This window comes from Lysinibacillus sp. NPDC093692 (assembly GCF_050280125.1).
In the GTDB taxonomy this organism is placed as follows: Bacteria; Bacillota; Bacilli; order Bacillales_A; family Planococcaceae; genus Lysinibacillus.
In genome coordinates, this window is record NZ_JBNNUW010000017.1 from 1 (window position 1) to 106,675 (window position 106,675).

122 protein-coding genes, 3 pseudogenes, 1 riboswitch and 1 other annotated feature are annotated in these 106,675 nt (G+C 35.8%); of the genes and pseudogenes, 28 read left to right on the forward strand and 97 right to left on the reverse strand.

The annotated features are described in order from the left end of the window. Nucleotides 1-134: 134 nt before the first annotated feature. On the reverse strand, nt 135-848 hold the full coding sequence (locus tag ACQKN4_RS16965; RefSeq protein WP_079560980.1) for a YukJ family protein: 714 nt from the start codon (nt 846-848) through the stop codon (nt 135-137). An 880-nt stretch (nt 849-1,728) separates the two neighbouring features. On the opposite strand from ACQKN4_RS16965, the gene ACQKN4_RS16970 reads away from it, so the two are divergent. After that, nucleotides 1,729-2,346, forward strand: coding sequence for a hypothetical protein (locus ACQKN4_RS16970; RefSeq protein ID WP_427484260.1), 618 nt, complete (start codon nt 1,729-1,731; stop codon nt 2,344-2,346). Between the two features lie 584 nt (nt 2,347-2,930). On the opposite strand, the gene ACQKN4_RS16975 is transcribed toward ACQKN4_RS16970, so the two are convergent. After that, the gene (locus tag ACQKN4_RS16975) at nt 2,931-3,173 is read right to left on the reverse strand and encodes a hypothetical protein (RefSeq protein WP_427484261.1); all 243 of its coding nucleotides are present in this window, start codon (nt 3,171-3,173) and stop codon (nt 2,931-2,933) included. A 186-nt stretch (nt 3,174-3,359) separates the two neighbouring features. On the opposite strand from ACQKN4_RS16975, the gene ACQKN4_RS16980 reads away from it, so the two are divergent. Beyond that, nucleotides 3,360-3,560: a hypothetical protein gene (locus ACQKN4_RS16980; RefSeq protein WP_079560976.1), complete on the forward strand. Its 201-nt coding sequence runs from the start codon at nt 3,360-3,362 to the stop codon at nt 3,558-3,560. A gap of 316 nt (nt 3,561-3,876) precedes the next feature. On the opposite strand, the gene ACQKN4_RS16985 is transcribed toward ACQKN4_RS16980, so the two are convergent. Then, nucleotides 3,877-4,524 (reverse strand): pentapeptide repeat-containing protein, encoded by a 648-nt coding sequence (locus tag ACQKN4_RS16985; RefSeq protein ID WP_427484262.1) that lies wholly within the window; start codon nt 4,522-4,524, stop codon nt 3,877-3,879. Nucleotides 4,525-4,649: 125 nt separating this feature from the next. After that, a complete protein-coding gene (locus ACQKN4_RS16990; protein WP_079560974.1) occupies nt 4,650-4,832 on the reverse strand; it encodes a hypothetical protein in 183 nt (60 codons plus the stop codon). Nucleotides 4,833-4,982: 150 nt separating this feature from the next. Between ACQKN4_RS16990 and ACQKN4_RS16995 the strand changes: the two genes are divergently transcribed. Both ACQKN4_RS16995 and ACQKN4_RS17000 read left to right on the forward strand, forming a co-directional pair. Beyond that, on the forward strand, nt 4,983-5,387 hold the full coding sequence (locus ACQKN4_RS16995) for a VOC family protein (protein WP_427484263.1): 405 nt from the start codon (nt 4,983-4,985) through the stop codon (nt 5,385-5,387). Nucleotides 5,388-5,608: 221 nt separating this feature from the next. After that, on the forward strand, nt 5,609-6,766 hold the full coding sequence (locus tag ACQKN4_RS17000; RefSeq protein ID WP_079560972.1) for a Ger(x)C family spore germination protein: 1,158 nt from the start codon (nt 5,609-5,611) through the stop codon (nt 6,764-6,766). Nucleotides 6,767-7,022: 256 nt separating this feature from the next. On the opposite strand, the gene ACQKN4_RS17005 is transcribed toward ACQKN4_RS17000, so the two are convergent. The 7 genes from ACQKN4_RS17005 to ACQKN4_RS17035 form a co-directional block, all read right to left on the reverse strand. Further along, nucleotides 7,023-7,505: a GNAT family N-acetyltransferase gene (locus ACQKN4_RS17005; RefSeq protein ID WP_427484264.1), complete on the reverse strand. Its 483-nt coding sequence runs from the start codon at nt 7,503-7,505 to the stop codon at nt 7,023-7,025. Between the two features lie 20 nt (nt 7,506-7,525). Further along, on the reverse strand, nt 7,526-8,245 hold the full coding sequence (locus ACQKN4_RS17010; protein ID WP_427484265.1) for an MBL fold metallo-hydrolase: 720 nt from the start codon (nt 8,243-8,245) through the stop codon (nt 7,526-7,528). A gap of 108 nt (nt 8,246-8,353) precedes the next feature. Beyond that, nucleotides 8,354-8,914, reverse strand: a complete 561-nt coding sequence (locus ACQKN4_RS17015; RefSeq protein WP_427484266.1) for a GNAT family N-acetyltransferase — start codon at nt 8,912-8,914, stop codon at nt 8,354-8,356. A 153-nt stretch (nt 8,915-9,067) separates the two neighbouring features. Then, nucleotides 9,068-9,400: a YxeA family protein gene (locus ACQKN4_RS17020; RefSeq protein WP_427484267.1), complete on the reverse strand. Its 333-nt coding sequence runs from the start codon at nt 9,398-9,400 to the stop codon at nt 9,068-9,070. Nucleotides 9,401-9,539: 139 nt separating this feature from the next. After that, entirely contained in the window at nt 9,540-10,430 is an 891-nt protein-coding gene (locus ACQKN4_RS17025) for a DnaD domain protein (protein WP_427484268.1), read from the reverse strand. A 177-nt stretch (nt 10,431-10,607) separates the two neighbouring features. Beyond that, a complete protein-coding gene (locus ACQKN4_RS17030) occupies nt 10,608-11,027 on the reverse strand; it encodes a hypothetical protein (RefSeq protein WP_079560966.1) in 420 nt (139 codons plus the stop codon). Nucleotides 11,028-11,220: 193 nt separating this feature from the next. After that, nucleotides 11,221-11,529 (reverse strand): hypothetical protein, encoded by a 309-nt coding sequence (locus ACQKN4_RS17035; RefSeq protein WP_079560965.1) that lies wholly within the window; start codon nt 11,527-11,529, stop codon nt 11,221-11,223. A 318-nt stretch (nt 11,530-11,847) separates the two neighbouring features. Between ACQKN4_RS17035 and ACQKN4_RS17040 the strand changes: the two genes are divergently transcribed. The 4 genes from ACQKN4_RS17040 to ACQKN4_RS17055 all read left to right on the forward strand — a co-directional run bounded on the left by ACQKN4_RS17040 (nt 11,848) and on the right by ACQKN4_RS17055 (nt 13,348). Further along, nucleotides 11,848-12,039: a hypothetical protein gene (locus ACQKN4_RS17040; protein ID WP_427484269.1), complete on the forward strand. Its 192-nt coding sequence runs from the start codon at nt 11,848-11,850 to the stop codon at nt 12,037-12,039. A 157-nt stretch (nt 12,040-12,196) separates the two neighbouring features. Next, nucleotides 12,197-12,346, forward strand: coding sequence for a hypothetical protein (locus tag ACQKN4_RS17045; RefSeq protein ID WP_427484270.1), 150 nt, complete (start codon nt 12,197-12,199; stop codon nt 12,344-12,346). A 416-nt stretch (nt 12,347-12,762) separates the two neighbouring features. Next, entirely contained in the window at nt 12,763-13,068 is a 306-nt protein-coding gene (locus ACQKN4_RS17050; protein ID WP_079560963.1) for a DUF3784 domain-containing protein, read from the forward strand. Between the two features lie 73 nt (nt 13,069-13,141). Next, the gene (locus tag ACQKN4_RS17055) at nt 13,142-13,348 is read left to right on the forward strand and encodes a hypothetical protein (RefSeq protein WP_079560962.1); all 207 of its coding nucleotides are present in this window, start codon (nt 13,142-13,144) and stop codon (nt 13,346-13,348) included. 104 nt (nt 13,349-13,452) lie between these two features. On the opposite strand, the gene ACQKN4_RS17060 is transcribed toward ACQKN4_RS17055, so the two are convergent. Continuing rightward, the gene (locus ACQKN4_RS17060; protein ID WP_079560961.1) at nt 13,453-13,734 is read right to left on the reverse strand and encodes a hypothetical protein; all 282 of its coding nucleotides are present in this window, start codon (nt 13,732-13,734) and stop codon (nt 13,453-13,455) included. A 284-nt stretch (nt 13,735-14,018) separates the two neighbouring features. Between ACQKN4_RS17060 and ACQKN4_RS17065 the strand changes: the two genes are divergently transcribed. Beyond that, on the forward strand, nt 14,019-14,198 hold the full coding sequence (locus ACQKN4_RS17065) for a YjcZ family sporulation protein (protein ID WP_079560960.1): 180 nt from the start codon (nt 14,019-14,021) through the stop codon (nt 14,196-14,198). Nucleotides 14,199-14,445: 247 nt separating this feature from the next. Here the strand turns inward: ACQKN4_RS17065 and ACQKN4_RS17070 are convergent, their stop codons facing one another. Beyond that, entirely contained in the window at nt 14,446-14,664 is a 219-nt protein-coding gene (locus tag ACQKN4_RS17070) for a DUF5316 domain-containing protein (protein ID WP_427484271.1), read from the reverse strand. 204 nt (nt 14,665-14,868) lie between these two features. Then, nucleotides 14,869-15,573 carry a Type 1 glutamine amidotransferase-like domain-containing protein gene (locus tag ACQKN4_RS17075; protein ID WP_427484272.1) on the reverse strand — a complete coding sequence of 235 codons (705 nt, stop codon included), beginning with the start codon at nt 15,571-15,573 and terminating at the stop codon, nt 14,869-14,871. Nucleotides 15,574-15,794: 221 nt separating this feature from the next. On the opposite strand from ACQKN4_RS17075, the gene ACQKN4_RS17080 reads away from it, so the two are divergent. From ACQKN4_RS17080 to ACQKN4_RS17095, 4 genes are all read left to right on the forward strand, one after another. Beyond that, nucleotides 15,795-16,325: a hypothetical protein gene (locus tag ACQKN4_RS17080; protein WP_427484273.1), complete on the forward strand. Its 531-nt coding sequence runs from the start codon at nt 15,795-15,797 to the stop codon at nt 16,323-16,325. 17 nt (nt 16,326-16,342) lie between these two features. Next, nucleotides 16,343-16,675 (forward strand): chaperone CsaA, encoded by a 333-nt coding sequence (gene csaA, locus ACQKN4_RS17085; RefSeq protein WP_427484274.1) that lies wholly within the window; start codon nt 16,343-16,345, stop codon nt 16,673-16,675. Between the two features lie 489 nt (nt 16,676-17,164). Beyond that, entirely contained in the window at nt 17,165-17,593 is a 429-nt protein-coding gene (locus tag ACQKN4_RS17090) for a GNAT family N-acetyltransferase (protein WP_427484275.1), read from the forward strand. A 225-nt stretch (nt 17,594-17,818) separates the two neighbouring features. Continuing rightward, complete coding sequence (locus tag ACQKN4_RS17095) at nt 17,819-18,040, forward strand: hypothetical protein (RefSeq protein ID WP_079560955.1); 222 nt, start codon at nt 17,819-17,821, stop codon at nt 18,038-18,040. A 70-nt stretch (nt 18,041-18,110) separates the two neighbouring features. Here ACQKN4_RS17095 and ACQKN4_RS17100 read toward each other — a convergent pair whose 3' ends face one another. Beyond that, on the reverse strand, nt 18,111-18,749 hold the full coding sequence (locus ACQKN4_RS17100) for an O-methyltransferase (RefSeq protein ID WP_427484276.1): 639 nt from the start codon (nt 18,747-18,749) through the stop codon (nt 18,111-18,113). After that, nucleotides 18,736-19,083, reverse strand: a complete 348-nt coding sequence (locus ACQKN4_RS17105; RefSeq protein ID WP_427484340.1) for a hypothetical protein — start codon at nt 19,081-19,083, stop codon at nt 18,736-18,738. Before ACQKN4_RS17105 ends, ACQKN4_RS17100 begins: the two co-directional genes overlap by 14 nt. Nucleotides 19,084-19,405: 322 nt before the next feature. Here ACQKN4_RS17105 and ACQKN4_RS17110 point away from each other — a divergent pair, with 322 nt between their 5' ends. Together ACQKN4_RS17110 and ACQKN4_RS17115 are read left to right on the forward strand one after the other, a co-directional pair. Further along, a complete protein-coding gene (locus ACQKN4_RS17110) occupies nt 19,406-19,597 on the forward strand; it encodes a hypothetical protein (RefSeq protein WP_079560952.1) in 192 nt (63 codons plus the stop codon). A gap of 18 nt (nt 19,598-19,615) precedes the next feature. After that, nucleotides 19,616-19,987, forward strand: coding sequence for a hypothetical protein (locus ACQKN4_RS17115; RefSeq protein ID WP_079560951.1), 372 nt, complete (start codon nt 19,616-19,618; stop codon nt 19,985-19,987). 328 nt (nt 19,988-20,315) lie between these two features. Here the strand turns inward: ACQKN4_RS17115 and ACQKN4_RS17120 are convergent, their stop codons facing one another. From ACQKN4_RS17120 to ACQKN4_RS17185, 14 genes and pseudogenes are all read right to left on the reverse strand, one after another. Further along, on the reverse strand, nt 20,316-20,852 hold the full coding sequence (locus tag ACQKN4_RS17120) for a S16 family serine protease (RefSeq protein ID WP_427484277.1): 537 nt from the start codon (nt 20,850-20,852) through the stop codon (nt 20,316-20,318). Between the two features lie 140 nt (nt 20,853-20,992). Beyond that, a complete protein-coding gene (locus ACQKN4_RS17125) occupies nt 20,993-21,214 on the reverse strand; it encodes a hypothetical protein (RefSeq protein WP_427484278.1) in 222 nt (73 codons plus the stop codon). 225 nt (nt 21,215-21,439) lie between these two features. Next, nucleotides 21,440-22,060 (reverse strand): NAD(P)-dependent oxidoreductase, encoded by a 621-nt coding sequence (locus tag ACQKN4_RS17130; RefSeq protein WP_427484341.1) that lies wholly within the window; start codon nt 22,058-22,060, stop codon nt 21,440-21,442. A gap of 59 nt (nt 22,061-22,119) precedes the next feature. Continuing rightward, on the reverse strand, nt 22,120-22,530 hold the full coding sequence (locus tag ACQKN4_RS17135; RefSeq protein ID WP_427484279.1) for a hypothetical protein: 411 nt from the start codon (nt 22,528-22,530) through the stop codon (nt 22,120-22,122). A gap of 173 nt (nt 22,531-22,703) precedes the next feature. Beyond that, nucleotides 22,704-23,006, reverse strand: a complete 303-nt coding sequence (locus ACQKN4_RS17140; protein ID WP_079560949.1) for a hypothetical protein — start codon at nt 23,004-23,006, stop codon at nt 22,704-22,706. A 212-nt stretch (nt 23,007-23,218) separates the two neighbouring features. Beyond that, nucleotides 23,219-23,419 carry a hypothetical protein gene (locus ACQKN4_RS17145; RefSeq protein ID WP_079560948.1) on the reverse strand — a complete coding sequence of 67 codons (201 nt, stop codon included), beginning with the start codon at nt 23,417-23,419 and terminating at the stop codon, nt 23,219-23,221. Between the two features lie 65 nt (nt 23,420-23,484). Beyond that, on the reverse strand, nt 23,485-24,168 hold the full coding sequence (locus tag ACQKN4_RS17150; RefSeq protein ID WP_079560947.1) for a DUF1963 domain-containing protein: 684 nt from the start codon (nt 24,166-24,168) through the stop codon (nt 23,485-23,487). After that, a complete protein-coding gene (locus ACQKN4_RS17155; protein WP_079560946.1) occupies nt 24,168-24,734 on the reverse strand; it encodes a DNA-3-methyladenine glycosylase I in 567 nt (188 codons plus the stop codon). Before ACQKN4_RS17155 ends, ACQKN4_RS17150 begins: the two co-directional genes overlap by 1 nt. A gap of 25 nt (nt 24,735-24,759) precedes the next feature. Continuing rightward, a pseudogene (locus tag ACQKN4_RS17160) lies at nt 24,760-25,293 on the reverse strand (class I SAM-dependent methyltransferase). 280 nt (nt 25,294-25,573) lie between these two features. Continuing rightward, complete coding sequence (locus ACQKN4_RS17165; RefSeq protein ID WP_427484280.1) at nt 25,574-25,900, reverse strand: cysteine hydrolase family protein; 327 nt, start codon at nt 25,898-25,900, stop codon at nt 25,574-25,576. A 262-nt stretch (nt 25,901-26,162) separates the two neighbouring features. Then, a complete protein-coding gene (locus ACQKN4_RS17170; RefSeq protein ID WP_079560942.1) occupies nt 26,163-26,354 on the reverse strand; it encodes a hypothetical protein in 192 nt (63 codons plus the stop codon). A 471-nt stretch (nt 26,355-26,825) separates the two neighbouring features. After that, the gene (locus ACQKN4_RS17175; RefSeq protein WP_427484281.1) at nt 26,826-28,466 is read right to left on the reverse strand and encodes a right-handed parallel beta-helix repeat-containing protein; all 1,641 of its coding nucleotides are present in this window, start codon (nt 28,464-28,466) and stop codon (nt 26,826-26,828) included. Nucleotides 28,467-28,756: 290 nt separating this feature from the next. After that, the gene (locus tag ACQKN4_RS17180) at nt 28,757-30,439 is read right to left on the reverse strand and encodes a methyl-accepting chemotaxis protein (protein WP_079560940.1); all 1,683 of its coding nucleotides are present in this window, start codon (nt 30,437-30,439) and stop codon (nt 28,757-28,759) included. A gap of 266 nt (nt 30,440-30,705) precedes the next feature. Beyond that, complete coding sequence (locus ACQKN4_RS17185; RefSeq protein ID WP_427484282.1) at nt 30,706-31,143, reverse strand: hypothetical protein; 438 nt, start codon at nt 31,141-31,143, stop codon at nt 30,706-30,708. Between the two features lie 440 nt (nt 31,144-31,583). Between ACQKN4_RS17185 and ACQKN4_RS17190 the strand changes: the two genes are divergently transcribed. From ACQKN4_RS17190 to ACQKN4_RS17200, 3 genes are read left to right on the forward strand one after another with little or no spacing between them, the layout of a single operon-like run. Continuing rightward, the gene (locus ACQKN4_RS17190; protein WP_079560938.1) at nt 31,584-32,144 is read left to right on the forward strand and encodes a sigma-70 family RNA polymerase sigma factor; all 561 of its coding nucleotides are present in this window, start codon (nt 31,584-31,586) and stop codon (nt 32,142-32,144) included. 52 nt (nt 32,145-32,196) lie between these two features. Further along, nucleotides 32,197-32,925, forward strand: coding sequence for an ABC transporter ATP-binding protein (locus ACQKN4_RS17195; protein ID WP_427484342.1), 729 nt, complete (start codon nt 32,197-32,199; stop codon nt 32,923-32,925). Next, on the forward strand, nt 32,925-35,435 hold the full coding sequence (locus ACQKN4_RS17200; RefSeq protein WP_427484283.1) for an ABC transporter permease: 2,511 nt from the start codon (nt 32,925-32,927) through the stop codon (nt 35,433-35,435). Before ACQKN4_RS17195 ends, ACQKN4_RS17200 begins: the two co-directional genes overlap by 1 nt. Nucleotides 35,436-35,581: 146 nt before the next feature. Here ACQKN4_RS17200 and ACQKN4_RS17205 read toward each other — a convergent pair whose 3' ends face one another. From ACQKN4_RS17205 to ACQKN4_RS17255, 11 genes are all read right to left on the reverse strand, one after another. Next, a complete protein-coding gene (locus ACQKN4_RS17205; RefSeq protein WP_427484284.1) occupies nt 35,582-36,106 on the reverse strand; it encodes a tubby C-terminal domain-like protein in 525 nt (174 codons plus the stop codon). A gap of 87 nt (nt 36,107-36,193) precedes the next feature. Next, nucleotides 36,194-37,300: a DUF4179 domain-containing protein gene (locus ACQKN4_RS17210; protein ID WP_427484285.1), complete on the reverse strand. Its 1,107-nt coding sequence runs from the start codon at nt 37,298-37,300 to the stop codon at nt 36,194-36,196. Beyond that, a complete protein-coding gene (locus ACQKN4_RS17215) occupies nt 37,284-37,826 on the reverse strand; it encodes a sigma-70 family RNA polymerase sigma factor (protein ID WP_427484286.1) in 543 nt (180 codons plus the stop codon). Before ACQKN4_RS17215 ends, ACQKN4_RS17210 begins: the two co-directional genes overlap by 17 nt. Nucleotides 37,827-38,219: 393 nt before the next feature. Next, the gene (locus ACQKN4_RS17220) at nt 38,220-38,936 is read right to left on the reverse strand and encodes a toast rack family protein (RefSeq protein ID WP_427484287.1); all 717 of its coding nucleotides are present in this window, start codon (nt 38,934-38,936) and stop codon (nt 38,220-38,222) included. A gap of 150 nt (nt 38,937-39,086) precedes the next feature. Continuing rightward, nucleotides 39,087-39,986 carry a hypothetical protein gene (locus tag ACQKN4_RS17225; RefSeq protein ID WP_427484288.1) on the reverse strand — a complete coding sequence of 300 codons (900 nt, stop codon included), beginning with the start codon at nt 39,984-39,986 and terminating at the stop codon, nt 39,087-39,089. Further along, nucleotides 39,970-40,419, reverse strand: coding sequence for a sigma-70 family RNA polymerase sigma factor (locus tag ACQKN4_RS17230; protein ID WP_427484289.1), 450 nt, complete (start codon nt 40,417-40,419; stop codon nt 39,970-39,972). The genes ACQKN4_RS17225 and ACQKN4_RS17230 overlap by 17 nt, the downstream gene beginning before the upstream one ends. A gap of 40 nt (nt 40,420-40,459) precedes the next feature. Next, nucleotides 40,460-40,636, reverse strand: coding sequence for a sigma factor (locus ACQKN4_RS17235; RefSeq protein WP_427484290.1), 177 nt, complete (start codon nt 40,634-40,636; stop codon nt 40,460-40,462). Between the two features lie 91 nt (nt 40,637-40,727). After that, nucleotides 40,728-41,111 carry an SRPBCC family protein gene (locus ACQKN4_RS17240; protein ID WP_427484291.1) on the reverse strand — a complete coding sequence of 128 codons (384 nt, stop codon included), beginning with the start codon at nt 41,109-41,111 and terminating at the stop codon, nt 40,728-40,730. A gap of 134 nt (nt 41,112-41,245) precedes the next feature. Next, complete coding sequence (locus ACQKN4_RS17245; protein WP_427484292.1) at nt 41,246-42,061, reverse strand: ABC transporter permease; 816 nt, start codon at nt 42,059-42,061, stop codon at nt 41,246-41,248. Further along, nucleotides 42,058-43,050 (reverse strand): ATP-binding cassette domain-containing protein, encoded by a 993-nt coding sequence (locus ACQKN4_RS17250; protein WP_079561156.1) that lies wholly within the window; start codon nt 43,048-43,050, stop codon nt 42,058-42,060. Before ACQKN4_RS17250 ends, ACQKN4_RS17245 begins: the two co-directional genes overlap by 4 nt. Nucleotides 43,051-43,186: 136 nt before the next feature. Next, on the reverse strand, nt 43,187-44,392 hold the full coding sequence (locus tag ACQKN4_RS17255) for an MFS transporter (RefSeq protein ID WP_079560926.1): 1,206 nt from the start codon (nt 44,390-44,392) through the stop codon (nt 43,187-43,189). A 124-nt stretch (nt 44,393-44,516) separates the two neighbouring features. On the opposite strand from ACQKN4_RS17255, the gene ACQKN4_RS17260 reads away from it, so the two are divergent. After that, nucleotides 44,517-45,392, forward strand: a complete 876-nt coding sequence (locus tag ACQKN4_RS17260) for a LysR substrate-binding domain-containing protein (protein WP_427484293.1) — start codon at nt 44,517-44,519, stop codon at nt 45,390-45,392. 121 nt (nt 45,393-45,513) lie between these two features. Here the strand turns inward: ACQKN4_RS17260 and ACQKN4_RS17265 are convergent. The 33 genes and pseudogenes from ACQKN4_RS17265 to ACQKN4_RS17425 form a co-directional block, all read right to left on the reverse strand. Then, nucleotides 45,514-45,673: pseudogene (locus ACQKN4_RS17265) on the reverse strand (helix-turn-helix domain-containing protein). A gap of 10 nt (nt 45,674-45,683) precedes the next feature. Then, a complete protein-coding gene (locus ACQKN4_RS17270; protein WP_427484294.1) occupies nt 45,684-46,169 on the reverse strand; it encodes a DUF2975 domain-containing protein in 486 nt (161 codons plus the stop codon). 298 nt (nt 46,170-46,467) lie between these two features. Continuing rightward, the gene (locus tag ACQKN4_RS17275; protein WP_427484295.1) at nt 46,468-47,463 is read right to left on the reverse strand and encodes a histidine kinase dimerization/phospho-acceptor domain-containing protein; all 996 of its coding nucleotides are present in this window, start codon (nt 47,461-47,463) and stop codon (nt 46,468-46,470) included. Beyond that, nucleotides 47,460-48,131 (reverse strand): response regulator transcription factor, encoded by a 672-nt coding sequence (locus ACQKN4_RS17280; RefSeq protein ID WP_427484296.1) that lies wholly within the window; start codon nt 48,129-48,131, stop codon nt 47,460-47,462. The genes ACQKN4_RS17275 and ACQKN4_RS17280 overlap by 4 nt, the downstream gene beginning before the upstream one ends. Then, on the reverse strand, nt 48,128-49,120 hold the full coding sequence (locus ACQKN4_RS17285) for an alpha/beta hydrolase (RefSeq protein WP_427484297.1): 993 nt from the start codon (nt 49,118-49,120) through the stop codon (nt 48,128-48,130). Before ACQKN4_RS17285 ends, ACQKN4_RS17280 begins: the two co-directional genes overlap by 4 nt. Before the next feature lie 400 nt (nt 49,121-49,520). Next, nucleotides 49,521-49,943, reverse strand: a complete 423-nt coding sequence (locus ACQKN4_RS17290; RefSeq protein WP_079560919.1) for a DUF1801 domain-containing protein — start codon at nt 49,941-49,943, stop codon at nt 49,521-49,523. A 123-nt stretch (nt 49,944-50,066) separates the two neighbouring features. Continuing rightward, nucleotides 50,067-51,878, reverse strand: coding sequence for an ABC transporter ATP-binding protein (locus ACQKN4_RS17295; RefSeq protein ID WP_427484298.1), 1,812 nt, complete (start codon nt 51,876-51,878; stop codon nt 50,067-50,069). Further along, nucleotides 51,875-53,608: an ABC transporter ATP-binding protein gene (locus ACQKN4_RS17300; protein ID WP_427484299.1), complete on the reverse strand. Its 1,734-nt coding sequence runs from the start codon at nt 53,606-53,608 to the stop codon at nt 51,875-51,877. The genes ACQKN4_RS17295 and ACQKN4_RS17300 overlap by 4 nt, the downstream gene beginning before the upstream one ends. 257 nt (nt 53,609-53,865) lie before the next feature. Further along, nucleotides 53,866-54,906 carry a ribonucleotide-diphosphate reductase subunit beta gene (locus ACQKN4_RS17305; protein WP_079560916.1) on the reverse strand — a complete coding sequence of 347 codons (1,041 nt, stop codon included), beginning with the start codon at nt 54,904-54,906 and terminating at the stop codon, nt 53,866-53,868. Nucleotides 54,907-54,918: 12 nt separating this feature from the next. Then, entirely contained in the window at nt 54,919-57,132 is a 2,214-nt protein-coding gene (locus tag ACQKN4_RS17310; protein ID WP_079560915.1) for a ribonucleoside-diphosphate reductase subunit alpha, read from the reverse strand. Nucleotides 57,133-57,294: 162 nt separating this feature from the next. Beyond that, a riboswitch (cobalamin riboswitch) is annotated at nt 57,295-57,482 on the reverse strand. 110 nt (nt 57,483-57,592) lie between these two features. Then, complete coding sequence (locus ACQKN4_RS17315; RefSeq protein WP_427484300.1) at nt 57,593-58,276, reverse strand: hypothetical protein; 684 nt, start codon at nt 58,274-58,276, stop codon at nt 57,593-57,595. Further along, nucleotides 58,273-58,767, reverse strand: coding sequence for an ECF transporter S component (locus ACQKN4_RS17320; RefSeq protein ID WP_079560914.1), 495 nt, complete (start codon nt 58,765-58,767; stop codon nt 58,273-58,275). Before ACQKN4_RS17320 ends, ACQKN4_RS17315 begins: the two co-directional genes overlap by 4 nt. A 338-nt stretch (nt 58,768-59,105) precedes the next feature. After that, complete coding sequence (locus ACQKN4_RS17325; protein WP_427484301.1) at nt 59,106-59,498, reverse strand: bifunctional adenosylcobinamide kinase/adenosylcobinamide-phosphate guanylyltransferase; 393 nt, start codon at nt 59,496-59,498, stop codon at nt 59,106-59,108. Then, nucleotides 59,447-60,046: a histidine phosphatase family protein gene (locus ACQKN4_RS17330; protein WP_427484302.1), complete on the reverse strand. Its 600-nt coding sequence runs from the start codon at nt 60,044-60,046 to the stop codon at nt 59,447-59,449. Before ACQKN4_RS17330 ends, ACQKN4_RS17325 begins: the two co-directional genes overlap by 52 nt. Then, nucleotides 60,019-60,795: an adenosylcobinamide-GDP ribazoletransferase gene (cobS, locus tag ACQKN4_RS17335; RefSeq protein ID WP_079560910.1), complete on the reverse strand. Its 777-nt coding sequence runs from the start codon at nt 60,793-60,795 to the stop codon at nt 60,019-60,021. Before cobS ends, ACQKN4_RS17330 begins: the two co-directional genes overlap by 28 nt. Before the next feature lie 40 nt (nt 60,796-60,835). After that, on the reverse strand, nt 60,836-61,411 hold the full coding sequence (locus tag ACQKN4_RS17340; protein WP_427484303.1) for a bifunctional adenosylcobinamide kinase/adenosylcobinamide-phosphate guanylyltransferase: 576 nt from the start codon (nt 61,409-61,411) through the stop codon (nt 60,836-60,838). Nucleotides 61,412-61,423: 12 nt separating this feature from the next. Next, complete coding sequence (locus tag ACQKN4_RS17345; RefSeq protein WP_427484304.1) at nt 61,424-62,038, reverse strand: histidine phosphatase family protein; 615 nt, start codon at nt 62,036-62,038, stop codon at nt 61,424-61,426. Between the two features lie 220 nt (nt 62,039-62,258). Beyond that, on the reverse strand, nt 62,259-63,407 hold the full coding sequence (locus ACQKN4_RS17350) for a pyridoxal phosphate-dependent aminotransferase (protein WP_427484305.1): 1,149 nt from the start codon (nt 63,405-63,407) through the stop codon (nt 62,259-62,261). After that, on the reverse strand, nt 63,394-64,350 hold the full coding sequence (cbiB, locus tag ACQKN4_RS17355; protein ID WP_427484306.1) for an adenosylcobinamide-phosphate synthase CbiB: 957 nt from the start codon (nt 64,348-64,350) through the stop codon (nt 63,394-63,396). The genes ACQKN4_RS17350 and cbiB overlap by 14 nt, the downstream gene beginning before the upstream one ends. Beyond that, nucleotides 64,347-65,030, reverse strand: a complete 684-nt coding sequence (locus tag ACQKN4_RS17360; protein ID WP_427484307.1) for an adenosylcobinamide amidohydrolase — start codon at nt 65,028-65,030, stop codon at nt 64,347-64,349. The genes cbiB and ACQKN4_RS17360 overlap by 4 nt, the downstream gene beginning before the upstream one ends. A 227-nt stretch (nt 65,031-65,257) precedes the next feature. Continuing rightward, the gene (locus tag ACQKN4_RS17365; protein ID WP_079560905.1) at nt 65,258-65,440 is read right to left on the reverse strand and encodes a hypothetical protein; all 183 of its coding nucleotides are present in this window, start codon (nt 65,438-65,440) and stop codon (nt 65,258-65,260) included. Nucleotides 65,441-65,663: 223 nt separating this feature from the next. Next, the gene (locus ACQKN4_RS17370) at nt 65,664-67,022 is read right to left on the reverse strand and encodes an aspartate kinase (protein WP_079561153.1); all 1,359 of its coding nucleotides are present in this window, start codon (nt 67,020-67,022) and stop codon (nt 65,664-65,666) included. A gap of 827 nt (nt 67,023-67,849) precedes the next feature. Then, complete coding sequence (locus tag ACQKN4_RS17375) at nt 67,850-69,187, reverse strand: sodium-dependent transporter (protein WP_427484308.1); 1,338 nt, start codon at nt 69,185-69,187, stop codon at nt 67,850-67,852. A gap of 432 nt (nt 69,188-69,619) precedes the next feature. Further along, nucleotides 69,620-69,841 (reverse strand) — a binding site (T-box leader). A gap of 311 nt (nt 69,842-70,152) precedes the next feature. Then, nucleotides 70,153-70,491, reverse strand: coding sequence for an immunity 22 family protein (locus tag ACQKN4_RS17380; protein ID WP_427484309.1), 339 nt, complete (start codon nt 70,489-70,491; stop codon nt 70,153-70,155). A 95-nt stretch (nt 70,492-70,586) separates the two neighbouring features. Continuing rightward, the gene (locus ACQKN4_RS17385; RefSeq protein WP_427484343.1) at nt 70,587-71,021 is read right to left on the reverse strand and encodes an SMI1/KNR4 family protein; all 435 of its coding nucleotides are present in this window, start codon (nt 71,019-71,021) and stop codon (nt 70,587-70,589) included. Then, nucleotides 71,015-71,170: a hypothetical protein gene (locus ACQKN4_RS17390; RefSeq protein ID WP_427484310.1), complete on the reverse strand. Its 156-nt coding sequence runs from the start codon at nt 71,168-71,170 to the stop codon at nt 71,015-71,017. The genes ACQKN4_RS17385 and ACQKN4_RS17390 overlap by 7 nt, the downstream gene beginning before the upstream one ends. A gap of 104 nt (nt 71,171-71,274) precedes the next feature. Next, a complete protein-coding gene (locus tag ACQKN4_RS17395) occupies nt 71,275-71,490 on the reverse strand; it encodes a hypothetical protein (protein ID WP_427484311.1) in 216 nt (71 codons plus the stop codon). Between the two features lie 163 nt (nt 71,491-71,653). Beyond that, complete coding sequence (locus tag ACQKN4_RS17400) at nt 71,654-72,136, reverse strand: ankyrin repeat domain-containing protein (RefSeq protein WP_427484344.1); 483 nt, start codon at nt 72,134-72,136, stop codon at nt 71,654-71,656. Between the two features lie 206 nt (nt 72,137-72,342). Further along, entirely contained in the window at nt 72,343-72,744 is a 402-nt protein-coding gene (locus tag ACQKN4_RS17405; RefSeq protein ID WP_427484312.1) for an immunity 22 family protein, read from the reverse strand. A 158-nt stretch (nt 72,745-72,902) separates the two neighbouring features. Next, nucleotides 72,903-73,202 (reverse strand): DUF7716 domain-containing protein, encoded by a 300-nt coding sequence (locus ACQKN4_RS17410; protein WP_427484313.1) that lies wholly within the window; start codon nt 73,200-73,202, stop codon nt 72,903-72,905. Nucleotides 73,203-73,733: 531 nt separating this feature from the next. Continuing rightward, complete coding sequence (locus ACQKN4_RS17415) at nt 73,734-74,126, reverse strand: immunity 22 family protein (protein WP_427484314.1); 393 nt, start codon at nt 74,124-74,126, stop codon at nt 73,734-73,736. 238 nt (nt 74,127-74,364) lie between these two features. Continuing rightward, entirely contained in the window at nt 74,365-74,670 is a 306-nt protein-coding gene (locus ACQKN4_RS17420) for a hypothetical protein (protein ID WP_427484315.1), read from the reverse strand. Between the two features lie 67 nt (nt 74,671-74,737). Continuing rightward, nucleotides 74,738-75,391: a hypothetical protein gene (locus ACQKN4_RS17425; protein WP_427484316.1), complete on the reverse strand. Its 654-nt coding sequence runs from the start codon at nt 75,389-75,391 to the stop codon at nt 74,738-74,740. A 502-nt stretch (nt 75,392-75,893) separates the two neighbouring features. On the opposite strand from ACQKN4_RS17425, the pseudogene ACQKN4_RS17430 reads away from it, so the two are divergent. Further along, nucleotides 75,894-76,259: pseudogene (locus tag ACQKN4_RS17430) on the forward strand (DUF2750 domain-containing protein); the annotation flags it as partial. A 12-nt stretch (nt 76,260-76,271) separates the two neighbouring features. Next, nucleotides 76,272-76,838 (forward strand): DUF4256 domain-containing protein, encoded by a 567-nt coding sequence (locus ACQKN4_RS17435; RefSeq protein WP_427484317.1) that lies wholly within the window; start codon nt 76,272-76,274, stop codon nt 76,836-76,838. A 255-nt stretch (nt 76,839-77,093) separates the two neighbouring features. On the opposite strand, the gene ACQKN4_RS17440 is transcribed toward ACQKN4_RS17435, so the two are convergent. From ACQKN4_RS17440 to ACQKN4_RS17450, 3 genes are all read right to left on the reverse strand, one after another. Continuing rightward, nucleotides 77,094-77,309, reverse strand: coding sequence for a helix-turn-helix domain-containing protein (locus ACQKN4_RS17440; protein WP_079560900.1), 216 nt, complete (start codon nt 77,307-77,309; stop codon nt 77,094-77,096). A 10-nt stretch (nt 77,310-77,319) separates the two neighbouring features. Further along, nucleotides 77,320-77,796: a DUF2975 domain-containing protein gene (locus ACQKN4_RS17445; protein ID WP_079560899.1), complete on the reverse strand. Its 477-nt coding sequence runs from the start codon at nt 77,794-77,796 to the stop codon at nt 77,320-77,322. A gap of 263 nt (nt 77,797-78,059) precedes the next feature. Then, nucleotides 78,060-78,884, reverse strand: a complete 825-nt coding sequence (locus ACQKN4_RS17450) for a DNA alkylation repair protein (protein WP_427484318.1) — start codon at nt 78,882-78,884, stop codon at nt 78,060-78,062. Nucleotides 78,885-79,140: 256 nt separating this feature from the next. On the opposite strand from ACQKN4_RS17450, the gene ACQKN4_RS17455 reads away from it, so the two are divergent. Then, nucleotides 79,141-80,094, forward strand: coding sequence for a TRM11 family SAM-dependent methyltransferase (locus ACQKN4_RS17455; protein ID WP_427484319.1), 954 nt, complete (start codon nt 79,141-79,143; stop codon nt 80,092-80,094). Nucleotides 80,095-80,704: 610 nt separating this feature from the next. On the opposite strand, the gene ACQKN4_RS17460 is transcribed toward ACQKN4_RS17455, so the two are convergent. From ACQKN4_RS17460 to ACQKN4_RS17515, 12 genes are all read right to left on the reverse strand, one after another. Beyond that, nucleotides 80,705-81,865 carry a cytochrome P450 gene (locus tag ACQKN4_RS17460; RefSeq protein ID WP_427484320.1) on the reverse strand — a complete coding sequence of 387 codons (1,161 nt, stop codon included), beginning with the start codon at nt 81,863-81,865 and terminating at the stop codon, nt 80,705-80,707. Between the two features lie 1,506 nt (nt 81,866-83,371). Further along, entirely contained in the window at nt 83,372-83,533 is a 162-nt protein-coding gene (locus ACQKN4_RS17465) for a hypothetical protein (protein ID WP_427484321.1), read from the reverse strand. Nucleotides 83,534-83,782: 249 nt separating this feature from the next. Further along, nucleotides 83,783-84,169 carry an SET domain-containing protein gene (locus tag ACQKN4_RS17470; RefSeq protein WP_079560895.1) on the reverse strand — a complete coding sequence of 129 codons (387 nt, stop codon included), beginning with the start codon at nt 84,167-84,169 and terminating at the stop codon, nt 83,783-83,785. 82 nt (nt 84,170-84,251) lie between these two features. Beyond that, nucleotides 84,252-84,461: a hypothetical protein gene (locus tag ACQKN4_RS17475; protein ID WP_197143105.1), complete on the reverse strand. Its 210-nt coding sequence runs from the start codon at nt 84,459-84,461 to the stop codon at nt 84,252-84,254. Between the two features lie 606 nt (nt 84,462-85,067). Next, nucleotides 85,068-85,385 (reverse strand): thioredoxin family protein, encoded by a 318-nt coding sequence (locus ACQKN4_RS17480; protein ID WP_079560893.1) that lies wholly within the window; start codon nt 85,383-85,385, stop codon nt 85,068-85,070. A gap of 289 nt (nt 85,386-85,674) precedes the next feature. Further along, the gene (locus ACQKN4_RS17485) at nt 85,675-86,691 is read right to left on the reverse strand and encodes an aminoglycoside phosphotransferase family protein (RefSeq protein ID WP_427484322.1); all 1,017 of its coding nucleotides are present in this window, start codon (nt 86,689-86,691) and stop codon (nt 85,675-85,677) included. Continuing rightward, entirely contained in the window at nt 86,688-87,797 is a 1,110-nt protein-coding gene (gene rsgA, locus ACQKN4_RS17490) for a ribosome small subunit-dependent GTPase A (protein ID WP_427484323.1), read from the reverse strand. The genes ACQKN4_RS17485 and rsgA overlap by 4 nt, the downstream gene beginning before the upstream one ends. 491 nt (nt 87,798-88,288) lie before the next feature. Then, entirely contained in the window at nt 88,289-89,128 is an 840-nt protein-coding gene (locus ACQKN4_RS17495) for a CPBP family intramembrane glutamic endopeptidase (RefSeq protein WP_427484324.1), read from the reverse strand. Nucleotides 89,129-89,264: 136 nt separating this feature from the next. Further along, a complete protein-coding gene (locus ACQKN4_RS17500) occupies nt 89,265-89,864 on the reverse strand; it encodes an NDxxF motif lipoprotein (RefSeq protein ID WP_427484325.1) in 600 nt (199 codons plus the stop codon). Nucleotides 89,865-90,143: 279 nt separating this feature from the next. Next, a complete protein-coding gene (locus ACQKN4_RS17505) occupies nt 90,144-90,938 on the reverse strand; it encodes a MerR family transcriptional regulator (RefSeq protein ID WP_427484345.1) in 795 nt (264 codons plus the stop codon). 150 nt (nt 90,939-91,088) lie between these two features. Next, nucleotides 91,089-91,832 (reverse strand): GNAT family N-acetyltransferase, encoded by a 744-nt coding sequence (locus ACQKN4_RS17510; protein WP_427484326.1) that lies wholly within the window; start codon nt 91,830-91,832, stop codon nt 91,089-91,091. A gap of 235 nt (nt 91,833-92,067) precedes the next feature. Further along, the gene (locus tag ACQKN4_RS17515; RefSeq protein WP_427484327.1) at nt 92,068-92,973 is read right to left on the reverse strand and encodes a LysR family transcriptional regulator; all 906 of its coding nucleotides are present in this window, start codon (nt 92,971-92,973) and stop codon (nt 92,068-92,070) included. 133 nt (nt 92,974-93,106) lie between these two features. Between ACQKN4_RS17515 and ACQKN4_RS17520 the strand changes: the two genes are divergently transcribed. Together ACQKN4_RS17520 and ACQKN4_RS17525 are read left to right on the forward strand one after the other, a co-directional pair. Further along, nucleotides 93,107-94,120: an alpha/beta fold hydrolase gene (locus tag ACQKN4_RS17520; RefSeq protein ID WP_427484328.1), complete on the forward strand. Its 1,014-nt coding sequence runs from the start codon at nt 93,107-93,109 to the stop codon at nt 94,118-94,120. 392 nt (nt 94,121-94,512) lie between these two features. Beyond that, the gene (locus ACQKN4_RS17525) at nt 94,513-95,715 is read left to right on the forward strand and encodes a macrolide family glycosyltransferase (RefSeq protein ID WP_427484329.1); all 1,203 of its coding nucleotides are present in this window, start codon (nt 94,513-94,515) and stop codon (nt 95,713-95,715) included. Between the two features lie 160 nt (nt 95,716-95,875). Here the strand turns inward: ACQKN4_RS17525 and ACQKN4_RS17530 are convergent, their stop codons facing one another. Beyond that, a complete protein-coding gene (locus tag ACQKN4_RS17530; RefSeq protein WP_427484330.1) occupies nt 95,876-96,325 on the reverse strand; it encodes a VOC family protein in 450 nt (149 codons plus the stop codon). 115 nt (nt 96,326-96,440) lie between these two features. On the opposite strand from ACQKN4_RS17530, the gene ACQKN4_RS17535 reads away from it, so the two are divergent. Further along, nucleotides 96,441-97,376, forward strand: coding sequence for a helix-turn-helix transcriptional regulator (locus ACQKN4_RS17535; RefSeq protein ID WP_079560884.1), 936 nt, complete (start codon nt 96,441-96,443; stop codon nt 97,374-97,376). Between the two features lie 156 nt (nt 97,377-97,532). Here the strand turns inward: ACQKN4_RS17535 and ACQKN4_RS17540 are convergent, their stop codons facing one another. Further along, complete coding sequence (locus tag ACQKN4_RS17540; protein WP_427484331.1) at nt 97,533-99,194, reverse strand: M28 family peptidase; 1,662 nt, start codon at nt 99,192-99,194, stop codon at nt 97,533-97,535. A 684-nt stretch (nt 99,195-99,878) separates the two neighbouring features. On the opposite strand from ACQKN4_RS17540, the gene ACQKN4_RS17545 reads away from it, so the two are divergent. After that, the gene (locus tag ACQKN4_RS17545) at nt 99,879-100,967 is read left to right on the forward strand and encodes a helix-turn-helix transcriptional regulator (RefSeq protein WP_427484332.1); all 1,089 of its coding nucleotides are present in this window, start codon (nt 99,879-99,881) and stop codon (nt 100,965-100,967) included. A 69-nt stretch (nt 100,968-101,036) separates the two neighbouring features. After that, the gene (locus ACQKN4_RS17550; protein WP_427484333.1) at nt 101,037-101,153 is read left to right on the forward strand and encodes a CatA-like O-acetyltransferase; all 117 of its coding nucleotides are present in this window, start codon (nt 101,037-101,039) and stop codon (nt 101,151-101,153) included. 87 nt (nt 101,154-101,240) lie between these two features. Here the strand turns inward: ACQKN4_RS17550 and ACQKN4_RS17555 are convergent, their stop codons facing one another. Then, on the reverse strand, nt 101,241-102,335 hold the full coding sequence (locus tag ACQKN4_RS17555; RefSeq protein ID WP_427484334.1) for a DUF418 domain-containing protein: 1,095 nt from the start codon (nt 102,333-102,335) through the stop codon (nt 101,241-101,243). A 239-nt stretch (nt 102,336-102,574) separates the two neighbouring features. On the opposite strand from ACQKN4_RS17555, the gene ACQKN4_RS17560 reads away from it, so the two are divergent. Beyond that, entirely contained in the window at nt 102,575-103,303 is a 729-nt protein-coding gene (locus tag ACQKN4_RS17560) for a MerR family transcriptional regulator (RefSeq protein ID WP_427484335.1), read from the forward strand. A gap of 195 nt (nt 103,304-103,498) precedes the next feature. Here the strand turns inward: ACQKN4_RS17560 and ACQKN4_RS17565 are convergent, their stop codons facing one another. The 5 genes from ACQKN4_RS17565 to ACQKN4_RS17585 form a co-directional block, all read right to left on the reverse strand. After that, nucleotides 103,499-104,221 (reverse strand): SDR family NAD(P)-dependent oxidoreductase, encoded by a 723-nt coding sequence (locus ACQKN4_RS17565; RefSeq protein WP_427484336.1) that lies wholly within the window; start codon nt 104,219-104,221, stop codon nt 103,499-103,501. Between the two features lie 70 nt (nt 104,222-104,291). Next, a complete protein-coding gene (locus ACQKN4_RS17570) occupies nt 104,292-104,414 on the reverse strand; it encodes a DUF2087 domain-containing protein (RefSeq protein ID WP_427484346.1) in 123 nt (40 codons plus the stop codon). A 75-nt stretch (nt 104,415-104,489) separates the two neighbouring features. Then, entirely contained in the window at nt 104,490-105,356 is an 867-nt protein-coding gene (locus tag ACQKN4_RS17575) for a phosphotransferase (protein ID WP_427484337.1), read from the reverse strand. A 147-nt stretch (nt 105,357-105,503) separates the two neighbouring features. Beyond that, complete coding sequence (locus ACQKN4_RS17580; protein ID WP_427484338.1) at nt 105,504-106,007, reverse strand: hypothetical protein; 504 nt, start codon at nt 106,005-106,007, stop codon at nt 105,504-105,506. A gap of 119 nt (nt 106,008-106,126) precedes the next feature. Then, on the reverse strand, nt 106,127-106,474 hold the full coding sequence (locus tag ACQKN4_RS17585) for a DUF3888 domain-containing protein (protein ID WP_427484339.1): 348 nt from the start codon (nt 106,472-106,474) through the stop codon (nt 106,127-106,129). Between the last annotated feature and the right edge of the window lie 201 nt (nt 106,475-106,675).

A 106,675-nucleotide genomic window follows, 5' to 3' on the forward strand; every position in this document is an offset into this window, starting at 1 on the left:
GTATATTTAGTATAACGAGATTTTTTTGTGAAATGAACAAAAAACCCCGAATAGGGTCACTTTTTAAAGTGTCCACTATTCGGGGTTCAGTTCATTTAATTGAGTTTCTGGGCTATCTAAAGTGTTCTTAGCAATCAAATTTCTATCGCTGATTTTCTATTGGTATGGTTACATACACTAACTGGTTTCGTAGCATGTCCATGGTCATCAGTACACCAAGACTGAGATTGGAAAGCAAGGAATATACCAACCCATCTGTTTTCCTCCTCAAAATGAATGAGGACACCACCATCTTGCCATATCCCATCGTCTTTCCTAAAATCACTACTATTCCCTTGATTCATATGAATATCATGAATGCCTCTGCCTGGAGAAAAGCCGAAATATTTATCTACTTTATCTTCATTTTTAAACTTTTCACCGTAAGCGTAAACGGTAGCTTTTTTAGTCATAGCCTCTTGCATATACTTATTCACTTTTTCATTTAAGTCATTGTCTGGTCCATTTTCTTTTGCAGGGAGAGGTATCATTTTTGACGGATCAAATAAGCTACCACGAATATAATCCAATGCAATTTCATGATTTTCACTAGTAACCTCTGTAAATCCTTCTTCAAAATCAGGAATAATTGTTATTTGACTCGAGTTAAAATCTTCACTCACAAAATACAGGACTTCTGATGGCTTTACCTTTGAGGCGACATTGATCGCAATCCTATAATTCTCCTCGTTTTTGTCCTTCTTTGTTGCCCGAACATGCACTTGGTAATGAGGGGTTTTGTCAAATGAATCCACAGGTCTCACGTCAACAACTTTACCTTTTAACACTCCGTACTTGAATAAGGGCATAGAACTAACCTCCAATTTAATAGATTTTTTCCATTCTTAGCTCACTTAGTATCTGGTTATTTTGTCAAAATAAAAGATAGTGACTGTCTGATGAACCTAGTCTCTTTAGACAATTTTATGGTTACGTTACTAAACTCATTTGTATTATTCTCTCTATAACACTTATTCTATCATTCCTAAAAATGGAACTTCAATCATTTATTCACGTCAAATTTCGACGTCCACGCCGCCACTTTGTTGAAGTTACATTGTTCTTGTGATTGTTGACTGCTATACATTGTTGACGCAATGACTGACATTTTTACTGGTAAGAATATTCATCTCCAGTCATGCTTTGCAAATCAATTAACAGAGGCAAAAAAAAGCTAAAAAATTTGTTGATTTTTCCTGTTTTTTGTTTTATATTTACAATATCCATGTGCTGTTTAACAGGTAACTGTTAGGCAGCCTTTTTATTGCTATAAAGATTAACTCATATCTCGGCTAACCTCTGGATCCATCACTTATACCACTCATTAACGATCACTCGTTCCATCACCTTTTACTGTTGCAGGCCATTAATGACCCTATCCACTTCCATGTCATCAATTTTCTAACTAACATGCTTCTAAACTACGAATCCTGTCATATAATCGTTCAATCGCTACTATAATCTTCTATGATCCATTATTTTAATGAAATACATCATATAAAATCTCCATTCCATACATCTTTGCAACCGCTACCGTGGTTAGCAATTTTGCATGTAGCTACGCCCCTTTCTTAGTCCAGAGAAAATAAAACAGATGCATATTTTAGGCTTTCATCATTTTGATAAATGGCTTTGAATTGTTGTGAATACAGTCGTTTGACGTTTAATTTGTAAAAGGAGCTGTTATGAATGTCTTCAAAAAAAGTATCTATCGGTCTTACACAATTTACAGACTTTACTTTCAAAGGCGTTACTGGTAAAACCTCAATGGTTAGACAAATAAAATATCAAGATGAATACAATCCAGCTTTTGATTACTGGAAGCCTTTACGGGATGGTATCCGAAAATTTCACGAGAAAAAATTTAGTAACGATTACTTGCTTGATCTTGCTGAAAAGGCTTCTCAAACAAAACAAAAAAATTACCTAGAAGCAGTGAAAGCACATTTAAAATTTATTAAAAATAAAGAAATTGAATGGTTTGAACCAGGCAAATCCAATTGGTATAGCGAATATTTAACTGTTCGCTCATCACCAGAACTCGGATTAAAGATTGATGGTGTTCCACACTTAATCAAGTTATATTTCAAAGGGAAGGACGAACGAATTGATAAAAATAAATGCCGTTCATCTTTGACATTATTAAATCAATCTGAATTCACCATTGAACATTCACCAGATATAAAACCGGCAATTTTAAACGTCCAAAAAGGACGATTAATTTCAGAAGAACCTTCTACTGAAGATCATCTAATTGCGCTCGAATCTGAAGCAGCACAATTTATGGTCATTTGGAAAAAAATTTAACACGAGTATTAGGGATATCACTAAGAGGGTCACTCATAAATGAGTGGCCATTTTTGTACCATCCTTTCGATTCTTTTATCTATGGAAAAACGCTGTATCTTCTTTTATGTTAATATTTACATATACAGAGGTGGCTTAAATGCCGTTTGCAAGAAAATACATATATATCTTTTGTTTTGTAACAATGTTTTTATTTAAAACGATTTGGAATTATTTCAGACATGGTAATTGGGCTTTACTTGAAAATTCCCTCTATGCCTTATTCTTTGTATTCTTTTATGCTTTCATAAATTGGGCGTGGGATAGTAAAAAGTATGAAAAGAAATAGTTAGGTGTTCCGATAATCAATTCAATATCTCCAACATCTTTGATGCTGCTCTCTATTTTACACTTTGCGTGGTATAATTCGTTGATACATATGCAATTAATACTGAAGAACTTAGTATTCGTTCATTTCGGCTGTTAGAAAAAACCCTTCACAGTTGTGTGAAAGGCTTACTCTTAAAAAGCTATTTGAACTATACCTAATATTATGGACTTGCAATATTTCACTAATAAAAGGGAGAAAGCCCCCCTCCCCTTTATTAGTGCACAGCCTTATTTTTGATTAGCTTAACACTACCAAAAGCAATGACCAACGCGATTAAAGATATAACAAGTGGCGCAATTGAGCTAGTATTTCCAAACATCACTTGCGATGGTAAAGCCGAGGCCTCTACCCATTGGTTGCTAGGCGTATAAAACATTGTTAATAGCATCCCTGATAATACTTGCAATACTAAAAATGCTACCGCGAAAAACAATGTGAATAATAGGTATTTTTTCAAGTTGCTCCCTCCTTTCTTTATTAGTACTACGGCTTGAGTTTAAATAAGTTTCACAAAATCCTATTTCCGCCAAAGATGCTTTATTAAGAAATTATTCTGTTCCCCATTTTTCCCTAGCTGGTTGTTTATAAAACACTATCCTTTTTTATGTTATAATTTACACATATTACATACTGAGGTGATATTATGGACAACAACAAATTGATTTGTAAAGCTTGTGGTAATGATTCATTTTCTGAAGGGAAACTTGATGGCTATGCTGCTTTAAGACCAGTTGACAAATTTTTTTCAAATGGTTCTTCACTTATTTTTACGCTGTGTCAAAAGTGCGGCGAAGTAGCCTCAATTAAAGCTGAAAAACCCTATAAGTTCACTAGTTCCATATAGTTTTGTTCAGGGTCACTTGAATAGTGACCCTTTCATGTGCTCGGCTTCAAATACTATTGCGCGCACATGAAAAAACGGCGTTTAATCGAGATGATTATAGCCGTTTTGTTTTTAATCTACTTCTTTTAAATTTTTTTCGATATCACTTAGTCGATTGTTCATTCCATCCATTTGTCTTGTCTCTACAATAGGATGGAATTTTGTTTTCCGATTTCTAGCAATTCATCTTTTCGTTTCTCATTCCTTATAACGGAGAGGCTAATCATTTTCAATCCGCCTACTCCAAAAGACCAGGCTTGATTTAATTAAGTACTCATCATCGCTTAACCTTTAAACCTAGCAATTCAGCAAAGCCAATTGCTTGTTCAGTAGAAATCACACAGCCACTTAAATTTTTTATCGTTACATTTAAGCGTTCAAATGTACACGTACTAATATCCACATCATTAAGCGGTGTATCGCTAAAATCAACTTCATCTATGTTACAATGTTCAAATTTCACTTTTTTAAATTGGCAGTCGTAAAAGTTTGTACTACGTAATGATGACTGATCGAAACAAATTTGTTTCAATCTTGCTAAGCCAAAGTTACATAAATTCATGATACATCCTTCAAAAGAAACGTTTCCTAAATGGGCCTCTGAGAAATCAACACCTAACAGTTTGCAGTTTTTAAACGTAACTCGATGGATAATCCCTTCGTGAAATGTTGAGTTAGATAAGTCACAGTTTTCAAAGATTACATCCATCATATCAATTTTATTGAAATTCGAGTGAATCAGAGATACTTTTTGAAACCGTACTTTGGAAACAATTAAACGGTCAATACGATCATTCTCTCTACTTGTATTCGTGATCAATTGATGCGATAGATAAGGTTCTTCATCATAAAAAACGTCTTCAAAAGTTCCTTGAGGCAATTCATTTGGAATAAGCGGGCGTTCAATTTTAAATTTAGTTGGCATACTATTTGTCCTTTCTTCCTTTTATTGTGTTTTATCCCCTCTTAAATTTTCCCCAGCTATGTATATGAATGAATACAAAATTACCACAACCAAAAGATTGTGGTAGAAAATTATATGCGTCTTCTTTATTTTTTATTACTTCTTTGGGAAGTGTTTTCTTGTTGTTGTTTTTCATGATTTGCATTGTTCATTTGCTCTTTAGTTAGTTCATTTTCTTCACGCACATCTAAATCGTCAGGGCTTAAATCTGCTCCAAATTCTACTTCTTCTTCACTTGTATTGCGCTTTTTGTTAGTCAAAATTATCACCTCCGATATATAAATTATCCATTTCGTCGCAAATTATACTTGTGCGAATGAAAGCTAAATGTTACGCTATTTCTTCAGTAATAAGCAATTTTGGTATCATTTAGCAATAACTGATTGATAGAGCAGCTTCAATAAAAGGAGAAGTACTTTATGGTTGAAAAATATGTGCATCACATTTGCATCCAAACGAATACATATGTAGAATCTTTAAATTTTTACACAGAAGTAATAGGTTTTGAACTAGTACAGGAATCGCCGGATTTCCACGATAGACATTTTAATACATGGTTAAAGCTTGGAACCTTTTATATAGAACTCCAAACTGGGAAATTTGATGAAGATCTTGAAGCATGCAATTCAAATGCTCAAGGTATTGTACATTTTTGTTTATGGGTTGATAATCTTCTTCAAGAAGTAGCACGATTAAAGGAAATGAACGTTCGTTTTATTCGTAAAAATGGTGAAATTATTTATAAAGTTGAAAATGGTCAGCTTTGTAAATTAAAAGCACCTGAAGGAACCATTATAGAAATTCGCGATAATAAAGGAATATAACCTTCCGCTTTACTTTTTTACATTATTGCGGGATATAATATTTTGCACACACGCCCAGGTCTCATTATAGAAATGAGTCCTGGTCTTTTATTTTAAAGGCTAATTGCAGCTATCCTAAGTTTTTCATTACTTATAATCCTCTAATTTTTTGTCCAAACTATAAACAAAACTTCTTAAGTCCTCAAAATTACACAGGAATTTCTAAAAGTAGGGATCAAAAAATGAAAAAAAAAATTACGTTAATCGTAAGCTTAGCAACTGTACTATTGCTTTCTGGATGTTGGGATGTTAAAGAACCGCAAAGAATGTATTATGTTGATGGAATTGGTATCGATTATAAAGATGGTCAATATGAAGTATATATGCAAATTGTCAATTTTGCGAATGTAGCTAAATCGGAAGGACCTACTCCTCAAGCTGCACCTACAGAGATTGGCTTTGCTAAAGGTAAAACGATGGAAGAAGCCTTTTTCAAATTATATCGCTCTATCGACCAAAAAGTATTCTGGGGACATATGACTTTTATTCTGTTCTCAGAGGACGCCTTAAAAGATGCGAATTCTATTCCTGTTGTTGACAGCTTTTTACGTCATCGGGAAACACGATATCAAATATTAGCTTTTAGTACAAAGGAACCTATTAAAGATATTCTTTTAATCACACCGGTTTTAAATAAAGCACCAACAGCTTCGAAACTAAGTAATCCACTGCATACAAAAGAACTACAAACTTATGTAGAGCCTGTTGATTTACGAAGATTAATTATCCAATTAAATGAACCGGGTCATGAAGTGAATATTCCATTAGTTACAATTAACAAAAACTGGGAGACGGCCAATGAGCCAACAACGGAAACTGCATTATCAGGTTTCGCGGTAGTTTCAAAGGATGGTTTTAAAGGTTTTCTAAATGATGGGGATGCGAGAGGGATCCAATGGATGTTTCCTAAAACAACTCGAGGAGATGTAACCTTTAAATTAGACAATAAAGAAAAAGAGTACTTAACAGTTGATTTAGAAAAGTTAAGTACGGAAATTAAACCAATTGTAAAAAACAATGAAGTAACATTTGAAGTCGATATAAAATTAAATGCAATCATTAATGGTTTCAAAGGAAAGATAAATACTGAAGAAATAAGAAAAGGTATTATTAGTTCGGTAAAAACAGATATAAAAAAATCATATGCAGAGGGCTTAAAATTAAATGTAGATGTTTTCCGTTTATCAGAGCATGTATATCGAAAAGACGTGAAAATGTGGAAAAAAATACAGAAAGATGGAAAGATTCCTTTAACAGAAAATACAATCAGTAAATTAAATGTTACTGTAAATAAAGTGAATCCTGGTCGAAAAAATTTTACTGAAACAATAATAGAGTAGCTATTTAAAACTCAATTGTGTCAGCTATCCAACGTTGTATTCAATTCATTGAAATAAATTCTCATTAGAACTTTGATTTATCGTACGTTGTGTTATAATGCTGTTAATGGCTCAGCCATTATCAGGGCAAGACCAATTCTGTGCTGTAGCGTTGTCATACGCTACAGCTTTTTATGTTGTAAAGTAAATTAATTGGCGAAGAATAACGATGCATGCCTTAAATTATTATGCAGACTGCTGAAGATTGGATAGCTTTTTAATAATTGGACTCAACATTCAATAGTGTATATTTAAAAATATCGATATGGTCGCCTTGTTCATCTAACACTGTTTCAATACGCTCCCAGCCCCTTTTTTCATAATAGACTGCGGCATTTTCTGTTTTTAAAAATACTTTTGTATAACCTATTTTTTTCATATATTCTAGCAAAGCTTTGATTAAATAAAAACCTATTTTTTGACTTCGATATGAAGGTTCTACAAATAAAGATGCTAACCAAGGTTTAAATTGAGGTCTTTCTTTCCAATCATTTTCAAATACAGAGACTGTTCCTACACATTGACCATCTACACTTGCTATAAAAGTAATTGGAAATTCATCTACATATGTTCTTTTAAAAAATTCGACAACTTCTTCATATGTCTTTTTACTGCTAGTTGGTACAACAAATTCCTTGTAGACCATTTCTGCAACATCTTCTATATGCTGTGGCTTACTTACTAATAAATCAATTTCCATAAATCGCTCCCCTTTTTTCCTTAAAATTCGTTCTTTACAACATTGAACCCTAACATTTCAGCTTCTTGACGGTCAAAGCCCTCATCTAAATGCATACACCAAAATGTTGGACGTAAATCGGAACGAACTAACTCGCTAAGTTTTCGTAATGATAAATGTACATTGCCTTCATAATCAGCTTTACAAGTATCAACGTAAACATAATCGTAGATCTTATCCGATTTATGTGGAGTTCGTAAAGATGCTTTTAGGCTATTTGTATCTCCCGAATAATAGATAAGTTTGTCATCTATACATAATTCAATGGAATAAGAAGGGATCTCTTTCACATGACTAGATCTTTCAAAAAGTACGTTACAGAAATTCAGTGAGTACTTTGTGTCTGATTGAAATTTTTTTGTGAAACAATGAACTTCTGGGCTAATACCATTCATGGTCAACAATTCTTCAATTTTCACATCATGAACGGCATAAACAGAAACATTCGGTTTTGCCATTTCGCCATGGCAATAATAGCTATAAAATATTAAATCAGCAAGGCTACCAACATGGTCTGCATGAGTATGCGTGATCAATACATGGATGTGTTCTATACCTTCCAGTAAATTATTTTCCTTAATGCGGTGAAAAATATTGCTACCACAATCAATCAGCAACATCTGATTCCCTGCTTTAAAATAAGCTGAATTATTACCTAATTTCGTATTAAACGCACTTCCAGAGCCGATAAATTTCAGCATAACGTGCACCCCATTTCCATTAAGATTAAAGCTAAATTTTAACCTCAAGTAAGTAGTCCATACTTGAGGTTAAATGTAAAAACAATATTAAATCAACAGGGCTATAAATTACAGATAGTCCCTTTTCAAAATGGAAAAATTAATTAAATCTACATACTTTCCTTTTTCAAATTCATGCTCTCTTAAAATACCTTCTTGATAAAAATTTAATTTTTCCAATAATTTAATGGATGATTTATTTTCAGGATCGACTTTTGCTTCTATTTTATTCATGTTCATCTTAGTAAAAGCAAAATGGATGATACTACTTAACGTCTCTTTCATTATACCCTTCCCCCAGTAAGAAGGAATTAAATCATACCCAATCTCTATACGATTATGAGCCTTTTCATAATTTAAAAAACCACATGTTCCGATTACTTTTTTAGTTGTAGGTTCTTCTATAAGCCATCGTAAGCCACTCTTGTCTTCGTAAATTTTTTCATACCAATTCATTTCATTTTTTGAATCCTCCACTGAATTAAAAGGTTCCAATGGTATGTATTTCACAACACTTTCATTTGAATAAAGCTCCAAAAGATCAAAACAATCACTTTCCTGTGCTTTTCGCAATATAAAACGTCCCGTTGCTAATACGGGGAAATCCGTAAAATTAAAATGTGCGTTCATAAGTATGCCCCTTTGCATATAGTAAACTTCCATTTCATAGTACCATATGACGCAAAATCAGATATTCATCTATATATGAAAGGACCTGCTCAAACGATATAAGTCAGGTCCCTCTTTTTGAGTTGTCCTCATTTCTCGCTTGAAAAATTGGATTTAACTCCTATTAAATTTCTCTTTAATATTTTTTGGCAACTCATTCCCATGCATTACTTGGGGTTCCCCCGTGTATCCTTCTAAGCTTCTTGGGACACGTAAGATAGTTCCTTTTGCAAAAGGTTTTTCAGCAAAAAAACTTACCACTTTTTCATTTCCATCCTTATCATATCCTTCTATTGTATATACGTATTGTCCATTACTATTAGGCGTTTTTTGTTCCTCGTTAATTTGGACATAGTATTCTTTTTCTATCAAAGCTCCCTTTTCACCACAACCAACTAAGAAAGTAGCGAATAATATTGTCATCACCATGAATTTCATCTTCTTCATTTCTTCTGCCTCCTCTTTTCTAACGAAATCGTATCGTTACAAAAGAGTATAGATCACCACTTCACTACCTTAAATCTCGGGACATGACAGTTAGCTGACAAAATTGTCATCTTACAGCGATGAACTTGATTTACATTATTTACTTTGCACTCGCTGTTAAGTTCTTTAATGTTTCTAAGATTTTTTGACGCTCAGCTTCAAAATCAATAGCTTGATCATCTTCTAGATCACTGTCATTTTGACGTCGTTGATGGAACCATTCAGGGACAATTTCTTTATATTTTTGATGGGTAGATCGATTAGTAGGCTTTTGTCGTTGTTGTTTTTGAGCTGCAAATTGCAGATTGTCCGCTTCTACTTCCTCAATGGATGTAACGTTCTTATTATTCCAATCTTGTAGAATCTTTTCTACGTAATTCCAACGAAGCACATTGTTTTCTACTGCTAACTTCATGGCATGTATAACAAGGTCTTCTGACAGATCATTAATCCAATGATCGATTTTATTTGTGACATGAACGACTAGAGAACCAAACCCATTTTGCTCATAAAACTCGAATGCCGTTTGTGTTTTTACAAGGTTTTCACCTTTGGAATGACCCCTTTTATCATTATCATTATTATTTAGTACATTATTATTTAATGAATTATTATTACTTAGTAGTGGCGATTTTTCCGTCATCGGTTTTTCCGGTGACGGATTAACCGTTATTGGCTTTTTACTATACGGTTCAGCTCTTGGTGTTTCGAACACGGACAGCTCCAATTTCCCGAATTTTCCGTGGTTTGTTCTGATCTGCATCTTATGAATATAGCCCGCTTTCGTTAACTCCTTTATAGTGTTAGCCGTGGATTCACGACTGCATTTGCTCTTAGTAGCTAAATTAGAAATACTAAATGACCAATCATCTGGCAATGACAACATATAAGCAAGCAAACCCTTTGCTTTCCAGCTTAAACGGATGTCATTCAAAAATCCTTTGTCTAACACAACAAAATTCTCCTTTTTACGAACCCTGAATATAGCCATGATGCCCCTCCTGTTCTTTGAATTTTTTAAAAAATGAGATACCTCTCTCATTTATATACAGGTTTTTCACATAATAAGGGACAAATATTTTCTTTATAATCACTTTAGAAAGCAAAAAAATAGGACACGCAACAATTGCATGTCCTGTAGTTTTACTTTTTATAGTCTGTAAACGTTTTATTTATATAATTCTTTATAGACGATTACTTTTAGTGCCAAAATTTCTTCGTCTGTTAATTTCCCTTCCATCTCTTGAATAATCTGTTCTTTCGTCATTGAACCATTTTGTACTTTTGTTCTTATATTATTAAGCTCCGAAATGCCAACTTTTTGAATGATTACTTTTGTCGCCTCTTCTTTTGTTGAAAACGGTAACTTGCTACTATCTGCAGTTTTAGCCTCTTCCATAAATGATTTTAATTGAGGGTCGCTTTCAATCGTATTTTTAATTTCATCCATTTGACCACTTTCCTCTAATTCTGAAGAAATTGTATCAGCGACTTTTTCGGAAGCAAACTTCACACCATAATGATAAACCCCATAGCCAATAGCACCGAGGACAATGACAATAACCAGAAGGAATTTAATGAATCTCATATTCTCACGCTCCTTAATTCTACACTTTATCATACTATATAGTGTGGAGAGATGAGAAATGATATCCTTTCGACCTTTTTACAAACCTAAGAGGCTGTGCATGTTCAAAGTCGAGATACCTACCTGTCGTTCAAGAGAATCAACAACCAAATAAAATCTCCCGGGTTAATTTTTATGACCGGGAGATTTTGATTTATTTAACATACTTCAAATACTTTTTCACAAAATCTACGATATAAACAACTTCTTCTTCTGAAATAGAAAATCGACTGCTCACTATTCGTAGCTTCGCTGTTGATTTTAATTGTTCACGCACTTGATCAATCCTCATATATCTACATTTACGAGGATTTACACTGTCTCGAATTTGCTTGTATCGAAGGTAGGCATAACGTGCAAAAGCATTTACCATCTCTCGCTCCTGCTCATCTCGTTGTATTTTGTTCGCAATTTCATCGATCACCTCAGAATCAAAAATCCATTTACCATCTGTTATTTGCATAGTACCACCTCTTTCGTTGCGTATAGTTGATGTCAAATATCGCTGCACCCTAGTGCTCTGGCATTAAGTTGACTTCCATTGTTTCTTTTTATAGCTATTAGATGCATAAGAAAAAGCCACACCTAGTTAAATGTGACTCTTTTTGTATTTTGTTTAGTAGATGAACCCCCATCATCACTCGCCGGCTTTTGTGCTTTATTTCCAGATTGACCCTGGCCCTTAAAACTTCTATTTTTCTTTATTAAAGGATGATACATATATATTTTTATTAACTAGAATGGAAATATAATGATTTCCTACATAAAAAGGAGGCAACATATGAACAACCAACCTTATGTGGACTGGGGCGGACATTATCTTAAACTGACGTGGTTACCAAATAAAAATATTCATGATTATAGCAAAGTAACAAGTGTACATGGAGTTTGTTTTTATAATGGGAATGTTTTGTTAGTTCATGTAGACGGGCGAGGATTTAACTTTCCTGGCGGTCATATAGAAAATGGATAAACACCTGAAGAAGCATTTCATAGAAAGGCATTTGAAGAAGGCTATGTAAAAGGGTCCTATCAACTATATAGGAGCAATTGAAGTTAGCCACGAAGAGAATCCTTTATTCAAAGCTGATGGAAAGTACCCGTTAATTGGTTATCAAATGTTTTATTGTATGGAAGTTCAAGACTGTCTCCCGTTTCTTCGAGAACATGAAACGATTTCGCGCATTTGGGTTGAGCCGGACGAAGTACTTTATGTTATCAATGATCATGAGTTTGCAAATGTAGTATTACAAGCGGCTTTAAGTAACAAACTTTCTTAATTGTTTTTAGTAGATATACCTCTATGCTTTTTACATATATGTCCATAAAAAGTACATGTAGAAAAAGTGACAGAGATACAATTTTGAAACATCACCCATAGATTTTATTTTTTAATCTAATTCACGGCATTTCACTATACAAACATAGCTACCAAATCATATTAATAGTAGTGTAAAGCTAACTTAGCTTTGCCCTCCTAGTTTGTGGTTTAGGGTCACTTTGGTTCGAGTGACCCTTTTTTACTTCTCTTTCATTGTTATTTTAATTCCCCTAATATTTTTATACTTAGTGAGAGTCATTACAGTTTAATATGATGAAATACCTTCGAAATAGATTACCTTCAGTAATAATTTGGAAAACTCATTTTTGTTTTATTCGTATATTTATTAGTCTTAAAATAAGCGAGGTGGCGAAAATGATTGCTGGATATATTATATGTATAGTTCTTGCTTTAATCTTTGTTATTATGGGTTACCTTACCCATATAAAAAAGAAACTGTGGCTTATTGCGGGTTACCAAGAAGAAAGTTTTTTGGGTGATAAAGATAAACTAGCGAAGCTATTTGGACTATTCTCATACATAGTAGGTATTGCTACTTTTCTTTTACCTTTTGGTTTAGATTTTTTTGGTATCATTAGCGGTATTATTTATGCAGTTTGTATATGTATAGGCACAGTAGCAACTTTGGTCTTGAAACAAATAATGAATAAACCACTTTAGAAAGAGTCTTTCTTAGGCTCCTTTTATGTTAACCTTAGAATATAGTTTATTAACATAAAAAGGAGGAAATGAAATGTTTCGTAAATTACACCTTTATTCCCCCATTGTTTCTGCTATTTTATTTGTCATCCTTGTATTTATGAATTATTTAGGCTATTGGACAGCAGATAGGTTCATTCAAATTCTATTTTTCTTTATTATGATAGTGTCTGTTTTCAACGCGGGTATTAGAACAGAAACAATTTTAAAAAGCAGAGGTAAAATCGAATCCTCTAGATAGCGAAGAACTTTCAAGATTTTTTAAATATCCCCTTGAATTTGTCTACATTCAAGGGAATACTTTTTTGTGTACTGTAGCAATATTTTTTTCAAACGTTTCGCTAATCATTCCATCGCTTTTCTTTTATCTTGCCGAACGATGAAGAACATGTATAAGCTCGATAATAAAATGATAATGACTATTACTGCCAAGAAATATGTATCTTTCATCTTAAACAAAAATAAATTCAATGGATTTAATAATCCAGCTATCATTAAAAATAACCAATAGTTATTTTTTCTTTTTGATTGATCACCATTTCTAAGATAACTAGCAGAAAGCCATATAAAAAAAGGTAAGTAACATACAATTGAAAAAGTTAGTATAGCCCATCCGATAAATGTCATAGTACAAACACCTCCGAAAATCTTCCTTAATATATACGGTTGAAATTTGTAACGGTTTCAATTTTATTATTCTATAAAAATGTTTTTTATTTAAATATCATATGTAATGTGCAAAAAACGTCAAAAATCCGAGGAACCTTTAGCGTTGGTGGCCCTTTTTCTGGAGTAATTCCTCATGATAAATTTTCCTATTTTTAAAACGAATTTGAGTAAAATCTAGATGAATACCTCCCCTCCTTTCTACACATGAACATATTATAGGTTGTAGAAGGGAGGGATATTTTATGGGATACTACCAAGGTGGAAATTATGGTAACTGTGGCTGTTACGGAGGATATGGCGGTGGTTACGGCGGATACGGCTGCGGTGGCGGCGGTGGTTACGGCGGCGGCTCAGCATTCGCACTAATTGTTGTCCTCTTTATTCTTTTAATTATTGTCGGAGCAACATTCATGAATTATTAATGAAGTTTTCTACTACTAATCTGATTTTTAATAATAAAAGTTAATGCTAATTATCATTGTTACATTCAATCATTCCATACTCTCTATTGCTAAATAACATCAATAGTAATAGTAGGATAACTTACCAGCCTAACATACTACAGTTTAAACAAAAAGGTCACTTTTGTCCGAGTGACCTTTTATTTTTGATTTACAACTTCATTAGAGGCTTTTTTCATATTACTAAAGGTTCCAAAAATCTTGATCATTAATTTAAATAATAAAATAAAACCGCAACAATAATATTTGGTAAAGCCATGTATAAGGAATTTATCGTGATTTTATGACGTTCGTCTCGATGTTCTGTAGTTTCGGTAGCAAAATTTGCCCTCATCCGATCCCCACTGGCCATGGAGCCTGAAAAAACCATTGAAATTACAATGAAAATACAGCCAACTATACCTGGAACTAAATACATTTTTTCCATTCCCCACAAAATCATCTATATGAAAACACCGCACAATGTTAAGAAAACACCGATTAATACATATTTCATTCAAATCCCCCCTCTTCTTATTTTACGTTTGATTACCCTATTTTGTTTCGAATAAAAATTTGAATTTCAGAAAAGTAAGAATAATATCTTCGAAAAATAGGCTTATTCTTTGAAATGATCTTTGAAAGTATTATACTATTTATCTAAATTTCCTAGATATTCTACATTTAACTCTTCCTCATTGATACCCTTATCCAACGAGACCTTATATGCTTTACCATTTGGTTTTGAACTAACGATTTTATGAATTTCTCGATCGATAAAATGAACGGCTACTCCATCATCAACGGCAATTCCAGATGAGAGTTTATTCGCTTTCACCAAATTATGATAAGCTGGTCTTCGATTGATTTCTCCATCATAATGAGGACAATTACTACCTGGAAGAAACCCTAAACATTTTATCGGCTCTAACTCTCCACCGAATGAATCTGTTATTCCTTCCTCAAACCAACAAATTGAGCCAGCACTAATACCTGTTAAAAGAATTCCCTCATGCCAAGCAGTTTTAAAAATGCTAGCTAACGACCATTCCTTCCATAAAGCTAAAAGATTTTTAGTATTTCCTCCCCCAACATAAATGATATCCTTTTCCATAATAAAACTTTCTAAATCTCGCGTAGGTGGAGAAAAAAGTGATAGGTGCGTCGGAATACATGGTTGTGAGTCAAAAAAAGAATAAAAACTTGCAATATAGTTTTCCGAGTCTCCGCTTGCAGTAGGGACAAAGCAAATTTTAGGATTAGCTTTGTTAGACTGCCGTAAAATATATGTATCTAATAAAGGATTTTGAGGCTCCATTGAAAAGCCTCCTCCTCCTAATGCAATAATTTGTTTCATTTCTTCCCACTTCCGCTCTGTTTAGTTTTTACTTAATTATACAACGCCACAAATATTTTAACCATTTTTTTACAATAAATTTATTTGTTGAGGCTAAAACTAATGCTTTAATTTTTGCCCTTTTAGCAGTATACAAAACTAATAACAATCCAAAATGTATGTAAATAACGCTGCACATTCCATGCCATAATGTTATATTATTTGGAAGGAGTGTGATTATTTTGATAATAAAGGTAAAGGAAGAGGATTTTGATTTCAATTGCTCCACTTTATGTGAAAGGTGCTTCGAGCCACTTATTAATAATTTTAAGGTAAGAATGTCCGACGAAGCGAATATCGGTGTGAAAGAACATTTTTATGAGGGACTCACAGAAGGCCAACGAGCATTATTTATGTTTAATGTTTATTATACTCATATTAGTGAATCTCTTATCGAATTTTATTGGTGGAGTGCTTATTTCATGGCTCAACCTAAAAGTTGGACAGCTATCAAAGCATGTTTTAAGTATTTTGATGATGAACCCTTTATTTTACTCCTTGAGAGAATAGAACAAGAACTAAAACGACATAATCACCCTATTACATTAGAGAATTTTTCTATTACTCGTGATGAATTAAATCATAACAAAGAGCTCCATGCATCATTTGAATTGCTTTATGTAATATTCGAAAATATTTATCCAACTACTATAGAAAAAATAAATAATTTCATCGAAAAGAATTTACAAGAATTTATACAAATTGAAAATTAAATAAAGGAGTATTTTTTATGGCCACTATAGAAGACTTTATGAATCTTGATATTAGAATTGGTACTGTGATCCAAGCTGAGGAACTCCCGAAAGCAAGGGTACCTGCCATTAAAATGAAAATTGATTTTGGGGAAGAAATCGGCATCAAGCAATCTTCTGCACAAATTACTAAACACTATACACCAGAAGGAATTATTCATAAGCAAGTAGTAGCAATCGTTAATTTTCCTCCACGTCGTGTAGCAGGTTTTAAATCTGAAGTTTTAGTAATTGGTGGCGTTCCGGTAGAAGGAGATGTGATTTTATTAACGCCTGACCAATCTGTACCAAACGGAACTAAAATTAGTTAAGTCTAGGATTTTGTGATAGTGGTATCCTATCAATTATGCCTCACCCAATTGCGTCCGGAATCAGCTTTGTGCTAAGCCGACACGATTTCGATAATGCCACAGGACGTGTCGCTTTTTGACTGAGTTCCTCTATTTCAACGGGTGTTTGGACATCTGCTGAAATAAGTTTAAAAATAAATCTAGCTTGCAGGCACAAAACTAACTTTAATTTCTTCTACATCATATAAATAGTAGTGTAAAGCTAATTTAGCCTTACACCTCCTGACTTGATACTAAGGGTCACTACTATTGTGGTGGCCCTTTTATATTTTTTGTTTCTCCTATTTCCATATGTTACAATTTTCGTTACATAAAATCATAAGAATAAACCCCATAATTTAGGAGGAGATTAAAAATGAAATTTTATATAGATTGGTGCTATATCGCTAAAATCTTCAAAAAAAAAAGAGAAAGGAGCGTGGTACTTGAAGAGAAAAAGGAGAGAACATTATGAAAAACAGACAAGCAACAACTAATGACTATGAAACTATTATAAATCTTTGGGATAGATCCGTTATCAAAACCCATGATTTTTTAAGTTTAAAAGATAAGGAAGACATTAAAAAGGAAATCCCTATGTATTTCCCACATCTTGATGTAAGACTTTGGTTTGTGGAAAATGAATTGATAGGTTTTTCAGGTACCAATCATCAGCATTTAGAAATGCTATTTTTAGAACCTGCTGAAATTGGAAAAGGCTATGGAAAACAAATAATACAACAACTTATTAGAGATTTTAATGTAAGGTCTGTTGATGTTAATAAAGACAATGAAAATGCAAAGATGTTTTATTTCAAAAATGGTTTCACAATTGTCAGTGAAGATCCAACAGATAGTTCAGGTCGCCCTTATCCTATAGTACATTTAAGATTGAATTAAATAAGAGAGGCCCCCCTCTGCTTTAAGCATACTATCAAATACGTTAATTTCATATTATACTGCAATCAAGCTTAAGTTTGATTGCAGTCTTTTTTTATTGAAACCCTAACTTATCGTGGCTCCCCTTTTTTATACACTATTGATAATATCCAAATTAAATCATGTATTTTCAATAAAACATTCCAATAAAATGTATATATACATAACACGAAAAGAGGAATGTGTATGGACACTGAAAAGAACTATAAATCCCTACTCATACTAATTGGTTGGTTAAACGCTTCGTTTGCACTTGTCTTTTTTCAATTGTTTTGTGGTATTATGGCCATTTGTATGGGCGTTGTTTTAAGAAGTGATTATCATGAGAAAAAGCATGGGCTTATTTTAATTATAGTTGGAATTATTACTGGGATTGCCGGGTGGATACTCAATTATTTATACTTGTAGACTAGTAAAATTATAAAACAATAAAAGCACTAACATGTAGTACGTCAGTGCCTTCGAAACAAAATGGTGCTTACTTCTTCACTTTTGAAAGTGTCATACCATCACCGATTGGAATAATAATCGACTCTAATTGAGGGTGGTTTGCTACTGCAATATTGAATTTCTTCATTAATTCCGTATAACGTTTTGGTTGGGCATTTGGGTCTGCCACACTTCCATTAGCAAGGACATTATCCGAAACGATAATCGCATCCGGTTTTGCTAACTTCACACAGTAATTTAAATAATTTTCATAATTATCCTTATCAGCATCGATGAAGAAAAAATCGAATCGCTCATTGCCCTGCTCTAGCTTTTCGAGGCTTTGCAATGCAGGTCCCGTCATATAGGTCACTTGTTCAGCAAAACCTGCTTTCGATAAATTACTGTAAGCTAACTGCGCGTATTTTTCCTCTAGTTCTAGCGAAGTTAATTTCCCATCACTGCCGAACCCTCTAGCAAGACAAATACCACTATAGCCCCCGAGAGCCCCTACTTCAAGAATGTTTTTAGCGCCAGTCATCGAGACAAGCATTGTTAAAAGTTTTCCAGAAGAAGCAGAGACAGAAATGGCGGGCATCCCGTTTTCTTCAATGGATGTAATAACCTCCTCTAAAATAGAGTCCTGCGTTTGAAACACTGAATCAATGTAAGTATTAATTGTTTTCATTTAGGTTATTCCCTTCTTCATCATGGTTTATAGATTTTTCATCCTGTTGATTGTCGGGTGTATCCAGCGTTTCACTTTCATGTATTTCAAATAATTGACTGAATTCATTGATGACCATATCAATGGCTTTTAATTCCCCCACTAATATTGGCTGAATCGATTGAAACTCTGGTTGCTCTAATTGTTGCTTAATCGTTGCACGCTTTAAATTCATCATCTCTAAAAAGGCAATAGCTCTTCCACGACGGAAAGTTTTAGGACCATGGTGATGAGAGCCATCTCTTCCTCTGTGACGTCCCCCTCGATGACGTCCCTCTTCTCTAAACTCCTTCATTTTTTCACTTCTCAAATTTATCCTCCTCTCTTTGTATACATTTGTATACAATCTCGACTACATTTAAAGTGTATACAAATGTATACAACATGTCAATTAACCTTCTCTATTCATTTCCCGTTTCCTAATTTCATACTTTAACAACAGAAACATTTAACGTTTTAAGGAATTATGTAATATGTACTTCCCTTTGTTCTTCCATTAAACTGTAAATAATAGCCATCACCATAAAACGGTAATTAATAGTTGTGTGACTTCTAGGAGTTAAGGATTCATTGGTATTGATGTAGAGAACTTCATGTTCAAAAGAAGGAGCGATAAAATGAAAAGGCCATTTTTAAAAATTGGTCTATTACTTGTTTTTGGCGTAGTGTTTTTAACTGGGGTGCAATCATATTTTAATCAACAGGAAATTAATTTGGCTAGTGAAAGGTGTCTAAAAGCAGGTGGAGAACCCATTGTAGAAAGAGATCTTCTTTCATTAAATTACACCATTGCATGCCATATCAAATAATTGTTCGTATGAGTAATTTTGAATAAAGTTGTGGATTTCCTCCGACTGAATGAAGTGGGTGATATATCGAAGAAGAAAGACTCTTTATTAATTGTAGTATTGTTTAGTTTATTTTTAGTTGCTTGTAATGAAACAGGCACAGAAGATACTTCTACTTCTGAAAAACCTGACGCAGCTGAAGCTTTAAGATTGAACAACCAAGCAGATATTTTTCAATGGGAAGGTAATATTTTTCAGACTGAAATAGAATGGATCGATGAACTTGAAATGAATGAAGATCAATATATTGGTGACATACAATTTAGTGCCACTAAAGCTGAGGATTTTAAAAATGGTACAGCTAACCATTTACCGATTGGCGCAAAGCAAAAGAACGTGATGATATTTTAATTGTGAAATATGACAATGTGGTAAAACATTATTTAGTTCTATCTGAGGGCTGATTTACTGGAAAGGAGATGAATCATGTTCATTCATGATACAGTTACCGATTTCACCGAAAACTATCTACCTACTATTGATCATTTAAAGAAATACCTTTTTAGGTCACCTTTCTATTATTAAAGGTGACCTTAATTCATAACTTGAAACCATAGAGTTCGTTGACGTTTAGTTTTCATTTCATAGATAATTAACGGAAAAATACGATATTTGTTTTTTTACTCATATAACCAGAAAAATAGTATTATTGCTTATTTAGAGTTATGATCGTTTCTCTTCATTTATTTTTACCATTCATCTCATTTATTAGTTGAACAGCTTCATCGATATGAGACACATGCAAAATTTTTACGTTGATTTTTTGCTCCTCTTGAATTTGTGCTGCCTCTTCTGCATTTTTAGTGGGAATAATCAGATAAGGTAAACCGTATTTTTCTGCGATTAGAATTTTTTCTTTTAGTACCTCTATCGGTAATACGTCACCGTTCTCGCTTATTGCGCCTGTCACTGCAATTGCTACGTTGTTTTGGAAATCGCCTCGCAAAATGAGTCCTGTTAGTGCTAGCCCCAAGCCAGCACTATTTCCACCAATATTATCCTGATTAATAAAATCATTAATATGTTCATCTTCTTTACCTAGATAATGAATCACGTTTTCTTTCATTTCATCTCCTTCATTTTTCTGAAGATGAAGCCACTTTAATATTTGTTTATTTTTGCTCGCGTATATTTCTAAATTCGTAATTTCAGCAACATCTAAAAAAGGAACTTGTTGTTTAATTAACAGATTTTCAACAGATTGAATGCTCTCCATATATTGAAAATCTACTCTCTCTACCCCTATTAAATAGATTTCAGTATCCCTGGCATGTAATGGCTCTTTGTATATGTATGCAACATGCGAAGTTCCTTCATAAAATATAAGTGGTAATTCGAAACAAAACAGCAAGAACATCATGGAAATTGCAAGCGTGATGTTTCTTTTATATATTTTTTTCTAAGTAAAATGCGAACAATTAATAAGATGATAAAATTAATCAATAGTATAGCAACAAAAGAAATTCCACCAATTACACCTTGAAGATACAATAATAAAAACACACCATAATAGAGAAAAATTAAAAAGATAGTCACAATATTAGGCAATCTTCTTTTTTGATTAGAAATATTTTTCACTCCTTATTGTCTTCCATACATCGCATTTCTAAGTGTACATATTCCAGAAACATCCTAAAAATCCTTCTTAATCGATTATCTTATATGTGCAATTGTTTTCAACAGATTTCAAGTTCATACCAAAAACATTACCTTAACAACAAAAAAGCGTTAATCCTACTTCGATTAACGCATATCCACACCTATTGACTTTTTAAAACTCTTTTTATCTACTTCTTACAATAATCAGTACGCAATACCTACACGTGATTTTACATATTCCTTACTCAGAATTTGTTGATAGGCAAACTCTGCCGTATCTGCTACAGATATTTCTCCCCCACCATCCGGTAAAAAGTCCTGTTCAATGCGATAGGTACCCGTGTATTCACCGTCTGGTAAGTATGTAGGACAGACGATTGTCCAATCAGTGTCTGATTTCTTCAATAACTGATAGACCTTATGGTGCTCCTCTGCTGCAAAGGTCGTTTTTCTTCTTGACTCACTCGATTGGTAACGTAATACACTAGGTGTCAGACGACTTTGTAGAATTCCCGCCGTTCCAATCGTTATAATTCTTTTTACATGCAGCTCTTCCATTGCTTCAAGAACTAGCGGCATACTTTTGGTTAATGTATGGGTGCCATCCGTGTTTAATGCACTGATCACAATATCAACATTCGCCATGACATTTTCGATATCTTGTTTTTCTAATACATTTCCTTGTACAATCTGTAAATTTTCATCATTTAGGTTTAGCTTATTCGGGGTACGAACTAAAGCTGTAACGCTATGTTCATCACGTAAAGCTAGGGAAACAATGTGGCTACCAACGCGTCCAGTGGCGCCTAAAACTAAAATTCTCAGAATAATCACCTCTTTTCTTGATTATAGCACACAATTTTTCTGTAACTTGTTAGAGGTCTTTAACCATTCTTACTTGTTGTTAATGAATTATCAATCAGTCTGACATTAACGATAAACAGCTGAAGATCATTTGTTTCCGCAATACTATTGACGATATGTTGGATTTCGCTTTCTGTACTCTTTTCTAATTTATCTAAATTATGTAATGGTATAGTGATTACTTGATTGTTTGGTGATTCAATTAAATAGCCAATCGTACTATCTGGATAATAGCCTGCTGCTCGTAACGCTACTATAATTTTTTTTGTAAAATTCGTATTTTGTAATTTTTCACCAACTTCTTCATTATAATTTGTATTGGGATATTTTTGAATGGGTCTTTCAATTGAAGGTTGATTATACTTAATCAAGGCAGCAGCTATTACGATCACGGAAAATAAAATAAAAAGACTTTTTATGAACCCTCTCATATATTGTCTCCATTTCACCTTTTTAATAGAATACGCTTCTCTTTTTAAATCATGAATTTATCCCATTTTCCTGTTATGCACAGCACTTATCGAAATGATATTTATCAATTTGCCAGGCTACCATTTAATTTACCTGGCAAATTTGTTGTAAAGGATAAAAATCACCTAAAAATTTATTTATTAACGATAACTTTCACAACTGGTTCTAGTTTTCCTACATATGCATCTCCTAGATAATCTACATCTATAACGATAACTTGTGGCACAAAACGTTGAATGCTTTCTAAAAGACGTGCAGTATTTCGTCTTATGGCAAGCTGGAAAGGTGGAAGAGTGTCTAGTCTAAAACCAAAATCTCTGTACAAAGGGCAAGAAATTACGAAAGTAGATAATATATACGCTACATTTTGTAATATTTCATCAACGCCAGAAGCATTAAAATCAAAATTGCTTTTGGCGGTTACTTGATGTGTCATCCTATCAACCTTTCTTCTACGATACATGGAAAGATGTTAGTAATCTTTCTGAATATGAGCTTTTCATCAAAAAAAGAGCACTTAGTTATTTATGCTAAATGCTCCAAAGTTATGAACGAGGTACACATTCGTTATTGTATGTATACAATGCAATGTATCGATAAACAATTGCACAGTGTCAGGTTCCGTATTTGCGCTTCTTTGATTGGATTCTATCTAAATATCGCGTAATAAATGACATATAGCCAGCTTAAACAACCATGTATGATGGCCCAAATGATCGAATGATTGACACTCCAAGAAATAGTAATCGCCAATACCGAGCCAAAACTAATACCACTCTTAATGACTGTTTTGTTTTCCATTTTTCTCACCTTCTTTACTTTTCTAACTTCTGAAGTATGTCTCCTCATCTTCATTCCTCCTCATCATGCCAGCACTGTAGCATTGCTGTTTGTACGTGAAAATAATTTTACCGCTAATAAAAATCGCAATGTACACGCCATTCATTTAACTCACGATTAAAAAAGAAATAGAAATTCCCATTATCGACGATATTAAAATACGCCTTTTCGTCTGAGGCAATTTGGAGTACAAACGGAAATTCCTCACCGTAATCACGACCACTTTGGCAAAAAGCTGGATAGCCACCAATTTTATGGACGGCGTATATTTCTTCAACGATATCATCGAAGTACTCAACATCCTCCTCGTGTTCTAGCCTCAAAATTTCATCCTCCACATCAGACGGAATCCCTCCCCCATCCCATGTCGGATAATCATTGATAATCCATTTCGGAATAAGTGGGAAAGCTCGAATTCGGTCATGCTGCCAATTTTGCTGGACTAAACCTTCTAGAGAAGTATATGCTCTTATTTCAAAAAAACAGCTAAGATCATCTTCTATCAGGTGATCAAATATTTCTTCATTCATAAATAACGTTAGCAGCTCAATATGTTGAAGCGATGTCGGTACATAAGGAAGCTCCTTTAAAAATAATGTAGCAAGTGGCTGAAACCCTTGTGGACACTCCTCTGCAGGCAATGACCATCCCACAAAGCCAATCCAACTTTCTAGCAGGTCATGTGTAGGTCTAATACCACCCGTTTCAAAGATCGTTGCTTGCCTTACTAATTGAGCCTTAATATCCTCAACTTTCATCAGTTATCACCTTCACTGCGACAAAAACAATCGACGACATGGTCATTTACCATTCCTGTTGCCTGCATAAATGAATAGCAAATCGTACTACCAACAAATTTAAAACCATCTTTTTTTAATTGCTTGCTCATACGTTCGCTAATTTCTGTTGTAGCAGGTACGTCTGCAATGGACGACCATTCATTGATAATCGGCTGATGGTCTACAAAGTCCCAAATATATTGAGAGAAGGAACCATACTGCTCCTGTATACGTAGAAAGGCTTGAGCATTCGTTACAACACTAGCAATTTTAAGCTTATTTCGTACAATGCGAGAATCCTGTCTAAGCTCCTGTAGCTTGTCCTCCGTATAGAGAATGATTTTCGATGCATCAAATTGGTCGAAAGCTGCCCGGTAGCCCTCTCTCTTTTGTAAAATCGTCCACCAGCTAAGACCCGCCTGTGCCCCTTCTAGACAGAGCATCTCAAATAAATGCTGATCATCATGGACAGGGATACCCCATTCCTTATCATGGTATTCAACATATAAAGGCTCATCTTGCTTGACCCATTCACATCTTTTCATTGATATATCCTCCATTTACTACGATTCATTTAATTCCTGTAATACAAAGCCAACCTTTTTGCGTGTTTTCTCGTATAGTAACAGTTTGAAACCCAACACTTTCAAACAACTGCTTGATTTCAGGCTTAGTTTTATAAGCTTTCATATGATAATTAATTTTATAGAGCTCCGAAATGATGATAAACTTCCCATCGTCATTCAACACTCTAAATACTTCCTTCACATCATTTGCTAAATCCGGCCAAAAATAATGCGTTTGGAACGCTGTAATCGTATCGAAAAACTTATCCTTGTGCGGAATGCTTGAAACACTTGCTTGCGTTACGATCACTTTTCCATTGGCCACATCCATTTGATTGGATTTCGTAGAATCTTTAACCGCCTACGCGGAAAAGTCTATACCATAGATTTTACCACTTGGATTCATTTTCGATAAGGATTGAAGTGTTTTTCCACCTCCACATCCAATATCTAGCACAATATCACCATCATTTACAGCTTCCTGTTTCATGAGCCAAGTATTCATACCGCTATGTGCCTTATTCATAATTCGTAACATCAATGAGCCTATGAATCCTCGTGGTTGTTTAGCTTGTTCGATTAATCGTTACAGCAAAATTTCTAGCTAGAGCCCCTTTCACCGTTGCTGTGACACAGCCTTCTATCAATTTCGCCTTGGCGTAATTGCGTCCGGATTTTGAATTGTGTACGCACAATTCACTCCTTTCAAAATCCGTGACATCCGCTGGAGGCTTTATCTTTATTTAGTAGGTGTTTGAACACCTACTGAATAAAGATAAAATCCCCGTTCCTATACATTCGTTTATTTCATTATTTTTTTAATAAGTTACTAAGCTGGGATTATTAAATGCATCCGCTTTATTTTTTGAAAAGTACATACCCTCAACTCTTAATAATCGTTCATCCAATTCAGCACCCTTACTTCCTTTTAAAGCTGTGAATTTTCTTAAAAGATTCGAAAGTACATGCGTTCGCTCAAACTCATTACTAATATAGATAACTGGAACATTTGATTTTTCAGCATCTTTTATTAGGCCATTTATGCTATTTAAAGTTGGCTCAATTTGATGCTTTGCTACAGGTATTCTCGCTTGGTCACTAAAGTAATCATTTTGAATATCAAGTATCATTAACGCTTGCTTCAAACTACTCCCCTCCCCGTTCTTTTCTATCTAATCTCTTTACGTTCTGAAAAATAAAAAAGTTTCAAATTTTACCATTCATAACGGAGATTAATGTTAAAAAAAATCACAAGTGCTTTTATGAAATAGCACTTGTGATTTTATTCATCTATAAGTAGGATAATATAATTGTATTAAAGGTTTATTATTTTTCACACAGCTTGTCATTCGATTACAAACTATATGGTTTATGTAAAAAAGATAGCTACTTATCCTACAACATTTTCTAATTTAAATATGTATTGTTAGCAATACTTCTTTCGCGCTCGTCCATTACTAAATGGATAATAAATGCAAGTTGTTGCTCGATTCGCAAATTGTTAAGATGCAGGATGTCCGCAATTGCATTTTTTTGTATCTCCTCTAATCCTGCCTTCTCAAGCATTAACATAATCTCTTCTTTTGTCAGCCCAAACATTCCTTTTCCACCTCTACTTCATCCAATTATTATTTTACAATCATTATTCATATTTCTAAAACAACGAACTAGTAAAGCATTCCATGAACTTTTTCCCCTGATTATAAGATAACATATACAAATTAAACAATCCAAAATCTACTTAAATATAATAAAATTTTAACCTCTGCAAAAAAACATTGTTATTTAATAATAATTTCAATACAATACCTAGATCGATACTTGTTATTCACTAATTCTATTATAAAAATAACAAGTGCTTTTGTCGAATTTTATAATTCGGCGCTACAGTGTAAAAAACATTATAAAGAAACCGTTTACATGCAAATATAAATGGCTCTGAACAATGAAGAAGTGTCTTTATACGTATCCATCATATTTAATTACCTCATTATTACAGTACTTTTACCCCAGAAAAAAAAGTAATTTCAAAATAATTGAAACTACTTATCCTACTTTTTTATTCGGTTACTATACTGTTTTATTAACATTATTCGTCGAGGTAATAATGTTAAGTTTTTGTAAATTTTCAACTTGTATTCGTAATCTTTCGTCCAGTATTTGCATGTCGGTTGCTTCTGCTTGATTTATTACACTGTGCTTTGTTTTAGTATTGGCTGCCAAATAAACTATTCTCGACGATGAATCACTCTTCCACAATGTCTTGTTCGTATACCCTTCGATAAATAATTGACTTTTCCCCTGTACAATAGAGGGAATTTTTACAGTGACTAGATCTGTATACACCATCTCAAGTAAAGATTGATTGGACACCGCTAAAAATGGACGATCTGCTTCATCAATCGTACAATGCTTAAAACGGCCCATTGACTGATCAGACCAAACGATTGCATACGGACCTTCATAACAATTTTTAAATTTACTATTTGCAATTTCAAAAATAGCATCAATACAAGTAATCGCATTCGCACGAATATGTTCAAAAGTACAATTATCAGTAAATAGCCGAGCATTGTTAATATAAATATGGTGACTTTCGAGCTCTCGAATTATGGTATTCTGGAGCGTAATCTTAGCGTGATCATTGCCATAAATACCACCTGCCTGCCCAATTTGTATTATACACTGATTGAGCATTAGCCCGCTGGCGTCAACAATCATTTGAAATTGCGGGTGTTCTTGGATATTACATTCTATCATCGATACATCTGCTTCATTAACAACCGTTACTCCCGTTGCCTCTCCTTTTTCTATTCTACATGTACGAAACTCCACTTTACTATTTTCAATTAACAACTGAGATTTCACATGCCGATGAATCTTACAATCGTACAATATCGCCTTTGATTTCTCGCCAAGAAAAAGGCCATTTCCCACTCCATCAGAAAAGATAGAATCCGTCACGAATAACTCACTTTGATGAACAACTAGATGCGTGTCTTGATGTTGCTTGATTTCACAGCCATCCATCGATAGCGTCGTGTTCTCAAAAACCTGGACCCCTATACTTTCCCCTTGGTGAATAAGCGTATTCATCATTGAAATTGAACTGGAGGCTGCAACAATTTGGGCCTTTTGATGTCCATGAATTTCACAATCCACCAACTCCATTTTCACATTTCGTATTGCATAAATGCCATTCGCTCGCCCTTCCAACAGCATGCAATTCGTCAAAGTGATTTCACTATTTTGCACCATAATTTGAGCCTTCTTATGATGCTGGATAGTCGTATCCACAAGAATAACACTCGAACCATTATCAATACGTAAGCCAACATGATTGATAGGACTCGCTAAAACATCAACATTTTTCATCATTAAACTTCCGAAGCTCACAGTTACTTGTGTTTGCACCATTTGCTGCTCAATGACACAGTTTTCTAGCTGTAAATCTCCCTTTACATAAATACCCTGCCCTTGCGTAAAACGCAAATTTCGCATATTCACAAGTGTTTGATAACGTATAAACACGCCACCTTTAATGATTACATTTCCTACTCCATACAATGTAAGCCTTTGGGAAATTTCAAAGCTTTCTTCATAAATCCCCTCCCGGATTTCAATAAAATCTCCCGGCTTTGCTTCTTGAATCGCCTGCCCAATGCTTTGGTATTTGTACATAATACCTCTCTTTACAACAAGTGTCGCCATCTCCACACTCCTTATCGAAGCTTATTCATGAACACATGAAATTAATTGTCGGTTTTATATTATTTATAGCCTCATTGAACTTCCTGTTATTCAATTTTTGGATAAATAATTTATGATCAACTTTTATTTATTGCGACAATACTATATTTGATAAAGGTATTTACTCTTAAATTTCACCCTTCTTCCTAAACCACATAATAAAATAAAACCAGCAATCACACGATTTTCTCGTCGATTGCTGGTTTAACCGATTTACATAATTCAATTGCTACAAAATACAATACATTTAATTACAATTTAAACTTCCTAACAAGGTCATTTAAATTTTCTGCCATACCCGCTAAATTGGCTGAACTATTTTTGATTTCGTCCATAGAGCTTGATGCTTGTTCGATTGTTGCTGAAGTTTCTTGGATGCCTGCAGCAGATTGTTCTGATACAGCGGCAATTTCGTCCACTGATTTATTAATCGTAACGGTATTTTGTACTACCTCTTCTAGCTTCGTCATCACGCCATCAATATTCGTTGACATGGCGTAAACGGCCTCTGCAATCTGGTTGAATGTTTCATTTGTAGTTGCGATTTGCGCCGTGCCTTTTTCGACCTCATGATAGCCAGTTTCTAGTGAGGATGTTACCGTGTTAGAATCTTGTTGGATTTTTTGAACAATGCCTGTTATATCATCTACGGAGACGGCTACTTGTTCTGCAAGTTTACGCACCTCGTCTGCAACGACCGCAAACCCTTTACCATGCTCCCCTGCGCGAGCCGCTTCGATTGCTGCATTTAGTGCTAGTAAATTCGTTTGTGCAGCAATATCCTGTATGACAGCTACGATTTTTGAAATTTCCTGTGTTTGTTTACTCAGTTCATCCACTTTATAAACAGAATCTTTCACAATATGATGAATGGAACTCATTTGTGCAGTTGAGGCGTCCATTAAACTTTGGCCCTCTTTTGTTAAGGCCATAACATGTTGGGAATATTGCTGAACATCTGTACTACTATTGTTGACATCTGTCACCTTTAAGGTGAATTCTGTCATTGTTGTCGCTACATCTGATGCATTGCTCGCCTGCACTTCTGTGCCACTTGCAATTTCAGTAACTGTATCAACAATTTGTTCCGTACCTGTTTTCACTTCTGTCGACGATTGCATAAGCTCTTCACTATGCGCAGCTACGTCATTAGAAACGGTTTGAATTTGCTTTAATAATCGATTCAAAATATCGGACATCTTATTAGTCGCTTCTGTAAGCAGTCCTACCTCATCTTTGGATTTCACAACAAGTGCAGGCTCACTTAAGTCACCTTCAGTAATTCGTTGCATACGATTTGTCACAGCGATGATTGGTCTAGAAATCAGTCGAGCACTTAACAATGCAATCAGGATAGAAACGATAACAATCATAACACCAACGATGATACCAATCAGCTGCTTAGTGTTTCCTGCACTGATAATGTCTGCGCCAGTCGCATTAATCGATTGCTTACGATGCTCGGCTAATCCTTCATAGCCTTCACGTATTTCCGTCACTTTTTCATTCATAGAAGCTAAATTTTTCGTTGCTAGTTCCTTCTGACCTCGATCATAAACATCAAATACCTCTTTTTCAACATAGCTATTCCATTCCTTCGCCATTTCCGCAATTTTGCCGAAATCTCCTGACTTTGTAATTTCTAAACGCTTTTGTTCGTTCTCAACAGCATGCTTTACAGTATCTTCAAAAATCTTCTTATACTTTTCTTCGCCAGAAAGTACATACCCTCTAGCTGCAGCAATTCTGAGCGAAATCGTTTGAGCTTGTTCATAATCTGCAATTAGTAATTGCAATTCTTCATCAACGATTTCTTCCGTCGCGCTGTTGCTTTGTTTTATTGCATAGTAATTGTAGCCAATGTATAAAACGACGATTGCTATAACAATGCTGAAGGAAAAAACAATTCTTTTACTAATAGACTTAAAATTCATTTCAAATTCTCCTTATTTTCCAATGCAAATATGTGCTTTATCATAATTTGAATACCAATAGTAATCTACCACTTTAAAGACGAACTTGGATGAATCAGGAATTTTTTATATATTAATTGAAATAACTAGTTAATTTTTATGTAATTTATAGCAGATTATAGAATTGAAAAATAAAGCAGATGGACTACTAGAACGATAAAAGTAGTACTTTTAACACACATAAAAAGAACAGCATTAAAAATCAAGCTGTTCCTTCTAATAAAAAATTAATCCCAACAGTTAAAAATAACATCCCCTATAGTTTTGCTGTCAAAGTGTGAAATATAGTTCCATTCCACCTCAGATAAACTGTGCAAATCCTTATCTTGCGTCAATAATGTGTTTAATGTATCAGCTGTTAGGCATTTACGCATCGGAAAATATTTGTGTAAGTGAGTTTTTGTTAAAAATTGAAAGCTTAGCTCTTCATCAAACTTAGCAAATGCAATATAAGGCATCAGCCTATGATGGAGAATGGTCAAACGCTCATCCTCCAGTTGAATCACCGCTTGCATATAAACAACATGAGGCTGATCGATAAATTGCACAGCTTTTGCTCGTTGTTCGCTTGTCACTAAATGATAAACCATCGACTGGAAAGTACGCATATCTTGTTCGATTAGATGATCTGCATCAAAACCAGAAATCCCTTTCGTTAATCGCAACGAATCACCCCTTTATGATTGTGTATATATGACCTTCTAGTAAAGGTAGGTAGATTCCTTCTATATCTATCTATTTTCTTGTTGCTAAACAGAGCAGATCGAAAATACGCATCTTATGTACAGCAATTTTTATCACCTTGTACCTTTATCTAAAATGCTTCTAGCTAGTTATTTTTCGTTTTTCTTTTTAAAACTCCATCCCTTCCACCTATTAATGGTATTATAGCGAAATTAGAACAAAACCAAAATTTAGGGAATCGTTGATTAAAACTTATGCTATGTATATAAGTGATCTTCGTTCAAGACTTGGAGATTAGCATTAGAGGAATGGAAATCAACCCTAAGTTATGGTGATAATCCACTAAATTTCCAATAAAATAAAAAAACTTGAATCGAAATGATGATTTGCCAAGTCTAATAGTCGGAAGGAGGCGATTTTCATTACTACAAAGCAACAATCTTTAGTACAGTTAGCACAAAACGGAGATGAGCAAGCTTTCTATCAACTCATTGAACAAGAGCAACATAAGCTATATCGAATGGCTTATGTTTATGTCCAAAATGAAAATGACGCCGTAGAAGTTTTTCAACAGACCATTATCCGTGCGTATGAGGGCCTACCTCAATTAAAGGATCCTCAATATTTTTCTACCTGGCTAACGCGCATTATTATTAATTGCTGTAAAACCTATCTTGCCAAGAAAAACTCTGTACAACTTGTCGAACCACATACATTAGAAGATCTCAATAGTACATCACCTACATATATCGAAGAAGAACTAGATTTATGGCATGCACTCTGCAAGCTAGAGGAAAAATATAAAACGGTTTTACTATTACGCTTTTATCAAGACTACTCGGTAAAGGATATTGCTGTGATTTTACAATGTCCTGAGGGCACAGTGAAAACTCATATTCGCCGAGGTTTACAAGCTTTACGACAACAATTAAAGGGGGCATATATAGATGAATGGGTTCAATCCGTTGAAAGGAGTTATTAATACGATTCCAATCCCTGAAGGACGTTTAACCGAAGTGTTACGTATTGAGGGAATGTCAAAAATCTTTCAACAAAAGCATCATACGGTTAATGCATTGAAAAATATCCATTGTACGATTTATCAAGGTGAAATGGTGGCCATTATGGGGACAAGCGGTTCTGGTAAAAGTACACTACTAAATATGATTAGTGCCATCGATGAACCGACTGAAGGTGCATTATTCTTATTTGGACAGGAAGCGCATGATATTTATAAAGAGCCAAAAGCATCGAAATTCCGTAAAGAGAATATCGGCTTTATCTTTCAATCATTCCATCTGTTGAAGGATTTATCAGTTGAAGATAATATTGCGCTCCCCCTTATCCTTAATGATGTGCCAAGTAAAGAGATTAAAGTGCGTGTACAGCAAATAATGGAAAAGCTCAATATTGCCGCATGGGCAAAGCATCGACCTAATGAGCTTTCTGGTGGTCAAAAGCAACGAGTAGCTATAGCACGCGCCATTATTGCAAATCCGCCAATTTTATTGGCCGATGAACCGACTGGTGCATTAGATGTGAATACGACAGATGAAATTTTAGGGCTGTTAGTAAACTTGCAAAACAATATGAATCAAACTATTTTACTCGTGACACATGACCCTTATGTCGCTACTTATGCAAACCGTGTATTATTTTTCCATGATGGTGCCATTGTGGATTCCTATCAAAATAAGCAAACAGCAGAGGATTTAGATTGCATTTTATCAAAGTTCAAGCTGATTACTAGAGGTGATGTGTAATGTTTACGATGCGTACCATTGCTCTGAAGCTATTTCGTGCAGCGTGGGCCAATGTATTAACGAGTATAAGTATTATTACCATTTCTATTTGCCTTGTCATGACAATGAGTGTTTACATATGGAATGCTAATAGTCAAATGAAGGAAGAAATACAAGCATTATATGGCGAAATGGATTTGCTGGCCGGTTATAATCCTGATCAGCATAAGCTGTTAACTTCACAGCTTATCGAAAATTTCGAATCAATGCCTGGAATAACAAAAGTTTCTAGTGTGTCATTAGCTCATACAAATATTGAAAATGAAAAAAACACATCATTTTATACTGTTGGTGTTGAAAACGATGACTTAGTGAAAAGCCGCTATCATTTTAATGTGAATCTTGAACCGGAAGATGTTGTGATTACCGAAAATATGGCCCGTCTCTTCCACAAGGATGTCGGAGATACATTAAACGTTACGTTCAATAAAACAGTCGGAAACTCCACTGAAGCAGAAACAGGTACCTTTACGATCCAAGAAATCCTTCCACCTCTAAAAGGCACAGATAGTCCTAATTTAATCCTGATTCAAAATGATGTGTTGAAAACGTGGATGGATAATAGTGATGCACAAACTGCAGGGATGTTTGCCCTCATTAAAACGGAAAACGACAATATTACAACCGCAGTTGGTGCGGATTTGAAACAGTTAGATGACACATTACGTGTCGATATCATGAGCGACTACGATGAAATTAAGAAAAATTTACAAGCATTAATAATTTTTATAATTGTATTGTCATTCTTTATCTTACTTATTTCTAGTGTCTTACTACTATCAACGTTCCAGCTATTATTTTACAAAATTAAAGAACAGCTTATGGTATTACGTGCACTTGGCGCATCCACTAAGCAAGTAAGACGCATAGTACAATTGCAATTATCTAGCATCATTGGCTTTGGCGTATTGCTAGGGATATCTGTCAGTTTATTAGTGATAAAAAGTTGGCTACCACAGCTAATTACCCTGATGAAAATGCCAGACGCAAAAACTGACTTACCGATGATCTTTGTTATCGTGATTGCAGTTGCCAGTTTTTTATTGCTGCAACTAATCACACAATGGCAAGTTCATAAAAGCGCTAGTCTATTACCTTTACAAATCGCCATAGAAAATGAAAATTTAAGTTTACGCTGGACAAAATGGAAAACGATTGTTGTGGGCATCGTTGCATTCATATCCCTATTCTTATTTGCGAATGCTTATCAAGTAGGGACAAGTAATGGCAAAGGGGCACTCATGATTTTAATCGGCACATTACTCGTCTGTGGGATTTTACTTTATATCATGCCGTATCTCTTTACAGTACTATTCAAAATTTCCTTGAAGCCCGTTCGTGCTGTACTTGGCAAAGAAGCATACTTAGCGTGTCAGCAGCTCATGCCACAGGTGCGAAAAAATATGCCCATTGTGCTTAGTATTGTTGGATTAATGGTCATTTTAATATTCGGTAGCTCTTTATTTAAAACGAATCAGCAAAACTCATATCGATATATAAACTCTCAATATGAAACATCTATTAAAATTGATAATGAATTAGAAGATCCAACTATTACACCAGCTTTGATTAAAGAAATTGAGGCATTGCCTAGCGTGTCCTATGCCTATGAACGAAGTAACGCACCTTATATAGTGCTTGAAGGTGACAATGGCTGGGAAGGTAGTAATTTCGAGGCCATTGATGTTGAAAAATACGTCCAATTAGAAAAGCTTGATGCTTTTGAAGGAGATTTAAAAAATGGGGTGATCATTACAGAACGACTTGCCAAAAAACATCAATTAGCTGTTGGTGATCATATAATGGCAGGGACATTTAATGAAACACTTCAACAGGAAGCGCCAATTGGTGAATTAATAGTCGTTGATATAGCCCTTGATTCTTATAAAGAATATATAGATTTATTTGTCGATTGGTCCTCTTTTATAGTATCAGATTCAACTAAAATTACAGACATCATGGTGGAAGCAGATGATACAGAGCAGGCATTAGCAGACCTTGCTTTCTTACAGGAGCGCTGGCCTGCGTTAAAAATTACTGATAAAGAGACATTTATCGAGCAAAACGATGAAATGATCTTCCAGCGCTGGAGCCTTTTTGTTGGCGTCTTCGTTATTTTAATTACCGCTACTTGCCTTGGCGTATTGCAAACATTGCTTCACTCCATTTATTCTAAACGTGGCGATTATGCGATTCAACGACTAATTGGTCTTTCCCCGAGCGGATTAGTCAAGCTGATTTTAACGCAAGTGTTATCATTTGTGTTATACGGGCTAGTAGTTGGAACAATTCTTGGATTAGCGTTAACGAGAATGTTGAGCTTTATTGACGAAGGAGCTCCGACGTACTATGACTTCTTCACATTAAGTGTGACGAGCATCGTTTTTTTAGCCGCGACGCTCATTGTCTTTACGCTGCAAGGATACTGGATTAGTCGGAAGAAATTAGCAAATGAAATGATTGATATTTGAATGACAACAGACCCTCTAAAATAGTAGAGGGTCTGTTGTCATTTATCGCATTATATTTTTGTTGTATCGCCTAACTTTTTAGATTTATCGCCCAACTATTTCAGTTTATCGGACGCTTTTTCAAATTTATCGACATCTGCCAACAATTACGCTCCTACAAACAACACGGCCTGTCCAATCGCAATAAAAAAGGCTTCATGCTGTATAGGGCTGTTATCTTCTATTTGCAGCGTAATCTCAAAATGTGTCTCACAAAAAACTGCCTGCCAACGAGCAATCGGTTGATCATCAAGAGTAAATACTGACCAATCCTCCATTTCCTTGTTCAGTTTTATTTGTTGAGCTCCATCCGTGATGATTAAATCAGGAATCATTATTTGCCAGCCATCATAGGCAACCATATAATCTTTGCCTGTAACAAAATCCTTCCCTCGAAAATGCACTCGCCCACGTCGCGACATCTTCTTACATGTAAAAATAGCCTGACCAGCGACATCGCTCACATCAAAACGTACAAAATAACGAAAGTCCATCGTGCGGTCAAACGCCTTTTTCAATCCGTTTGAATAAACACGTTGCACAGTAGACGATACTTCCCCCGCTTCATTAACGATTGCTACTAACTCTGTTGATTCGATTGCCGCTGGTTGCTTGTATGTAAAAATCTTCAATATATTCGCTCCTTCATTACACTTGCTCCCTATAACCTAACATAAAATAAACGCCAAATACAAAGGTTGTATTTGGCGCTTGACTGTTTATTTAGTTTGCTTTGGTACTTCTACGGTAAATGGTTGGAACTTCACTTCTTTTAGTGATGACGGATCAAATGGTATTTCAGTTTCTACACCATCCTTATCAATTTCAACACCACCTCCGCCTGAAGGAAGTGATAAATAAGGGGTAATCGTTAATTTTTGAACACCGTCTGAAATCGGGTCAAAGGACTTGGTGCTACTAAAGTTCCATACTCCATTATCGAAATGACCTTCTCCCCCACCTGAATGCGATGTAATTTCCTTGCCATTCTGATCGGTAATACGGAATTCTATAAACGATGCGCCTACTTGAGCATTATTAATTGTTCCCTTTTCGGTAGCTTTATAGTCAAGGGCTATACCTGATGGGCTGAATGAAATTTTAGACACATCTAGTTGAATGTCCTCTGCTTGTTGCTGATGATTAATCGGAACATAAATAATATCCGCAATCTTTTTGACAGGAACTGTGAATTCAAATTTTTCCCCCTCTTCCCCTTCTAGCATTAAGCCCATTTCAAATGAATCCGGCATGTCATCCTTTACTTCAAATCTTGCGATGCCTGTACGGACGGTTGAACTTAAAGCTTTTTCACCATAGCCACCAGAAGTCACTTCTGGGTTTTCTCCATTTATAGTAAAGTCTGGTCCTGCTCCGAAGTAATAATCAATTAATTTCTTTTCAGAATCAATTGTAAGTCCGACCGTAATATTCGACGCGTCATAAAGGACTTCATCTATTGTTACGGATATACCGTTAATTGTATGTTTTTCTCCAATAGAGCTTGTTAACCCTTGTTCATTTGCCTGTTCTAGCCCAAGGAAGCCAGAGTTACTGAATACCGACCCGACGATTGGTAGCTGTGATAATGTACTTGCGAATGTTGGTGATACATAAGCGGCTGAACCTACCATAATACAAAATGCTGCTGCCGCACTTGCTACATATAATAACGGTTTACGTATACTTCTTCTTTTCATTTGAATAGGGGCTTGACTCATATTTATTTGCTCCTCTGCTTGTTGGATTCCTTTTGTAATCGCTGATCGTACCTCATCTCTTGGGAATTCTGGAGGGGTACCGTTTTCATTAAATAGCTTTTTCATTCAACGTTGCACTCCTTTCTAATTCTCGCTTTAACTGTTTTTTTCCACGATGCAAATACGTTTTAATAGTGCTAACTGGCTTTTCCATTACTTCTGCTATCTCTTTAATCGGTAAATCGTGATAATAAAATAAAATGATGGCCATTTGCTGAGAATGATTTAATTGCTGTATGGATTCCGATAAATCGATTGGATTCGCAATAACATTTTCTTGCTCCTGCAAACGATTTAATAATTCACTTTCTTCATAGGGGATGATTTTATTCCCTTTTTTTAGTAATCGGTAGCACTCATGTATTAAAATTCGAAACAGCCATGTAGAAAAAAATTCTGGATGCTTTAGCTGATGAACGGTTAGAAAGGCTTTACACGCTGCTTCTTGAATCGCATCCAAAGCATCCTCTTTTTGACCAACATAAGAAAGCGCAGTATAAAATAATTTTTCTTCCTCTAGAATAAGTAGTTGCTCAAACGCTTCCTTATTCCTTGCAATAGCCTGTTTGACGATCGATAAGTCATGTTCCACGCTGTTCCCTCCTTTCAATACTTAGAGTCAATATCTCTATGAAAAGGTTTCACTTTGATAAAATTCTTTTTATAAATAAAATAAGTGACTCCGGGCGGGCGCCGTCACTTCGGTTCTTCTATCGTGCATTTTATTCGTTCTATCCACGATTTTACCTCTTCTATCCACGACTTTGACTGTTCTATCCACTAGTGATCGCTCTATCCACGACTTTGATTGTTCTATCCACGACTTTGCCTCTTCTATCCACGATTTTGATCGCTCTATCCACGACTTTGACTGTTCTAACCACGACTTTGCCCTTACATCTCGCTCTTTTATCTTACTATCCGTCCCTATGTATCTACGAAAAAAATAGACTACTTCATATAAAGTAGCCTACTAAAATTTTCTTTATTTATCCAATTTAAAAGTAATGTCGCCAACTCCGATTTCCGAGTTGACCTCTATTTTTACATCTGCTTTATCATACGCTTCGTTTACATAAACCCCTTTGCCTTTTGAAATGAAACCTTCTATATTTGAACTGCCGATGCCAGCTTCCGTAGTAAGCTTTACCCCAACTTTTGATGGTAATATGACAGTAGTGTCCCCAACACCTGTTTCAATATCCGCTTCGAAGCTTTTTTTCCAATCGCCTCCTAAATTCACATCAAGATCGCCTACGCCTGTTTCAATATTTAATTTTTCCAGCTGCAACCCTTGTAAATCTAGCTCTGCATCCGACGCGCCCGTTTCGATTGAGAGATCCATTGGAATATCATCATTCAGTTCGATATCCCATATATTTTTTATTTTCCCTAAACGCACGTTTGTAGAATCTTTATGTTCAATCGTTACTTTTCCTGTCTGGCCGCGTAAATCATATTTTACTTTTGGTGCAAATTTATCAATATTGTATTGAGCATTACCTTCAACCCAATCCTTGGCACCCTTTTTAACTGTTATTTCTCCAATACCAAGTTGTAATTCAACATCCAACTTTTCTGCTTTATCCTTTTCAACTAGGATCGTTTCATCTTTGGTTTTACCCGGTATGACTGAGTTACACCCCGATAACGCAATTATTGAGGCGCTTATAACCAAACCAAGTCCCATAAATTTTTTCAATGTAATTTCCTCCTACTATATAATATTCCAATAAATTCATTATATAGGAACTGTCATATTTAAAAACGACCCTCCGCTTTATATTCGTCTAAGACCTAAGACGTAGTGAGAATTTATATAATGAATATGTCACCTTTCAAAAAAAGTGAACTAGTATTTTGAATATGGATAGGTAAAAATTTGTGAAGCATTATAAAGAATATACGTATTTCCTTCATGGTCCAATGCATGTATCACCAATTGCGAAATAGCTATTTCTGATTTAAGAGGGACTGATACTAATTGCGCATCATTCGAATCAACAGCTTTCTCAAAACGCTCGTCTCCTGTGTCTATTATTAATTTTTCGACGTTATGATTGTTAAGTAATGGAATAACAAGATGATGGATCTTTTTAAAATAAATAGGACTCATTGTATCCACTTCACTCTGGATATAGTGATCCAGTGCATAGCCTTTTCCATCATGTTTGAAAATGGAAATACCTTGAAAGCCATTTTCCGAAAAATAGCCCATTCTATACTGATGAATCGTTAATGTATCATTCATTTTTACCGTATTAGGATAAAATGGACCCCATTTTATAGCATTTTGAATGTCAGCTTCATTCTGTACATAAACACGATAACCGATTCGTTCAGACATATTTCCTAAAATGGCAATAATAATAATGGTACATAATAATACACGCCAAAACCAATTTTTCATGAAAGCAAATATGGCAATAATAAATAAGAAGACAGCACTTACTAATCCTACTACCATCCATGGTCGTGCTAATGAGCTATAGTCTTTCACCCTTCCAGACTTTTCTGGATAAAGATTTGTATCTGTAAGCACCGTCGTCATTGGTTGGCTATCATGTTGGAAGATCATCATTTTTAAACCAATGATCAGACAAGCTGATACGACAACTGTTAGGATAATTGGGATGAATGGTGTTCGCTTCTTCGTTATTTGATTAATTTTTTGAAACGTTTTTACATGGCTTTCGCCAGAGAATTTACCTTCCTTATACATTTTATTGATGGCATTACGAATCTGATCCATATTCGAATCCCTCCTCCAATAGCGTGAAGCCAACCATTTGACGCGCTCGCCTTAACCGTTTTTTCACCGTATTTACTGGTAGCTTTAGCAGCTCTGCAACGTCCTTTAAGGAAAACTCTGCGAAATGAAATAGTAGTAGTACGTCTTTGTATTTCGTCGGAAGTTTTTCAATCGATGCTACTAGCAGTGCATCCGTCTCTCCCATCAATACTTCCTCTTCAGGATTATCGGATAGGCTCTTTAATTTGCTCCAATAATCAATAACTTGTATTTTTTTATAGCGCCAGCTTGAAAGATAACTATGACACTTGTTAATGGCAATGCGATATAAGTAGGTTTTGACGGAAGCTTCTTCACGAAATTGCTCCATTTTCTCATCTAAATCAATTATGCCTCGGCATAATTGCGTCCGAAATCGGCTTTGTGCTTGCACAAAGAACTCCTCTCCGATTCCGTGACATCCGCCGGAGGCTTTAACTTCTTTCAGCGGGTGTTTTAAACACCCGCTGAAAGAAGTTAACAAATGTGTCTTGAGCCAAATCCTCTGCCACTGCCCAATCTTGAACATATGTATAGCATACTCGCAGTAAATAATCTCCGTACATTGTCATAGCTCTAGATAAGTGAGCGTCCTTCTGTTCTTTTAACACGTTGCTCGCCCCCATAAAAGCATTTACTGTTAGTCTGCTGAACAATAAAAAAGTTTCATAAAAAAATCAAATTCTTCATGAAACTTATATGTTAAAGGATATCACTCTCCACTAAAGCTTTTAAGTTAGCGAGAGATGCACCGTAACCGCTCGTATTAAAAGTGACCGTGGTGCCATTTTGTTTTTCCTCTAATAAAATAGAGATCAGTGATTCTTCTATACCTAAGTAAAACGAAAATTCTCGATTTGGCGTTACCTGTTTGATTGTCAACACCATCGGTAATTTCTCTGCAAGCTGATTCTGTTCATTTGGCTGTAACGTGAAAACAATCTCTTCTCCAGGCTCTAGTTTTGGGATTTCCCAAGTTGAATCTGGAGCGTACCATTGCGACAATTGCTCCTCCTCTGTAACAGCCCGCCAAACTGTAGCAATACTTGCGTCAATCCAAATTGAACTTTTTTCATTATCCATCATTGCATTCCTCCGTTTGTTGAACTTATGCCTTTTCTCTTCATTTTATCCTATTATTGGAATAATAGCTTTAGCTCCTAAGAAATAAAAAAGTGTGTTTTGACAATTAATTGCTCAAAACACACTCATTAAAGATTTTATGTTCTACGCATATACGCTTTCACTGTTAGTGGTGCAAAGATGGCGACAACTACAGCAGCACCAATAAGTGAGGTCGATAAATCCCAGCCTATTGTTCCTGAATTCGTCAGCTCTCTGACAGCCGTCACGAGATGTGAAATAGGATTAATTTTCACAAACCACTGTAGGAAATCGGGCAAAGTTTCTGCTGGGACAAAAGCATTTGAAAGAAATGTTAATGGAAACAAGACAAGCATCGAAATTCCCTGTACACTCGAAGCTGTTCGAGCAATTACACCAAAGAAGGCAAAGATCCAGCTTATGGCCCAGGCACACACAATGACTAAAAGCCCCGCAAGTACAACGTGTTCCAATCCACCTTCTGGTCGATACCCCATAATATATCCCATAGTAAAAGTAAGTACCGTTGCAATTGAATAACGAATGGTATCGGCCAATAAGGCCCCTGCCAATGGCGCAATGCGGGCGATCGGTAATGATTTAAATCGGTCGAACACTCCTTTATCCATATCTTCCCGTAATTGAACGCCTGTGACGATTGAGGTCGTGATGACAGTCTGCACGAGAATTCCTGGAATAATGACTGGCAAATAGTTTTGTACATTCCCCGAAATGGCTCCCCCAAAAATGTAGGTGAACATCAGCGTGAAAATAATCGGCTGAAGTGTTACATCAAACAACTGCTCAGGCGTACGTCGAATTTTTAAGACACCTCGGTAGGCCATTGTGAGAGAATTTTTTATCGATTGATTGATACTCGGCTTGCGTAACAATCCGCGTCCAACTAGTGGTTTTATCGTATTACTTTTCATACTCTTTCCTCCTCTAGTTGTGGACCATTTTCATTCACACTGTTACCTGTGATTGTTAAAAATACTTCATCTAAGGTCGGTTTTTGTACACTGAACTCGTCAAGCTGAATTCCTTTTTGGCGAAGGGCAATCAGTAAATCCGTAACTAGGTCAACATCTGCCATTGGGGCAGTGATTTTCCCGATATCCTGTGAAATGGTTGTTTTCACTTGAAGTATGTGTTCTACTGTTTCACGAGCAGCCAACATTTCCTGTGTATTTTGAATGCTCAAATGTAAGGATGAAGTACCGACAGATGCTTTTAGCTCATCGACTGTACCTTCTGCTACAACGCGCCCATGATCTATAACCGCAAGCCGATCTGCCAGCTCATCTACCTCTTGCAAATACTGTGTCGTTAACAGAACAGTTGACCCCGTATCTACTAAACGACGAATCGTATCCCACATTTGATTACGTGTACGTGGATCTAGCCCCGTCGTCGGCTCATCTAAGAAAATTAACGGTGGCTGTGCGATCAGACTGGCTGCCAAATCCAGACGACGACGCATACCTCCAGAGAAATTTTTCAAAGGACGTTTTGCAGCTTCTGATAATCCGAACTCTTCCAGTAATTCAGCAGCCTTATTTCGGGCATCTGTACGTCCCAATCCTAGCAAACGAGAAAAAATAATTAAATTTTCCGTTGCACTAAGTGACTCGTCAACTGAAGCATACTGACCAGTGACGCCAATTAATTGACGTATAATATGTGGTTCTTTCACTATGTCATACCCGAATATTTGTGCCGACCCAGCATCTGCTCTTAGAAGAGTCGCTAGCATTCTAATAGTAGTTGTTTTACCCGCTCCATTAGGACCAAGTACACCATAGATAGTGCCAGCGCGGACGTTTAGATTGACACCATCCACAGCCCGATTTTCTCCAAAATGTTTAACTAGGCCACGTGCTTCAATAGCCCACTCACTATTCTCTAACGGGCTTTTCATTCTATTCACATTCCCCAATACTATTCCTCCCTCATTCATTACCATCAGTTTTATAGAAATTTGTCTATAAACGGATAATACAACAAGTTTATGAACTGAATGTGAACCGAATAATATACGTTACTCATTTTATTTGTTACAGGATTTCTGAACTGATCTTTGTAGTTTTAGTTGACCTATGTAAATTAATTGCACCTAGCGCTACAAACGCTGCGACAATATCCAAGGCCAATTGATAGCTTGAAAAAATAGTGACCATGAATCCAAATAAAGTAGGAGCAATGACGATAAAAAATTGATTTAGCGTCAAAGCAGCACTTACAGTTAGACCCACATATTGTGGATTCGATTGCTCGGTCACACAAGCGATAAATAATGAATACCAGCCAAGTGCTATGAACCCTAATATGAAACTAAATAATAGCATCAACAATTTCGCATGTATCATATACGGCAATATGACTGTAAGAATAACTGCACTAACCATTACAATCATTAAAAAATATTCCCGTTTTTGCGCAAAAAATTGATCACTAATCCAAGCAATAGCTACCCTGCCAATCATCCCACCAATTAATATAAGGCTTAAATATTGCCCCGCTTCCGTTAAGGAATAACCACCCTCTTGATGTAAATAACTCATAAAATGAGCAACGAGGATCATTTGTAAAGTCATCATTACGATTCCTACAATATAAATTGGATATAAACCTTTATTATTTTTAATGGCCATGAGCTTCTCTTTAAAAGTGACAGACGTTGCAGCTACTGCTACACGTTCTTTAGGCTCCTGATAAATTAGTAAAAAGAGTAGACCACCAGCAATTGCTACTAATCCTTGCACAAGATGCACCGATGACAGGCTATAATGATGGTACATATATGTGAGAATGACTGATGCAAGCGCTCCACCAATTGGAATGCCTGTTTGCCGAATGCCAATCGCCAACCCGCGGTGTTTGTCTGGAAACCATTTCACGATGGCCGTGCTCCCCCCGGTTTGCGCACTGCCGTACCATACCCCTACGATTAATAATAAAAATAATAACACCACATAATTATTGACCAACATTAGTAGTAAAGCCGAGAGTCCTAATAATATCGAACCCCAAGCGATGATTTGTTTTTCCCCTTTTTTATCCATAAAATAGCCGAACAGAATCATCGAGAAGATTGGCCCGATATTAACCGCAGAAACAATAAAACCTGTTTGTAGCGAAGATAAATTCCATTCAATTTGATAAAATGTGGCGATTGGCCCCATGCCATACGTCACAAAAGTTGCCGCAGTTTGAGACAGCGTAGCTACTAATACGATGACCCATTTAAAATATGTATTCATTAAAATTCCTCCAATGCTCTTACGCTGATTACATATTTGAGTTTACGCTTCGCCTATGAATGCGTAAAATGGAGGAAAGTGATAGTGGCTATCAAAAAATTTTATAGGTGTGTGACAAACAAACATGAACATAGAAGAAATAGCATTAAAAATCGAGATATTGGAGAGGCAAAACCTTAGTAAATCCGCTGAAATAACGAATTATACGCAATCCGCCTTAACCTCTAAAGTGAAGAAAATGGAGACAGAAATTGGTCAGGCAGTGTTTAAGCGTACACCGCAAGGCTTGAAGATTACAAATGTAGGGACACAATATTTAAAATTTTTAAAGCTAATGACACAGGAATACGATGAATTTTTACAAGAAATCGGTTCGGCACAAACAAATTCAAAAATTAACTTCGGCACTTCTCATACAACGATTAAAATTTATGGCGCATCCATTATGAATACTTTACAGATCAATAATATTCCGTTAGATGTCGATTTCACTGTGGAATCAAGCACTTCCTTAAATGAAAAAATACATAATGCTGAAGTGGATTGTGCACTGACGAGTAATCCTATTAAACACTACCCTGATTTAAATTATGACAGGATTGCATCAGAAACATTCGAAGTCATTTCGAACAACTCACATATTATTAGTTTTGAGGAAGGTTCACCTATTACATTACTTGTGTTGAGCAGAGGCTGTATGTATACTCGTACAATGGTGGAATGGTTAAATAAGAATCAAGTGCCATTTACAATGAAAGAAATAAGATCGGTAAGTAGTATCCTTGATTTCCTACAAATAGACAATACGATTGCTGTGCTAAATACAAAACTGATTGACCTTTATAACTACTCCAACATTCACTATTATGATTTACCACAGCTAAACAAAATCATCGAAACTGTCTTTATATACAAGAAGAACGAAAGTCAACAATCTTCTATTTTTCAATTAAAACATGTTATTGAATCCTTGCTAGAAGACCCTATCGAACGAAGCTAGTTCGTTTGATAGGGTCTAAAACAATTTATCGGAATCATTTCGAGATTTATCGGAATAACTTCAAGATTTACTTTTTTATTTTAAAAAGGCAAAAATCTTTTCTTTTTATATCACCTGGCTGTCAATCCGAAGTCTTACATATCGCTTCTAATGTTGAAAAACGAACCGCTTTCGCTTTCCCATTTTTCAAAATAGAAAGATTCCCCATAGTAATTCCAACCCTTTTCAAAAGCTCCGTTACGTTTTGCTAACATCACATCAATAGTAACATTAATTGCCATATCATCCATCTCAAACCGTCAAATCATTTTCTGATTTTATATTAATCGCTTCTTGTAGAAGCCGTTGGAGGGTAGCAGCAAAAACAGCGATAATCAACGAAGCAAAAATGATGATGAATCCCAATATTCCAATAGGAGGGTCAATTTTCCTTGCTATCAAATGGAAGATTGGCATACCTAATACATATAAACCACTGATTATGATTGCACAGCACTTTATGTTCTTTAACGCCTTTACAGATAATTCCGCGAACACTGTCTTCTCGTCAATGTACTGTAAAAGATTAAAAGCCTGATAGAGTGCAAAGTAAAAAGACACAGACGATCCATACATCACCATGAAAATGAGATATTTCATCGAGGAAATATTTGGATACAATTTTGATGCGAAATTCGCTATATGGGGTACTAAAAATATACATAAAGCAAGAACTGCCATTCCAGCCAGAAAAATAATACCCTTTAAGAAAGTTGTTGAACCTCGTTTAACCTTCATATTATGCACCTCACTTATTTAATAACATTATAAATTTAACATATAATTTATCGTTTTGCGATAAATATCTATTGTTTTTAATTATATTTTCATTGTTATTTATATATCCTTTTAATTTTAATATTCATTAGAATAAAAAAACTCGACCCATAACTAATGGATCGAGTTATAAATTTATTTCTATTTATTCGACTTTCATTTATATAGTTGAAAAGCAAAAATCTATTAGAAAATAGCCTTATTTATTGATCACCTAACTATTAAGATTTATCGCCAACCGCTCAATAAAATCAAAGAATCAAGAGATTTTTTGAGTCAAACAAAATTCGGTCCCTTCTTCGTTCGAGCAAAGTGAATAGTTGACTTGTAGAATTCTAGCGATGTCATCAATGATCTTCAATCCCAGGCCTTCGCTTATACGGCTTTGGTCAAAGCCAGTACCATTGTCTGTCATGAAAACCTTTTGATCTTTAATGGTGATCTCTAGCTTTGTAGCTTTTGAATGTTTCAATGTGTTCTGGAACACATTATCAAACATTCGTTGCAGCCATAGTGCATTACTCGTCCATGTTGCATCGCTATCCTCTAGATGGTAGATTAATTCGATGTTTTGCATTCGATATAAATAGCTCCACTTTTTGATCATCGTTTCAAACAATAGCGTGAGTTGCACTTCTTCCTGGACGATATAAGAATTCTCCATTGTATCTAATGACTGCCAATTCAATTCATTTGTTAAGCTAGCGATATATTGAATTTGCTCATTCAAAGATTCCACTAATTTCGGTTGTTCCTTATAGGTATCCTCTAAATAAAATAATTGTAAACGCATCGCTGTTAATGGTGTATTAATGTCGTGTCTTAGCTTTTGTAGTAGCTCTTTTTGCAGCTCCTGCTGTTGTTGAAGCTCTAATTCCCGGTAAGTAGTTCGCTCAATAAGTATATTAACAGACTGAATTAGCTGTCCGATTTCATCCCCACTGCCAACAGCTAATGTACTCGGTGTTCGTTCATTGCTCGCTAAGTCACGAATCGTTTTGTTGAGCATATTAACTTTCGTTAGTAATGAATTGATCGATTTCGAAAATAAAAACGCTAGTAAACATAATGATAGGAAGAACACAATCAGCATCGTTGGATAGGCGAAAGATTCGTGGAACGGCGTGCCTTTATTTCTAGTTTTAAACGCTAAGTTATACATAATAGACATCGACACACTAATCCCTAACAAGACAATTGGAACACTAACGATGGCGGTAAATAATAAAAATCGATATTTTGTTTTTAATGTCATTTCTTTATGTAGGTATTTAATCGATACCCTTCTCCGTAAATATTTTGTAGGATGGTACCCGACGTATCATTCATTTTCGTTCTAATCTTTTTAATATGGACATTGATAATATTTTGATTGCGATCTTCAAGCGGCCATAAATAGTCAAAAAAATGATCCTTCGTTAACACCCTATCCTTGTTTTCATATAAATAAAAGAAGATTTTACGTTCAATCGCAGTTAATGAAATTTCATCATGTATATTATTTTTAAATAATTTACGATGCTCGCTATCAATTAATAAGTGTTGGATCTGTGTAAATGTACCATACTGCTGCTCTAGCATTTTCTGCATTCTTAAAAGAAGCTCTCTCGGATCAAATGGTTTTGTCATATAATCTTCCCCAACGGTTAAGCCTTGCAGCTTGCTCTCAATATCATTGCGAGCAGATAAAAAAATAATGGGGATATTCAAGCCTAGGCTTTTAATGTTCTTTGTCAGCTGATAGCCATCTTCCCCTGGGAGCATAATGTCCATTATGACTAAATCGATTTGATGAACCATGTTCATCATTTCTCGACCATCTGTTTTCCATACAACGTCATAGCCTTCACGTTGTAGTATTTTTTGCATCAAATCGCCAATCATTGGGTCGTCTTCTACTATTAAAATCGTAAATCCTTTCATTCCCTCGACCTTTCTTTATTGTCAACTTTAGTCTTCATAAATTGTAAAGCAAGCTTATAAATCTCATCCGGTTTATATAAATAGATACTATGAGCGCCACTTAGTACTTTCACATCCGCTTCGTTAATTTGCTCGGCAAATTCCGCATATTTCTGGCTATGGTACTTCGTATATTGCGAACCTTTATTTTGTTCAGCAATCGCATCTATTAATAATATCGGTGTGTCTTTTGGTTTCGGAAGCTCTTCTGATTTCAAACTATTTTCGTACACTTGTAGTAACTCATTTCTCATATCATCATTAAAAGTTTTTTTATAGGATAGAGCTTTATAAATTTCTTTTTCTTTCTCAGTTAAAAACGATTGCTTCATTACTTCTGGATTATACACTTTCGAAGGGGTTAATCGATGTATGCCCAATTTCGTTAGCAAATTCATTCCTTTAACAGTCCAGTAGTCGACTGCCCCCATTTCATGCTCCACATATTGACTTGGCAAACCAATATCAAGCGCAATGATTCCTTTAATTTCTTCAGGATATTTTTGTGCCCAATAAATAGCTTCAATCCCCGACATAGAATGCGGTACTAATATATAAGGAGGCTTATTTCCACTTTTCAAGAGCGCTTCTCTCGTTTGTGCTAAAATTGTATCAATATCTCGTTCGTCCTTCGAGACATCGCTATACCCATACCCCGCTCTTTCTATAACAGCAATCTTATGTTGTTGTGAAAATTTACTGTACAGCCCTTTCATTTCATAAATTGGGGCCGCAACCCCTGAACCTGCCATAAATACGTAAGTGTCTTGTCCATCACCCTCCGTGTAAACATTGAGTTTTTGATGATCGACTTCAATAAGTGTTCCTTTATTGCCTAGAAGTTTGGATTCTTTACTTAACTGATATCGATGATAGCTGAATATCCCCACTAGTCCAATAAGGATGACTGCTATAAAGTAGATAACTATTTTCTTTAAAAGTTTTTTCATAAAAATTCTCCTTTCAGTTGATAATGAAAGGATAAACAATAAAAATAAATTTCTAATTAATTTTTTTCTTTTTCCATAACGTTGAGTTGATTTCCGTTCCGACTGGGCGCTTTGTTGTTGCTGTCGCTACGCTTTCGCACAGAGCAAAGCTTCCTGGGGGCGTCCGGTGAGCCGCTTCACTCGCGGGGCTCGCTCCAGGGTCTCGGGCCAACACGGGGTTGGTCACGAAGGCGTTATCACAGGATGTGATGTTCTTAGCCTTCGTTCCTCTATTGCTAATCCCCAAGGAGTCGCCCAGTCTCCACTCCAATCAACAATTATATAAACTTTAACAAAAGTCATCCCCATTAAGCTAAAAAAAAGCTGTCTATAAGTTTTAGTCCACTTAGACAGCGCTTAATTATTGATCGGGATAAGTCTCTTGTAAAAAGGATACAGATCGTTGGATGAGCGACTTTAATATTTCCACATCAATATCCGCTAGTTTATTTATATAAACACAAGCTTTACCTGTTGTATGTTTACCAAAATCCTTTAATAAATTGTCTCGCTCACTGTCACCTGGTGCAAAATATAAACTGATTTTAGCTTTTCGAGGTGAGAATCCAACTAAAGGTGCATCGCCTTCATGTCCAGATTTATATTTGTAATGATATTTGCCAAATCCTATAATACTTGGCCCCCACATTTTTGCTTCATAGCCTGTGACTTCAGCAAATATATCCAATAGTCGGTAAGCATCTTCACGCTTTTTTGGATGATCCACGTTTTCGATAAATTCAATGACACTCTCATCCGTTTCTTTTGTTTTTAATTCGTACATTTTTAAGCCTCACCTTCTAAAGTTGAATTTTGATGCATCATAACATTTCCAAATGCTTTCTACAATAGTAAAACAAAGCTGTCTCATAAGTTTTTTCATACTTACGAGACAGCCCTCTTTCATTTATTCCACTTGCTCCAGTAAAAGTTTTTGCTGGAGATCACTATAAATGCCTTGTTTTTGCATAAGCTGCTGGTGATTGCCCTGCTCCACAATTTCACCTTGTTGAATAACAAGGATCTGATCGGCATTTTCAATTGTTTTTAAACGGTGTGCAATGACAAAGCTTGTGCGCCCCTGCATTAAATGCTGGAGACCTTTTTGAATATCCACCTCTGTTTGCGTATCCACACTGGATGTAGCTTCATCCAAAATTAAAATATCTGAATTTTCAAGAATTTCCCGGGCAATAGCTAGTAATTGACGTTGACCTTGACTTAAGTTTGCCCCGCCTGCCTGTACAGGTGTATCATATTGTGCTGGTAAATGTTTAATAAAATTATGGGCATTCGCGATTTTTGCCGCTTCTTCAACCTCTGCATCTGTAGCATCAAGTTTACCGAAACGAATATTTTCCCGAATCGTTCCTGAAAATAAATACGTATCCTGTAAGACGACACCCACTCTTTGACGGATTGTTGCCATTTTATAATCTTCAATATTCTGACCATCAATCAAAATTTCACCTGCATCCACATCATAAAAACGAGTTAACAAATTGATAATCGTTGTTTTTCCTGATCCTGTTGGACCGACAAGAGCAATCGTTTCACCCTTCTTCGCTTGGAAGCTAATATTTTTCAGTACTGGCTTCTCTGGCAAATAGCTGAAGGAAACATTGCGAAATGCCACATCTCCTTTTAGGCTTTGGCATTCAATAGCATCCTTTTTATCTACTACTTCCGAAGATTCATCTAAAATTTCGAAAACTCGTTCTGCCCCTGCAATCGCCGACTGGAAAGTATTCAAAAGATTAGATAACTGATTCAACGGACGGAAAAATTGACGTGTATACGTGACAAATGCGGCAATAACTCCAACTGAAACGATCCCTTTTACCGATAAAAATGCCCCTGTACCAATAACAACAGTTAAACCTAAGTTATTCATAAAATTATTAATGGGCCCTAGTAGACCTGAAGTAATTTCTGCTCGCTGTGCCGAGTTACGGAGATTTTCGTTCTGCTTATGGAACGTCTCAATCGTTTGCTGTTCTGTCCCAAAAAGCGTTACAACCTCTGCACCCGTAATCATTTCCTCAATATAACCGTTCAGCTTTCCTAAATCACGCTGACGAGCCGCATAGTTTTTACTACTACGTTTAACAATTTGCTTCGTCATAAAAACAATTAAAGGAATAATAGTCAGCGTCACGATTGCTAGCTGCCAACTTAGAGAGAACATCGCAATACTAACACCGATTACCGTTAAGACCGACGATACGATTTGGGTCACGCTTTGTGCAAGTGCCGTATTTAAATTATCGATATCATTTGTTACACGGCTCATTAAATCACCAAGTGCTCGCTGATCGAAAAATCTCAGTGTTAACGTTTGTAGCTTTTTAAACAGTTCAAGACGTAATGTACGAATTGTTTTCATCGCCACATGAATCATGACATATGTTTGTAGCCACGTAAAAATAGACGCAGCTGTATAAATAACTGCTAGCACAATACCAAGACGAATCGTACCAGCTATGTCCTTTTTCATAATGTATTCATCGACGATATGTCCGATTAAGTACGGTCCTGCTAAACTTAAAAATGTAGAAGCTATTACAAAGAATATTGAGAAATAAAGCCCTATTTTTTGCTGCTTCACATAATGCCACACACGATTGATCGTAGCCATTTGATTTTTAGCCTTTTCAGCTGGTCCAGCCATACGTGGTCCGCGTCCAAAATTGATTTGCTTTTGTTGACTTTGACTCATTGTTGAACACCAGCCTTTTGCTGTGAAGCGTAAATTGCTTGGTAGAATTTATTATTCTGTAATAATTGTTGATGTGTGCCTTGACCAACAATTTCGCCGTCATCTACTACTAAAATCAGGTCTGCCTGCTGAATAGAAGCAATTTTAGACGCTACGATAAACGTCGTTGTATCATTATATTGATTACTAATAGCTTGCTGGACATGTTTTTCAGAGGCACTATCAAGAGCAGATGTTGTATCATCCAACACTAAAATAGCAGGCTGTCTTACGAGTGCACGTGTTAACGCTAATCGCTGTTTTTGACCGCCAGAAAGATTGGTCGCCCCCTGTGAAAGTTCATGCGCTAAACCTTTATCCAGTCGACTCACAAATTCAGTAGCACATGCTGCATCTAGAGCTTGCTGTAATTCCACTGACGTTGCATCTTCCTTACCAAGACGGATATTATGGTCAATTGCACCTGAAAACAATAATGCTTTTTGAGAAGTAAAACCAATATGTCTGCGCAAAGTGGATAATGCATATTCCTTTAGAGGCTTTCCGTCCAAGAGGATTTCTCCACTCGTCGGATCAAATAAACGTGGTAATAGCTTCACTAGCGTTGATTTTCCACTACCTGTTTTTCCGATCAAACCTACTGTTTGCCCCGGCTTTACGGAAAATGTAATGTTTTTCAGGACATCTTCAGCCGATTCATAATAACGATAGCTCACATTTTGAAAGTCAATCGCCCCTTGAATTGGCTCTGTAAGTGGATTTTCCGCTTCCTTCACTGCTACTTCTTTATTTAAGACGTTCACGATTCGCTCCCCTGAAGGAATCGCACGTGCAATTTGCATCAATACCATACTAGAAGTCATCAATCCATTTAAGATAATCGTTAAATAGTTAATAAAAGCTAGAATTACTCCCACCTTTAAAGTACCGGCTTCTACCTTAATGGCCCCAAGCCAAAGTGCTGCTACAATCCCTAGATTGACAACGAACATCGTAAACGGCACGAGCACCCCAACAATTTGCTCGGCTGTAATAAAGCGCTTTGTTAGCGTATCATTTAAAGCACCAAATTGGTCAATCTGTTGCGTTTCACGACGGAACGCCTTCACAACACGAATCCCCGCTAAATTTTCCTGAAGCTTTGTATTAACACGATCAATCGCCTCCTGCACTCGACGATACAGGACACCCGAATACTTGGTGAAAAAGTACATCGCAATAATTAATAGCGGCACGATAATAAGGAGTATCGAAAATAACTCACGTGCCGTCACAAAAACAATAATAACGGCTCCAATAAATAATAAAGGACCGCGCACAAAAATACGCAACGTCATCATAAACGCGCGCTGAACACTTTCTACATCACTCGTTAAAATCGTAATAAGCTTCCCTGTTGTAAAAGTGTCACGTTCCTTTGCCGAATACGTCATCATTTTTTCATAAAGTGACTGACGAACATCCGATGCAAAATGGATTGCTGCCTTCGAACTATAATAGGAACAGCCTATCCCACCAACAAGTCCGAATACCGCACTGATCAGCATCCAGACGAACATTTTCAGCACATATGGATTATCCCCATTCGCAATACCCGTATCAATCATATGCTGCATAATCGTCGGCTGAAGTAAATCCATCGTTACCTCTAGTACCATTAATAATGGTGCAATTAAGGTAAAAAATTTATAGGGCCCTAAAAACCCTCCTAACTGTTTTATTGCCTGCATTCCTTCGACTCCGTTCCATTTAAATCACATTCTCTATAATTATAACTGAAAATCATTCTCAAGTGGTAATTAATTTTTCGGGTCTCGTAATATTTGGGACACGATTAATTTTTTATGTAGGTTTTGGTAACTGTAGTGCCGTTCTCATTGCAACCCGAGAGCGAATTCCCTCTCTACCTGAGTATATTCCACCTTGACTCGGATACCCTCAAAAAAATACACCGCAATGTTATTTCAACATTGCGGTGTATTTAGTATTACAAATCATCAAAGCCGTTATCTTCTACATTGACCTTCACATATTGGCGAGAACGTTGCTCGAAGAAATCTGTTTTTCCTAAGTCAACATCCTCATACGCTTTTACCCACTTTAATGGATTTTTGCGATAGCCTTCAAATGGACGCTCAACGCCAAGCTGATTACAGCGTACGTTCGCATAGAAGTGTACATAATCATGCACATCTTCTACATCGAGACCATCAATTTTATTGCCAATTACTTCATTAGCCCAATCGACTTCTAGCTGAACTGCTTCACGGAAGATTTCCTGTACACGAGCCGCTCGTTCTGGTGTATCGTATTCAGGATATTCCTCTAGTAGCTCCTGATAGATTTTCACAAATAAATCGACATGTAGCTGCTCATCGCGATTAATATAGTTAATCATCGTTGACGAGGCCACCATTTTTTGATTGCGTGCTAAATGATAGAAGAACGCGAAGCCAGAATAGAAGAATAAACCTTCTAAAATCACATCATAGACAATTGCTTCTAGCATATTTTCAACAGTTGGTTCCTCTGAAAATGCTTGGTAGCCCTTAATAACGAACTCATTACGTCGCTCTAACACTGGCTCTGTTCGCCAAAAGTCAAACGTACGATCCTGCTCGTCTTTGTTCACAATACTTGATAGCACGTAAGAATAAGAGTGATTATGAATTACCTCTTGTTGCGCTAAAATAATCATTAATGCATTTAAGCTTGAATCTGTTAAATAATCCGCTACTTTCCCCGCAAAATCAGTTTGCACACTGTCTAATAGTGCTAGTAAGCCAATGATTTTTAAAAAGGATTCCTGTTCATCTGCTGATAGCTGTGGAAACTGCTTAACATCATTGCTCATATTAATTTCAAACGGAGTCCAGAAGTTACCTAGCATTTTTTTATATTTAGGATAAGCCCAGCTAAAACGCACATCGTCCCAGTTTAAAATGTTAGAAGAACGTCCGTTCACAATACCTGTTGAACGGTTTGGTGCTTCTTTATCCATAATTTGTCGTTTTGTAATAGTTGTCATTGTTACTTCCCCCTAGCTCGCGCAAGACTCACATTCTAGCAATTCTACAGATGTTGAGCGTACATAATATGTCGTTTTCACACCGCTCGCCCATGCATTCATATGCAATGCTAGTAATTCTTTTGCCTTAATCGTATTTTGAACGTATAAATTAAGTGAAATGCCTTGGTCGATATGACGTGCTCGTGCAGCATTTTGCTTGATTGTCCAATTTTGATCGATGAAATAAGCAGATTTATAATACCAAGTCGTCACAGGTGATAGATCTGGTACTGTTACTGGAATTTTGTAATCCTTCTTCTCTTCTGAATAACTCTTTTGGAAAATAGGATCGATCGTAGCCGTACTACCCGCTAAAATAGATGTTGATGAGTTCGGTGCAACCGCCATGACGTAGCCGTTACGCATTCCTTTTTCAGCAACCGCCGCGCGTAACTCATTCCATTTATGACTGTCGTAGCCACGTTTGTCAAAATACGCACCAGTATGCCAATCCGAGCCTTCAAATAATGGGTAGGCTCCTTTTTCACATGCTAAATTGTTAGAAGCGCGAATTGTTAAATACGCAATTTCCTCATATAGCTTGTCCGCAAATTCTACAGCTTCCTCAGACTCCCATTGAATTTCTTTCAAAGCTAATAAATGATGCCAGCCAAATGTTCCAAGTCCAATGCCACGGTAGCGTAAGTTCGTACGCTCTGCTTGTTTAACTGGAATTGTATTTAAAGCAATAACATTATCTAACATACGTACTTGAACCGGGATTAATCGTTCTAAAACACCAGCCGGTACAGCTCTGCCTAGATTGATAGATGATAAGTTACATACAACGAAATCGCCAGGTTTGCGACGTGTTACGATGACATCATCTTCTAGAGTAATAGACTCGAACTCAGTTGCTGACATATTTTGAAAAATCTCTGTGCACAGGTTCGAACTATAAATCATTCCCTCATGCTTATTCGGATTCATACGATTTACTTCATCTCGATAGAACATAAACGGTACGCCTGTTTCAAGCTGCGAGCGCATAATACGCTTCATAATATCAATCGCTGGCACGACTTCACGACTTAATAATGGATTCGCAATACATTCTGCATATTTAGTACGGAAAGTGCCATCACCCTTTTTCTCATCGTAGAAATCCTCTAGTGAAAAGCCCATAACTTCTCGTACTTCATGTGGGTCAAATAAATGCCATTCCCCACGTTCTTCAACCGTTTCCATAAATAAATCCGGTAAGCATAGCCCTGTGAAAATATCATGGGCACGTAAACGCTCATCACCATTGTTTAAGCGTAAATCTAAAAACGTAAAGACGTCTTTGTGCCAAACATCTAAATAAACAGCAATAGCTCCTTGACGTTGACCTAGCTGATCGACTGAAACCGCCGTATTATTAAGCTGTTTAATCCATGGTAAAACACCACTTGATGCACCTTTAAAGCCTTTAATGGATGAGCCTCGGCTACGAATTTTGCCCATGTAAACACCAATACCACCACCGTATTTCGATAATGTAGCGACATCTGTATTCGTGTCATAAATACTTTGTAAACTATCATCTACTGTATCGATAAAGCAGCTAGATAGCTGGCCATGTGTTTTACCTGCATTCGATAATGTAGGTGTTGCCACAGTCATATATAAATTACTCATTGCCCAGTAAGATTCACGTACTTTTTCTAAACGATTTTCTGTTTCATCTTGCATAAGGGTCATCGCAATGACCATCCATCGTTCCTGTGGTAGCTCTACTGGTGTTTTTGTGTAATCACGGACTACATAGCGGTCCATTAATGTTTTTAAGCCAATATACGTAAACAATTCATCTCGACTTGATTCTAAATAGGAAGCGAGTTCTTGAAGATCCTGCTCACTATATTTTGTTGTTAAACTTTCATGATACAAACCAGCTTCTGTATAGCGTGCTAATTGTTCTGGGAAACCTTTATAAACATCTTGCACTGAAACGCCACGGCGCATTGCAAATTGATCATACAGTTTTTCTAAATAAATTTGAGCTGCGACAAATGTCCAGTATGGCTCCTCTTCATCAATCAGGCTAAGCGTTTGTAAAATCATCGCATCCGCCCATGCTTCAAATGTTGCATTGTCGTTTTTTCGTAGCCATCGATCCGATAATCTTACAAAACTTTCGATTTCTTCCTCCGTATAACTTTTCTTGAGCTTAGCAATTTGCTGTTCGATTTGAATTGTCATGTATACATTCTCTCCCTTTCTTTCTCCACCAACACAAAAAGCGATCACGCAACATTTATCGGTTACGTGATCGCAGTAAAATCGGAAATGGAAATGAAGGACATGCACACTAAGAAGTGGACAAATCTCTCGCCTCCACTTCTCAATCCCCGAAGAATGTGTTGCTGTCTTGAACAAATCGGCAGGTCTCCTGGCTCATGCTTCCTCCAAATGATGGCCTTCCCGTTCTTTACAGTGGCCTATTCATCATTTGTCAGCACTTACAGTTGCGGGGACAGCTTCGGCCTAAGATGACTCTTTTCCGAATTCCCTTTTAAACCATATTTGGTACCGCTCGTCCAAAATACTATATATTGTGTTTTAACTCCTAAACAAATCTAACATATAGTGTTTATAGTTGCAATAGGCGTTTTGCCCCTTGAATTTTTTTAAGTGTTACTTTTTCTCGAAGCAAGCCCGATTACAATGCAGTTTTACGTAGTTTTTCAAAATTTCTAGGAAAATATTTTTGTACTTGCTGCTCTTTTTCTGGATCAATTCCTAGCAAAACTACTGCACATGGACCAGCCGATTTCTCAACATCTAATGAACTTTTGACCTGTTGCTCGCCAAAAAGTCGGGTAAATTCTGCTTGTAGACCTTTTGATCCAACTGGCCATACTTGCTGCATGATTCCCTCTTTCCACGCTTGAAAAATAGGGTCCAGCTGTGCGACATCTTCAGGCTGTGCAAGGATTTCATTGCCTACAAGCGGCAGACCATATGTGTACCAACTTAGCTGCTCATGCTTAGTAGCTGTCCGTTTCTGCTGCTCCCCAAGCATCGTTATTGACAAACCTGATTGTAAAGTTGGCATATTGGTCTCTGAACTACCGTCTATTTGCGGACAAAAAAGACCAGCCTCATCAAAAACCTGCTGAATGCCTGCAACATAACGAGACCATGCAGCATCCCCTGAAAAATTAGCAAGTAAAATATGCCTTGGTAAAGCATTTGCAGCAAGCTGCTCTAAAAATGTAACACGTGCAGTAAAATATGCCGTAAGCTGATCTGGAGCAGACACAACATCTTGTAGCTTTTCGCCAATTGCAGCGGCATTATCGGTTGTCGCAATGAGCTCGCCTATTTTTATTGCATTTCTCAATGTACTCGACCTTCCTTACGCACAAATACCTTCGACAGAACTGGCATCGCCACCGCAACGATCACTAGATTAACTAGTGTTGCCAATGGAAGACTAGTCAATGACGTCCAATAAAATGCCGGACTAATAATAAAGTAAAATGGTATAGGTGCCACGACACCATTTAAAACAAGTGCCACAGGCCATTTCCAGAAATGCATTCCTTTTTTATGCATAACCCCAAAGATCCATACAACGATAAACATTTCCACAGCGATAATTATATGTAGTGGTCCAAAAGGGAAGCCAGTAGTTAAGGCTGAAATAAAATGCCCAATGACTCCTGCAGCACCAGCTAATACTGGCGATAAAAATACAACGCTCAAAAATGCCGGTGCAGAGTCAAGCGCAGCAGTTGTAATAAATGTTGGAATTTTAATGACTGCACCTACTGCACAAATTGCCGCTACCATGGCAGTGAGCGTTAATTTCATTAATTTTTGTCGATCCATCCCATTTCCTCTTTCCGTGAAATTTTTTCATTATAGCGTGTGGGGTTTATTTCCGTTGCGGCTGTGCACTTTGTAGCTGCCGCTTCGCTTTCGCACAGAGCAGAGCTTCCTGGGGGCGTCCGATGAGCCGCTTCGCTTCGCTGCAGGGTCTCGGGCGAACAGAACGTTCGAAGGCGTTATCACCGGACGTGATGCTATTAGCCTTCGTTCCTTTATATCGCTATTCCCCAAGGAGTCGTCTAGCCGTAACGAAGATCAACTTATATACAAAGTATGCGTCTTTGCAAATGTCATCCCCACTTTTTTGAAGAGCCATCTAAATTCTGCAAGACACTAAATCATTTAATTTGTTCCCCAATACCGTACCAAATGCGTACGACTTGTTCGGCTTCAGCAAATAATGCCTGGTACAAACGCCCACATGTATCACGCAATAATCGTGCCTGTTTTTCCATCGGCACAACGCCACGTCCCATATCGGTCACTATTATATACAAGGAACAATTTTCTTCAAGCGACTTTAGTCTTGTTAAAATAGTTCTGACAAGAGGTTCATCATCCTCAAGATTTTGTATTACGAGCCACTTTTCTATGTTTTTTATAACTAGTACATCACAAGTAGGAGCGCCATGAGGTAGAGTACCATCCACTAGCTCAACGTTTTGACCTGCAAGTAATTTCATGACATAGTCGGTTTTTCCACTATAGGCTCCTCCGATAAAGACATGCATCTTGCTCCCTCCTCCCAAGCCTTTCTTGAAAACGTTAAAGAAAACATTTTATCATGCGGTGTTTGATAAGACCAAAAAGGTTGCTCAGTTGGAGCAAAGGCTACGAGAAGCGCTCGAATAACCCCACCATGGACAACGAGATGATACACATCTCCCCCTTTTGGTAATGCAGTGAACCCTTCCAAAACACGCGCACAAAACATATCAAAGCCTTCTCCCCTTGGAGGTGGAGACTGTACAGGATCATCTAACCATGCACAATATCGATGATCGGATTGTAAGTCCTCATATGTGAGCCCTTCAAATTCACCGAAATTCGACTCTCGAAATCTCTGATCAGACACGTAAGTTGCATTCGGAAAATAACGGCCAGCTGTTTCCCTACAGCGTAGTAAATCACTACCATACACCTTCGTGACCTCTTGATCTACAATAGGGAGTAAAGATGCATCAGCTAATGAAGAATCTGTCCAGCCGATATAACGCTTCTCTAAATTTTCCTTTGTTGGTGCATGTCTCATTAAGTGCACAGTAACAACGTCACCCACAGTACAACCTCCATTCCTTCAATTGATGCACCGAGTAAATCCCCAGAAACACCGCCAAAGTTCCGCACTGTAAATTGCCGAAAAACTAAAAAGGCAATCGCTAATACAGCCATTAACACGAACGGAACAATTGTGAATCCCGTTATAAACAACAAGCTACTGTATGCTACAACTAATGTTAAAAGCATAAAGCAGATTAGTAAACCCGGCTTAATATGTGTTTTAAAAAAGTAGGCAAGCCCCTTTTCCTTTGAGCAATTAAGCGACATAAAATAAAAGCTCATACCAACTCGTGTACATAACGGAATAAATACAAGCATCCACAGTGCAAACTTTTGCTGTACGAATAATTCGTGAAGTATGACAAATTTACCAAGCACTAAAAATAGCACTGATAGCACACCAAATGCGCCAACACGTGGATCATCTAAAATTTCAAGCCGCTTCTCTCGATCTCGATAGGAAAAATAAGCATCCCCCATATCAATAAAACCATCTAAATGTAATCCACCAGTAAATAAGGCAAATAATCCGATAATCACAAAGGCAAGTAAGACCTCGCTACTTGCCGTCCATTCCGTTAAACCATAGATCACCGCAGCCACTGCGGTACCCATGAGTGCCCCTATCCATGGCAAAAAGGCGAACATCCCTGTAATCGTTGCCTTCGTTAAAGGAATTTCTTTATGTACTGGCAAAACCGTAAAAAATTGAAACGCAAGTTGTATGCTATGCCAGATATTTTTCATCGTCTTGCCTACCTTCTTTTTATTTTCAAAGCGTCATTCATTATTTCCATTTCTTTACGACACCATAATTGATTTCATACGCCTCATCTGCTTTAGACACGAACCATTGATGTAATTCCCCAAGCATTTGCCGGTATAACTCCACTTCCTCGTTCGTATACGGTGGCTCATCAAATAATTCGTTTGAGACGATAAAAAACGTCACCCTTTTCTCAAGTAACGTCTCTACCGCCTCTTTTAAAACCTCAAGTTTCTTTTCTAAACATCCAGGTTGTTCCACACAGGGAGTTCCCGCGTCAAAACCTTCATAAAACGCATTTGTTAACCACGTCGTAACACAGTCCCATAACACGACATCTCCATCAGTCAGTTTATGCAAAGTATCTGCGATTTCATAAGGTGCTTCTATCGTCAGCCACTCGATATTTTGTGCTTGTCTGTCTGCCTGATGGCGAATGATCCGCTTCTCCATTTCACGATCCAACGCTACGCCGGAAGCAATATAAATAAGTCGCTGTGCTTGCATAGACTCTGTTTGATAGTGAGTAACAGCCGCTTTTTCAGCAAAGTGGGATTTACCACTGCGTACTCCCCCAGTAATGAAAATCAGTGGCAATGGTTTCCCCTCCTATTGTAAATGTTGAATGTTACCGATCTCTTGAACGAGCCATTGTTGATCGACTTTTTCAATAATCGTTACACTTGTACCATTAATAAATGGCTCTGCCCACAGCTGATCGACACTTCGCCCTAAAATAGCGTTAATGATACATTTAATCGTTACAGCATGGGACACAATTAAAACATTATTCTCGGGATATTTTTCTGCTATTTTCTTTAACGTAAATATCGCTCGTTCTGTTACCGTACCGAAGCTTTCCGTATGCGTTGCGACGAATTGTCCAGGATAATCAGTATATAATTCATAATCCGGAAAAGAAATCACGATGTCCTCGACTGTTTTTCCTTGCCAATCTCCTAAAAAAATCTCCCTTAAATTATCCTCATCATAGATTGGAAGCTGTCGATCAGCTAGAAGGATTTGCATCGTTTCCTTCGCACGACCACTTGAACTGCTATATGCCGCTGTAAAATTAATATTTTTCAAATGATCTCGAAGTTTTTCTGCATGTAAAATACCATTTTTGGATAACGGCGAATCTAGCCATCCTTGTAATCGTTGCTCTTTATTCCACATCGTTTCGCCATGTCTTACTAAATAAAAAGTCGTCAGCTTTCTCACCCCTTATTTGCAATCAATTATGCCCCGGCATAATTGCGTACGGAATCAGTTTTGTGCTAGCACAAAGGATTCCTTTCCGATTCTGTGACATCCGCCGGAGGCTTTAGGCCAAAGTGATGTTGGTCACTCAGTCGTTACCACAGGACGTGGCGCTTTGACTGAGTTCCTCTATTTCAGCAAATGTTTTTTGTACCGAAAGCGTAGCGACAGGTACAAGTGTTTAGATACCCGTTGAAAAGTAGCTTAAATCTGTATTCATATTACCATCTATAGAGGTGGGAGACTTCTGCTGAACGAAGTTAAACCACGCCTGCAAACAATTCTGTAAATACGTCATGGCTACAATATCTTTAATCCCAATCCGGAACCATTCGCCATTTAAGCCCATAAAGTTTTTTGTATGACGCAGTACGACACCCTTTGATAAACAATATGTAAAAAATGTATCTGCTTGCTGATTTTTCGGTAATGCAAAACATACATAATTCGTTACACTATTTGTCACCTGGCAACCATGTTCCTGTAAATACCTTTGTAGCGATTGTCGTTGATTTTTAGCATAGGCAATGGCTTGCTCACAATATGCGCGTTCATCTAAACAACCTGTCCCGATAACGAGGGCAAAGGCATTCAAATTCCAATGAGGTAGAATATCCTTTAGCTCAGTAACAACTACTGGGCTCGCCACTAAATAGCCTAGGCGTAATCCTGGAATCGCATACATTTTTGTCATCGAACGAACGACAATCAAATGAGGATTTTCTGCCACATACTGAATTAATGAATAAGCCTCATCTACCCAGTCAATAAATGCCTCATCAATGACAAGCTCGCAATTGACCTTTGCACCGTGAGAAATTAATTCGAGAAGCTCCTCTTTCTTTGGAAGCACCCCTGTTGGATTGTTCGGTGTACAAATATATAAAGCATCCGCGCTCACCATTTCACGCTTCAGATGCTCCATTGGCAATGTATAGTGAACAATATCCTCTACAATAATCGGCACAATTTCAGCGCCTGCAGCTGTTAATGTTCGTTCATATTCTGAAAAAGTTGGATGTACGATAATAACACGCTTATTGGCGTAGCGTCTAACTAAAACACTAAATAGCTCAGATGCACCATTACCTAGTAATATAGAATCTTTCTGAACAGCATGAAAAGCTGCCACCTTTGATAAAAACGGCTCACCGTCCGGATCTGGATAACGTTGAATGAGCGGATAAAATGTCCGCCAACGTGCCTCAACAAACGGTGGTGGCCCTGCCGAATTCACATTTTCACTAAAATCATACACCTCTTCGGGCATATTAAGTCCTAGCTGATGATAAACATTTTGCGGATTTGCTCCGTGATTAGGTAATCGCAAAAATTAACACCTCCACTGATATCATTACTAGCGTAAAGAGCAAGGTAGCGATGCGCATATGTATCACTGACGTTGCAATATGCTCTTTTGTTAATGGCACTAATTTCTCGCCCATTATCGCTCGATTAGAAACGACACCCTTATATGTATTTTTTCCACCAAGTTGTACACCTAATTGAACAGCTGTAGCTGCTTCTAAATAACCACTGTTAGGACTTGGATGCTTTTTGGCATCTTGTGCCCACCGTTTTAAGCGCTTCCCGAGAGATACATTCGTTTCATTTTTCGTCCCTAGCACCATAAGTAAACCTGTTAATCGACTTGGAATAAAATTAAGTACATCATCTAGCTTTGCAGCAAACATACCAAAATCTTTATATTGTTCGTTTTTATAGCCAATCATAGAGTCTAACGTATTAACAGCTTTATAGCCCCATAACCCTATAGCGCCAAATAAAAAGGCATAAAATAATGGAGCTGTTACGCCATCACTCGTATTTTCTGAGACCGTTTCCACAACACCACGAACAATTTCATCCTCGCCAAGTTTCTCCGTATCACGGCCTACTATCCAGGAAAGCTTCACACGAGCTTCAGCAAAATCGCCTTTGACGAGAGGTTCATAGACAGCCATCGCCGCTTCCTTCAAGCTACGCTGTGCTAGTCCAATTCCAATAAGCAAGCCCTCAACCACTATGCCAAATAGTAGGCTAACCTTATAGCTTAGTAGCATAATGGCCGTCACAACAAACATCGTTGTACCAACTACAGCGAGCGCCATCACCATGCCACGGAATTTTCTCATTCTTCCTTTATTCCATAACTCAGTTTGCGATTGAATGAGCTTTCCAATCCAGCGCACTGGATGAGGCATTTTAGGAGGATCACCCACTATTAAGTCAAAAACAAGCCCAATGATACAGGCAATCACCAGTGCCATCATAACGGATTCTCCTCCTTATCTTTTTTATATTTCTGAATGGCTTCGCGCATCGTTTCATAAACACCGTGGCCAATGACTTTTCCAAGCATCGTAATCGGCCCAGCATATTGATGGTAGTCACCTTCCTCTGTAGAAGCAATCAACAAGCTATCCGTTGAAGTACCTGTAGCTTGTGTACCCGTTGTTGGATCTGTGATGCCTTCATCAATAAGTGCCTTAACCTTTGCCTCTGTCGTAGAAATCATCGCTTGAAATAATGCTTCATCCGACAATCTCCCATTTATTAGTACCCACGTATTAATAGTCCCCGCATGATACTGCTCCTGACGATGAAAAGCACGCGTAATATCAACGGCATTGCCAAGACCAGCAGTAATCATGATGACTAGATGAATTCCTTCATATGTAAACTCACGGACAGTTGCATACCGAGCATAGACTGCCGTCATCATCGCCACCGTATTGTCAATGGGAAAGCCCTCAGACTGTAAAAACCGTTGCAATTCTAGCTGTGGTTTTCGCTCATCATACGTATAGGGCACTGAACGATTCATCAAATGCGTATAAAAGCCAAAGCCCGGATTATGTACGGCAGAGGATACGACCTTCATCTGTGAATCTGTTTGGACGGCAACATAATGGTCAGAAATATGAATATCGCCCTTGCGAAGAACTGACATGATCTCGCCTCCTATTCAATGCGTTGGGCATTGTTTACGAAAATAAAAAAACAAATTCTTACAAAGAAGAATTTGTACTGTTGACCTTAAATTAATCATCTTTCCCCAATTTAAAACTTTTGAATTTTCGCACAGCATCGCAACTTCATAATACTCGAATTATTTATTTTTTTTGAAATTGTATCATAAATTCACAGGTTGCCACAATTCAATTTCGCAATATTTCGTTATTGTCTTTGTTTTAAAGTTTTAAAACGAACGACGGATCCCGCAATAATAAATATCCAACCAATACCGATATAGACAATTTTCATTGTTTTAGTCGAGGACGGTAAAATATCCATGATCGTCAAACAAACAAATAGTATGCCAATCATTGATAGAAGCATACCAATCGATAATTTTTTCAAAAGAAAAACCTCCAATCTGTGTACGCCCTCGATTTTACCGTATTCTCGTCAAAAAGAAAACACTAATCCGTTTCAAGGATTAGCGTTTATAACCGCATTAACGAGCAGTATTTTTTCTGTACCACCTCTACCCATTCATTAAGCGAAGGCTAACTGCCCGTGAACACTAATTAATAAGTGGGGATGAAGAACTCCCCACTTTTAAAAGTTTTACTATATATCCTTACACTCTCACATGTGCAAAAAATTCCTCATAAAGTGCTTGTAAAATTTGGTTTTCAAACTCTTGTTGCACTCCGAATACTAGACTAACTTCAGATGAACCTTGATTAATCATCTCTATATTTGCACCTGTTTTAGAAATCGCAGTTGCAGCACGTGCCGCTAAACCTGTATTATTACGCATGCCTTCACCTACGATAACAATCATCGAGAAGCCATGACGCATTTGCACATCATCTGCATGTAACTCATTTTTCACACGAGAAAGAATTCGTTCTTCATTTTCTAGTGTAATTTGGTTTGAACGCATAATGACAGAAATATCGTCTAAACCAGACGGTGTATGTTCATAAGAAATATTTTCATCTTCCAAAATTTGAAGAAGCTTACGTCCAAAGCCTACTTCACGATTCATCAAATATTTTGACACATATAAAGTTGAAAAGCCACTGTCTGCCGAGATACCTGTAACTGGACGTCCTGTAACAGAGCGTCTTGGTACGATACGAGTACCTGGGGCTGATGGATTATTTGTATTTTTTATGTTAACGGGCACCCCAATCTTGTAAACAGGCATTAACGCTTCATCATGAAAAACCGAAAAGCCTGCATAGGATAATTCGCGCATTTCGCGATACGTAATTTCTTTAATTTCCACTGGATCATTCACAACTTTCGGATTCGCGGAGAACACACAGTCCACATCCGTAAAGTTTTCATAAAGCTCTGCTTCAACAGCAGCTGCTAAAATAGAGCCTGTAATATCAGAACCACCGCGATCAAATGTACGCAGTATGCCGGCTTTAGTGTAACCGAAGAAACCAGGGAATACAATAATTTCCTTGGTATTTTTTAGTGGCGCTAAATTGGCATAAGCCTCTGGTAATGCATACGTGCGTTCAGGTAAATCATTGACGACCAAACCTTCTTTTGGACTTACATAGCGTGCCGGCATACCGATGGAATTAAAATAAGCTGCGATTAGCTTCGCGTTATTGTCTTCCCCTGCCGCTTTGATGCTATCGATAAATAATTCCTCATTCGATTTATCACCCTGTACACGTTCACGTAAATCTTCAGCGATCACATCACAAATTGTATAATCTAACTCCAAACCATCCGCAATCGCCATAAAGCGATTTACAACGATTTGCAATTCTTTCTCAATTTCTTCATTTTTTAATGCTGCCATTGCTAAGTTAATTAATAAATCAGTTACCTTTATATCGTCACCAGAACGCTTCCCTGGTGCAGAAACGGCTACGATTTTACGTGCCGGATTAGATTTTACAATGTTTGCTACTTTTTGAATTTGTTCTGCACTTGCTACAGATGTTCCACCAAATTTACATACGATCATAACCATCAAATCCTAACTTTTTAAATTAAATGTATTCCTCCAAAAAACAATTGATTGTACACAGTGTACAAATTATCATTCCCCACGTCAATACAATTTAAAAAATTCACGCAATTAATCGGCGGAAAATGGACAATTTTCACACTGTTTGATTTATTATACGGATTTCGTATGAAATAGTTAAGGTTTTTGCAAAACTTTTTCGTAAAATTCCAATATTCGTACAAATATTTGTCTGAACTAGCTGAATTCATCTAATTTATAGAATTTTTAATGGTGTATCTGACATGTCAAAACGAACCACGTCTTTTCGAATTTATATGGATATCAAGATGAACAATTTTAATTGTATAAAGTTGTATCACTTCAACAGCAGGATGTTGATTTATTACAACGACAGGTCGAAACTCTTCGCATATGACTTACCCATTTAGAGACATTATTTTCAATCGTCGTAATAAAATCAAGTGACGAAATGTACCTCAATCAAGAACTCTTTTATACTTACTTATATTTAACATTTGTAATAAAGTATTTTGCAGCAAACTTGATTGAATTGTAGTGACTTTCTTCTATATTAATTGAAGAAAACGCTTTCTCCATTATGATATGCTGAAAAAATTGTGATGTTTGTGCTATTAATGAATGATGTCAAGCTATTCTTTTTTTGTTTTTTTATCTGTTTTAAACAGGGATTGCTTTGATTTGCGAATGTTTGTGCTTTTCTGTGGAGGGCTGTATTCGTAGGAATCGGAGCAGTTCTTTAGGTGACCTGATTTTATAATGAAAAGGCCCTAACATAACGATATGCTAGGGCCTTCTGTATGTTAAATCACACCAATTACATTTAAAAATACGATAATAATTGCAATCGGTGCTATATAGCGAAGTAAGAATAACCATAATACAAATAATTTATAGCCTTTATTTTTACTTACACCCAGTTCATTCATTAATACACCTTTCTTCATTTTAAACGGTACGAAGATCGCAACTAATAATACACCGAGCGGCATTAGAATATTACTTACTGAATAATCTGCTAAATCAAAGATTGTTTTTCCAAATAGCGTCACATCACTTAGTACGCCATATGATAAAGCCGATGGAATCCCTACAACAAAGATTAGTAATCCTACAATCAATGCCATTTTTTCGCGTTTCCCTTTACCTTTTGTCGTTAAAGAAGCCACGCTAATTTCCAACATGGAGATGGCTGATGTAATCGTTGCAAAGAAAAATAGTAACAAGAAAATAATGAAGAACACTTTTCCAAATGCCATTTTACTGAAAATTGCTGGCAAGACAATAAATAATAGACCCGGTCCTTGAGACGGTTCCATTCCAAATGCGAATACTACCGGGAAAATAGCAAGCCCTGCAAGCAATGTAATAACAAGCGTTAAACCGACAATAGAAAATGCTGAACGTGGTAAACTTTCTTCTTTCGGTAAGTATGAGCTATACGTTACCATTACGCCTACGCCGACAGATAACGAGAAGAACGATTGCCCCATCGCATATAAAATAATTTCAGATGTAACATTTGAGAAATCAGGCTGTAAGAAGAAACGAACCCCTTCTCCTGCTCCATCTAGTGTAAGAGCACGAATAATTAATACAAAGAATAAAACAAATAGTGCTGGCATGAAATACTTATTCACTTTTTCAACACCGTTTTGTACACCTTTACTTACGATAAAAATAGTCATAAGAATAAATAATAGCTGTGATCCAACTGCTAAAAATGGATTAGCAATGATTTCAGTAAAAGTTGCTTCGTAAGAGCCATTGCCTTCCCACAGTCTACCTGTAATCGCATTCCATAAATATAATAAAATCCATCCTCCAACAACACTGTAGAATGATAGCAATATGAAACAAGTGGCAATCCCTAATTTACCTACCCACGGCCATTGCGTTTTTGGAGCAATAGTTCTATATGCTTCAACAGCCTCTTTTTGTGTACTTCTTCCAATAACAAATTCCGCCAATAATAACGGTAAACCAATTAGTAAGGTAAAACCGATGAAAATAAGGAAGAACGCACCGCCACCTCCAATACCGGCCATATACGGGAACTTCCAAATCGCACCAAGACCTATCGCTGAGCCCGCTGCAGCTAAAATGAAACCTAATTTCGATGTCCATTGCTGTGAATTCATCTCTTTATCTCCTCTCTACTTCTATTTCTTTGTTTATAACAATTCGGTTTTTATTTATATTGGTTTAGCGTGACTCCTTTCTCTTTCAACCACTTCCTTCAAAGCTAGCGATGATAAAAATATCGCGGTACCAACCTATTCAAAAAAAAGGTCCCTACGAAAATACGTAGGGACGATTTAATATCGCGGTACCACCCTAGTTATGAAGTTACAACAGGATTAATGCCTTAATAAAAAACGCCCCTACGCAGATACGTAGGGACGATTTAATATCGCGGTACCACCCTAGTTATGAAGTTACAACAAGAATAAATCCTTAATAAAAAACGCCCCTACGCAAATACGTAGGGACGATTTAATATCGCGGTACCACCCTAGTTATGAAAATACAACAAGAATAAGACCTAAATAAAAAACGTCCCTACGTAAGTACGTAGGGACGATATATATCGCGGTACCACCCTAGTTGTGAAAAATTCTTCACCACTTTATTTGATAACGGTATTCACTACCGTCTTCCACTTCCTCACAACATGTGATTTATGAAAGATGCTCCAGGTCGAAATTCATGATCATCTATATACTGATTCGCACCAACCATCAGCTCTCTGAAATAGGGAGATTTTCACTACTTAATCCTATCATTGCCCAAATATTAATTTTCCGAATTGATACTATCATTTTTATCACACATAAAAAAAAGAGTCAATAATTTTTTGAATTTTTATGTATTATCCTCTTATTTTTTGCTATAAAAATTCAAAATATGACTTTTGAACGAATTCTATTGCATTCATTATAGAATATTTTATACTAAATGCTGCGATAGTTTTATAGTTCAACTATTTAATTATTCATCTTTTAAACCATCAAAGGTATTTTCACCTTTGAGCCGCACTTTTAGTAACAGAATTCCGTTATAAATCAGTATCAAAAACACCTAAATAAGTAAGTTTATTGTACGGTTAATGTACATCTGATATTACTAATTCTGGATCCATATAATAGAACATTGAATTAATACGTTCAAAACCTTTCTCTATACAGGTATCTTGTATTTCAATACCTATTTCCGTTGAAACTGATAACTCCCCTAAAAACTCTTTTACATTTCTCAACTCTTCTGTTCTAAAAACACCTATTAAATCCTCATCATACCACCTCTCACCAATATCTTTACAAAATTGACACACATTATAATCGAGGTCATCGATATCTGGATCACTATAATCCAATTCAAAGTATCTTTCGAAAACATTTGTATCATCATGATTAATACCCACCCATATATGAACTTTAGACATGTACATATTAATACAACCCACTTTCAAATATCCTCTTAGTTTTTAAAGTCATTTTTACATCACTTACATAAAGTCATCCTTGCTGCTATTTGTACTTAAAGCTTTAAATAACGGAAATCAAAATCAATACCATCGCCATCCAACAAATTTTCTTTATACTCTATTTCTTCCTTCGAACTATCAAAAGTGACTTCTTCGTACAATTTTTGGATTTCAACTATCTCATTTAATAAATAGTCATTAAAATCTTTATATACTTTAGCCCTATTAATGGGTTCATGAAAAAACAAATATACCTCTCCAGTGTCCCTTTTAAAACAAACAGGGTCATTGCTAGGACTTTCAGAAAAAACAATATATTTATCTGTTTCTTCTGCTAGAAAGTTTAATGATACAAACTCCCAAATAGAATTCGTCAATACTTTCCACTCGCCAATTTTCTTAAGGTTGTACATGAAATCAGAACTTTCTATACCACCAAAATTCAAGAAATAATCTTTCGTTTGTGAGGGAATTATCCACTCTAATATTTCTCTGTCATTTCATAAATTTTCTCACCTTTTAATGGAATCACTTCTACATCATGATTCTCAAGAAAGGATGTCAGATTCTCAATCCAATTGTCTTCCCCTATCTGTTTAATTGGTAATATTGGGTCTCTATGTATTATTTCCGTCATGATGAGCCTCCTTCTTCGTTTTGTCCGTTTCAGATGTAGATATGAAAGATTTTGATCCAATTTTTAACACAAACACTTGGTGTTAATGAATATTTCTTCTGCCATCATAAGCATCCCCATAAACCATCTTTTAACTTATTTACTATTATAGCTTCTTTAGATTTGGGCTTAGTTTTGTAGATTTTGGACTCCTTTAATTGATTCAGTGTATATTGATATGGATAAAATTCCAAATACGAATCACTCCAAATAACCGTATCATTTTCAACGTCTTTTACTCGGCAAAGCATTTCTTCGTATGAGTCATAATATTTTTTCAAAAATTTTAACCAGCAAGTCGTATTCTTTTTCTATCACCTTATACACTCCCCTAAATTTTTTGTCGTTTTTGTTTCTCCTGGCCGTCCTGCTGATAAGCTGTCCAACGTCTAATACAAAAAAACATTATTATCAATCAAATAATAGCGACTCGGTTGTAGATTACTATTCGAGTAAATTCTTTGGTGCTATCCCACGGTTATTCGTCTTATTAGAATCGGCCCCATTCTCTAATAGATACCTTATTGTTGGGGTTCCATTACTATTTTCCATTATCGCTCTCCATAAAGGAGTATTGCCTATGTAGTCAACTGCATCAATTTCAGCACCATGAGTTATAAGAACCTTAACAATATTACATCTGTCATAAATAGCTGCAAAATGCAGCGCAGTTAAACCCGTTTTATCTTTAGCATTCACATTACATCCAATATTCACAAGATAACTTACAATGTCCCCTTTACCTTCAACGATTGCGGACATCAAAAATGTACGTCCGTCCCTATCAACACTATCTAAGCCGTATTTTTGTAAAAACGCATTGATTTTCTCATAATTTGATTCATTTAATAACGCATACAACTGTGTATCATCGAATTTATTCATTTTCTTCCCTCCATGGTGAACTTGATTTAGTTCCTGTAAGATTGCGTTATAACAACCTTATCTAAAGGATAATACGTAAGTACGGTTTGAATCTCTTCATCCGATATCGATGCTACTTATATTATTTTTATTAATATTAACAAAATAATAGTTTTTATGAAAATAATTCCATTTAATATCACAAGAAAAGAGCAGAAAAAACCACCTTTTATCGAGGGTTCTACTACTCTTTTGATACGCTTTCTGCACTAAAAGTCGGTATCGTATAATCCGATAGGATGCAAACCGTTATAAAGCTTGTTAACATCAGTAATTTCTATTTCCGGATCGAAATAATAAAACATTGTGTTTACTTTGTGTAACCCTTTTTGAATACAGATGTTTCCTATTTCATCCATCGCCTCATCTTCTACTGATAGTTCCTCAATAAATTCATCCACGTCTGTTAATTTATCTTGCCAGTAGACACCAGTCCAATCCTCGTCATACACTTTTTCATTAATATCTTTACAAAATTCACATATCTTATATTTTGGATCATTAATATCAATGTCTGGATCACTATAATCGATTTTGAAATACTCATTAAAGGTATCGTTATCAACGCTGCTAATTCCTATCCAAACATGAACCTTACTCATTATTGCCATTATTATTTACACCCCACTTAAATCCTAAGACAGTTATCTATGAAAATAATTACTTGCTTTCTAAATTATCCATGAAGACTTTTTAAACCAGTTGAATGTGATCCATTAACACACTTCCTTCTTCCAATAACATCCAAAGCGGTTATTTTATCCTTGCCCTACTTAAAAAAATAAATGAACGCTTGGAGTAACTGATCTATTGTTGGATTTTCTAATTGATTATTTACATTATCAATTACATCCTCAATACTTGCTCCATCCAATGTTTCTATCCAACCATTATTTTTCACTTGTTCCGGTAAAAAATCATCTGAATCTGTTGGAAAATCAAAGCTATCTAGTGAAAACACCCCATTTGTATTTAAATTCCATTCTGTTGAATTTGGAGGAAAATACAACCAAGTCTCTGGGTTTTTCTCTGGATGTGATAACACATTACTAATACTGATTAAACTCATTTTTTTGTTTTCACTTTTCTCAAATTCGAGTTCTAAATTTTCAGTTTGTTTTTCTAAGTAATAAACACCATCTAACCAACCTTTGAGATTGTATTTGAAACTGAACTTTCAATTAGATAGAAAAGCATGCTTTTTTGATATTCATTCAGTGATTGATAAAAGCGAGCACCTTCTGAAAGCATGTCCATATTATCTGAAGAGGGAATGTTCAAAGTACCTTCAAAACTAGTAATTTGTTCTAAATAAATATCTTTTTAATATCTAATACTAAATCTACTGGGTTTAATTTTTTCTGCATGTTTTATACGTCTCCTTTACAATACATCTCGATTATTATTAATTTTCTAATTTAACAATCTCAGGAAACATCCTTGTTATTCTCTAAATTTCTCAATACTAACTACGGTATTTCTCTATTATGACCATCTAATCTGTACAAGAAGATTCCTAGTAACAATAAAAACATATATATAAAGGATATTATGACACTTTCTACATATGTTTTACATTTTATTATATGAAATTTAGTTATTATAAATTTGTATCAAATTCTCCAATATAAGTTAATTCATTATACAGTTTATTTTTATCGATGACATCTATCTTTGAATCCATGTAATAAAACATAGCATTTACTTTTTCTAATCCTTTTTTTATACAAATGTCCTGTATTTCTAACAAGGTTTCCTCCGATACCGATAACTCTTCCAATGCTATACGAACATCTAACATACAATCTTCTTTGTAAACTCCAATACAGTCTTCATCATACCATTTTTCATTTATATCCAAACAAAATTGACAAACTTTATAAAGAGGGTCATCAATATCCATATCTGGATCATCATAGTCTAATTCAAAGTATTTTTCAAAAGTTTCATCATCTGCATTATTAATACCTACCCATACATGCACTTTAGACATATACATACTTTTTACCTCACTTCCAAATTTCTATTATTATTCTTATTCATAGTCCTTTATTCATTCGGGAGACTTCAATTTGAGTCCCAAGTCTTTATTGCCTTCAGTATGATCTTATTATTCCTATTAAGATAATTCATTAAAAGGCATGATACTTGCATACGCCTTGGACCTTTAATCCTTTTAAACTCTAAAGTTAGCTTATCTCTTAATACTTAACTATAAATCTTTTTTTAATCTATCCAAATAATTCTTCTGCTAAATATGATATTTCGTGAACTGCATCTTCTAATTCTCTTTCTTCTTCTTCTGTATACTTGCCCTCATTAAAATAGAAATAATTATTTATATCGACAAAACATAAAGCGAGCTTCTTAGGAACTTCTGATTTATCTTTATATTCTTCAATCAACTTTTTCATTGCTTCAATTAATAGTTTGTAACTTTGTTGATTTAATCCCTTCCCACCCCGTAACTCCCTCAGTATTGAGTTATCACCAATGGTAAATTCATAAACTATTGCTAATGCCTCTTCTACTTTCATAAACTTCCCTCCAATCTTGGACATTTTTCATTGCTGAAAATGGCTCATCAAAATGAAAAATTGAAAATCAAATTTTTTTCAATTGCATATACTGCACATTTTTAATATTCTCATAATCTATTCTCCCTAATCCTCCTCTCATCCCTATAATAAAATTCCCTTTATAGACAATAAGTGAGTTCGGCACAAACGCATTGAATGGAAAATTATTGAATATTATATTCTTTTTAAATGATCCATTTTCAACAGATAACGTAAATAAATTTACGCTAGATATTACATACAGTTGATTATTGAATATATGAAAAGCAATTGGACACTCTTTTAAATCAAGACACTCTCTAATAGAAAAGTGAATACCATCGTAAATCAGCTGGTGTAAATAGCCTGTATTCAAATACAGGTGTTCTAACCCTTCAAGAAAATATAGATTCCCTTCATATTCAAAGATTGATTTAACGTTACACTTTTTTAATACTATTTCTGTCGAATCTGGAGAAACGACTTTTAACTCTCCTCCCCATTCTCCATAATCTGTGCCGATTATTTTTAAATCTAAATAGTCATATTGTAAACAGTGTTTTTCACGATACCTAGAAATCAAGAGTTCTTCGTTTTTTATTTCAACACAATACTGCTTTGAATTATTTATGATTTGAAACCATTTACCGCTTCCTGCATTGGGAATTGCGACATTTATAAAATCATTCCATATTGGCATAATTTTTCATACCTCCAATAATGCACAGGCGCTGTGAGTTTGATTATCCATATACTTAGTAAAGACGGCTCAAACCGCCTACACACTTTGGCATATGGATTATTGTATTTAAAACGATTTTAATACAATCCAGGCATCGTTTTCTGAGAGTGTAAACAACGTGGGATAAAACCCCTTTTTATCTTTATCCTACCATAAATATTAAGTTCGGCTACCTTAAATCCAAGACCAGAGGCTATATTAATGACTGTTTTTTCAAAAATTGTTACTATTCAATGCGCTGGTTAGTAGAGTACGGATTATACATTTAACAACATTTAGAAAAATTATATATAGTAATTTTATATTTTTTTTGATATCTTTTTTAGGATGATACTTTAAAGGAATGGCCTATATGAAACTAATTAAACGATTTATTTTATAGCGTCCTGCAGAAAAGCGACTTGCCTATTTTTATGGGATGGTAGCAACGGATGAATAAGTATGATTACTACGTGACGAAAATGGCGACATGTTATTATTCGAAGACGAAGACGGCTATCCATTTGTACTTCTTGTTTGGCCAACCCGAAGCTTTGCTGAAATGATGGCTGCTAATTTAGACGAGACATTTGAAGCATTCAACCTACCACTTTCGATTTTTCTAGACGATTTAATTGTTGATATTGAAAATGACAGTGGTGCCATATCGATTTTCCCAAACGAAAACGATACAATTATTCAAACTAGGGATGAAATAAAGGAAATGATTCGTATTTTATATCAAGCCGAATACTTCATGTTAAATGGAGAACTCTATCATAAGAGAAATAGAATTTTTATTGAACTACCTGAGCAGTTCTGTCCAATTATGAGTAATAACAATTAGGAGGAAACTAATATGACAAATGAAAATAAAGAGTTGTTACTAGAACAACGTGAGGAACTACTCAGAACTTTGAAAGCGCGTTTTGAGAAAAATATGAACCGCCATAAAGATTTTGAATGGACTGAAGTACAAGCTAAGCTCGAAGCTAATACTGAAAAACTGTGGTCACTTAATGAAATGGAAGGAACGGGCGGTGAACCGGATGTTGTTGGCCATGATGAAAAGACGGGCGAATACATTTTTTATGATTGTTCAGCGGAAAGCCCTAAAGGTCGCAGAAGTGTTTGTTACGACCGTGAAGCACTGGAGTCAAGGAAAAAGCACAAACCAGAAAATAGCGCTATTGATATGGCGACTGCCATGGGCATTGAACTTTTAACGGAAGAACAATACCGAGAGCTGCAGAAACTTGACAATTTCGATATGAAAACGTCGAGCTGGGTGCAAACACCTGCTAATATTAGAAAGCTCGGCGGGGCCATCTTTTGCGATTATCGCTACGACACTGTTTTTGTGTACCACAATGGTGCAGATTCTTACTATGCCGCAAGGGGCTTCCGCGGCTCGCTAAGAGTCTAAATTTTTGTTCTCATAACATTAGGACTAACCAAAATTGGTGAGTCCTAATGTTTCTCTGCTTATTGGGGAAATGAAGGTCAAGTTTGGACACGAAACATGGATTCATATTTAAGTGCTATTTCGTATTGGTATCCCCCTATTTAATAACCAATACGAAATCAATTTTTTCTTCAAAACTATTTAATCTTTACGAGATAAAGAAAAGGTTTCTAGCTCAATTACGCCCTCATTTGTAAAGAATTTGTTGGCTATTGCTTAAACGTCTTTGTCACTTTTGTATTCTAAAATATCTCCAGGCTGACATTCTAAAGCCTTACAAATCGCCTCTAAAGTTGAGAATCGAATCGCTTTTGCCTTTCCATTCTTCAATATAGAAAGATTAGCCATTGTTATTCCAACTCTCTCCGAAAGTTCTGTCACACTCATTTTCCTTTTGGCCAACATCACATCAATATTGATTATTATTGACAAATTGAACACCTCAAATCATTAAATCATTTTCTAATTTTAGATCGATGGCTTCTTTTAAAAGCTTTTGAAGAACAGCAGAAAAGACTGCGATTATCATTGAAGCGAAGATAGGGACCATTCCGATAATTATGAGACCTGGAGCATCATCTGTCTCTGCTGCAAGATAAACAAATGGCATCATTACCACATATAAGGCACTAATTGTGAGTGCACAGTATTTTATTTTCTTTAAAGCTCTTACAGAAATATTAGAGAACGCTTTGTTCTTATCAATGTAGCTTAGAAGTAGGAAAGCCTGATATAACGCCATGAAATACGGTATTACTGATACATACATAATAATTATACCAGGATATAGTATATACCAGTAATCTGGATTTGCTAGATTATTAGCTAACCAAGATAAGCCAAATATACCCAAAGCAAGAACAGGAGCTCCCATAAGAAAAACAGCTATTTTTAAAAAGAGTGTTGAACCTCGTTTCATAAAAAGCACCTCGCTTATTTAATGTACGTTTGATTTTAAAACACTATTTATCGCTTTTCAATAAAAAAATATCAAAATTCATTATTTCTTTATTGAAAACGCATCATTTAATCCTCAACTCTGCTCCTGTAAGTAATTAACTACAATAAAAAGGGAGTTCAATCCATTTTGGATTAGCTCCCTTAATCAATAAATATTATTCATGATGTGTGGCTATTGTTTAAAGGATGGTTTGTTGGCTTTACCGTCGTTGAACATCATCCTTATGTTTTTTCGATTGTTCTTTGAGCCTTTTTAATGACTCTCTCAGTCGCTTTAGTTGGAGATGCTTTTTGCCATTCTTCACAAAGGTTTTCTACCCACTCTGGTTGAGTTTTACTAGCATCATTTAACCAGTTGCCAACAGAATCTTGAACATACTTTGACGGATCTGATTTAAGTAACTGTAGAATAGGAAGTGCGATTTGCGGCTCTTCTTTTAATCTTTCAATATGCTTTGTCCATACCCCGCGAGGACGGATTGATTCTAAACTAAACCTACGAATGTTTTCATCTTCACTTTTCGCCCATTCCGTTAACAAATCGACACTACTCTCAATATTAGCTGAAAGATTCTCCCTAATTGACATCCAAGCAATTTCACGGACACCAAAATGATGATCTGCTGCGAAAGAACGGATATACAATAATTGCTCTTCTAAAGAATGATCGTTGTTTTTATTCATAAACGCTGCCCAACATCGGACACTATCAGATACATGAGTGGAACATATTTTGATTAGCTCCTCTTTTTTTGTCTCACTTTCACCCATCATGACTGTATCTAATAAACTCCCTATTAAACGTATAGCCTTCATGCCCCTTTCTACTTTTTGCTTCTCTATCTCCGTTAGTATAAATTCTAATTTTTCCTCTAGCCCAATTGACGGTAGCACATTTTTTACTAAAGTAATATGGTGAACAGCTTGCCATTCCGTTAAATTAACACTCTCTATTTTCCCTTGATTCAACAACATTAAAACTTCACTCGGGATATCGCTAGCCTTTCTAGCTCCCTTTCTATTTAAAATGTCTTCTTTTACAATCATTTAACACCCTCCTGTTGTTGTGGTTATTAAATCCGACCTACTCAAAATAAATGTCTAATTTTATATTATTTTTTCTTACAAATTATTTCCACTATTCTCTCTAATTAATTATGCCTCGTCATAATTGCGAATCAATATTGATATTGAGTGGCTTGATAGAGACACCTATGATACGATTACCAAATAACAACTTCATTTGTTTTTTATGAACATTAGTGAAATCAAGTGAACAACAACTTAAAAGGATGATAATCAATTGAGTAACGAACAAAATAACAGTAAATTTATATACACATATGTACATCATGTTGATGAATACGATCTGTGCAGAATGGAGATGCGTTCATTTTTTAATCTTGATTCCCAATCAAACTATATAATAAGCCCTATTAAAATTGATCCAAGCCGTAGCCCATTTATGCAGGACAGACTTGAAGTACTATTTGAAGATAACAGTATAGAAAACATCAAGACATTGGTGAAGGATTTAAAAGTAAAGGAAGCAACTTATAAAGTTGTTTGTTTAAATAGTATGGATATAGGTGAAGAGAAGAAAATTCATCTGCCAGAGCGTCGATTAATAGAACGCGAAGTAGGATTATGCATCGATGGCGAACCAGAACTAAATGAGCCTGAAGTAGTATTTGGTCTTATTTTAATAGATGGAAGATGGTATTTTGGAAAGCATATGAAGAGTGAATCCATTTGGCATAATCATTTACACAAGCCACACAGTTATTCAACGGCACTTAGTACTAGAGTAGCTCGTACTGTTGCAAATATCGCAGTTCCTCAGCCTCAAAATATTCGTGCGATTGATCCTTGTTGTGGTATAGGGACAGTAGTAATTGAAGCCCTTTCTATGGGAATTAATATTGAAGGGCGAGATATTAATTACAATGTTTGTCAAGGCTCCAGAAAAAACATTACTTATTTTGGGTTAACAGGCAACATTACATTAGGTCCAATCTCCGAGGTTAAGGAACATTATGATGTCGCGATAATTGATTTACCTTATAACTTATTTACGCATATTTCAACCGAGGATCAATTTAATATTCTACAACATGCTCGACGCATTGCCGATAAAGTAGTTGTCGTTACAATTGAAACAATTGATGACTTGATAGAAGACGCAGGTTTTGTTATATCTGATCGCTGTGTTGCTAAAAAACAATCGTTTTTACGTCAAATTTTATTATGTGAGTAAAAACCATTATATCTGCTAGCTTGGAAATAATATGCCCATTAGCTTCCAATCATCTCTAACAATAAAACAGCTACATAAAGCAGACAACTATCTAGATTTCTGTTTTCCGCCTGTCGAATTAGTTATATTCTTGTGAATCTGCGTGTTATAATTAATATTGAAGATGTATATAAAATATATAAGACGCATCGCTTCAAAGGCGATTTGCAAATTGATCAAGTAAACCGACTCACATGCTTGGGAGGCAAGGGCGGTTTACTTTTTTTGTGTAAAAGTAAACGACAATGCAATTACTGAAACTATAAGCGATGAAAAACTTATAGCAAACACATTCCTCACTCCAAAATTGAAATGAGAGTTACTCGATATCGATATTATCATGCGCTTTTGAAACTGTTCCCTCATTCATTTTAATTACAGTGTTTCATCGAATAACTAAAATATATTACTCCCCCAAAGATTATCCATATACTTTGTCAAAGCCATTTTTATATACAAATAGACCGAGCATAGAAGATGAATGCCCGGTCTGACTACATGCTTCATATAAGTGATTGTAAATAATACTATCACTACTTTTAATAAAATAACCATTCAGTGTATAAGAGAATTAATTAAATGAAACAGGTAATACATCTATACAACGTACAGTAGCCGTATTGCGTCGCTTAGGTTCCGATACCAGTTCTAAACGTCTATGCGATTCGAGTAAACATACTATTAATTGTTGAATTGCTAGTTTACCAAACAAAGTCCCTACACAAGAATGCGGACCCCAACCGAAACCAAGATTTGGTTTTGCAGAACGATTAAGAATAATTCTATCTGGGTCGGGATATACTTCAGGATCTCTATTAGCAGCAGCAAGTAAAGTTAAAACGATCTCACCAGGCTTAATGATAGTATCCCCAATTTTAGTTTCCTCAACTGCAAAACGACTTGTTCCAGTTGCTGGTCCATCATATCTAATTAATTCATCAACTCCAGAGTCAAGTAACTCTTGATTTTTAAATTGATCAAGAATATCTGGGTGTTCTAACAGTACAAGTAGAGCATTACCAAAAGATGCATATAACGTACCAAAGCTTGCAGTAAACATTGTGCCTGTAGTATTACGCACATAATGTTCTGGTACATTAGCTTTCTGACTATTTTTTCTTATATAAGATAAAATTCCAGGCTGTTCTTCTGCTGCCAGCCATCCTTCAACAAATTCGTTGAGTTTTTTTCTTGCTGAATTACCGAGTTCCGCATTCTCTGGTACTAATCCGGAGTCCATCTGATAAGCAATAGCATCAGATATTTCTACAATAGATTCTAAGTCTGGTTCTTCTATGCCTAGCAAAATACACGTTAAACTTAATGAAAGCGGAGCTGAAACTTCTTTCATAAAATCAAATTCTTTATTAGACGCTTGTTTTTTGTAAATATCCTCAATTAAATCATGAACTCTGCGTCTAATACTTTCAATATCCTGAGAATTAAAAGCTTTTATCATTAGATTACGTAACGGCATATTCGCGGGCGGATCTAAAGTTTGAAGGTTATTTTTTATATCAGGAATTTCAACACCAATACGTCGCAAATCCCTAGCAAACAATTCGTGATTACGAAGAACTTCTCTACAATCTTCATATCTGGTTAGAACCCAAGATTTCATACCTTCATGCCAGAAAACCGGGGAATTTTCACGAAGTTGATGGTAGATCGGATATGGGTTATTTAATGTTTCCGGATCCAAGGGATTATACTGTAATTCAGTTTTTGTCATAGCGGTTCCTCCTACATCTTTTTATGGTAATATCAGTAAATTTTTTTGTAATGTAAGTGTAACTTATACATACAAAAAATGGAAGCGTATTTTCTGAATTAATATTATTTTAAGAATTATTAAATATCGTGTTTAAAAATTTGTAAATATCATTTTCGTAATTATATACTTCTTCAAATTGGGTATTTTTAAATCTAGCATATAGAGGACGAATAACAGTTGAATTTTTTAATTAAAAATGAATCGTAATCTTTAAAGCTCTAAAAGCATTTATCATATTATCACCTGTTTTAACATTATAAAAAGACAGGGAATAGCCCTGTCTTTTTGTAATCATAATTGTTAGCATGTACAACCGTAATAATTAATAAGTTGAATTACATTTTTCTTTACTAAGTATTAATAATTCCATTGCATATAAATTACCTCCTTTCAATGTATTTTTAATCTGCTTTTAATAATTCCATTGCATATAAATCACCCTCCTTTCAGTGTATTTTTTAGGCTACTTTTAATAATTCCATTGCATATAAATCACCTCCTTTCAGTGTATTTTTTAGGCTTCCTTTAGGTTTGTTATTTAATAATCCTATATTCAAGATGTGATTTATCAGCTGTTACTTCACCTTTGGCTAAAAGCATCAAGTAAGAATATTTACACAAAAAACCTATTTATCACATCGTTTGTTTAAAGGATTGGAAACTTAAATTTCGAAAAGGTACAATTAAAAAGTTTAAAAGAAGTAATTCACAATCTAACATCCTATTAATTCTTTATTTTCTATAATATTACATATTATACACTCATCTTGAAACTCCTTCTATTTTTGGAAATTTTTTTATTTTTTAAATCTTTAATTGATATAGAGGTTTAAAGACAAATTAGATTGTAGTATTGCATAGCAGGACGGAATAAATTAAAAACTTATTAATGGTTTGCGAATTTGAAATTGCAGAAAGATTGATTTTATCTTCATTTCATCATTAAATATTTCATAAAATTACCAAAGCTAATACTGACAGGATTTGAAAACAAAGGATTAAGGCAAAATTAAAAGGCATGAGTCCGATACATATCGAACCCATACCCTAAACGCTGCCTAATGAAATAACCGTACCTAACTTTTAGGGGTCACTTCATTCTCATAAAAAAGCATGCTTTTTGTTATTTTTCTATTCAATTTAAACCCTCTGGCATGTAATATTAGGGATTACTGTTTCTCCATGTAATAATTTTTATTAGGGATTATATGACTGAAGATCAAAAAGCAATGATTGCAATGGTAAAACACGAAGATTACGAGAGAAAAGATGAGCTATTAGCAATTCTTATGAACTCTTTAATAAAGTTTGATAAAAATGTGACTCTGCTAATAAACCAAACTACCATCAAGAACCCATTCCCATGAGGAAAAATGCTGAAGAGTTAGAACCTGTCTTATCAAATTCTCAGATTTGTAAGTTATAAGAAAGCCATTTTGAGGACTTCCTCTCCTTCAACTTCATTCATTGCCCATTGGTTAAATATACTCCAACATTCCCCTTTTGAACCGGCACATAATTGATTAAAGGTTTTGGAGTAAGGACGACACCTGCAGTATGAGTTGACTTATTACGGACCAATCCTTCTAACCAGCAACATGAGAAGAAAAGTAAATGACAAGGCAATTACTGAAACTATAAGTGTGGAGTAACTTATAGCAACCATAATTGCTTCAAAAATAGTCATTGGTATCAACTCTCCTTACTCTTCAATAGTTTGAAGAAAATAGGTGGAAATTTGGATTACCAATCGCCCAAAAATCTCTTTCTAGTTACCCTCTTATTAAAGTATAACTCCTTACCTGACTGGCTAATAAACTCAATAACTTCAAAATAAAAGCGTCAATCCTTCTCGGATTAACGCCCTGATTTATTTTAATCTTCTTTTTCCTGATCAAACCACAGTAGCTCTTTATCATCAACGTCGCCATTATAATTGATTAAAATTTCATCTCCGGCTTTAATGTCCGTATAAGCAAAGAAGTCAAAAGTTTGGTTTTTAAAATTAATCTCATAAGTTGCATTAGGTTCATAAGAATGGTTAAACAACATACCGTACCCAAGCAAGATAGCAGTTCGGCCGATCCCGTACTCAAATGCGTAATCAGCGAGTAATGTTTGCTCAATGTATTCATGTTGTTCATTTGGGTATGAAATGACAGGGGCTTCGTGCAAAAGCTGTCCTTTTTTGATATCACACGTTGCAAATACCCCTCTATTGAATTCTCCATCACTTAATGGAGATGTTTTGATCTCTATCATGTTTGTTCTCCTACTCACTTTTAAAATATTCTTTGCAGCTATAAACATTAGCTAGTTCATTTAAACACTTCGTTTATATTGATTAGCGTGATTCTTTTGGCGGTTGGCAAACGTCACATTTACGTTGATGTTTATTTTTAAACTTTGTAAATGTTTTTTCAAACTTGCTACCACACGCACATTTTAATAATAACTTTTGAGAAAAACCGTGATATTCAGTCGTTAGCAACTTACTTTCCGAATTAGTCTCAACAAATTCTTTAATTTTTTCAATCGTCCATTTTTTATTCAATCTTTTACACCTCTATATTTTATCTCTATGCGGAGGCTCTCATGGCATCCGTTCAGTTATAAGGAACGTCTTAATTACCTTAAGTTACTCATTATAACACGAGCTGGTATATAATCAAAACTGATTAAAAAAATCATATTTGACTAACAAACATTTATGTATATCCCCCTGTTTTTTTACGGTACTTTTAATGATACAAGCGCCATCTTCCCGGAATTCGAAAAGACTTCATACACGCTATTGGAATACACATTTACTCCACCATTATTCCTTTTGGAAGTTTATAACATATATACTACCACTCATTTTAATTAAAATTATTATGGTATTCCTGATTATGTGAAACCTATTTTTGTTTATGAATATATAATATTTTTCGGAGTATATTGATTACATCCATCTACTATACTGCCACGTTTTCGATTATATTTTCTACGATAATGTTCGTTGCAATTAGTTTCTCATTATATTTAGAAATCAAGTCAAACAAGCAAGAAGAGTAATCTATTTTGCTTGTCTGGCTTGATGATTATTATCGTAAAACATTCACCACGTTAATTTTTATTTTTAGATGTTCATCCAAAAGTTGTACTGCTGTTTAACAAATCATACTCCAATCATTTGCTTTAGTTGTTCAAATGGCACATATCCAATAATTGGTTCACGTAATTTATTATGAATAATCAATCGAGAATGAGGAATTCCCATTACCTTATATTCTGCTGCAATATCTGGGCTTTTTTCAACATTCACCCGTATAATTTTCACCTTACCACTGAATTTTTCATTCAGTTCTTTAAGCACCCCTTTGAACATTTTACATGGGCCACACCACTCAGCCCAAAAATTTATTAACACGATCTTTTTAGTTTTTAAGTGTTCTCTTAATTCTTCCTTTGTTGTTACTTGAACAATTGACATCATTCGTTTCCTCCTTTGTGAAAATAAAAATCTTGAAGTTATAATATGCTTATTATTATGATTAGACCCTACTCTTTCCCTTTAACACACAATAAAGCCCTTTAATAGGATCAATGTCCACGTCCCGTAAGTTCTACCCCTGGCTACTGATAGATTAAATCTAAATAAAAAAAGTTCAACCAGAAAAATCTGATTGAACTATATAATACGAATACCTCCGTAAATTGAATTACATCTCAATTCACAGACTTTCATCCAGTTGTATACATCTAATACACAATAGTTATATTTTCTACATATTTCTCATCTCATAGATTTTTTGCAAAGTACTAAGGTGCATTGATTTATCTTCGGGAGACGTAGCGAATTTATACCACTCCACAAGCCTGTACCCGAACATAACAAGGATTAGTTCATAGATACAATGATCGGATACATTGGACATATCCGCATATTCCGAAAAACCTCTGTAATATGCTGGAATGCATTTTTGGTAGTATTCAATCATATGACTGACGTCCGCTTCATCAGTTATTAAACTCGCGATATCCTCACCCATGTGCCCCCATCCGGCGGTATCCCAATCGATAAGTACAATTTTACTGTCCGAATAGAATATGTTTGCCACCCAAAAATCTCTGTGGCAAAGCACTATTGGTAGCTTTTCAATTCGACTGAATATTTCGTCCGCATTGTTATCTATGTCTATGAGCATTTTACATAGATGCTTCGGGATTTCACAGTCATCTGAGCGTATATAATCATACAAAACATTCCATGACCGATAATGCAGATAGTAGTTCTTCGTATACTCAACCTTGCTTAAATTGGGCAAATTATGCAATACGTTTGGTCGTTCAGTATACAACCTGCCTTGAAATCTCCCCAATTCTTCGGCTATACGTTCATACATTTCCACGGTTAGATCTAAGCCTGACACACCATCAATATATTCCATCCACAGTTGAATCTCATCGCCATTTATTTCGGTGTGATAACACTCCGGCCAACGGAACGAATCGAAGAAAACCTTTTTGAAATCCGATGCATAGAGGTCGTATTCCCTACGCCATGAATCCGGATCACTATAACGCTCAAATTTTTTCTGTGTTTTCCAAATCATCTTATACGGCAGACTTTCACCTTCAGAAGTTTCAGCTATACCTGTTACAAGGCGAACAACCCCTATTGTCCCACCTTGCAACTCTTTAAGTTGATAATCTGCGCGGATTATCGTCTTGCCTAGCATTTTACTCAAAACAAGCGCCAGTATTTCGGGCTTTACAACCTGTTCATCACATTTGTTCATTTCTTGTATCCTCCCTTTTTCCCCTTTTGTCGCATGGCAATAGACTTTTGCCACGCCCGTTTATTGATGAGATACCTCGATTTATCATCTACAAACCTGTTTTCCCGCATCTGTACAAGGTAACGCTCCCATTGCTCTGTTGCCAATGATCCATCAGCAAGGGCAGCAAGAACAGCGCAGCCCGGCTCCGTCTGATGGCGGCAGTCATTAAAACGACACTGTTTGAATAATTCCTCCACATCGTTAAATCCTGCACTGATCCCGTCGTCCGCACCGAACAGCCCAAGTTCACGCATACCAGGCGTATCAATAACCATCGCACCGGACGGAAGCATAAAAAGCTGACGATGCGCTGTTGTGTGCCGGCCCCGACTGTCTGCCTCTCGGATAGCCTTGACAGTCATCACTTCCTGATTCATTAAGGCGTTTAGTAACGAGGATTTTCCCACACCGGACATGCCGAGTAATACAACGGTTTTTCCTGGTCGCAAATATTCACTCAACTCGTCTAAACCACTCCCAGTATGGCTGGAAACTGCGTGTACTGGGACATCAGGAGCGGCTTTTTGAACTTCAGCTAACAGTACGCTGAAATCCGGCACAAGGTCAGCTTTTGTTAAGATTACGACTGGCTGGCTGCTGCTCTGTCGTGCTTGTGTCAGATAGCGCATGATGCGGCTGACTTTGAAATCCCAGTTTAGGGATGACACGATAAATACGTAATCAAAATTCGTTGCTACGACTTGCTCCAGTATAGTTTTGACATACCCTGCTGCATGTCCCGAATAGTCAGCGCGGGAAAATTTCGAGCGGCGAGGCAGCAAATTGGCAATGCGTGAAGCACCATTTTCGTTGAATTGCAGAAATACAAAATCGCCAACGCATGGAAAATCCTCCCGAGTCACCGCAGTATGGTAGAAAGTGCCCTTCAATACAGCCGTCACTTCTCCTTGTTCAGTGATGACGGTATATTGGTCTCGCTGTAGTTCCGTAACCCTTCCAGGTATTAAACCTATCGGCGATGTTTCGACTGCGATATAGCCGTATTGTTTCAAATCAATCAATGAACCGCCCCTCTCCAAAAAATTAAAATTGTTTTTGGGCATAAAAATACCGCGAACAAGCAGCCTCCTAAGAAGCTGCTGTTTCGCGGAGAATAGCCAGAAGTCGACTATAATTAAAAAGGAATACGACTTTCATCGTATCCCGCTAACAGCAGTATTCACGAAAGGTTACTGTTTACGGCATAGCAAAAAAACACGGGTGATATTCCCGCTTGCTCTTATGCCAAGCTATAATAAAAGATTGGCATTCACTATGCTCGATATTCGGTTAAGTTAAAACCACCAATATGATATAAGTTGTCATTAATAACATCCCCTTTCATAGGAAAAAATTGGAATATAATTCACTTCTACAGTGTGCCATAACCCTTTACTAGAAATCAACAGAAAATTTTGATTTTATAGAATTTTGTCGGTCAGCTACCTCCCCAACTCAATGCCACAACTACCGCATATAACATGCGAAAAGCCACCTTCGTTCTCGATTTGAAGGTGGCCACTCGTGCCGAAGTTACTCGGGAATCCCACCGCTATTAGTCACCTTGTCCCTTTAGGGGTTGGAGTCTAAAGTTTGTCTCTTTCTGTCCATACAGTACATTCTTTGGATTAATAATGATGAAAAAAACCGCTACAACAAAATATAAAATGGCGTTATACATGATTAAATCTAGTAAGTTTCCGTTTATTAGCCCTATAAAAAAATTAAATAATTGATGGATTATGATTGGGATGACTAGATTCTTATTTAAGTTATAAAATGCTGTCATGACGATTTTTATGGAAATGAGTGCGATCATAAAAAATAGAATATATTTGATTAAATCTAGTCCCATAAGCCCTGATGTAAACCATATTGGTAGATGCCACATCCCCCACCAAAACCCTATAATAATTGAAGCCATTAAAGGGGTATGCCTCTTTTGAAGCTCAATTTGAGCAAAACCTCTCCATCCAAGTTCTTCTCCTAGTGGCCCTGCAAAAAGGTTTCTAAAAAAGAAATAAATCAGCATCCACGAAGATGAGATAGTAATAATAGAGTCTACTTCACTATTTTTCGATACGAGAAACAATATGATCAAAAATATCAATGCTTGAATCATAACCACGGTTAGAATCACAGAAAATTTAAGTTTACTGTTAAATTTATCTTTTACAAATCGAATTATACTCTGTCCAGGATAGATTTTTTTGAATAATAGTACAAAAGCAAACGTTGAGGACCAAGCTGATACACAGAGCATGACATCAAAAATCCATTTAGGGAGTTCCATCATGCTGATGACTCCTACAATACAAAAAAGTGGCAAAAAAATGATATTGGTTAGTAGAATAAAACTGGCTACTGGTTTTTTTAGTTTCTTTTCTTTATTCATGCATATTCCCCGCTTCAAACTAGAATATCTTTAGCTTAAACCTAGGGGTTGCTCACAGGTCAATACTTTTACCACCAAATAATTCGACGAAAAAAATACCCTTCAAAAACAATGAAGGGTAAAAAATATATTCTTTCTATTCATCAAAATATGTAGTTTTTATATTTTTCTCGTCTAAAAACTTTTCAATTTTTAATTGCTGCCTTCCATTCGCTTTAGAAAAATGCTCTGAAGCAAAATCTGATATCTCTGTCAAACTACCATTTTCAACCGCTCCAACAATTTCCTCTTCAAATTGAGTTAAAGTTTCCCTGATGGATGAAACAAATTCGTAAATTGTCTTTGAAGGTTCTTTATAATCTTCAGGGATCGTATTATTACTTAAAAAATCATTGAAATTCGCATCATTCTTTTTTCCTTCATCCATTAATTTTTTTAATTTTTCCCGATCTGATTCATTCGCAACCTCATATTTATAAACGATTGTTTGCATTTCTTTATCGATTACATGACTATAATCCATATACTTTTTTATACTTGCTTTCATTTCATCTTCACTAATAGTTTCATTCTTTTTAGTAGAAACAAATAGATCGTCTGGAATTTTAACAGGTACATTGCTAGCGGTATTTTCCTTACTTTCTTTATTGCTTTCTTTAGGCATTGTATCGTGTGAACAAGCATACATGACCACAATTGTGAATGCCATTACTACATATAAAGTAAATCTTTTCATTAAAATCTCCTTTTCAATTCATTAAATATTTCTAGTATTGTAAAGCTATTATTGCCAGCACCCTTATTCGAACATCTCGAATCGTCTATAAATGAATTAATCTAAAAAAGCCTTGCTTCGCTTCATAGTGTACTAGTTGAATAGCACACTATGACTGTCAAGTTTTCAAGTATTAAATTCAAAAAAAAGGAAGAACCCCTAAATAAATGGCTCTTCCTACTTGAAATTAAGTTGAATAACGTTCGCCTCTTTAGCAAATGGGCGGAAATACAATAAGGATCACTTGATCGGTGCATAAATCTCTAAAAACACCCGTTCCAATCCATCTTCATAAGTAGTCAGTAATAGATTTATATAAACTTGCCCCAATAGTTCATACCCTTCTTCTATTGCAAACTTTCTTAAATTCGCTTCCACGTGTTGATCAATATTTTTCCCACCAGTTGACCATCTTCCATCTTCAATAATTGTATAAATACATGTTGGATGAGATAGAATTTTGCCTTCAATTTCTTCATCTAGGCCTTCCACTTTTCGTACAATTATAAACTTATCTTCTAAAATACCTTCTTCGTTGAATTGGATGACTCTTCTTAAAGATGTAAGTGTAACTGCTTTTTTTAAGCTGTCTGCATTCTTTTTTAAAGCGTCATATTCTTCATACGCAGTAAAATGTTCAATCTCTCCCTTTAGTGCTAAAGGTTTCATTTCCTTAACTATGTATTCTCCTAAAAATTGTTTGATTTTCTTACAATCTTCTTTTACTATTTGAATCTTTTTCAATAGCAGTTTTTTATATTCTATTTCCAGTAAAACCTCTTGTTCTTTTTCTTCTAATAATGACTGAATTCCATCGATACTCTTACTCTTTCTTAATTCCTGGATTTTTTTAATTTCAATATCAATTTCTCGATAGAAATTTACTGTTGTAATGTCATAAATATCAAAATGACTATATTTTCTATACCCATTCTCAATATTTTGCTTTGGCTTTACTAAATCCTTTTCCTCATAAAATTTCAAGGTATCTCTAGATACACCTAAAAAATTAGCTACTTGCCCAATTGTGTACATTTTCCCATCCTTTAACATTCTATATACGTTATGACCTAAAACATACGATACTACAACTTCTATAATCAATAAACCTATTTTTCCCATCACAGAAAAAATAGGTTTAACTATCAACTGGTCTACTCCAAGGAAATTCCTGTAGATTCTATCCTACTGCGACTTTCCGACAGTACAATCAGGAGAAATGACATCCCACTTTCCAAACAGCGTCAAACCAGCGGCTTTAGCTAGAAACGTTGAAGCCTCGTTATCTAGCTGGCATCTGTACTGTGTTTCGTAACCCTGCTCAAAGGCGTACTTACTAATTGAACGCACTACTTTGCGAGCATGACCTTTTCCTCTAAAAGATCTCAAAGTCAGTACGCCGAGGTCTGCAATTTGCGCTCCTTCTTTCCAAGGATACATGCTGGCAGCACAAACTAATCGGTCATGCTCAAAAGAACCGTACACGGCCCAATGATTCAACTCCACATAAGCATCATCCAAGTCTTGTTCCGACGCGGAGGACTCGAACTCAGAGAATACTGCATCATCTTGCTCTGTTAATTGGCGCAATGTGCCTTCCAAACTTTCTTGCTGCAAAACGTTCTTTTCGGCCACTGAAAAATAAAAAATATAATCTGCACCATGTAGCATGACTCCCGCTTCCACTAATTTCCTATGGAAGACATGACCAGTCAGTTTTTGTTCTTTAGAAAGGGCTAATTTATCAGCCATTTCAGGCGTCAAGACTGCCCAAAACTGGCCGTCAGTCGTTTCCAGCGTCATGAGCCGACTGTCTTCGCTTAGATCAGGGTTGATTGTAATCGTAAAGTTTTCATCATTATAGATAATGTCTCCGTATAAAAATTGCGACTTCCAATAGTCAGTTATCGTCTGTGAAAATAAAGGCATACTTATCCCCCCTCTATAATTTTAATTATATACAAAAATACCATATTCCCCCTACACCTTTCTAATCTTTTTGGTTTTCTCCCCTCCCTTTCATAGTGCCTTCACATGCCCACTTCCGAAAAAAGGCCGATTCAGTGTTTTAAATGAACCTCTGAATTCGACCTTTCCCACTTCTATCCGATTTATCTATGGTGGCAGAGAAATAAATCGTTTACACCCGTACATTAGGGATATTTCATTTGCTATTATCTAGACTCATTTTTAATACGTTTCTTGCCAATTCGATAAAGGCTCTTATCGATGGTGACATCCATTTTTCTTGATGCCACAGCATTTGAGTAGCAAATCGTATTTCCGATAAATCCCAAGGTAAAGCAATCAGTTCTCCCCGCTCCACCTCTCCCTTTATAGCCATTTCCGGTAGTAAGGCAATGCCAAGCCCAACCATAGCGCATTGTTTAATGGCCTCTGCACTATTAAACTCTAGTTCAGTTAAGCTGTCGGCACCCTTTCTCAGTAACGTTCGATAGAAGAAAGTCCGATAAGAGCAACCTTTTTCACTTAATAAAATTTGCTCTCTATTAAAATCTTCAATGCTTAATGTAGACCGTGTAGCTAATGGATGGTCGGGTGAAACTACCATAAGAAATGGTTCGTCCATTAAAAGCTCTGTATGAAGATCTGTAGATTTGACAGGTTCATCCAGCATAAAGACCACATCAACATTACCTTCTCTCAGACTCTGTTTCAAATTATCACTAGACAAGGGTCTAAATAAAAGACGAACGTGCGGATATCGTTCACGAAAAAGCCGGAGCAAAGCGGGTAAGCGATATGTACAGAGCACTTCGTCTGCACCGATTATCACCGTACCAGTTATTTCTCCGCTCTGACTTGAGACATACCGAGCTTCCTCAACATCATTTAAAATTTTGTTAGCATAGGGCAACAACTGGTGCCCCGCATCTGTTAATACAACACTCTTGCCCAAGCGATCCAATAGTTTTACACCCAATTCTTCCTCTAAAGCCTTGATTTGCATGGTTACAGTAGACGGAACATAGTTCAAAACTTCGGCAGTGCGGCTAAAACTGCATGTGGAAGCAAGCGTCCAAAATGTTTTAAGCTGGCGGATTTCCATTGACAACACCTCTTAAGTTCAAAAAAATTGAATGTTACAATCAAAAACGTTTCGTTGATTTGATCGTAGCAGTGTCGTAGAGTAAAAATCAAGCTTCAACACCAAATCTTGTATAACAAAGGAGATTCGACTCATGAAAGATTACGAAATTTATTCACTGGGAGATGTCATACTGCGATCGGGTCAAAAGCTACCTCAAGCCTTTCTTGCCTATAAAACCTACGGAACTTTAAATTCTGCAAAGTCCAATGTAATTGTCTATCCTACTTGGTTTGCTGGCCAACACACCGATAATGAGTGGCTTATTGGTCCCGGTAAAGCACTCGACCCTGACAAATATTTTATTATTGTGCCTAATATGCTTGGAAATGGTCTATCTTCCTCCCCAAGCAATACTCCAGCCCCTTTTGACAGAGCGAATTTTCCGCTCATAACGATTTATGACAATGTCCGACTACAACATCAGCTCGTAACCGAGAAATTTGGTATTTCAAAAATTGCTCTAGTCGTTGGCTGGTCACTGGGGGCGCTGCAAACCTTTCAATGGGGAACAAGTTATCCTGAGATGGTCGACCGTATTGCACCGTTTGGCGGAACAGCAAAAACGAGACCACATGCTCAAGTTGTTTTTGAGGGACTTATCGCAGCATTGCAAGTGGACTCCAATTGGAAGGAAGGCTTCTATGATAGTCAGCCTGTAGCAGGACTTGCCGCGATGGGACGCGCCTATGCTCCTTGGGGGTTTTCTCAGGCTTATTATTTAGAGCAACTCTATCAGGCAGAGGGATACTCGACATTAAAAGCATATTTGGAAGACTATTGGGATCAAGTATTCCTTTCTTTTGATGCCAACGATTTGATCGCTATGCTCCGTACAGGAATCACCGGAGATATTAGCGCTAACACCGAAGACAACAGAAATTTTGAACAGGCATTAAACAAGATCACTGCTCATGCTCTTGTTATGCCAGGATCGACTGATCTGTTCTTCCCTCCTGAGGATAATGAATATGAAGTGAAACATATGCCTAATGCTATTTATCAGCGAATCGAATCCAAATGGGGACATTGCTTTGGAATCGGACAAAACGAACAAGATTCCCTTGTGATAGACAACTATCTGAATCAATTTTTGCAGTTGGGATGAGTAACTTTACGTATTCTAGTAACAGAGAAGTAGATAACGCCCTCCATAATTTGTTCGCTTACCATAATAAAGTGAAACTTTAAACAGTGCGGGATTTACTTCTTCCCCCACTAATTATTAGTCTTCACCAATTGGGCTTTTACTGGCAGTTCATCTTCCACCTATCTTCTTTGCTTTCGCCAAATTGTAAGGTAGGAATCTTGTACCTGACGCTTCGTCTTCGGTACAAATAAAATACTGCCTTTAATGCATAGGCTAATCATCTAAAAAGATACACGATCAAACTTGCTAAAAGAACTCACTGTGTTTTACCATGGTTAAGCAATGATAAGGGACAGCATCTCTTACTCTTACACCATCTTGAATATACCTTTACCTAAGGAGTGGTAAAATTGGCACGAGTTTTATTTATTAACGCTGGATCAGAAGGACATATCAATCCAACGATTGGCGTTGTGCAGGAGCTCATTTCGCGGGGAGAAGAGGTCGTGTTCTTTACGATAGAAGCTTTTCGAGAGCGTATTGAGAAGACAGGAGCGACTGTGCGCACTTTTGATGGGCAAAAATTTATTAAAGCCTTTATCTCAGGCGGAAGAAATCATTTGCTCGAAAGGGTCAATGGACTGTTACTCACTGCAGATATCGTCATCCCTAGCGTACTTGAACAGATTAAAGGAGAACATTTTGATTACATCATCCATGATTCTATGTTTGGCTGTGGACATTTACTTGCTAGAATCCTGAAGCTGCCGGCAATCAATTCATGTACATCTTTTGCAGAGACCAAACTATCATTCGATCAAACAATAGAACATCTTTCACAAAATGTCCCGACTGAAGTTTTAACAAGAATAAATGCTGATTTTCTAAACCTGACAACTAATATCAAAGAAACATATGGTGTTGAAATCAGTTCACCTTATGAAGTTTTTTGTAATCCTGCACCGCTTACAATCGTTTATACAACTAGAGAATTTCAACTTACTGGAGAAGCTTTTGACCAAACATATAAATTTGTAGGCCCATCTATTTCTTCACGATTATCGCATGAAGACTTCGACCTTACTGCATTCGAAAGAAAAAGCCCTATCTACATTTCACTCGGTACTGTTTTAAATCAAGCCATTGATTTCTATAAGCTTTGTTTGAAGGCATTCGGGAATACTGAGCATACCGTTGTCATGTCGATTGGGGAACAAACCCCACTTGATGCATTAGGAGAAATCCCTGAAAACTTCATAGTGAAAAATTATGTTCCACAAACCGAATTGCTACAATACACTAAATTATTTATTACACATGGCGGCATGAATAGCACCAATGAAGCTCTCTATAACGGGGTTCCGCTAATTGTGATCCCACTAAGTGCGGATCAGCCGATCATCGCTAAGCAAGTGACTAACATCGGAGCAGGTATTCAATTACAAATGGAAAGTTTGACAGCTAATCAACTAAATGAAGCTGCCAATCATGTGTTAAACACCCCTTCCATCCATAAAGCTGTTGCAAACATTAAAGAATGCTTCCAACAATCAGGTGGGTATCACAAAGCTGTTGATGAGATTTTCAAGTTTAAAATTCAATATGATATTTAATAATTGCCATTATCGGTGGCTTTTTTTATAGCGCGGCCTCTTCAATTCCAATGAAATATTAGAAAAGGATCGATTTAAGCTAGATAAAAAGCTGGGTAAACTTCCCCAGCTTTTTGCACGTCTTTTACTAATCGAGCAACGACGAACCAAATACTATTTGTTACTGTAATCGATTATCATACATTAATTGTATTTGGATACCAAACGGGTCTTCAAGTATACCGTATGCTTTACTAAAAACATTACTCGTTAGCGGAACAATGATTCTCACTCTCCCATCTGTCGTCAAACTCTTGTAAAAATGTTCGATTTCTTCTAAGTCCGCACTTTGAATACACAATGAAGTGTTGTTTCCCACTACATATTTTTCTGATCCATCCATTGTATCTTCTGCCAACATGACCTTTGTTTTTCCGATTGTTAAAACGGAATGAGTAATATAATCTTTATTCTCTTCAGTAAGCTGCAGCGAGCTGTCACGTTTAGCCATATCTTCATAAGTAACAAGTAACAATTCCTCTGCGTTAAAATGCTTTTTGTAAAAATCGACCGCTTCTTTAGCTCTTCCGTTCATCGATAAAAAAATAGCTACTTCTAGTGTTGTACTCATAGTATCAATCTCCTATATAAAATAATTTTAGGTAAATATCTTTTCAATTGATATTACCTTGACCTTATTTTAAGATGTAAAGGTATCAAAACATGACACCTTTAAGGGGGTTCCCATGAAGAAATCAGAAAGATTAAATGACATGATTAGATACTTGAACAGTCGGGAGTACTTTAATTTAAGTGATCTAATGGCTAAATACAATATTTCCAAAAGTACAGCTCTGCGTGATATTAGTTCATTAGAACAATTGGGTATGCCCATTTTTGCAGAGCATGGCAGGCATGGACGTTATGGGATCTTAAAAAATAGATTGTTATCCCCTATTATTTTTACAATTGATGAAATATATGCTCTGTACTTCGCCATGCTGACGTTAGAATCTTATCAATCTACCCCATTCCATTTAAGTGTTCATAAACTGAATGAAAAGTTTGAAAACTGTCTATCAAACAATCAAATACAACAAATTCACAAAATGAAAAAAGTTCTGCAATTTGAAGTAAATCAGCATACTAATGTTAGCCATTTTTTAGATAAAATTTTAAAAAGCATTCTTAATGAAAGTAGCTGTAAAATACAATATTTAAAAAATAACGAGCAAAAAAGTTACAACGTTCAATTTTTCAAAATTTCCGCTAAGTTTGGTCAATGGTATGCTACTGGAATAGAGTTCGATACGCATAAATATAGAGTTTTCAGATGCGATAAAATAACCTTCATAGAAGAAGAACTTAATTCTCAATTTTCTTTTGATGAGCTTATTTGTCGGTCACTAGAAATTTATCAATCTGAGAAGAGCATTGACTTTGAGGTAGAAATTTTAGCACAAGCAAAGGATATTTTTTATAAAGAACATTATCCTTCTATGAAAATAGAAATTGGTGATAAAACAGTTGTGAAGGGCTTTTATAATCCCGGCGAAGAGGAATTTATCGCTAACTATTTTATGAGGTACGGTCATAGTGTTAAATCAGTGAAGCCTGAATCATTAAAACAAATCATTCAGGATAAAGTAGAAAGCCTCTTTAGTCACTATCAAAAATTATAATTCAATATGTAGATTTAAAAATGTAATTTGTATGTTGTATAGCTCAGTATCTACTTTACTTTATCATTCATTTTTCCTGAATTAATCATTTTGCTCACACTAAGAAAAAGAGAAAAACGAATTCGCTTTTCTCCTCTTTTTTATTAAAAAACCTTTCTATTCATCATCATCAATTGCCATTAACCAATTCACAATTGCTACTATTGGGAATGTAATGATTGCCGTTAAAATAGCTATTATAGGTGCGATACTAATTGTTAGTGCAACATATATCAGATACATAATTGGCGCAAGTAATAGAATACATGGAACTGTCCAGCCTGCAACTGCTACATAATGATACAAAGCCTTCGCCCACTTCACTTTTAATATGATCGGTAAAATCAACAGCAAACTAATGATCCCTGGAATCGTAAATGCGTAACTAATACCTTTGTACGTAAAACTTGTGATCACAGCTAATACAATCCATAAAACTTGCGTACTCATTGCAAAATTCGTAGAACCATATTTTTTTGAAATCCACTTCGCAAAAAAGAAACAAAACACAATAGCGAGTAGGACCATCAACGTAAGAATCGTCGAATCATAAGTACCAAACATAATCAGGTTATCTTCAAGTATTTCTCCGTAAAATACACTTGTTGAAAGACGAATTAGAAAGAAATAGAAGATGAAAATAGTAACTAGACTACCCATCATCGCTAATAAACTAAAAACAAATCCCTTAATCTGTGTCACTCGCTTTTTAAAGCTCAAAAAGAATGTTGCTGCTGTTAAGACAAGTAAAACAATCATCAATGGCATGACTAATTTTTCGGAATACACGACTAATGTTTTTTTCATTAATGGGAAGTAAATTGCATTACTATCACTTTCCTCTAAAGCTTGAAACTCTTTTGCATCCATCATCATATACTTTTTCACTAAAGGAAAAGCATAGCTACCAAAGTGACGAAGTGTTGCCGCATCAATATTTTCCACACGATCTATCTCTGCATGATATGCCTGTACTCCATCCATATTTGCAAAATTATAGCCTGATTTTTTTGTCACTTTTAATTCCGTAAAATCTGTATCGTTCGGCATCTTTTTATACATTTCAGAAGCAAATGAGTAAGCAACGGGGTATGGTACGATTTCTTTATACAATTGCACTAAATTTAAATTATTTGAACTCGTTTCAAACATAATCGGTACTCCCGTATTGCCTCTTGCTTCGAAGTTTACCATAACGCTTACTTTATCTAATACATCCCCACGATCTTTAAAAGCACTCGCCCCAAGTAAACCTTGCTCCTCACCGTCTGTTAGAACAAAATAAATTGTATTTTTAGGTGCCGGCATTTGTTTTAATGCTCTGGCTGTTTCCATAATTGTAACTACACCATAACCATCATCTGACGCTCCAGGAGTTTCAGTTTCAGAATCATAATGAGCTGTTAATAAAACTGCATTATCATCACCGGATGTCCCTTGGATCTTTGCAATAATATTTTCAACATGTTCAGCACCTATTTCTGCAGCTTTCTTTTCATCTCTAATATCCTTCACTGGCTTCGTTTGAATTTCAACAGGAATATCGAGATTTTGAAAGTGTTTGACAATATAATCCCTTACCCTTTTATTCGCAGGAGATCCTATTGGATGTGGTTCCTTTGCTACTTCTTTTAAATACTCAAGCGCTTGTTCCGATGAAAAATCCTTTTCTGTTTTCCCCATTTCTTCTTGAGAAGGACTTAAAAATTGACTAAAACTTATAAAGAGCGTTAACAATCCTAGTAATATCGCAAAAATAAACAATTTTCTTTTTTTCATCTATTCTCTCCTTCTTAAAATTGAATTTCAAAGCTAATTAGATACATTGTATGTTTCAAATTCAATTTACTTTCTTTTCATACGTGTATACTCTAATAAGCAATTGGTTCACCTATAAACCTAACGGAACGGTCAATAATTTTAATTTAAAAAGGATGACGGCTGCCAGATTGGCTCCTTTCATTACGGAAAGAACAAATTAAAATGACCGAAATCTCTATTCAATCACTTTTAGACAAGAAATAATTCAAAGGAAAATTTACAAAACATATCACACATCAAAACACGCGTTGTGTATGATAAAAAACGTCACTCAGAGTGGAAAAAAACCTTTGTTAATGCATACACAATAATTTTTATTCTGTTGCCGACAAGATGACGGATCTATTAATATTTATATTGATAAATTCGTTTTTTATTTATAGAACTCATCACAACACGTTGGAGATACTTTAAAACGTATATCATTTATATAAGTTGATTGGAGCGCTAGCGAAACGGCAATTGTTTTAACTGTGTGAAAGCGTAGCGGCAGCAACAATGCGCCCAATCAGAACCGAAATCAACCCACATTGCGGTGATAAACACTTATCGCTGAAGCCAGTTCGTCTCATTCAAAAAACACAACGAATATCAAAACCCATTTCAATTCTTCACTATACTTAACTATAGGAGTGATGCATTATGAACAACATGATTCAGGAGATGATTGATTGGATTGAAGCACATCTGTTTGAGGGGTTTTCCCTGATGAAACTAAGTGAAGCAATGGGCTATTCTTCTTATTACTGTTCCTTTAAATTTCATCAAATCACTGGCATTAGCATTAAACGCTATATGACCCTTAGAAAAACCTATCTTTCTTCAATCAGTCTTAGTGAAACAGATGAAAGGATCATTGAAATAGCGATTAAACATGGCTATTCATCGCAAGAAGCATTTTCCCGAGCTTTCAAGGAAATATTCGGCGTTACCCCTAATGCCTTTCGTTTATGCCCTGAACCATTGCAATCTTATGTAAAACTCACTATGAATGAAGCGAGGAGTTATTATATGGATATTTCAAAAAAATTAAGAATTGAAGATTTACAAAAACATGTGGATGAACATTTTGATCATGAAGTATTAAACATTTTAAATGGTCAATATATGTACGAAGAATTCAGTTCTCAACAATTAATGGGAAAAAGCGATTACGCACCATTTAATGAGGCGATGTGTGTACACGACACCGTTACAACCATTTTTAGCGACTCCTTCAAACAGGTTCGAGCAGCAGGACATCAAGTCTCACTTGAGCATTACGAAGCCATTACAGTTGCCCCACTTGAAAAGACCTTGTTTTCAAAAAAATATCAATGTATCGTTCTTTGGTTTGGTGAAGACATGTTTTGTCAGATGAACTTAATAACCGTGTTAGCGTATTTAGAACAAACCGCATTCAAAGGAACGATTTACTATCATGCGGTAAGAGAGCAAACATATGATGTGCAAGAAACCGACATAACATTAGGTAGCTATTACGATCTATATGAAGCAGTGTTAATGGAGCACCGTATGCCAGATGTAGAGCTGATGCCTGTTATGTATCAAGGAATCAAATTGTATTTAGAACTATTGAAAAACGATAACGACATCACAAAATATATCCAAACACATCAACATCTACCTCACGATGAGATTGTACGAAACTTACTAAAACTCTTCCCTCAATATGGTTTAGGGGATTCTCAATATTTAGAATTAATTAAAGCAACGCAAATCAAAGATTGAGCATGCTTACCTCCCTCCCCTTTAGAGTGGTGAAGAGTTGCAACCCAAACTCTTCATCGCTCATTTAGCGTGTTGACTGTTTCTATACAAATGTACCGCGATGTGTGTGATGGTTATCATGCAGGTTTATTCATAAATTACCTTCAGAATTTTGCCGATGAATCATATGATTGTTTATTGGATTGAATATCTAAAACCTGCTGCTTTTGTAGAAAGCGTCCCCGCTTGTTATAGGAACGCTTTCTAATCTTCCCTTTTAATCTACTTCCCCTACTAATCTGTCATTTTTCTCATCACCCATTCAATCGGCCCTCTTTTAAATCTATTTCTCCATAAAGCAGAAAAGAAAATACTCGCTACAAAAAACAATAGTGTAAATACTAATGAAAATGCTAAAGTTTGTTTTTCTAATCTATTGAATAAAGCCAATATGCCCACACCGATGAATACATGGCTTACATAATGCGTTAGTGTTAATTGTCCTGTTTGAATAAGTGCTTTTATCACCCATTGTCCAGCAAACTTTTCTACGATATAAATAGAAGCAACGATGACAATAATCGCAGAAGCTGAATTTGATAAGATATATAAAATGTTTGGTGGAATTGGTCCTGTTTGAAACAAAAATTCAGCACTATTTTCATCTAACACCAATAGCGATAGTCGTATTAATATTTTTGAAAGTACCTCTATTGCTATTAGTAGAATTATAGAAATAAACAACATCTTGTTTCTTACAGCTTTCTTCGATAAATCAAGTCTGCCAAGGATCATTCCAAGCAAAAAGAAGCAAATCCAAGGGAATACTGGATGATATCCATTAAACAAAAGATTTCTTAGAAAACCTTCGATCGTCCAAAAATCAAGATATTCCATAAACGGTTGTTCTGGATGCCATCCTTTCAAATAATTCATTGTCACTTGTAAGGCTTGCGAGGTGATTAAAAAAAGAGTAGATAGGATGATCATTAGCTTTGTAGAAGCTACGATAAGGAAGGATGCAATCAGCATATAAACACCATAATAGTGGAGAATATCTCCAGTCCAATCAGCAACATATAAAAGCAAACCAAGAATAAAGAGAAAAGCCGAACGTTTCCAGAATTTCTTCCTAATCTCTTTAATAGAAGTAAGCTCACCGCCATTTCTAGCTTTTCTTGTCATCAACGCAACTCCGATACCGGCCAACGTAACAAAAGTAGCAGACGCCCTTCCTTCGAAAAGTCCAGTAAACCATATAAGCCAATCCGGTCCTCTCCCTGCAGCTCCCATAATAATTTTAAAGTTGACGATAAGCATCCCAAACATAGCCAAGGCTCGAGCGAAATCTAGCCCATCAATCCGTTTAGATTGTAACGGTTCGGTCATAAATGTTCCTCCTTCTGTTAATACACCATCACTATAAACTATAGGGTTGACCTAATGTCAAACCAAGTTTTGTTTGTCCACCACTTCATTCATTTGCCCCAAAAAATCCGTTAGCTTTATCGCATGGAATTAATCTTTTTTTCATTCTCATTGATAACTGTTTGAGGTTTTATCTTAGGTTTATTGGTTGACATTAGGCTAGCCCTAGAGTTTATATTTATCTAGAGAAGAGGGATATTATGGATGAAACAATTACAATAAATCAATTGGCTAAAATATTTGATATCAGTCATCATCAAATTCGATATTACGAAGAAAAGGGGCTCTTATTTCCATCCTACACGGATCATAATAGGTATCGAAAATATTCTCTGAAGGAAATTTATCAACTTGCGCAAATATTAATGTTAAGAAACTTAAATCTTTCAATCGCACAAATTAAAGAGGTTTTAACTTCGTATGATAAAAATGATTATTTAAAGTTATTAAACGAAAAATCAACAGCACTTTCCGACGAAATAAACAAACTACAAAAAATAAAAAAGGTAATTGATCACCATTATGAAAATATTACAAACCAAAAAGAAAATTCAATAAAATACTTAAAAAATAAACATTTAGAAAAAATAATCACTTTAAAAACAAATGAAACTTTATCCGCCAAAGATATGTTTAAGTTTCAATTATCAAAGCAATTTTTTTATAATGATATTATTTATGTTTTTGAAGAAGATGAATATCATATATGTATAGAAACAGAACGGAAAGCTGACTTTATCATGAATGAAGGTAAATATAGTTCAATATTTATTTTTGGTGAATCTGATGAAGAATTTGAGGAACAAATAGTATCCATTATCGACAAGAAAAATACCCCTATCTATGTATTGGAGCTCTCAAGCGGCATTTTTACTAATAGTAATGTTCTTGAGTTAGAAGTTTTAATTCCCGAAAAAAATGAGGGTTAAATTGATTAGAATAGTAACTACACGATAAGAATGTTATATTTGTTCATTCCAGCATATAAAAGCAAAGGAGTTCGAAAGCTGTTATGGCAGTAGGCTAGGAGTTTTGCTCGAACTAAACAACTTTACGGGCTCCATCATTCACAATGATAAAGGCTCACATGTTGACCAGAATCGTTCAACATGTGAGCCGTTTTTTTATACATTCATATCTGTAATAGCAGGAATATTTATTTCCTTTACACATGAAACTGGTGATAAATTAATCACACATTGGACAATGGCTACAATATCTTGTACAGGAATACGTGTACCTTCATACAACTTAATTGCTTTTTCAGCTCCTTCTTCAAAAGGTACTTCAGCTGCCATTTCTCCTGGATTAATACACGTTACAGTGATCTTATCTTTTCTCAAATGCTCGCGTAAAGCATTTGTAATACCTCGCAAGCCAAATTTAGATGTAACAAACGAAACTTGCGCATTATTCGTATGATCTAAACCTGCTGTCGATCCTATTAAAATTATTTTTCCATTTTCGTCCTGTCTTAAATTAGGTAATAGCGCCTGAATATATGTAATTGTGGAAGTTAAATTAATATTAATTAAATTTGCTATATCCCCAATCTCATCGCTATCAAACGTATAGTCATCTTCAAAACCACGCTTTTCCCAAACGCCAACATTATAAATTAATACATCAATAGCAACGCCTTGTAAAGTTTCTTTTAAAGCAGGAATATGTTGTTGACTAGATAAATCAATAGCCAGCCATTTACGATTTACGCCATCATTTATATCTAAACTACTTGGTCGTGTTCGAGACACCACCCATACTGTATCCCCTTTTGATGGTAACCCCTTTACAAATGCGTCACCTAATCCTTGGCTTGCTCCAAATATAATAAAGTTCTTACTCATCCAATCACCCTTTCTATATGACTACAACGTAAGTATAGTTAATATAAAAACCAGTGACAACTAATGTGATTTATGGAAATATTAAGATACCTAAAATATTTACGCTCGTTGATTTTAAAATTTCATTGATTTCTTTTTCGTTATATTTACGCCCTACCTCAAACTTCGGTACAATGTATTGCAGTAAAATAATTTTTCGTTTTGAATAATGTTACTTCAAAACATTGGCTTTTCTTTCATTTTTCATAAGCTTTTGTCACGGTAAGTACTAAGGAAGATAATTCCTCCATTCCTCCCATGCTTCCATATAACCATTAAGATCGTGCGGATGAACTTTTATACACACGCCAATACGTGTATATAATTGAAAAACAACTTCATTCAAAAGTCGTTCTTTCGTAAAAGTTGCATTTCCGTCCCACAACGAAAACGATGAAAAAAGTGTATGTAAGTCTAAACTATCTGGCGAAGAACAAAACGCATAGGTGAAATCGTAAAGTTTTGGTCCGATTAAAGGTGATGGGTCAATAACGCCTTTTAACTGATTACAAGAATATACAAAATTATGAACACCCGTATCACCGTGAAGGTAATACTTCTCCTCTTGATCGTGATAAGTATTTAATATATTTACCAATAACTCTACTCTTTTATGATCCTCACTCGGTAATAGCTTACCTATATTCATTTTGGCAGACTCAAAACTACTATGATTAAAGTCTGACCAGGAGCTTCTATGGATCCCGTTTACTCTTCCCCAAGGAATGTCTTTGTCCACCTTTTCATAATGATTGAATAACTCTTTCGTTAAAATGTTCATCCATTCTACTTTCGAACCTCGATTATAGTGAGTTTCTCCGGGTATAAAAGAGTACACAATAAATTCTTTTTTATGATCCGTGTAAAGAACATCCGGCAACAATTTCACTTTTTTATATGCAAGCAGGAATTCCTCAGTGGCAGATATTATCATAGGATCGTCGATCTTCATCACGTAGATTGGCATATTTTTGCACAGGATCGTGTATAAAATGCCCTCAGTTGTACCACTTTTTAACCTCTTCACTTCTAAATTATCATTTATGACTAAGCCTTTATTAATGAGTAAATCCATGATTTCATTTATTTTTTCCATTTTTCAATCCTCTTCAGACGTTTTAGTTAACTAGCTTAATAAGTTCGCTATCTTTTTCAACAATCCTGCTCATCAATAAGAAAAGTTGCCTTTGACTTGGGTAGCTTTTACTCTTGAATCGTTAAGTTAAAAAAATTCTTTGTTCACCTATACCCACCCGATATTAACAGTATCATCATGAAAGAATTCAATTACATATTTCTGAGTTAGGCAATAAATATATAAGTCACTTCCTAACCAGACAATCTCCTCAATATTACTTAATAATTCATTAGTCAATTTAGTTTTTATACATGGATGACTATCGTATCCCCAAAAGATATATATAGGAATTGATGTATCTAATCCTTTAGAAATTAAAAGTGACGGAATACTTGTTATTTCTTGGTCAATCACTTCGATTTGGTTAATATTAACACTTCTCCAATCAATTCGATTCCAAAATGTAAATGGGAAATTTGCAGAAAAATCTTCTACAATTAAATCACTTTTATTAGAATCTTGTATTTCAAATACTTCCGATTCGCCGAACACTTCTTGAAGCAAAGCCTTTACTTCATTCTCTTTTTCAATTCTTTCTTGGATAATTTCTTTTTGTCTTCGTACCTCTAAAATTTCCTTTAATCTCTTCTGTCTCTCTTCTCTGTTCACCCAAATGTTAAACTCCTTATCATATTGTTATTGAACCTAAACACAATTTAAAAAAGCGTTTCATTTTATTATTGAAACGCACCCAGTTAGTTGAATAGGATAAAAAGCTTTAAAAGGACTTACTTTTGAACTTCTTTTACTGAAACCCCTTCTGTTGTTACAAGAAAGGTTAATGTAATAGGACCTTCAGGTGGGTTAAAAGGACCTGTATACGTATCATATTTTACTTTCACTGTAAAATCATACTGAGAATATCCACCAGTTAGTCGTTTAATTTCTAATATTTCTGCATCCCAAAGTGCATAACTACGACTTGGATATTCCTTATTAATCACGTTCCTTGCATATGGGTCTAATAATACCAATAATACATCATAAAAATCGGAATGTATTTCTTCAGCACTGACATTCTCTGCTATCTGTGGTCTTTTCCAAGTTAAAACAGATATTAAACTAATTAATAACAATAAAAATATTACTGATATCTTTTTCATCTAATCACTTACCTTTTTAAAAGGTAGTATTCACTTTAGGTAAAACAATATTCTTGTTCAACTAAACTGCGCTGTTAGATCAATAAAAACATACTAAGATTAGTAGTGCAGACCAAGGCATTGGTTCGTACTACTATTTTTTTATATAGTAGAGGTGAAGAATAGGTCGGGCAG

Excerpts from the sequence above, each read along its gene's own strand:
- ACQKN4_RS16965 (WP_079560980.1), bottom strand. The coding sequence starts at position 848 with ATGCCCTTATTCAAGTACGGAGTGTTAAAAGGTAAAGTTGTTGACGTG.
- ACQKN4_RS16970 (WP_427484260.1), top strand. The coding sequence starts at position 1,729 with ATGTCTTCAAAAAAAGTATCTATCGGTCTTACACAATTTACAGACTTT.
- ACQKN4_RS16980 (WP_079560976.1), top strand. The coding sequence starts at position 3,360 with ATGGACAACAACAAATTGATTTGTAAAGCTTGTGGTAATGATTCATTT.
- ACQKN4_RS16985 (WP_427484262.1), bottom strand. The coding sequence starts at position 4,524 with ATGCCAACTAAATTTAAAATTGAACGCCCGCTTATTCCAAATGAATTG.
- ACQKN4_RS16995 (WP_427484263.1), top strand. The coding sequence starts at position 4,983 with ATGGTTGAAAAATATGTGCATCACATTTGCATCCAAACGAATACATAT.
- ACQKN4_RS17000 (WP_079560972.1), top strand. The coding sequence starts at position 5,609 with ATGAAAAAAAAAATTACGTTAATCGTAAGCTTAGCAACTGTACTATTG.
- ACQKN4_RS17005 (WP_427484264.1), bottom strand. The coding sequence starts at position 7,505 with ATGGAAATTGATTTATTAGTAAGTAAGCCACAGCATATAGAAGATGTT.
- ACQKN4_RS17010 (WP_427484265.1), bottom strand. The coding sequence starts at position 8,245 with ATGCTGAAATTTATCGGCTCTGGAAGTGCGTTTAATACGAAATTAGGT.
- ACQKN4_RS17015 (WP_427484266.1), bottom strand. The coding sequence starts at position 8,914 with ATGAACGCACATTTTAATTTTACGGATTTCCCCGTATTAGCAACGGGA.
- ACQKN4_RS17020 (WP_427484267.1), bottom strand. The coding sequence starts at position 9,400 with ATGAAGAAGATGAAATTCATGGTGATGACAATATTATTCGCTACTTTC.
- ACQKN4_RS17025 (WP_427484268.1), bottom strand. The coding sequence starts at position 10,430 with ATGGCTATATTCAGGGTTCGTAAAAAGGAGAATTTTGTTGTGTTAGAC.
- ACQKN4_RS17030 (WP_079560966.1), bottom strand. The coding sequence starts at position 11,027 with ATGAGATTCATTAAATTCCTTCTGGTTATTGTCATTGTCCTCGGTGCT.
- ACQKN4_RS17035 (WP_079560965.1), bottom strand. The coding sequence starts at position 11,529 with ATGCAAATAACAGATGGTAAATGGATTTTTGATTCTGAGGTGATCGAT.
- ACQKN4_RS17040 (WP_427484269.1), top strand. The coding sequence starts at position 11,848 with ATGAACAACCAACCTTATGTGGACTGGGGCGGACATTATCTTAAACTG.
- ACQKN4_RS17045 (WP_427484270.1), top strand. The coding sequence starts at position 12,197 with ATGGAAGTTCAAGACTGTCTCCCGTTTCTTCGAGAACATGAAACGATT.
- ACQKN4_RS17050 (WP_079560963.1), top strand. The coding sequence starts at position 12,763 with ATGATTGCTGGATATATTATATGTATAGTTCTTGCTTTAATCTTTGTT.
- ACQKN4_RS17055 (WP_079560962.1), top strand. The coding sequence starts at position 13,142 with ATGTTTCGTAAATTACACCTTTATTCCCCCATTGTTTCTGCTATTTTA.
- ACQKN4_RS17060 (WP_079560961.1), bottom strand. The coding sequence starts at position 13,734 with ATGACATTTATCGGATGGGCTATACTAACTTTTTCAATTGTATGTTAC.
- ACQKN4_RS17065 (WP_079560960.1), top strand. The coding sequence starts at position 14,019 with ATGGGATACTACCAAGGTGGAAATTATGGTAACTGTGGCTGTTACGGA.
- ACQKN4_RS17070 (WP_427484271.1), bottom strand. The coding sequence starts at position 14,664 with ATGGAAAAAATGTATTTAGTTCCAGGTATAGTTGGCTGTATTTTCATT.
- ACQKN4_RS17075 (WP_427484272.1), bottom strand. The coding sequence starts at position 15,573 with ATGAAACAAATTATTGCATTAGGAGGAGGAGGCTTTTCAATGGAGCCT.
- csaA (WP_427484274.1), top strand. The coding sequence starts at position 16,343 with ATGGCCACTATAGAAGACTTTATGAATCTTGATATTAGAATTGGTACT.
- ACQKN4_RS17090 (WP_427484275.1), top strand. The coding sequence starts at position 17,165 with ATGAAAAACAGACAAGCAACAACTAATGACTATGAAACTATTATAAAT.
- ACQKN4_RS17095 (WP_079560955.1), top strand. The coding sequence starts at position 17,819 with ATGGACACTGAAAAGAACTATAAATCCCTACTCATACTAATTGGTTGG.
- ACQKN4_RS17100 (WP_427484276.1), bottom strand. The coding sequence starts at position 18,749 with ATGAAAACAATTAATACTTACATTGATTCAGTGTTTCAAACGCAGGAC.
- ACQKN4_RS17105 (WP_427484340.1), bottom strand. The coding sequence starts at position 19,083 with ATGAAGGAGTTTAGAGAAGAGGGACGTCATCGAGGGGGACGTCACAGA.
- ACQKN4_RS17110 (WP_079560952.1), top strand. The coding sequence starts at position 19,406 with ATGAAAAGGCCATTTTTAAAAATTGGTCTATTACTTGTTTTTGGCGTA.
- ACQKN4_RS17120 (WP_427484277.1), bottom strand. The coding sequence starts at position 20,852 with ATGGAGAGCATTCAATCTGTTGAAAATCTGTTAATTAAACAACAAGTT.
- ACQKN4_RS17135 (WP_427484279.1), bottom strand. The coding sequence starts at position 22,530 with ATGAGAGGGTTCATAAAAAGTCTTTTTATTTTATTTTCCGTGATCGTA.
- ACQKN4_RS17140 (WP_079560949.1), bottom strand. The coding sequence starts at position 23,006 with ATGACACATCAAGTAACCGCCAAAAGCAATTTTGATTTTAATGCTTCT.
- ACQKN4_RS17145 (WP_079560948.1), bottom strand. The coding sequence starts at position 23,419 with ATGAGGAGACATACTTCAGAAGTTAGAAAAGTAAAGAAGGTGAGAAAA.
- ACQKN4_RS17150 (WP_079560947.1), bottom strand. The coding sequence starts at position 24,168 with ATGAAAGTTGAGGATATTAAGGCTCAATTAGTAAGGCAAGCAACGATC.
- ACQKN4_RS17155 (WP_079560946.1), bottom strand. The coding sequence starts at position 24,734 with ATGAAAAGATGTGAATGGGTCAAGCAAGATGAGCCTTTATATGTTGAA.
- ACQKN4_RS17170 (WP_079560942.1), bottom strand. The coding sequence starts at position 26,354 with ATGTTTGGGCTGACAAAAGAAGAGATTATGTTAATGCTTGAGAAGGCA.
- ACQKN4_RS17175 (WP_427484281.1), bottom strand. The coding sequence starts at position 28,466 with ATGGCGACACTTGTTGTAAAGAGAGGTATTATGTACAAATACCAAAGC.
- ACQKN4_RS17180 (WP_079560940.1), bottom strand. The coding sequence starts at position 30,439 with ATGAATTTTAAGTCTATTAGTAAAAGAATTGTTTTTTCCTTCAGCATT.
- ACQKN4_RS17195 (WP_427484342.1), top strand. The coding sequence starts at position 32,197 with ATGTCAAAAATCTTTCAACAAAAGCATCATACGGTTAATGCATTGAAA.
- ACQKN4_RS17200 (WP_427484283.1), top strand. The coding sequence starts at position 32,925 with ATGTTTACGATGCGTACCATTGCTCTGAAGCTATTTCGTGCAGCGTGG.
- ACQKN4_RS17210 (WP_427484285.1), bottom strand. The coding sequence starts at position 37,300 with ATGAAAAAGCTATTTAATGAAAACGGTACCCCTCCAGAATTCCCAAGA.
- ACQKN4_RS17225 (WP_427484288.1), bottom strand. The coding sequence starts at position 39,986 with ATGGATCAGATTCGTAATGCCATCAATAAAATGTATAAGGAAGGTAAA.
- ACQKN4_RS17240 (WP_427484291.1), bottom strand. The coding sequence starts at position 41,111 with ATGATGGATAATGAAAAAAGTTCAATTTGGATTGACGCAAGTATTGCT.
- ACQKN4_RS17245 (WP_427484292.1), bottom strand. The coding sequence starts at position 42,061 with ATGAAAAGTAATACGATAAAACCACTAGTTGGACGCGGATTGTTACGC.
- ACQKN4_RS17250 (WP_079561156.1), bottom strand. The coding sequence starts at position 43,050 with ATGAAAAGCCCGTTAGAGAATAGTGAGTGGGCTATTGAAGCACGTGGC.
- ACQKN4_RS17255 (WP_079560926.1), bottom strand. The coding sequence starts at position 44,392 with ATGAATACATATTTTAAATGGGTCATCGTATTAGTAGCTACGCTGTCT.
- ACQKN4_RS17260 (WP_427484293.1), top strand. The coding sequence starts at position 44,517 with ATGAACATAGAAGAAATAGCATTAAAAATCGAGATATTGGAGAGGCAA.
- ACQKN4_RS17270 (WP_427484294.1), bottom strand. The coding sequence starts at position 46,169 with ATGAAGGTTAAACGAGGTTCAACAACTTTCTTAAAGGGTATTATTTTT.
- ACQKN4_RS17275 (WP_427484295.1), bottom strand. The coding sequence starts at position 47,463 with ATGACATTAAAAACAAAATATCGATTTTTATTATTTACCGCCATCGTT.
- ACQKN4_RS17280 (WP_427484296.1), bottom strand. The coding sequence starts at position 48,131 with ATGAAAGGATTTACGATTTTAATAGTAGAAGACGACCCAATGATTGGC.
- ACQKN4_RS17285 (WP_427484297.1), bottom strand. The coding sequence starts at position 49,120 with ATGAAAAAACTTTTAAAGAAAATAGTTATCTACTTTATAGCAGTCATC.
- ACQKN4_RS17290 (WP_079560919.1), bottom strand. The coding sequence starts at position 49,943 with ATGTACGAATTAAAAACAAAAGAAACGGATGAGAGTGTCATTGAATTT.
- ACQKN4_RS17295 (WP_427484298.1), bottom strand. The coding sequence starts at position 51,878 with ATGAGTCAAAGTCAACAAAAGCAAATCAATTTTGGACGCGGACCACGT.
- ACQKN4_RS17300 (WP_427484299.1), bottom strand. The coding sequence starts at position 53,608 with ATGCAGGCAATAAAACAGTTAGGAGGGTTTTTAGGGCCCTATAAATTT.
- ACQKN4_RS17305 (WP_079560916.1), bottom strand. The coding sequence starts at position 54,906 with ATGACAACTATTACAAAACGACAAATTATGGATAAAGAAGCACCAAAC.
- ACQKN4_RS17310 (WP_079560915.1), bottom strand. The coding sequence starts at position 57,132 with ATGACAATTCAAATCGAACAGCAAATTGCTAAGCTCAAGAAAAGTTAT.
- ACQKN4_RS17320 (WP_079560914.1), bottom strand. The coding sequence starts at position 58,767 with ATGGATCGACAAAAATTAATGAAATTAACGCTCACTGCCATGGTAGCG.
- ACQKN4_RS17325 (WP_427484301.1), bottom strand. The coding sequence starts at position 59,498 with ATGCATGTCTTTATCGGAGGAGCCTATAGTGGAAAAACCGACTATGTC.
- cobS (WP_079560910.1), bottom strand. The coding sequence starts at position 60,795 with ATGAAAAATATCTGGCATAGCATACAACTTGCGTTTCAATTTTTTACG.
- cbiB (WP_427484306.1), bottom strand. The coding sequence starts at position 64,350 with ATGATGGCACTGGTGATTGCCTGTATCATTGGGCTTGTTTTTGACTTA.
- ACQKN4_RS17360 (WP_427484307.1), bottom strand. The coding sequence starts at position 65,030 with ATGTCAGTTCTTCGCAAGGGCGATATTCATATTTCTGACCATTATGTT.
- ACQKN4_RS17370 (WP_079561153.1), bottom strand. The coding sequence starts at position 67,022 with ATGATCGTATGTAAATTTGGTGGAACATCTGTAGCAAGTGCAGAACAA.
- ACQKN4_RS17375 (WP_427484308.1), bottom strand. The coding sequence starts at position 69,187 with ATGAATTCACAGCAATGGACATCGAAATTAGGTTTCATTTTAGCTGCA.
- ACQKN4_RS17380 (WP_427484309.1), bottom strand. The coding sequence starts at position 70,491 with ATGTCTAAAGTTCATATATGGGTGGGTATTAATCATGATGATACAAAT.
- ACQKN4_RS17390 (WP_427484310.1), bottom strand. The coding sequence starts at position 71,170 with ATGACGGAAATAATACATAGAGACCCAATATTACCAATTAAACAGATA.
- ACQKN4_RS17405 (WP_427484312.1), bottom strand. The coding sequence starts at position 72,744 with ATGGCAATAATGAGTAAGGTTCATGTTTGGATAGGAATTAGCAGCGTT.
- ACQKN4_RS17410 (WP_427484313.1), bottom strand. The coding sequence starts at position 73,202 with ATGAGTTTAATCAGTATTAGTAATGTGTTATCACATCCAGAGAAAAAC.
- ACQKN4_RS17415 (WP_427484314.1), bottom strand. The coding sequence starts at position 74,126 with ATGTCTAAAGTGCATGTATGGGTAGGTATTAATAATGCAGATGATGAA.
- ACQKN4_RS17420 (WP_427484315.1), bottom strand. The coding sequence starts at position 74,670 with ATGAAAGTAGAAGAGGCATTAGCAATAGTTTATGAATTTACCATTGGT.
- ACQKN4_RS17425 (WP_427484316.1), bottom strand. The coding sequence starts at position 75,391 with ATGCCAATATGGAATGATTTTATAAATGTCGCAATTCCCAATGCAGGA.
- ACQKN4_RS17435 (WP_427484317.1), top strand. The coding sequence starts at position 76,272 with ATGACAAATGAAAATAAAGAGTTGTTACTAGAACAACGTGAGGAACTA.
- ACQKN4_RS17445 (WP_079560899.1), bottom strand. The coding sequence starts at position 77,796 with ATGAAACGAGGTTCAACACTCTTTTTAAAAATAGCTGTTTTTCTTATG.
- ACQKN4_RS17450 (WP_427484318.1), bottom strand. The coding sequence starts at position 78,884 with ATGATTGTAAAAGAAGACATTTTAAATAGAAAGGGAGCTAGAAAGGCT.
- ACQKN4_RS17460 (WP_427484320.1), bottom strand. The coding sequence starts at position 81,865 with ATGACAAAAACTGAATTACAGTATAATCCCTTGGATCCGGAAACATTA.
- ACQKN4_RS17470 (WP_079560895.1), bottom strand. The coding sequence starts at position 84,169 with ATGATAGAGATCAAAACATCTCCATTAAGTGATGGAGAATTCAATAGA.
- ACQKN4_RS17480 (WP_079560893.1), bottom strand. The coding sequence starts at position 85,385 with ATGATGTCAATTGTTCAAGTAACAACAAAGGAAGAATTAAGAGAACAC.
- ACQKN4_RS17485 (WP_427484322.1), bottom strand. The coding sequence starts at position 86,691 with ATGAACAAATGTGATGAACAGGTTGTAAAGCCCGAAATACTGGCGCTT.
- rsgA (WP_427484323.1), bottom strand. The coding sequence starts at position 87,797 with ATGCCCAAAAACAATTTTAATTTTTTGGAGAGGGGCGGTTCATTGATT.
- ACQKN4_RS17495 (WP_427484324.1), bottom strand. The coding sequence starts at position 89,128 with ATGAATAAAGAAAAGAAACTAAAAAAACCAGTAGCCAGTTTTATTCTA.
- ACQKN4_RS17500 (WP_427484325.1), bottom strand. The coding sequence starts at position 89,864 with ATGAAAAGATTTACTTTATATGTAGTAATGGCATTCACAATTGTGGTC.
- ACQKN4_RS17505 (WP_427484345.1), bottom strand. The coding sequence starts at position 90,938 with ATGTACACAATTGGGCAAGTAGCTAATTTTTTAGGTGTATCTAGAGAT.
- ACQKN4_RS17510 (WP_427484326.1), bottom strand. The coding sequence starts at position 91,832 with ATGCCTTTATTTTCACAGACGATAACTGACTATTGGAAGTCGCAATTT.
- ACQKN4_RS17515 (WP_427484327.1), bottom strand. The coding sequence starts at position 92,973 with ATGGAAATCCGCCAGCTTAAAACATTTTGGACGCTTGCTTCCACATGC.
- ACQKN4_RS17520 (WP_427484328.1), top strand. The coding sequence starts at position 93,107 with ATGAAAGATTACGAAATTTATTCACTGGGAGATGTCATACTGCGATCG.
- ACQKN4_RS17530 (WP_427484330.1), bottom strand. The coding sequence starts at position 96,325 with ATGAGTACAACACTAGAAGTAGCTATTTTTTTATCGATGAACGGAAGA.
- ACQKN4_RS17535 (WP_079560884.1), top strand. The coding sequence starts at position 96,441 with ATGAAGAAATCAGAAAGATTAAATGACATGATTAGATACTTGAACAGT.
- ACQKN4_RS17540 (WP_427484331.1), bottom strand. The coding sequence starts at position 99,194 with ATGAAAAAAAGAAAATTGTTTATTTTTGCGATATTACTAGGATTGTTA.
- ACQKN4_RS17545 (WP_427484332.1), top strand. The coding sequence starts at position 99,879 with ATGAACAACATGATTCAGGAGATGATTGATTGGATTGAAGCACATCTG.
- ACQKN4_RS17555 (WP_427484334.1), bottom strand. The coding sequence starts at position 102,335 with ATGACCGAACCGTTACAATCTAAACGGATTGATGGGCTAGATTTCGCT.
- ACQKN4_RS17560 (WP_427484335.1), top strand. The coding sequence starts at position 102,575 with ATGGATGAAACAATTACAATAAATCAATTGGCTAAAATATTTGATATC.
- ACQKN4_RS17565 (WP_427484336.1), bottom strand. The coding sequence starts at position 104,221 with ATGAGTAAGAACTTTATTATATTTGGAGCAAGCCAAGGATTAGGTGAC.
- ACQKN4_RS17575 (WP_427484337.1), bottom strand. The coding sequence starts at position 105,356 with ATGGAAAAAATAAATGAAATCATGGATTTACTCATTAATAAAGGCTTA.